Source organism: Pseudomonas mucoides (assembly GCF_015461845.1).
GTDB lineage: Bacteria > Pseudomonadota > Gammaproteobacteria > Pseudomonadales > Pseudomonadaceae > Aquipseudomonas > Aquipseudomonas mucoides.
Genome location: NZ_JACOPW010000001.1, coordinates 336,966 through 452,308, shown reverse-complemented (window position 1 = coordinate 452,308; position 115,343 = coordinate 336,966). Strand labels below are relative to the sequence as shown.

Here is a 115,343-nt window from a genome sequence, read left to right as displayed (position 1 = left end):
CCAATAGCTACTGCCAGTAAAAGCTTGTTGATGTGCATGTCGTTCTCCGTCTTATTCAGGGTTGGAACGTTGATGAACAATGCAACGTGCTGCTCGATTCAATAGGTGAACACCACACCTTCCGAATTTATTCAGCTGAATCGCCGATAAAAAACGCAACGTAGCGCTATGCCTCATTCCAGAGCCTTAGTGAATGCTTGAGGCAAGCTCGAAAATCGGCATGTACATCAGGATCACGATGACCCCGATCAACAACCCGATAAACGTCATGAGCAGTGGCTCGAACAACCTGACAAACCATTCGAGCCAGCGACTGATTTCTTCGTCGTAGAAGTCGGCGCTGCGTTCCATCATTTGCCCGAGGTTGCCGGACTGTTCGCCGGCGCGCAGCAAGCGCAGGGACACCGGGGTCACCAGGTGATTGAGCTCCAGCGCGGCCGACAGCGATTGGCCCTCGCGCACCCGTTCGCAGGCTTCGTCCAGGCGTGTGCGCGAAGCCACGGTGAGCAAACCGCGCACCATGCCCATGGCGGTGACGAGGGGAATGCCGCCCTGCAACAGAATCCCCAGCGAGCGATAGAAGCGCGCCAGTTCGTACATGAAGATGCGTTGGTGGATGGCCGGGAGTTTTTCGATCAGGCGGTCCACGCCCCGCCGAAAGGCCGGTTGGCGCTGGAGGAAGGCGAGGGCGACGATGATCGCCAGCAACCCGCCGAAGAATTCGCCCTGATGCGCATGGAGGAACATGCCGCTGGTCATCAACACTTGCGACAGCCACGGCAGGTTCGACCCCAGGCCTTCAAACACCAGGCTGAAACGCGGCACTACGTAACCCATCAAAAACAACACCACGCCACCGCCCACCACCAGCAACAGCATGGGGTAGATCGACGCGCTGACGATTTTTTGCCGAACCTCGTCCATGCGCTGGCGATAGCTGACATAGCGGCCCAGGGCTTCGCCCACGGCGCCGGTCTTCTCGCTGGACTGCACCAGTGCCACATACAACGGCGGGAATATGGCCGACAACTGACCCAGTGCCTGGGAGAACGATTTGCCCTCGTACAGCAAGCGCACCAGCTCACTCAAGGTTTTGCGGGCCTGTGGCGCGCTTTCTTTTTCGGCCAGGCTTTCCAGTGCATCGATCAGCGGCAGGCCTGCATTGAGTAGGGTGGTCAGTTCCTGGCTGAACAACACCAGGTTGAAGGTCTCTCGCTGTTGCAGACGCAAGGCGCGCCAGTGCCGTTCGGCATGCAGGCTGACCACCCGCAACCCCTGGTCTTCGACGATGCGCCGAGCCTCGCTGTGACCGGGGGCCTCGACCGTCATCGAGACCACGCCGGCCTTGCCCACGGCTTTGAGATGAAAGCGCATGGTCTTCCCCCGTCATTGCCAACTGGTGACTTCGGCGTTTTCGCCTTCACCACCGGGCTGCCCGTCCTTGCCCATGGACAGCAGATCGTACTCGCCGTTTTCGCCGGGATAGCGGTAGGTGTAGTTACGGCCCCACGGGTCCTGCGGCAATTTTTTCTGCAAGTAAGGTCCGGTCCAGCGGGTTTCATCGCTCGGCGCAGTGACCAGCGCCTGCAAGCCCTGCTCGGTCGACGGGTAGTGCCCGACCTCCAGGCGATACAAATCCAGCGCCTTGCCCAGGCCTTCGATTTGCGCCTTGGCGACCTTGACTTCGGAACGGCCCAGTTGGGCGAAATACTTCGGCGCGACGATGCCGGCCAACAGCCCCAGCACCACCAGCACCACCAGCAGTTCGAGCAGGGTGAACCCGCGTTGCGTACGCGGGGCACAGCACAGACGTAGATTCATGATGACCTCACACAGTCGGCAGAAGGGTCGCGATAAAGGCTTATGCAATTGCCATGCAAAGCCCCTGGCAACCTTCTGAACCTCCCGTGCTACGGCCTTTCACGCTTACGGCACAGTGCTTGCGTATGGCTGATTAACGATCGGCCAGTGGGGCATTACCCCCAATTTTCGGGGCCGGCCAGGGGAGGTAGAACAATGAAAACACTCACCACTGGATTGCTCGGATGCCTGCTATTGACCAGCGTCGCACAGGCCGATGTCTTCGTTTCCGTGGACGCCAAGGGCAGCTACGTTTTGTCCAACGTTCACCGCCCCGGCCGCACCTATGAACGGGTTATTCACGAGCCCACCGCAGCGGTCGTCAGCCTCGACCAGCAACCGCAGATGATCGCCGCGCAACCCTACGCCGAGCTGGTCTCGGCGGCTGCCAAGGCCAATGAAGTTCCGGAGGCGCTGTTACACGCGGTCATTCGCGCCGAGTCCCGCTACAACGCCGACGCAACGTCCGCCAAAGGCGCTGGCGGATTGATGCAGTTGATGCCCGACACCGCGCGGGAGATGGGGGTCAAGGATGTCTACGATCCGAAGGCCAACATCCAGGGCGGCGCCAAATACCTCAAGCGTCTGCTGACCCTGTTCGACAACGACATTGCCCTCGCGGTAGCGGCCTACAACGCCGGCCCGCAAGCGGTGCTCAGCCGTGGCGGGGCGATCCCGCCGTTCGCCGAAACCCAGCGCTACGTGCCGGATGTCCTGCGCCAATACCGGCGTTTGCAGGGCCTGGCCGTGGACGCGCCGTTGTAGTCGAAACCCCGTGCCGGCTTGCCCCAATAGTGGGGAATGATGGCCCCGGCAGAAAAGTGGGGAATTAGTGGGGAATATCCCCCGAGTTATTAAGTCGTCAACTTAACTGACTGAAAAACAACACAATTATTTTTGGCATGGCGATTGCTCCAGCGCACTTGTCGAGAATTGTTCCTTGTGAGCACCCAATGCGAGGTCCGTGATCATGTCCGGCATACCCCACGCTCATTACCTGATTAATCTGCTGTTGTTTTTCGCGCCCTTGTTTGGCATCGAGATGGCCGAGGCGGCCGCCCGTTGCGAACGCAATCTGGTGGCGAACGTCGTGGCGCTGGATCAGCCGCTGATGTTCAACCGCCTCGGCGCACAGAACGCCAACGGCATGATGTTCGCCCTGCGCCGCGACGTGGTCGACGACCACAACATGCCCCTCGCCCAAGGGGGCGCAGCGGTGCCGGGCAAAGTTTCGTTGCGGCCCGACAAGCGTCCGCGTCCACTGGTGCTGCGTGTAGCGGCGGGTGATTGCCTGACGATCAATCTGCAGAATTTGCTGGCGTATCAGGCCAACCCCGGCAAGCACGAAGAGACCGACGTCGAGGGCGCAGAAGGGGGGGCAACCGGTAATGCCGATCAGTTCAAGGTCGATGAGCAAGTCACTGACCGCCATGTCGGCTTCCAGGTCAACGGCCTGCAAGCGGTCAACAGCATTGACGACATCGCGTCCTTCACCGGGCGCAATGCCAACACGCTGATTCCGCCCGGTGCCACGCGGTCCTACACCCTGTACGCCGAGCGTGAGGGCGCGTTTGCCGCCAGCAGCCGTGGCGCCACATTTGGGGGTGAAGGTGATGCGGGCAACGTTGCCAACGGCCTGTTCGGTGAAGTGGTGGTGGTGCCCAAAGGTGGCCGTACCTATCGCAACACCGTGACCGAAGAAGAGATGCGCCTGGCCAGCACCGGCCGCACCCCGGCCGGTCAGCCGATTGTCGATTACCAGGCGCGCTACCCGCAGCGCGAACCGTGGATCCGTGAAGGCAAGGCCGGCACCCCGATCATCAGCATGGTCGATGGCAGTGAAATCATTTCCAGCGAGAGCGACGCGATCGTGATGGGCAGTAACGCTGATGGCAGCTTCCCGCCCGCGACTTATCCGCTGGAAGCTATCGGCAAACGCAACCCGGCGCTGCCTAACCGGCTGGAGCCGTTCCGCGATTTCGCCTCGCAGTTCCAGGATGAAGTGGCTGCGACTCAGGCGTTCCCGGCGTATTGGGCTGACCCGGTGATGGCCCACGTGCTGGAGCCGACCCGCGACGCGTTCATGATCAACTACGGTTCCGGCGGCATGGGCGCCGAGGTGGTGGCCAACCGACTGGGTGTCGGGCCGATGCACGATTGCCTGTCCTGCGCCTATGAAGAATTTTTCCTCAGTTCCCACACCGTGGGGGACGTGGCAATGCTGGTGGATGTACCGGCCAACGCCGGCCTGGAAAACATTCGTCCGGGCGAAACGCCACGCGCCGATCAGGTCGGGGTCAAGGCGACCATGGCGCTGTATCCGTCCGAGCCGGCCAACGTCAACCACAGCTACATCGGTGACTTCGTCAAATTCCGCAACACCCACAACGGCCACGAGCAACACATCTTCCACTTGCACGGGCACCAATGGCTGTTCAACCCCAACGACGATAACTCCGACTACGTCGATGCCCAGGGCATTGGTCCGGGCGCCGGCTACACCTATGAAATCGCCAATGGGGGTTCGGGCAACCGCAACCGCGTGGCCGGCGATGCGATCTATCACTGCCACTTCTATCCGCACTTTGCCCAAGGCATGTGGAGCATGTGGCGGGTACACGATGTGTTCGAGGAAGGCACCAGACTCGAAGTCTCCCAACAGGGCAACGACGGTTATCACAGCGAACCTTACGCGTTGCGCAGCGGTAAACCGGCGGCGGGCGCACGGGCCTTGCCGGATGGCGAGATCATTGCCGGCACGCCGATTCCTGCGGTCGTGCCGCTGCCGGGCAAAGCCATGGCGCCGATGCCGGGCAAAGTCGCGGTCGTCCCGAAGATCAGCGAAACCCTGGTGGCCGGTCATGACGATGACGACGAGGAGGGCGATGACGACGGCGAACATCACGGCGGTAGCGGTGGTGCCCAAGCCATCGGTTCCCTGGCCCTGGTGGATCGCAGTGAAGCCAACCGCAACGCTGACGGCAGCCTGAAAAACCCGGGCTATCCGTTCTGGATCGGTGGCATGGAAAGCTCGGTCGGCCAACGTCCACCAACTCCGCCGCTGGACATGCTCGACGCCGCCAAGGCGCAATCCCTGAAAACCAGTGGCAATGCCTTGTGGGCCAACCTCGATCCGGCGCAGTCCGGTGGCTGGGATGGCGGTCTGGGGCGGCATTCACTGGACGGGTTCTCATCGGGTGGTCAGGCGCACACCGTCACCACGTCGCTGGATTTCTCCAAGGAAGTGACCCGCGCCAAACCGATTTATATGCCCGAAGAGGGCACTGAAGTGGAACAGGCGGCCATGGCGTTCCACGCCCAAAAGGACCACCCGAGCTTCGCCGTGCTGCCGGGCAATCAAGTGGTGGCGCGCAACTTCCGCACCAACGGCGCGTTGCCGATGGCGGGTGCGCCGTATTACGAACCGTGCATGGATGATCGGCAAAAACGCCTGACCGCCAGCGCCGGCACCGGCGAGTTCAACAGCGGCGAACGGGTCGACGGGTTGTCGTTTACCGGTTCCTCGACCTTCACCGCCGACCGTCCGCGCATCTATAAGGCTGCGAACATCCAGTTCGACGCGGTGTACAACAAGGTCGGCTACCACTTCCCGCAAGCGCGCATCCTGGCGCTGTGGGAAGACGCCTGGCCGGTGATCACCAAACAGCGTCCGCCAGAACCGCTGGTGATGCGCATGAACACCTTCGACTGCGTGCAGTACCAGCAAACCAACCTGGTGCCGGCCATCTACGAGATGGATGACTATCAGGTGCGCACGCCGACCGACGTGATCGGTCAGCACATCCACCTGCCGAAATGGGACCTGACCGCCGCCGACGGCTCGGCCAACGGCTGGAACTATGAAGACGGCGTGCTTTCCCCGGGTGCCGTGCAAGAGCGCATCCACGCAATTCGTCTGTTCAACCAATGCGAAGGCACCGACCCGCGTGACGGCACACCGACTTGCCCGGTAGCCAAGCAGCATCCGTTCTTTGGTCAATATGGCCGGGCCGATTGGGTGGGCGCGCGCACAGCGATGCAGCGCTGGTTCGTCGATCCGGTGGTCAACAGCAAAGGCGTCGACCGTGGCCTGGGGACCATTTTCACCCACGACCACCTGGGCCCATCGACGCACCAACAGATCGGCCTGTACGCCACCGTGCTGGCAGAGCCGGCCGGTTCCACCTGGTTCCACGCCGAAACCGGCGAGCCGTTGTACAGCGGCGCGCGGCAGGACGGCGGGCCGACCTCGTGGCAGGCCGTGATTTCTACCGGTGACCTGGACGGCGACGGCAAGAACGACAGCTTCCGTGAGTTCTTCCTCGAATACAGCGACTTCCAGCACGCCTATGAAGCCGGTGTGTACGTGGGCGCCGGGCCGAATGGCGTGCCGGATGCGCAATCCTTCCCGGCCACCGCCGACAGCTTCCGTTATGCGATCAACCCGCCGGTGCGCAAGGAAGCCGCGACCCTGCTTGAACAGGTGGTTGAAGCCCGCGGCGGGCTGTCGCCGGGCTGCCCGAGCCGGCCTTGCCCGCAAGCCATCTCGGTGGATGACCCTGGCATGTTCGTGGTCAATTACCGCAACGAACCGCTGGCCCTGCGGGTGTATGACCCGAACAAGGTCGGCCCGGACGGCAAGCGCGGCATGCAGGCCGACGGCCTCGGTGGCGACCTGGCGTACGCCATGCAAAGCCGCACTGACCGGGCGATCCCGGCGATGAACCTGGCGCCCAACCTGGTCACTGCCGCCACCGGGCCCACCGGCGGCACCACGCTGTTCCCGCCACACATCAACAAGGGCGGCGCGGAACCGGGGGACCCGTTCACGCCGATGCTGCGCACCTACACCGGTGACAACGTGCGGCTGCGGGTGCATGCCGGCGGTCATGAAGAGGAGCACAACGTGACCCTGCACGGCGTGAAGTGGCTGCAAAGCGGTTCCGGTTTCGGCAACAGCTCCAACTCCGGCTGGCGCTCGTCGCAAATGATCGGGATCTCCGAGCAGATGGGCTTCATCGCGCCGGTCTCGATGTTGTCCAGTTCAGCGGCGATCACCGGGGATTACCTGTACTCGATGGACGCATCCCTGGAAGGTTACTGGAGCGGAATCTGGGGGGTGATGCGCAACTACACCGCGCAACGCAACGACCTGTTCGCGCTGCCGAACAACCCGAAACCGGCGGGCATGCGCAACACCGTGGCCTTCGATGGCGCCTGCCCACGGTATGGCGCCAACCCGAACGGCATCGGCACCCGGCCGACCGTGCAACGCAACTATGAAGTGGTCGCGGCGCTGGCCAACGACATCCTCGGCAATCCGCTTAACCTGTCCATGGCGGACCCGGCGGGCCTCGGCCAGCATGTCGGCGGCCCGTTGAATCCGGCGGGCGGTACGCTGGTGTACAACTCCCGCGCGGTGAGCATTCCACAGGTCACGGTAAACGATCCCCAGGATGGGACGACCTTCACCATCGGCGGGCAAAGCGGCCCGCTGCATGACCCGACCGCGATTCTGTACGTGCGCAAATCCGACCTCGACCCGGTCACTGGCAAGCTGAAACCCGGTGTGCCTGTCGAACCGCTGGTGCTGCGCGCGGCGGCCGGTGACTGCATCAACATCACCCTGGAAAACCGTTTGCCGAGCGTGATGCCGGACCTGGCCCAGACCGCTTCGGTGATGGGCATGGTCAAGCGTGACCGCAACGGTGGCGAAGGTTCGACCACCTTCAGCAACAACCTGATGCGGCCGTCCAGCACGGTGGGCTTGCACGCTCAACTGCTGGCGTACGACATCACCAAATCCGACGGCACCAACGTCGGCACCAACCCGATCCAGACCGTACCGCCACGTGTTGGCAACAGCGGTGCATACCCGACGCGTACTTATCAGTACTACGCCGGACACCTGGAGCGTGAAGGCAAGCCGATTACCCAACTGGGCCGCAGCGTCGACAACATCAACGCCACGGCGGTGGAGTTCGGCGGGCTGAATTTCACCCCGGCGGACGTGATCAAGCAGCCACAAAAAGGCCTCGGTGGCGCGATGAGCATCCTGCCGATCGGTGCCACCTGGGTTGAGGACGCGCGCAAGGTCAATGCGACAGTCACCGCGCCAGGGCAAACCACCTACCGCGACTTTGCGATGGTCTGGCAGAAGGCGCTCAACATGCGCTGGGCCAATGGCCGGCCGGTGGAAGGCATTGCCTCGGAAGCGGGTGTGCCGACCGATCCGCAGGACAACTCGAGCATGGCCATCAACTATAAAACCGAACCGATGTGGTACCGCTTCGGCCTGCCGCCGGACGCGCCGTTCGGTCACGCCGATGGCAACGGTTACGGCGACGTGCCCAACGCGCACATGGCCTACAGCAACGCGCTGGTGGGGGGCGATCCACAGACACCGGTGCTGTATGCCAAACCGGGGCAACCGTTCCGCACCCACATCCTGATGCCTACCGGTGGCAGCCGTGGTTCGACGTTCCAGCTGGACGGTCACGTCTGGTCGGTCAACCCGTTCCAGTCGGAGAAGAGCGACACCGGCGGTTACCCGATGATGACGCCGGGCGTGGGTTCGGTGCGGTTCGGCTACAACCCGATGTCGATGTACATCGGCGCCCACGAAAGCATCTTGCCGGCCGCGCACTTCAGCTTCATGCACCCGAGCGCCGGGGGCAGCAATGCGATACCGGGCGACTACCTGTTCCGTGACTACGCCGGCTACGGCAATACCGCCGGGCTGTGGGGGTTACTGCGGGTGACCAACGAACCTGAACCGGCACCGGCGCCGTAGACCGAGGGGATGGGAACGACATCAACCCTGTGGGAGCAAGCTCGCTCCCACAGGGGCTCGGTGGGGCAGTAATTGATCTGAAGGGGAGAGAGGGATGAACAGGACCATCAGAATCGCCAGTGGTGCTCTGGTTTTAGGCGTCGCGCTGATTAGCCTTGGCGTGTGGCGCACCGTGCCGCCGAGCATGCTCAGCGAAGTCGCCTTGCCCAACACCTGGAGCGGCCAGAGTCTCTCCCGTGACGGGGTGTCGGTGGCGCTTGAGGTCAAGCCTTTGGCCACGGACGGTGTACTGCGCGAAGGCGAGTTTGCCGACGTGCAGTTCCGGGTCAAGGACAGCACTTCGGGCCAGCCATTGTCTGGCGTCAACCCTGGCGCCTGGCTCGACCCCGAAACCGTTGCCGCCGACCAGGCCCAGGGCCGCGAGCAAAGCTGCAAATCCCGGGTCGGGGTGTTCCTCAAATCGAGCATTGGCGCGCGGCCGCTGCTGGATCTGAACAGCTACTTCCTGCTGGTGATGAACCGCGATGCCAGTGTTTCAGTGGTCGATCCGTCAGTGTCGGTGGGCGGCATCACCAGCACCATGGCCCGGATCGATCTAAAACAACCGCCGATGGATTGGGTCACCCCGAAGGACAACAAACGGGTGTTTTTGTCGATGCCAGCGGCGGGGGAAGTGGCGGTGATCGACAGCGAACAATTCAAATTGCTGGCGTCGGTGAGCGCCGGCAGCAACCCGGTGCGCGTGGCCCTGCAACCGGATGAGCGTCTGTTGTGGGTCGGCAACAACGCGTCAACCGCCGACGAGTCCGGCGTCACGGTCATCGACACCCGCAGCCTCAAGCCCCTCAAACACCTGGCCACCGGGGCCGGGCATCACGAAATCGCCTTCAGCAAGGACAGCCGCTTTGCCTTCGTCACCAACCGTGACGACGGCACCTTGACCATCATCGACATCGCCAGCCTGTCCGTCAGCAAGCAACTCAAGACCGGCTCGCACCCACTGTCAGTGGCGTACTCGCCGCTGTCCCAGGCGGTGTACGTCGCCGATGGCCAGGACGGCACCGTGACCGTGGTCGACAGCGCCAGCCTGGCGGTGCGCCGGGTGATCAAGGCGAAGCAGGGCTTGGGGCCGATGGGCTTCAGCGCTGACGGTCGCTTCGGCATTGTGCTCAACACCCTGGAGAACCAGGCCTCGGTGATCGACGCCGCCACCGATTCGCTGATCCATGAACTGGACGTGTCGGCCGAGCCCTATCAAGTGGTGTTCACCAAGGCCTATGCCTATGTCCGCGGTCTGGCGTCGGCCAAGGTCACGATGATCAACCTGTCGTCACTGGGCCAGGGCCGTACGCCGATCAGCCAGGGTTTCGAAGCGGGGCCGCAAGCACCACGGCTGGCCGGTGATCTGCCGCTGGCGTCGAGCCTGGCGGTGTCGCGGGACGACAACGCGGTGTTCGTGGTCAACCCGGTGGACAACACCACTTACTTCTACGCCGAAGGCATGAACGCGCCGATGTCCGGGTACCCCAATCGCGGGCAAGTGGCGCGGGCGGCGATGGTCATCGACCGCAGTTTGCGCGAGGTCGAACCGGGGCTGTACAGCGCGCGGATCAAGTTGCCGTCGGCCGGGCGTTTCGACGTGGCGTTCCTGCTCAATCAACCGAACATCATTCATTGCTTCACTGCGCTGGTTGAGCCGGACCCATCAATCGCGCAACACCCCGGCGTGCCCCAAGTGGAATTCATGCTCGACAAGTCCACGGCCACCCTCGGCAGTCCTTATGTGGTGCGCTTTCGCATCGTCCAGGGCCAGCAGCAGACCCGGCGCAGCGGGGTCAAGGATGTTCAGGTGCGCTACTTCCGTGCGCCGACGTCACGGGTGCAAGAAGTCGCGGCCCTCGACGTGGGCAACGGTATCTATGAAGCCCCGGTGACCCTGGACCAGAACGGCGCGTGGTACTTGCACGTTCGTGCGGCGTCGCTGGGTGCGAATTTCGACGACAAGACCTTTGCCAGCGTCCGGGTTCTGCCCGGCACTGCGAACTGAAGAGGACACCGACATGAACCGCATCGCACACCGTGGATGGCTGACGTTCTGCCTGTTGGCGGCCGGTATCGGTCAGGCCCTGGCGCATTCGGCGGACGAGCACGCCGGGCACGACATGCCAGCCAAACCCGCCACGTCCGAAAGCGCACAGGTCAAGTTCGCCGACGTGGCACTCGTGGACCAGAACGGCAAATCAGTGCGCCTGGAAAAGGACCTGATCAGCAACAAAATCGTGGTCATGAGCTTCATCTACACCAGTTGCACCACGGTCTGCCCGGTGGTGTCCTCGATCATGGGCAAGGTGCAAAAACAACTCGGTGCTCGGGTCGGTGGCGAGGTGCAACTGGTGTCGATCAGCGTCGACCCGCAGCGCGACGATGCCAAACGCCTGAACGACTACGCCCGCAATTTCCAGAACGGTCCGGGCTGGAGCTGGCTCACCGGCAGTTCGCAGTCGATCACTGAAACCCTCAAGGGCCTGGGCTCGTTCAGTGGCGACTTCAAGAACCATCAGCCATTGATCCTCGTCGGCGATGGCAACAGCCGTCACTGGACGCGCTACTACGGCTTCACCGACCCGGCCGTCCTGACCCGTGAAGTCGAGAAGATCAGCGGCCAGCGCAATGCCCACGCCAAACACACCGCCATTGCGATGGAGCAACAGCCATGAGAGCGCTCGCCCTGATCCTCTTCACGATGTGCTTTTGCATTGTCAGCTTGATGGCGTTTGCCCACGAAGGGCACCAAGAACCCGCGCCGGCGGTGGCCGGCGCGCAACCGGCGACCGGCACGCACGATGCGAAAACCTGGTTCACCGACACGCCGTTGCAGGATCAGAACGGCGAAACCCTGCGCTTCTACAGTGACGCGCTGCAAAACCGCGTGGTGCTGCTGAACGTGATTTTCACCCGCTGCAACGATGCCTGTCCGCTGATCACCCGCAAGCTCAAGGAAGTACGTGAGTTACTGGGCGACAAGGCCGATGGCATCACCTTTATCTCCCTTACCAGTGATCCGCTGCGCGACACGCCGGCGGTACTCAAGGCTTACACCTTGAAACAGGGCGTCGATGGACCCCACTGGTTTTTTCTTACCGGTGACAAGGCACAAATGGACCTTGTCCTGAGTCGTATCGGCCAGATCGTGCCGACCCCCGAACAGCATTCCACGCAGTTGATCGTCGGTGACGTGGCGAACAAGCGCTGGAGCAAAATCCGTCCCGATGCCCCGGCCGCCGCCATTGCTCAGCGCTTGCAGTTGCTGACCATGCCCGTGGCCGGTCGTTGAGCGCGCCATGAAAACGTCCCTGGTCCTCGGCCTGCTACTGCTCGGCGGCATGCATTGCACCGCCCACGCGTCAGCGCTCACCCCCAGCGAAAGTGCGGGCAAACGCCTGTACCGCGAGGGGCTGTCCGAGAGCGGTGAGCCGGTCATGGCCCGGGTTGGCGCGGCCGACATGATCTTGCCGGCCAGCAGCTTGCCGTGCGCCAACTGCCATGGCGCCGACGGTCAGGGGCGCCCGGAAGGCGGGGTGCGCCCGCCGGACATCAGTTGGTCGCGGCTCTCCAGCCGTTATGGCCAGGAGCAAGTCAACGGCCGTGACTATCCGGCCTACACCGAGGGCGCGTTGGCCCGAGCCATTGCCGAAGGTCGCGATTCGGCCAACAACCGACTCGATCCGGCGATGCCGCGGTTCGTGCTGTCGATGAAGGACCAGCGCAACCTCACGGCCTACCTCAAGCGTGTGGCCGATGACCGCGACCCCGGTTTGACCGCCGACAGTCTGCACCTGGGCACCTTGTTGCCCAGTCAGGGGCCGCTGGCCGATGAGGGCGCCACGGTGGCGGCGGTGCTCAAGGGCAGCGTGGAACGCATAAATCAGGCGGGCGGCATTCATGGTCGACAAGTGAATTTGACCATCCTCGACCCTGGCCCGGACCGCGCCAGTGCCGAGCGGGCACTGGAGCAACTGATCGAACAGGAACAAGTGTTCGCCCTGATCTCACCGCTGGCGCCGGCGCTGGATGTGGACCTGGCGGCGCGCCTGGAACAGGCCGGGATTCCGTTGATCGGGCCGCTCTCGTTACAAGGCATGGCGCAGGCCAGTCGGCAAATCTTTGAACCGTTGCCGGGGCTGCGCGAACAGTTGATCGCCCTGGCCGACTACGGTACCGCCAATTTGCGTGTGCTCAAGGGGCCGACGCTGATTACCTTTCCGGACGAACCGAGCCAGCGGCAGGCGGCGCAGGACCTCGGCCAATACTTGCAGGATCACGGCTGGCAAGAAGTGCGGTTGCAAGCCTACGACGAGGCACAAGACGAACTCCCGCTGGGCTCGCGCTCAGTGTTTTACCTGGGCAGTGGCAGAGGCTTCAGTCGTCTGGCCGAGCGTTTGCAAAAAGCGGGGCAGGTGCCTTACCTGTTCGCGGCCTCGAATCAGGTGGCCGGTGACGTGTTGCAAATGCCCAGCGGGTTTTCCCGACGATTGTTTTTGGCCTACCCGTTCGTGCCCAGCGACTGGACGCTGGCCGGGCGCCTGGCGCTGACGCAATTGCGCGAAAATCAGGGACTGGGCGGTCAGCACGCGGTGCTGCAAGTGGGTGCCTACAGCTCAATGCTGCTGCTGAGCGAAGGCATGAAGCAGGCCGGACGCGACGCCAGCCGCGAGAAGCTCATCAGTGCCCTGGAGGGCTTGCATGATTTCGAGACCGGGTTGACCCCGTTGATCAACTTTGGCCCTGGCCGCCGTCTGGGCTTGAGCGGTGCCCACGTCGTTACGGTGGACTTGCCCGACCAGCGCTTCTTTGTGGTTGCACCCTACAAACCCATTGCTGCCATGCCCTGACCGGAGGCCGATCATGAAACTCAACATTGCGCTGATGCTGCTGACACTGTGGGTCCCGGTCGCGTGGTGCAACAACGGCCCGGCCGCCGCGCGGGTCAATGGCGAGGAGATTTCCGAGTTTCGCCTGGAGCGCTATTTCGCCGAATTCCTCGAGGATCAGGGCAGGGCGGTGGGCAACATTCGCAGCCCCAAGGCTTATAAGCAGCTGCGGCAGAAAGCGCTGGACGCCTTGATCGACAAGGAGCTGTTGTGGCAAGAAGCCCTCAAGCGCGGCGTGGTGATCAGCGATGCCGACGTGCAACGCCAGGTTGACCAGACCCGACAAGCCATCGGCGGCCCCGAGGTGTTTGCCCGCCGGCTCCAGGACGCCGGTTTTGATGAAGCCAGTTTCACTGAATACACCCGCCGTGAACTGGCGGCCCAGCAAGTCTTTGCCGAGCTCGTCCAGGCAGGGGGATCACCGGATGAAAAACAGGTCCGGGCGTTTTACGAAGAACACCGCGCCGACATGAGCCGGCCCGAAGAAATCCAGGCCCGGCACATCCTGGTCAAAGTGCCGCAAGGCGCCGATGCCGCCACAGTTGAAGCAGCGCGGCTACGCTTAGTAGAGATGCGCACGAAAATCAGCCAGGGCGAGGACTTTGCCAGTGTCGCCAAGGCCGGCTCCGAAGATGCCTCGGCCAGCGAAGGCGGGGATCTGGGCTATTTTCCTCGTGGGCGCATGCTGCCCGAGTTCGAAGCAGCGGCCTTCGCCCTGACGCCGGGGGCCGTCAGCGAACCGGTGCGCACGTCGTTGGGCTGGCATTTGATTTATCTCCAGAACCACTTGGAGGCAACCGATGTCTCAGAAACGCAGGGGCTTGAAATGGTCAGGGCTTATCTTGCCCGACAGCAACAGGCTCAAGCACGCCTGCAAGTCCTGGCGCAGCTTCGATCAAACAATCGAATCGAACGGATTGACGATGATTGAAGCTTCACCCCCAAATGTGGGGAAAGCTTCAGTGCAAATCCGGGCGCTTCCCCGTCTTTGGGGGACGGGGTTTGCGAGCGAAAAGGTTTTGTCATGGAAATCAACGCGATGTGTCGACCAAAAAGCGGCACTCAGTCTGGCATGAAGTGTGCGTTAGCCTAATTAAGGCGCGTACTCCCAGGCACGGATATCGGACCTGCGGTTTCAAGGAGTCCACCTTGTTGAACAAAATACTGGTTGTTGAAGACGAACAGCTGCTTGCACAAAACCTCCGGGATTATCTGGTGGCGCAAGGGCTGGATGTCCTGGTAGCGAACGACGGTGCGAAGGCCATCGGCGAAGCCGAAAAATTTGCACCCGATGTGATGGTGTTCGATTACCGCTTGCCCGATATGGAAGGCTTTGAGGTGCTCGATGCTGTCCGCCAGAACAGGAAGTGCCATTTTGTGCTGATTACCGGGCACCCCACCGCTGAAGTCTGTGAGCGGGCCCGGCAACTGGGAGTCAGCCATATCCTGTTCAAACCGTTTCCATTGGCGGAACTGGCCCGAGCAGTCTGTGACCTTTTAGGGATGGAGCGCGAACCCAAAACGGGCGTGAGCACCTCCGAAGGATTCGTCGAACGACGCCAGAGCAGGACCGAGAGTTTCCCGCTGCAGTTGTACGACGGGAGTTGGGTGCTTGCAGATCGCCGACGAAGTACATCGGCCTCCATGGCGCCAGACGACGAACAACTGCTCACCGGGGAGTAATTGGCGCGACCAGACGTTCCGGCACCCGCCGCGATGACTCGCCGCGCCGACAGGGCTCAAAGCCCCGGGCGTTGGAGAGCATGCCATGGACCGTCTATCCCTTGCCGTCGAACCGGCGTTGCTGGACTGCGTACCGTCTCGTTTTTCCAGTGAGCAACTGGCCCAGGCCCGGGCTCGAGCCACCAGTACCGGCGAACGGGTACTGGAAGCCCTCGGGGTGTTGTGCGAACTGGCTCCGATGCCCTTCATCCAGTGCCTCGGCACCACCCTGCATTATCCGGTGCTCGACACCGACAGCCTGTTCAAGGCCATCCCGGTATTTGACCGGGTCACCCTGGCCCAATGCCTCAAGCGCGAATTCATCCTGCTGCGTCACGAAGACGCGGTCATTGGCGTGTTTGCCGACCCCTTCGATACCTCGCGCCTGGCCTGGATCGACGACTGCCTGCACGGTGCGCCGCTGTACCTGGTGCATGCCGACGACCTGAAAGCCTACCTGGCGCGTCACGAAGAAAGCTTCCACGCGGTGGAATCGCTCAATGCCCAATCCGACACCGGCGTTGAAGTCGACAACCTGCAAAGCCTGTCCCTGACCAGCATCAGCGAAGACGCCAGCGTCGTCGTCAAACTGGTCAACTCGACCCTCTACGATGCCTTGAAAATGCACGCCAGTGACATCCACCTGGGCACCACCGGCAGCGGTCTGGTGATCAAGTACCGGATCGATGGCGTGCTCAACAACATCAGCAAAATCCAGGGCAGCGAGTTCGCCGAGCAGGTCATTTCTCGGGTCAAAGTCATGGCCGAACTGGACATCGGCGAAAAACGCGTGCCCCAGGACGGTCGCTTCAAGATCGGCATCAGCGGCCGGCAGATCGACTTCCGGGTGTCGATCATGCCGAGCATTTTCGGCGAAGACGCGGTGCTGCGGGTCCTCGACAAACAGGACCTGGCCGACAAAGTCAGTGGCGTGCAATTGCAGGCCCTGGGTTTTGAAGAGGAAACCCTGCGCCAACTGCGGCGCCTGGCCGCCGAACCCTACGGCATGGTGCTGGTGACCGGTCCGACCGGCAGCGGCAAAACCACCACGCTGTACGCGATGATCACCGAGATCAACCACGGCGTGGACAAGATCATCACCATCGAAGACCCGGTGGAATATCAACTGCCGGGCGTGCTGCAAATCCCGGTCAATGAAAAGAAAGGCCTGACCTTCGCCCGGGGTTTGCGCTCGATCCTGCGCCATGACCCGGACAAGATCATGGTCGGTGAAATCCGCGACCCGGACACCGCGCAAATCGCCGTGCAATCGGCACTCACCGGTCACCTGGTGTTCACCACCATCCACGCCAACAACGTGTTCGACGTGATCGGCCGTTTCACCCAAATGGAAATCGACCCCTACAGCCTGGTGTCGGCCCTCAACGCGGTGTTGGCGCAGCGGCTGATCCGCCTGGTCTGCGCCAGTTGCAGCGCGCCGGTCACCCCCACCGACGACGAATTGCTTGCCTCGGGCCTCGATCCAAAAGACGTCGGCCACTACCACTTTGTGCATGGCAAGGGCTGCGGCCACTGCCGGGGCACCGGGTATCGCGGGCGCAGTGCGATCGCCGAGCTGCTGCACCTGGACGACGAGCTGCGGCAAATGATTGTCGAGCGCCAACCCATTTCGAAGATCAAGGCCCACGCCTGTAAACGTGGCTTGCGGCTGTTGCGCGAGTCGGCCCTGGAACTGGTGCAACAGGGGCGTACCACGCTCGAGGAGATCAATCGTGTCACTTTTGTCTCGTGATCGGTATATCGCCGTGCTTGGCGCCAGCGGTGTCGGCCTCGGCCAACGCCGCGGCAGCGACACCCTGTGGCTGGGCAGCGTCGGCTTCATCGACGAAGGCTTCCACGCCTGGGCCGTCGCCCTCGAAACCCTCGACCGTTTGCTTGTCGAACACGCGCAGGCCGGTGCGGAACTTTGCGTGGTGATCTCCGGGCACTTCAGCCGTTTCTGCCTGGTGCCCTGGAGCGAAGAAATCAGCAGCCCCGACGAACTGCTCGGCTTCGCCCAACTGTGCTTCGAAGACCTTTATGGCGTACCAACGCAGCCCTGGAGCATGGTGCTGTCGGCTGAGCCGGCGGGTTACGACCGGATCGCCACTGCACTGCCGCAAGACTTGCTGGCGCGCCTGCGCAGTCTGGTCAGCGGTCGCGGCATGCGCCTGCGTTCGGTGCAGCCGTACCTGATGGCCGCGTTCAACCACTTCGACAAGAGCTTTGAGGGCGGCGACTTTCTGTTCGTCGTCGCCGAGCCGGTGCGCAGCGTGCTGCTGCTGGCACGGGAAGGGAAGTGGGCGGCGGTGCGTTCGGTGGGCAGCAGTGACAGCGATGCCGCACTGACCGCACTGATCGGCCGTGAAAGCCAATTGCAGGCCTCCACCAGCGAACGGCCGCTCAGCGTCTACCTGCACGCACCGGCGCGCATCGACTCGCATCCCGACGTGCCGGGCGTGCAGTTGCGCACCCTTGAAGAAGACCAGACAGCCGTACGCGACAGTTTGTACGTGATGTCTCGGGCGGTGGCCTGACATGCGCCCGCTGATGCTCGACTTCCAGCCGCGTCGCCGTTCCGGCCCATTGGGCTGGAGCTTGCTGGCCGGTGGTGTGGTGTTGGCGCTGGTGTGTTTCTTCGTCCAGCAACACCTCGACGAAGAGGCCTCGCAACAACAAGGCCATCTGCAACATGCCCAGCGTGCACTCACCGGCGACAACGGCAGCAAGGTCTCCCTGACCCCGGCCGAAACCCGTGAGCAGGCTCAGAACCTGGCCGAAATGCGCAAAGTCTCCCAACAACTGCGCCGGCCTTGGGAGCGTCTGTTCGCCATGCTCGAAGCCATGCCACGCGACAACGTTGCCTTGCTGACCCTGACCCCGGATGCGCGCAAAGGTCAGGTACGCATCAGCGCCGAGGCGCGGGATCTGGAAGCCATGCTCGAATTCCATCAACGTCTGGAAGCCAGCGACGAGCTGTCCGACGTGTCGCTGCTCAGCCACGAAATCGTCGCCAACGTGCCGGAACACCCGGTGCAATTCAACCTGTCGGCCAGCTGGGAGATCGGCGATGCGAATCCCTAAATTGATCGTCCACGAATACCTGCAAGGCCTGGGCGTTCCTGGCCTGGTGGGCATGGCGCTGCTGCTGGTCGCTTTGGTGTATGGCCTGGGCGGCTTGATGCCGGACTGGCAAGCGCTGCAACAGCTGAGCCAGCAGACCCGTGAAGCCGGCGAGTACCTGGCCAAGGTTGAAGACGGCAGCGTCGCCGCCCCGGTGGTGCCGCAGCGTCAACTCGACGATTTCCGCAGCAAACTGCCGTCGCAGCCACAGGCCACCGTGGCCATCGACAAGATCTACGCGCTGGCCAGTCAGGAACACATCACCCTGTCGCGCGGTGAATATTCGCTGGGCATCGACCCCAAGACGCACCTGGCCCGTTATCAGATTCTGCTGCCGGTGCGCGGCAGCTATCCGCAATTGCGACGCTTCCTGCACGCCTTGCTCGGCCAGTTGCCGGCGGTGGTGCTGGAAGACGTGGAGTTGCAGCGCAAGAAGATCGCCGACACCGACCTGACCGGGCGGATCCGCATGACCCTTTACCTGTCGAGGTCATGATGAATACCAAGCGCGTACTGGGTTGGATGGCGTTCTTCGGTGTGGCCGCGGGACTGGCCTGGGGACCTCAATATTTCCAGAAAACCGATGAGGGCGACGAGTCTGTCGCCGCCTCAACCACCCCGGTCAAAAGCAAAACCGGCACGCTGCCGGCTGTAACGGCCAACGGCAAACCGGTGGTGATCAAGGACCTCAGCCCGTCCGGCGACCTGTTCACCGCCCGCAGCTGGAAGGTCGCGCCGACCCTCGCCAGCGTCATCGAACAACCCGTCAACCAAACCCCGGTGGTACAAGCCCCCAGCGTACCGCCGATGCCTTTCCAGTTCATTGGCAAGCTCAATGACCGTTCCGACCTGCAAGTGTTTTTGCAGAACGGCGAAAAAATATACGTCGTACGCAAAGGGGATGTGATCGACGAAACCTGGCGGATCGAGCGGATTTCCGATGTGGAACTCAGTTTTGTCTACTTGCCTCTGCATTTATCCCAGACCTTGTCTGTGGGGAGCGCGCAATGAACACATCCCGTTTGCTGTTGAGTGTCTGCATCGCTGCAGCGCTGGCCGCGTGCAGTTCGGCGCAGCTCGCCAACCAGGAGGCGTCCCAACTGATCGAGTCGGGGCAATACGAGGCCGGCCTGGCCCGTATCGAAGAAGGGTTGCGTGAAGACCCTCGCGACACCGAACTGCACCTGGCCCTCAACAGCGGACGAGCGCTGGCGGTCACGAATTTATTGAGCCAGGGCGACATGGCCCGCGCCACGCGTGATTTCCCCTCGGCACGAATGGCCTATGGCCGAGTACTGAACATCGAGCCACACAACCGTCGCGCCCAAGAGGCGCTGAGCCAGCTCGACTACCTGCGCAGCATGGATGAAAAACTCGAACTGGCCCGTGGCGACCTGCGTCGCGGAGACATCTACGGCGCCGAACGCCAGGTCAAACAGATCCTCGAACTCGACCCCAAGAATGAAGGTGCTCTGGAACTGCAAGGCAACATCCGCCTGGTGCAGAGCCGCAACGTGGTCCCGTACCCACAACTGCGCACCCGCCTGGACCGCCCGGTGACCCTGGAATTTCGCGACGCCAACCTGAAAACCATTTTCGAAGTGCTGTCCCAGGTGGCCGGTCTGAATTTCATCTTCGACAAAGACCTGCGCCCGGACATGAAAGCCACGATCTTCGTGCGTGACGTGCGCATCGAGGACGCGGTGGAACTGCTGCTGCAACAGAACCAGTTGCACCAGAAAGTGGTAAACGAAAACACCTTGCTGATCTACCCGGACTCGCCGCAAAAGCTCAAGGACTATCAAGAGTTGGTGATGCGCACCTTTTACCTGACCAGCATTGATTCCAACACCGCGCTGAACATGATCAAGACCATGCTCAAGACCCGTGACGTGTTCGTCGATGAGCGCCTCAACACCCTGACCATGCGCGACACCGAAGACGCTGTGCGCATGGCCGAAAAGCTCCTGCAATCGCAAGACCAGTCCAACCCGGAAGTGGTGCTGGAAGTGGAAGTGATGGAAGTGGCCCGTCAACGGATTCTCGACCTTGGCCTGCAATGGCCGAACACCTTCGGCGTGATCAACACCGACGGTTCGCCGGTGACGATCCTCGATCAACTCAAAGGCATCGACTCCAGCCGGATCTCCATCTCGCCGTCGCCGCAAGCCAAGATCAACGCCCAGGACAACGACATCAACACCCTGGCCAGCCCGGTGATTCGTGTCAGCAACCGTGAGCAGGCGCGCATCCACATTGGTCAGCGCGTGCCGATCATCAGTGCGACCTCGGTGCCGTCGACCCAAGGGCCGGTGATCACCGAAAGCGTCACCTACCTCGACGTCGGTCTGAAGCTGGAAGTGCAGCCGATCGTGCACTTGAACAACGAAGTGGCGATCAAAATCGCTCTGGAAGTCAGTAACGCCACGCCGCTGGAACCGACCCGCCAAGGCACCATTCCGGTTCAGGTTGATACCCGCAACGCTCAGACCACGCTGCGTCTGCATGACGGCGAAACGCAGATCCTCGCCGGCCTGGTGCGTAACGACCACGGCGCCACGGGCAACAAGATCCCCGGTCTTGGCGACATCCCGGGCCTTGGCCGCTTGTTCGGCAGCAACAAGGACACCGTCGGCAAATCCGAGCTGGTGCTGTCGATCACCCCACGGATCGTGCGCAACCTGCCGTACCAGAGCCCGTCGGACATGGAATTCCCTACCGGCACCGAAACCAGCATGCACATCCAGGCGCCGGATCGGCGGATGGAGCCACGAATTCAGAACGAGCACATCGACCGCTCGGTGCCTGGCGTGACCACCGAAGTGACCGTCGGCCGGCCGGTGGCTTCCGCCACTCCTCAAGTCACTGTTGAGAAGCCTTGATCATGAACGCCTCGCAACGCGGTTTTACCTTGATCGAAGTCGTCGTGACGCTGGCCCTGATCGGCCTGCTGGCCGGTATGGCCGCGCCGCTGACCGAGACCGTGGTGCGCCGGGGCAAAGAGCAGGATTTGCGCACCGCGCTGTACCAGATTCGCGACGCCATTGACGCCTACAAGCGCGCCTTTGACGCCGGCTACATCGAGAAGTCGCTGAACAGCAGCGGCTATCCACCCAATCTTCAAGTGCTGGTCGAAGGCGTGCGCGATGTGCGCAGCGCCAAGGGTGCCAAGTTCTACTTCTTGCGCCGCGTGCCCCATGACCCGCTGACAGCGGTCAAGCGTGACGACGAAGGTGGCTGGGGGCTGCGCTCTTACGACAGCACGGCTCAAAACCCGCGGGAGGGTGAAGACGTCTTTGACGTTTACTCCAAGGCCCGGGGCAAGGGGCTCAACGGCATCGCCTACCGGGAGTGGTGAGCATATGCGTCGGCAAAAGGGCTTTACCTTATTGGAGCTGATGGTGGTCATGGCAATCATCGCGACGCTGATGACCATCGCCTTGCCACGCTATTTCAACAGCCTCGAAACGTCGAAGGAAACCACACTGCGCCAGAGCCTGTCGGCCATGCGCGAAGCATTGGATCACTACTACGGCGACACCGGACGCTACCCCGATTCCCTCGATCAACTGATCGAACAGCGTTACCTGCGCAACGCGCCGATGGACCCGATTGCCGAGCGTAAAGACACCTGGGTGCTGGTCGCGCCGCCGGATGGCGTGGCGGGCGGGGTGGCCGATATCAAAAGTGGAGCCACAGGGAGGGCGCGCGATGGCAGCCTTTATTCCGAGTGGTAAGCCGGCTGACGAGGCGGGGTTCACCTACCTGGGCGTGCTGTTTCTGATCATGGTGATGGGCATGGGCCTGGCCAGTGCCGGCGAGTTGTGGGCAACCGCCTCGCGCCGCGATCGGGAGCGTCAGTTGCTGTGGGTCGGCACCCAATATGCCCAGGCCCTGCGCAGCTACTACCGCAGTTCACCAGGCCTGGCGCAGTACCCGAAAGAACTGGCGGACCTGCTGCAGGACGAGCGTTTTCCCTCGCCCAAACATCATCTGCGCCAGCTGTACCCGGACCCGATTGGCGGGGGTGAGTGGACGCTGATGCGCGGTTTCGACGGGCGCATCACCGGCCTCAACAGCCCCTCGACGGATACGCCGCTCAAGCAGAATGATTTCCCCAGCCAATGGTCGGATTTCGCCGGCATGGCCAGCTACAAAGACTGGCAGTTCGTGGCCGAGAAGGCCTTCCTCGACGGTACGTCCGGCCCGCCGAAAAGCCAGTCCGCACGGCCTCAGGGGCTGTCGCCATGAACAGACACTGGCTCGCTGTACTGATCCTCACGTGTGTAGCGTCTTTCGCCAGCGCTGGCGAAGAAGAGGAAATGCTCGGCTTCATTGTCGATGACACGATCTCGCACATCGGCCACGACTTTTACTACTCGTTTAGTGAGCGTCTGCGCGCCACCAGCCCGATGGATTTCAACCTGGTGGTACGTGAACGACCTTCGGCTCGCTGGGGCAGCCTGGTGACCGTGGAATATCGGCAGCGACTGGTTTATCGGCGTTTCTTGCCGCCGAACACCGTGGACCTTCAGGAGGAAGCCTACCAGGCGGCCGACATGGTTCGCGCACAGATAGCCCAGCAGAAGCTGGAGGCCTTGTTGCAAGACACCACGGACCTGGAGAGGGACGAATTATGAAAACGACAACGTTCTTGCAGTGCACCGGTTTTTTACTGTTCGGGCTTGGCAGCGCCAGCCTGGTCCAGGCCACGGAGCTGGTGTACACGCCCATCAACCCTTCGTTCGGCGGCAACCCGTTGAACGGCACCTGGCTACTCAACAACGCCCAGGCGCAGAACGACTATGACGATCCGGACCTGAAAAACCGTACCGCCGTGGCCGGGACCACAGCCCTGGAGCGATTCACCAGTCAGTTGCAATCGCGGTTGCTGGGGCAAGTGCTGGACAACATTTCCTCCGGTAATTCGGGGAGTCTTTCTACTGACGCTTTTATCGTCAACGTTGTCGACGACTCCGGTGCACTGACCATTGAGGTGACGGACCGATCGACCGGTGAAGTGTCGGAAATCCAGGTGAATGGCCTCGCTCCTTAAAGGGCTTTGGGTCGATGGGGAGTTAGGGACATGAAAAAAATAATTGCGCTAGGGCTGATGTTGGCAACCTTACAAGGGTGTGGTTTGCGCGAGCCGATGTCGGCCGAGCAGGACACCAAGACCCCGACCCTGACACCTCGGGCGTCGACCTATTACGACTTGTTGGCCATGCCTCGACCCAAGGGCCGGTTGATGGCGGTGGTGTATGGTTTTCGTGACCAGACCGGGCAATACAAACCGACCCCGGCCAGTTCGTTTTCAACCAGCGTGACCCAGGGCGCGGCGAGCATGTTGATGGATGCGTTGCAGGCCAGCGGCTGGTTTGTGGTGCTGGAGCGGGAAGGGCTGCAGAACTTGCTGACCGAGCGCAAGATCATTCGCGCTTCGCAGAAAAAGCCCAATACGCCGGTGAATATCCAGGGTGAACTGCCTCCGTTGCAAGCGGCGAACATGATGCTCGAAGGCGGGATCATTGCTTATGACACCAACGTTCGCAGTGGGGGGGAAGGGGCGCGTTATCTGGGGATCGATATTTCCCGGGAGTACCGGGTGGACCAGGTCACGGTGAACTTGCGGGCGGTGGATGTTCGCAGTGGGCAGGTGTTGGCTAACGTGATGACCAGTAAGACGATCTACTCGGTGAGCCGTAGTGCCGGGGTGTTCAAGTTTATCGAGTTCAAGAAGTTGCTCGAGGCTGAAGTCGGTTACACCACGAACGAGCCGGCGCAGTTGTGTGTGTTGTCGGCGATCGAGGCGGCGGTCGGGCATTTGCTGGCGCAGGGGATTGAGCGGCATTTGTGGCAGGTAGCAGGTGATAACACGCCGGATGCCGATGCCACGCTTGACCGGTACCTGACTCAGTCGAAGGTTGATCCGGAGAGTGAGTAAACCGAGGCGGCCTTCGGGCCGACCTGGTTTTTGTTGTTGGGTGTACATATCCGTTGCTGCGGTAACGGCCGCTAATGGTTTCGCTCTTACAGCGAGTCCCTTTTGTCAAACGCGGTACGTGTCAAGGTACCTGTCGCCTTGGTACTTCCGCTGCTAACCCATTGCGCCGTTAACTTCAGGGCGTTCCTTCGTTCCGGTATCCATCCGGGGACACTGCCCTCCGGTCGGCTTCGCTTCGACCTACATGCAGCGTGTTCGACTGCGTCGAACGGCGCTGCGCGCCACTCCCCGGATGCACACCTCCACTCAGCCTCCCGAGGGGGCGGGTGGATCAAGATCAAGAGCTGCAGGCGAGCTAACGCTCGGCCTGATGAGTGGTGAGAAGCCAGGGCTGTACGCCGATTCATTGTAGGAGTGAGCCTGCTCGCGATGGCAGCCTGACAGCCGACCAATCCCTATCAGATGTACTCAATCCTACAATTGGATTGGTTTCTGCCGGGAATTTAGCGCTGTAGTGCGGGTTTTGGTAGTTCGAGGTTGTCCATCATTCGGTTCGCGGCCAGTTAGGCGGCAAAATCGCCGGCCATCACGCTGGCCTGGGCCAGGGATTCACAGGTGTGGGCCAGCAGGTCTTCGTCTTTGAGGTCCGGTGCGAAGAGGAACATGGTGCTGGGTTTGCGGGTGAACGGTGATTTCAGGACCGAGGGATTGAGGTAGTGATTCAGTGCGCGTTCGGCGGCGTCGTGGAATTTTTTGGAATCGACGGATTCGTAGGGGGAAACGTCGTCGGTTTCGGGGAGATTTGGTGTTTCTTTGATCATGGTGAAGCTCCATTCGAAAATAGGGAGTTCGCCACGACTGCGACCAAGCAGTGGGGTGGCAACCTGTACGCAGGTTGGTCGACCAGGGAATGGAACCCGGCAGGGCCTAAGTCCTCCCACGCACGGCTCGCCATGAAGCAAGCATGAAAAGTGCGCCATTCCAAACCTGGGCGACCAAACCCGGTCGCTGAATTTGCAGCGTCGCGAAGGCTGTTTAACATTCAACATTGAAGTCGACTGACACTCCGTCATCGCGAGCAAGCTCGCTCCCACACTTATTTAATGATCGTTCCCAAGCAGAGCGTGGGAGCAATCACACGCAAAAAAACCGCGACCCTCACCAAAGGCCGCGGTTTTTTTCGCCTTGCGATTATTGCTGCAACACGGTTGCCTGGTTGGCGCTACCAAACTGCTGCACGGTCGCCGTCTGGCTTACGCCGCTTTGATCAACACTGGCAATGTTGCCGGTGCCGCCCTGGGTCACATAGGCGACGTTCATGGTGTCCGCCTGTTTGACGGTGATCATGTTGTCGCTGCCATACAGCTGTGTGGTGTAGGCCTGGTTGCCGCTGCCCGACTGGTCGAACTCGGTGCTGTTGCCAGTACCGTTACTGCTGCCCTGGGCCAGGTTGGTGGTGCCGCGCTGGTCGGCGATGAGGATGTTGTCGCTGCCGTTCTGGTCGAAATACAGCTCGTTGTAGGAATCAGCCTGGCTGACCTTGGTTGAGTTGCCGGTGCCGGACTGGTTGGTGGTCATGATGTGGCCGGCGCCGTTCTGGGTGAAGTTGGCGACGTTGTTGGTGCCCACCTGATTGACGGTCGCACGCTGGTTGCTGCCGAACTGGCCACCCGTTTGCGGGCCTTTCCAGTTGCTGGCGTAGACCTTGTTGCCAGTCCCCACCGAATTGGCGTTGAGCACATGGCTATTGCCGCTTTGGTAGGTGAAATGCACGTTGCCGGTGCCCGCTTGATACAGCGCGACGGTCGAGCCGAGGGATTCGAACTGGTCGGCATAGATCGCGTTGAGGTCGCCGACTTGCAGCACCGTCGCCACGTTGTTTTGGCCGAAGCTCTGGTCGACCACGGTTTCGTTGGTCTGCCCCATCTGATTGATGGTGGTCTGGCTGGCAGTCTGGCTGTCTTGCCAGACTTCGCTGCCGTTGCCATCGCCGAGCTGGTTGATGCTTATCGTGCCGCCCAGTCCGTTGCGTTGATCGCCATAGGCATAGTTATCGTTGCCCGACTGGTTGATGTTGATTTGGCCACCCACGTGAAACACCTGCTCGGCGGTGCCGTAGTTGGTGTTGCCGAGCTGGATGATGGACGCAGTGTTCTCCACGCCCAACTGCATCTGTTCGATGTTGGCCTCGTTGTTGTCGCCTTGCTGGAAGGTCGTGCCGGTGGAGCCGTCCTGACTGTCCTGATAGATAAACGAGAAGTTGCCGTTGCCCAGTTGTTGTTGCAGTGCCTGGCTGGCGCCCACGCCAATCGACTGACTGGCATGGCTGGTGTTGAACGTGCCGACCTGCTGCTGGGTGATGGTGCTGCCGTTTTCGTACAGTTGCTCACCATAACCGGCGTTGTAGTCACCGACCTGGGTCTGTTCGATGGTACTGCTGGCATTGTCCTGCAACGTCGCCGCATCGTTGCCCGATCCAGCCTGCTGCTGGGTGGACGTGCTGAAACTGGCCGTGGTCTGTTTCACGTTGGCGATGTTGGCATCGCCGTTCTGGTTCTGGATGGACGTGCTGTCGTCGGCCATCGCCTGGGCACTGAGGATGACCAGTATGGCGGCGGTGAGGGGCATTAATTTGAACATGATGGAACCTCCAAGTGGTGCAGTGCTTTAGCGATATTGTTTGACGGAGACGCTCATGCCGTTCCCGGACTGGGTCACGGCGCTGGAGAGCCCCGTGCCGGCCTGGACGATGCTGGCGTCGTTGTTATTGCCGTTCTGGGAAATCTGCGCACGGTTGTGGCTGCCGGTTTGTGTGATCGAGGCATCGTTGCCGGAACCTTGCTGGTTGATCATGGCCATCAGGTCGTTGCCTTGTTGCAGGATGTAAGCCTCCTGATTGCTGCCCGACTGGACGATATTGCCGAGCAACGACTGGCCGTTCTGTTGCACCAGTGCGATGTTGGCCTGGCCGTTCTGGTCGATCAGCGCGTGCTGGCCAACCGGTGGGGGTAACTCGCCCAGGTCGCCACCGGGACCGAGGTCGTTGTTGTCCATCAAGTCATCGGCGCGCACACCCGCGCTGCTGCAAAGCAGAAGCAGGCAGAGCAGGGCGGCGGTCGACGTTTTCATGGCTGAGTCCTTGGTTGAGGGCTTGCCCCACCGGCCATTGCGGTCGGTGGGGCGAGCGTTTACTGCACGGTGACGGAGACGTTGCGCACCGAGCCCGGGGTTGAACGGATGGTGGCCGTCGGGTTGAGCGATGGGGCGACCGTGGTGTTGGTGACCGTCAGGGTCCAGCGTCCGGTAATCGCCACGGTGGCGGTGCCCAGGGTGACCAGCCCGGCCGGTGTGGTGACCTGGACAGTGACCGTGTTGCCGACGATCGTCGACGAGGTACCGGCGAAGTTCCAGGTGAAGCGGTTGCCGGCACGGGCGGTGACCGTGGCAGCCGTCACGTTGAAGACTTCAAGGACCAGCGGTGGCGACACCTGCACGGTGACCGTGGCCGGTGCCGACAGGGCGCCGAAGCTGTCCCGGGCGACGTAGGTGAAGGTCGTGGTGAAAGGCAGCAACACCGTAGCCGGAGGCGTATAGGTGATCGCCGTGCCGTTGATGGCAACAGTGCCGCGTCCTGCTGCCGGTTGGGTGAGGCTGGCGACGGCCAGCGGCAGGTTGCCTTCAGGGTCAGTGTCGTTGGCCAACACGTTGATCGTGACGGCTGCAGCCTGGGTCGAGACGCTGTCGTTGACAGCCACCGGCGACTGGTTAGGCGCCACAGTGACGGTCACGGTCACCGGATCGGTCGAGGCCAGGCCCTTGGCGTCTTGAACCTTGTAGGTGAAGGTCGTGGTCAACGGTGCATTGACGATGGCGGGCGGGGTATAGACCACATTGTTGACGGCCAATGCCACGGTGCCCTGGCCAGCGGCCGGTTGTGCCAGTGCCGTGACGCTCAGTGGTGTGTTGCCGTCCGGGTCGCTGTCGTTGGCCAGCACGTTGAGGGTGACCGGCACGCCAAAGGTGGTGCTGCCCACATCGGCAACGCCGATCGGCGCCTGGTTCTGACCGGTATCCGGTGCGGTACCGACTACAACAACCGGCTCGGTGTCACTGCCGCCCGCGGCCGACTTGATCGTCACGGTGGCCGGTGGCTGCAGCAGATCCGGAACGGTCAGGCGTTGCAGCGTGCCGTTCTTCGACAGCCGCCCATAACCCTGAGCGACCATGTCCGGTATGCCCACTTCGTCGGTGGAAGTGGCTTCGATCAGCAGGCTGTGATTGCTCCAGTTGTAGCGGGCGGTCTGGATTTTCACCACATCGCTGAGTTTGCTCGACACGGAGGTCGGACGGGTCGAACCGGTCGGGTTGGTGGCGGTGATCACGACGACCGGAGGCACGGCGCCGTTGGCCAGGAGGTGCTGGCCGAAGAACTGGCCGTTGTTATCGCCGACCATGGTGGTCTGACAAGGCGAAACAGGCGGGCCGGGGACCAGGGCGATGCTTTCGCGGAAGCACAGGGCCGAGCCGTTGTCGGCTTTGCCAAAGACTTCGACGCGGGTGCTGTTGCCTCCCGTTCCGCCGGTGCGCCGGTACGTGGCGCGGCTGATTTCCACCGGTGTTTGCGCGCGGCTGTCGAGCACTTTGCCGGACAGGGTGAAGAGGCTAGTCTCGATAGTCCCGGCGGGCCCCTGGATGCGCACGAAGTTGGTGTTGTTGGGGCTGCCGGTCACGGCTTCGGTGAGGTTCGGATCGCCGACGAAGGTTTCGACGGCGCCGGTTTCCGGGTTCACTTCCGTGTATGGGCCGTTCACGCTGCGCAGGAATGGCCCGATGGCACCGTTGACCGCACCGCTGAAGACCCCTGGCGCACCGACGCCGACGTCTCTGGTGATGTTGATCGCACGACGGCCGGGGGTGGTGACGTTGACCGTTTCCACGCCGTAAGGGTGGGTGATGGTGTAGGTGCCGGCGACGGGAATGTTGATCCTCATACGGATCCGCGCGAAGCTGATCTGATCACCGTCGAGCGGGTTCCCGCCGGCAAATGCCGCTTCTATCCCGGCGACGTAGGCGTCCATCCCGTAGCCTGCGGCGTTGTTGGGGATGGTGGTCTCGGCGAGGAACCAGAAGGATTCGTCTGGCCAGTTATCCGGGAACACCATCGGCTGGGTGTCGTCGAAAATGCCCGGTGCCGGCAGCAGGGTGCACATGTAGGCTGGCGGTACAGAGGCGCCTACCCGCGAGCTGACGGCTTTGGACTGGCACAGCTCCATCGACAGCAGATTGTTGTCCTGGTACCAGATCGGGAATTTCCCGGTGGCAAAGGTATAGGGGCCGGGGTCGACGGCAGCGAGTTGCGCGAAAGCACTGCCGGACAGCGATAGAGTCAGTCCCAGGGCGTTGAGCGCCAGGCGTGGCCAATTGTTCATGATGCCTCCTGATGAGGATCTGGGCATGTGAGCGTTCATTGCACGATGACCACTTCTTCGGTGTCGCTGCCGCCATTGGATGACGTCACCCGAACCTGGGCTGGCGGAATCGGCGAGATGCCGGTGGCCAGGCTTTTCACGGCACCATCACCACTGAGCGCGCCGATGGCGGCCCCGGTACCCGAGGTGGCGGTGAGCACCGGTGGCGAGGTTTCATCACTGGTCGAGGCGACGATGGTGATCTGGCCATTGCTCAGGCTGTACTCGGCACGGGAAATCACCACCAGGTCACTCAGGGGCATGGGCAGGGTCGTCGGCGTGCTGCTGGCGATGGCCAGGTGGTTGTCGGCGGTCACTTGCAGGGTGTTCGGCAACGATGGATTGGTCGACGACTGCGCGTACCAATGGCCGGTACTGTCGGCTTCGGTGAAGTTCAACACCGGGTTGTTGCTGTCCAGGGTCACCGTCGCCGGTGCGGGCGGAGCCATGACGAAGACGTCTTGCTGAGCCACCGGTGCGCTGGTACCGGCATGCCGTGAGTAGGTGCTGCGCTGGGCGATGACCGGGGTTGGCCGGACCACCGTCGACAGCTTGCCGGAGACGGCAAAGAGGTTGGTGCGCAAGTCCAGGCCATTGGGGCCTTCGATGCGCACGAAGTTGGTGTTGAACGGACTGCCGGTGACGGCTTCCGTGAGGTTCGGGTCGCCAACGAATTGTTCGGCGGCACCGGTGACCGGGTTGGTCTCGGTGTAGGGGCCGTTGACGCTGCGCAGGAACGGTCCGACATCGCCCTTGAGCGCGCCGTCGTAGGTTTTCGCTGCGCCGATGCCGATGTCCCGGGTCATGTTGATCGCCCGCCGCCCGGGGGTATCGACGGTGAACACTTCGACGCCATAGGGGTGCGTCACGACGTAGGTCCCGGCCGTGGGCACATCGATACGGATGCGGATGCGCGCAAAGCTGATCTGGTCGCCTTCCACCGGGTCGCCGCCGCTGAAGGCTGCTTCAACCGCAGAGACATACGTCAGGTCGATGCCACGGGTTGCATCGACGATCGTGGTTTCGCCGGTCGCCCAGAACGCTTCGTCGGGAAAGTTGGTCGGGAAGACCATCGGTTGGGTGTCGTCGAAAACACCCGGTGTGGGGATCAACGAGCACATGTAAGTCGGGGCGCCGGGTGCGCTGGCGACCCTGGAACTGACGGCCTTGGACAGGCACAGATCAAGGGTGCGACCGTGCGTGTCTTGATACCAGGCGGCGAAATTGCCGTTGGCGGGCAGGTAAGGTCCGGTGTCGACTGCAAACAGCGCCGCCTGCGCAGCGCCTTGGGCCAGAGCGGACACGATCAGGGCGATCGTGGTTTTGGACAGTAAAGGGTGCATGAGTATTCCCTCTATCAGAAGACCTGCCCCTTGGGGGTGGGTCAGTTGAGAGGGCTTCGGCAACTTCCATACCAATCTTTGAAAACCACCGCCTCAGGCCCGCAGTGAAAGCCTGTGGCACTGGCGCAGCAAAATCGTGCCGGGCGTTGAAGCGGGCGACTGTCCCCAGTTTTGGGGGGCTATGGGGGCAGTGGGGCAAACGGGGGAAGTGGGGGGGACAAAACCCGAAGCCGGGCAAACATCGGGCAGTGGGCTATAAACCTATAGGGAGCACCCGGAAACCACGTCGATGACTATTCAAGCCACAGCCCTGCTCAAAGAAGAAGGCGACATTCGCCTGAGTTCGCGCAAACAGCCGTTCAACCTGCTGCGCTGGTTTTCGCTGATCAGCATGGCGGTGATCGGCACGGTGGCTGTGGCGTTGGGCGCAGTGTCCACGCGCTTTGTGATTACCGAGAGCGTGCAGCGTGATGCGTTGCTGACCTCACAGTTCATTGAAGCGATTGCCTCGGCCGAGGTGCGCCATGTGTCCATTCCTCACGTGCGGACCATGGGCGAGTTGCTCGACCCGCGCAAAGACAAGGATTTCCCCGATGTCGACCCGCAGGCCCGAGCCAGTGCCCGGGGTGAGTTCCTCGATCACATCCAGCATTTGCCCGATGTGATCCTGGCCAACATCTACGCCCCGGACCGCATGGTGATCTGGTCCACCAACCCTGAATTGATGGGCACCACGATCCATGCCGACGAGGACCTCGATCAGGCATTCGGCTCCAAGACCCCGGTGTCCGCCAGCTATCACAACGTGGACAAGGCGCGCATGGAGCAGAAGTTCGTCACGCCGCCGGACTACATCTTCATCGAGAATTACATCCCGCTGTTCGACGCCGACCGCAACAACGTCACCGCAATGGTCGAGATCTACAAGGAACCCAAGGACCTGATCGAGCGTATGGAGCGCGGCCTGGCCCTGATCTGGCTGGCCACGGCCCTGGGTGGCGGGCTGATCTACCTGGGCTTGTACTGGATCGTGCGACGGGCGGCGATTCTGTTGGCCACGCAACAAAAACAACTGATCACCAACGAAACCTTTGTCGCCCTCGGGGAAATGTCTTCGGCGGTTGCCCATAGTTTGCGCAACCCGTTGGCGACCATTCGTTCCAGCGCCGAGCTGGCCCTTGAGTTCGACAGTGGCCCGGCCCACAAGAACATCAACGACATCATCGGTCAGGTGGACCGCATGTCGAAATGGGTCCGGGAATTACTGCAGTCTTTGCGACCGCTCAATGACGAAGCGGAGCCGGTGAACCTGGTTGCCTGCTTGCATGACAGCCTGCTCGCCTTCGAGCATCAGATCGCCAAGGCCAATGTTCACGTAGTGTTCGAGCCGAAGGAAACACCGATGGTGTTGAGCCAGCAGGTGCAGCTGACGCAGATCCTCAACAGCTTGCTGGCCAATGCGCTGGAAAGCATGGATAAGGGCGGCACGCTGACGATCTTGCTGGAACCGACCGATACCAAAGGTATTTGTGTGAGCGTCAGCGACACCGGCAAAGGGATGAACGAGGAGCAGCGCAGCATGGCGTTCCGGCCGTTTTTTACCACCAAGCAAGGTGGCTTGGGCGTCGGGCTGGTGCTGGTGAAACGCATCATGGATCGTTTCGGTGGCGCGGTGACCCTGGATAGCCGTGAAGGCGAGGGCACGACCGTCCGTTTGTCGTTTAAACGATTCCCCTGAAACTGGGTGTGAACTTTCCCCGTTAGCGGGTGTCAGGACCCAGTCGTTTTTTCGGCGTATGGCACATTGATGTTGATAAGCCATTGTTTTTTCGGGTGTTAATACTTTCGTATAAATTAGTTACAAATCTGGCGAGCTCCTTGCAAAACCCCCATCACCCCCTTCATGACTTCGAGGCGGCTGGTGATGGACACAAAAGCGCGTTATCCCTTCAAGTGGTTTGGCCTGTTGACGCCTCTGGGCGTCCTTCTGACGATGACGCTGGGCACAGCGAATCTGCGTGCCAGCCCGATTGATGACGAGCGACAGCCAGAACCGTCCGACCCTTCGGCCTACTACGACGAACCGGCTGACGAAGCCACGGCGTTGAATGCCATTTTGACCATGCCGGAGGCCAACGAAGATTCCTTCGACCTGCCCGATGGTGTCAAAGGCACCCGCATGACCACGCGGCAGGAAAATGTCCTGCCGCCGGCGGTGCAGACCAGTTTCAACTACCCCACCAATGGCAAGCCGAGCCCGTTGTTTGGCGCCCAGCCATTCACTCAGCAGTTGGTGCTGTTCGAAGAGTTCGGCCCGGAAAAACTCGACCCCACCACACCGGCGGCGCCGCTGGGTTTTCCGCCGGCAGCGGTAGGCCCGTTGCCACAACAGGACCCGACCAATGCCGCCCGCAGTGCACCACCGAGCGCGGCACTCGATGCCTTCATGCGTCAACCGGGGCTGACACCGTTCCCCAGCCAGTATTCCAACGTGGTGGATCGCAACCCGTGGCAGGCGCAGATTGAAGTGTTCCTCAACCGCCATATCGGCTCGTCGGCTGAAGGTCGTCCACCAGGAAAAGGCTGGTCGCATCAACGCTGGAACGAGTTCTACCCGCAAATGGCCTACAAAACCGTGCAAACCGGGGCGAGGCTCAACAGCGGTTGGCGTGACAGCCTGCAAATGCACCACTACGCCGTGGGCGAGTTCGGCCCCGGTGGCCTGTATCACAACGTCGCCGGGGTGCCGGCTACCGATGGCACAGCCAAAGGGGTCGACGCGCGTTTCCACCCGAGCATGCCGGTGCAGAATCACAATTCGGTCTGGACCTTCGACGGCACGCTGCCGCCTAAATTGCTGATGGTGCGTTATGGCCAACCGGTACTGATGCGTCACTACAACGGCTTGCCGATCGACCCCGCCGCCAACATGGGCTTTGGCTTGCACACCATCAGTACCCACGAACACAACGGTCATGCGCCGGCCGAAAGCGACGGTTATGCCAACGCGTTTTTCTTCCCCGGGCAGTATTACGACTATCGCTGGCCGATCCAGTTGGCCGGTTACGACACCATCAACACCGACGCTCATGATCCACGCGCGGCATTCCCTTGCTCGCCAGGTGAGACCCTGTGGACCAACGATATGAGCCCGAGCCGCAAGACGTGCGAGAACGGCACGATCAAGATCCGAGGCGACTGGCGCGAAACCATGAGCTCCCACTGGTTCCACGACCACATGCTCGATTTCACCGCGCAGAACGTCTACAAGGGCAACGCGGCGATGATGAACTACTACAGTGCCCTGGACCGCGGCAACGAATCGGTGAACGATGGCGTCAACCTGCGTTTCCCCAGCGGCAGTGCCTTGCCGTGGGGTAACCGTGACTATGACGTCAACCTGGTGTTCGCCGACAAGGCCTGGGATCAGAACGGTCAGCTGTGGTTCAACCCCTTCAACACCGATGGCTTCCTCGGTGACCAGGTGCTGGTCAACTGGCAGTGGAAACCGAGCCTCGATGTCCGCGCCCGCAGCTATCGGTTTCGCATGCTCAACGGCTCGGTATCGCGTTACTACAAGTTTGCGCTGGTGCGGGAAATCAAGGGCACCAGTGGCGAGTTCCAAGGGCCTAAAGGCTCGGGTGTGTCCTATGCCCGCGTGCCGTTCCACATGATTGCCAACGACGGCAACATCATGGAACACAGCGTGCCTTTCGACGGCTCCATGGACCTCGACGCCGACGGCGATAAACAGAACCACAACGCAATCCTGCCCACCCAGGGCATTGCCGAACGCTTCGACATCATCGTCAACTTCGCGAAAAACGGCATCAAGCCGGGGGACAAGATTTTCTTCGTCAACCTGCTGGTCCACGACGATGGCAAAGGCCCGAAAGAACCGGTGTCGCTGGCCGACGTGCTCTCTGAAAATTACAAAGCGGTGATCAAGCAAACCAGCAAAGGGCCGATGTGGGACAAGGGCGACCCTGCGGTGGGCAAAGTGTTGCAACTCAACGTCAAGGCCTACACCGGTCAAGACCTGGCGATGAACCCTGCAGCCTACGAACCGGCCAAACCGGGCAAAGCTGAAGGCCTGGTGATGATCCCGCTGAAGATCCATCGCGACAACGCTACTGACAAGGCACTGCTGGCCCAGGCACTTCACCGCACCTTTACCTTCGGCCGTTCCGACGGCACCGATGAAGCACCGTGGACGGTCAAGACCGACGGCGGCTTCGGCTTCCACATGGACCCACGGCGCTTGAACACGGCGACCCACTTGGCCAACGGTCCGACCGATGCCGGTGCTGCGGGTTTCGGCACCCTGGAGGTCTGGAACATCAAGGCCGGCGGCACGGGCTGGAGTCACCCGGTGCATGTGCACTTCGAGGAAGGGATCATCCTCAGTCGCGGCGGCAAGGCGCCACCGGAATGGGAAAAATGGGCACGTAAGGACGTGTACCGCATCGGCTCGGAAAAAGATGGCCTGGATAACGTCGAGATGGCGATCAACTTCCGCGAATTCGCCGGGACCTACATGGAGCACTGTCACAACACCCAGCACGAAGACAACTCGATGTTGCTGCGTTGGGACATTGAGAAACCCGGGCAATTCCAATTGATGCCCACACCGCTGCCAAGCTGGGATGGTGTGCGCTACGTCAACTCCGCCGCGCTGCCAACCTTCCGCACTGGCGACGGCTTCGGCCCTAAAGTGGTGGTCAAACCATGAAACGCCGCGAGGGAGCCGACCTGCACGTGCACACGCCGCGCTCCCGCGCCCTGGGCATGCACCTGATTCTGGTGCTGGTCACTTGTCTGCTGGCCAGTCAGGTGCTGCTGGCCCATGAGGGTGTGCTGTCGCCGACGGAATCGGCGACACCCTGGGGCGGCGACTATTTCCCCAACACTCTGCTGACTGACCAGGACGGTCAGCAGGTGCATTTTTTCGATGACCTGATCAAGGACAAGGTGGTGGTGATCAACTTCATCTTCACCTCGTGCAGCGACTCTTGCCCACTGGAAACCGCGCGCCTGCGCCAGGTGCAAAAGCTGCTCGGCGACCGGGTCGGCAAGGACATCTTTTTCTACTCCATCAGCATTGACCCCTTGAGCGATACACCCGAAGTGCTCAAGGCCTATGCGCAACGCTTCAAGATCGGGCCGGGCTGGAAATTCCTCACCGGGGAATTTGCCGACGTCACTGAGCTGCGCAAGAAACTCGGGCTGTTCATTGAAGGCGTCGACAACGGACGTAGCAAGGACCACAACCTGAGCCTGATCGTCGGCAACCAGAGTACCGGTCGCTGGATGAAAGCCTCACCGTTCGAAAATCCATGGATTCTGGCCGATCAGTTGGCCAACACCTTGCAGAACTGGAAAAAGGCCAGCGCGGAAGAAAGCTACGCCGACGCTCCGCAAATCCGCCCACCAAGCAATGGCGAAGAATTGTTCCGCACCCGCTGCGCGTCCTGCCACAGCCTGGGCCCAATGGACGGGCAGGGCCTCGGCATGCGCAGCATCGGCCCGGACCTGATCGGCGTGACCCGCCAACGCGACCCGGCCTGGCTCAACCGCTGGATTCGCGAGCCGGACAGCATGCTCAAGGAGAAAGACCCGATTGCCGTGGAGCTGTTTGAACGTTTCGACAAAATACCGATGCCCAACCTGCGCCTGGATGAGAAATCCGCGCAGTCGATTGTGGATTTTTTGCAGGAAGAAACCGAGCGCCAGCAGCCCTTGCAAGCGGCACAGGCGCAATAGCGGCGAAATACTATCATTGGGTCATCAGGCACGTTCAATGCGACCTACACTGATCCGTGACATGGCTGAACAGGCTAGATACGAGCATCCAGGACAACCCTATGGCGACAATAGAACAACAAAAAGAACCTGCGCCGGTCACGCCGGCAGCAAAGGGCCAAAACCGGTTGGGACAGTTCAATCTGCTGCGCTGGTTTTCCCTGGGCAGCTTTCTGATCATCGCCGCCGTGGCGCTGGGTTTGGGCTATGTGTCCACGCGTTTTGTCGTCGATGAGAGCATCGAACGTGACTCCATGCTGACCGCGCAATTCATTCAGGCCATCGGTGATGCGGAAATCCGTCACGCGGGCATCCCCCTCACAAGAACCATGGGCGAAATGCTCGATCCGCGCGATGACAACGCCTATTCCGACGTCAATCCAGGCGCCCGTGCTGCGGCCCGCATAGAGTTTCTCGATCATGTCGAACACTTGCCGGACACGCTGCTGGCGGTGGTGTACGCCCTGGATCGCACGGTGGTCTGGTCGACCAATCCACAAATGATCGGCATGCGCGTCGAAGGCGATGAAGAATTGGACGAGTCCTTTGAAATGAAGGAAACCGTCTCTACCAGCTATCACCAGATCGACGAGGAGCGTCCCGAACAGATGCTGTTGCGCGAGCCCAAATATCTGTTCGTCGAGAACTACATCCCGATGTTCAACGCCGACAAAAGCAAAGTGATCGCCATGGTCGAGATCTATAAGGAGCCAGTGGATCTGGTGGAGCGCATCCAGCGTGGTTTCAAGGCAATCTGGATCGCGACAGTACTTGGCGGCCTGGTCATTTACCTTGGGTTGTTCTGGATTGTTCGTCGGGCTGCAACGTTGCTGCAGAGCCAGCAACAGCAACTGATTACCAATGAGACGTTTGTTGCACTGGGGGAAATGTCCTCGGCGGTGGCGCACAGTTTGCGCAATCCGCTGGCGAACATTCGCTCCAGCGCCGAACTGGCCCAGGAAATCGCCAGCCAGAGTGCGCAGAAGAACATCGGCGACATTATCAATCAGGTCGATCGCATGTCGCGCTGGGTGCGGGAATTGCTGGTGTCGTTGCGGCCCATGAATGATGACTACGAAACGGTCGACCTGGTGCTGGCCATCGATGACACCCTGAGTGCCTTCGATGCGCTGATCAAACGTTCGAACGTGGAGGTGCACTTCACACCTCAAACCTGCCCACCGGTCGTCAGCCAACAGGTGCTGCTCACGCAAATTCTCAATAGCCTGTTTGCCAACGCCCTCGAAGCCATGCCCAAGGGCGGCCACTTGACCGTCGAGATCGAACAGCCGCAGCCGGGCCATGTGCGCATGATCCTCTGTGACACTGGCAAAGGCATGAGCGCGCAGCAGCAACAGATGGTCTTCAAGCCGTTCTTCACCACCAAACAAGGCGGGCTGGGCGTAGGCCTGGCCCTGGTCAAACGAATAATGGAGCGTTTCGAAGGCTCGGTCGACCTGACCAGCCAGGAGCAGGAGGGAACCCGCGTCTGTCTCAATTTTAAAGTGGCAACGGGAGGGGAATATGGAGCACAGCATATTGCTGGTCGAGGATGACGAAATCCTCGCCGAGAATATTCAGACCTACCTGGAGCGCAAAGACTTCGAGGTGACGGTCTGCCACTCTGCTGAAGATGCACTGGAGCAATTGAGTACGTTCGCCCCGGACGTGGTGCTGACCGACAATTCGTTGCCTGGCATGAGTGGTCACGACCTGATCCAGAAGCTGCGCATCAGCGCGCCGGATCTGAAAGTGATCATGATGACCGGCTACGGCAATGTCGAAGATGCCGTGGTGGCGATGAAGGAGGGCGCTTTTCATTACGTCACCAAACCGGTGGCCCTTCCCGAGCTCAAGCTGCTGCTGGACAAAGCGTTGGCCACGGACCGCATGGAGCGCACGCTGTCGTTCTATCAGGAACGCGAGGCGCAGAAGTCCGGCGTGCAGGCCTTGATCGGCGAATCGGCGCCGATGAACTACCTGAAGAACACCATCGCCCAATTGCTCGACGCCGAGCGCCGCATGGCCAACGCCGACCTGCCGCCGGTGCTGGTGGAAGGCGAGACCGGCACCGGTAAGGAACTGGTGGCGCGGGCACTGCACTTCGACGGCCCGCGCAGCAAAGGCCCGTTCATTGAATTCAACTGTGCATCGATCCCGTCCAACCTTGTGGAGTCGGAACTGTTCGGCCACGAGAAAGGCGCCTTTACCGACGCCAAGGACCGACGGACCGGCCTGGTGGAAGCGGCCGATGGCGGCACGCTGTTTCTCGATGAAGTCGGTGAAATGGACCTGTTGCTGCAAGCCAAACTGCTCAAGCTGCTGGAAGACCGGACCATTCGCCGGGTCGGCGCGGTGAAGGAGCGCAAGGTCGATCTGCGGGTGATCAGCGCCACCAACTGCAACCTCGAACAAATGGTCCAGCAAGGCAAGTTTCGCCGTGACCTGTTCTTCCGCCTGCGGATCATTTCCATCAAGGTGCCGCGCCTGTATGCCCGTGGTGAAGACATCCTGCTGCTGGCCCGGCATTTCCTGTCGATCCACGGCAAACGCTATGGCAAGCCGAACCTGCATTTCAGCGATCAGGCCGAAGAGCTGCTGCTCAGCTACAGCTGGCCGGGCAACGTGCGCGAGCTGCGCAACATGCTCGAGCAAACCGTGCTGCTGGCTCAGAGCGATACCATCGCCGCGCACCAGTTGAACGTCTGCCTGAGCCTGGTGGACGACCCGCCGATGTATCAGCATGAGCCGCAACACCATGAACCGCGTCCGGTCTACAGCGGCACGGAGTCGATGAACCTGCCGGAAGTCGAGCGCGACATGGTGCGCAAGATGCTCGACAAGACCGACTGGAACGTTACCAAGTCCGCTCGGCTATTGGGCCTGAGCCGCGACATGCTGCGTTACCGGATCGAAAAACTCGGCCTGGCACGTCCGGATAAACGCCAGTGGTAGCGCTTATTGCAGCACCGGGCCCTGACGGCTGAGGCATTCGAGCAGGCAGGTCGGGTCGAGGACTTCCTCGTTCACATAGACGCCATGCTCGGCATCGTAGGTGCGAATGAACACCCGGGTGGAGGCATCGGCGATTGTCGGCAAGCGTGAGTCGGAGAACACGTGCTGGCTTGAAACCGGCACGAAAGTCTGGGGCGACGTCGGGATGTACGACCCCGGCGGAATGATGTTCATGGAGGGGGGAACCGGGTGAGCGAAGGGCTGGTCGGCCCCGTAATAGTTGAATTCACTGCTGTAGTCGGTGGTCGGCGTCAGGCTGTCGTCCGCGTGGGCGGCGCTCGCCAGTGTCAGGCAGACAGTGAGCAGCATCAGATCGGATTTTTTCATGGCAACACCTGTGCATTCGGTTTTCGCGCAATTCCCCAAGGTCATTAACTATAGCTGTCGTGCGGGCACGCGTTCGCGATGCCCGGTTTACAAGATTCCAACAGGTTTTTTCAGCACTCCGATCTAGACTTGGGCCGGTCAATCAAGACCCGAATCTGGAGCGTGCAATGGAAATGCCGACACAAGAACAAGCCATCGCCAGCAACCGCGAGGCGTGGAATGACTCCGCCCGACACCACAAAGACACCCGCGAATGGCGCGATTTGGTGAGTGCCGTGGGGCAGCGGGATTTTTCCTGTCTGGATGCGACGTTGACTGGCGTGCTGGAACAGGTGGGCGTCGATGGCCGGGATGTGGTGCAACTGGGCTGCAACAACGGCCGCGAAAGTCTCTCGCTGTATGCGCTGGGTGCCCGCAGCGTGGTGGGCGTCGATCAGTCGGCCGCGTTTCTCGATCAGGCGCGGGAGTTGGCGTCGCGTTCACCCCATCAGCCCGAATTTATCGAAGCCGATATCCATCAGTTACCGACCTCGTTGCATCAGCGTTTCGACGTGGCCCTGATCACCATCGGCGTGTTGAACTGGATGCCGGACATCGGCGAGTTCATGCAGCATGTCGCGCAAACCCTCAAGCCGGGCGGGGCGCTGGTGGTGTACGAAACCCATCCGTTCCTGGAGATGTTCGACCCTGAATCGGCCGATCCGTATCGCCCGCACAGCTCGTATTTTCGCAGCGAACCGTTTGTGCAGAATCAGCCGATTGTGTACGAAGGCAAGGTCGAACAGCCGGCTGCGGCGTCCTACTGGTTTGCTCACACCCTCGGGGACATCTTCACCGGTGCCCTCGATGCAGGGTTGCAGATCAACCACTTCAAGGAATACCCGCACTCGAATCGGGAGGAAGTGTATGACCGGTATGAGCGGCAGGTGGCGCAATTGCCGATGTGTTTTTCGTTGGTGGTGAGGCGAGCACTGTAGTCAGAAGCGGCTCTCAGTGAGCCGAGTGATTTACCGAATGACCTGGCTGCGCGCAGAGATCAATTCCAAGGGCATGAATGACTTTCAAGACCGTATCAAAACGAGGTTTTGCACCCGGAGCGAAGGCCTTATACAGGCTTTCGCGCCCCATACCTGAGCCCTTGGCTATTTGTGTCATTCCACGTGCTTTTACCACATAGCCGATAGCACGAAGAAACTCCTCGTTGTCGCCGTCGGATGTCCGCCAAAAATCCCCTGTAGGAGTGAGCCTGCTCGCGATAGCAATCGTTCAGTCACATCAGCTTTGAATGTGCCACCGCCAGCGCCATCGCGAGCAGGCTCACTCCTACAGTTTTGACCTTCATGAGACACAGCGTTTGTGTCCGGGCGTAGATCCCTGTGGGAGCGAGCTTGCTCGCGATGACCGCACCACGGTTTATCTGTCAGCCATCAAACCTGAGAGCCCGGATTTTCAGCGGTTCAAATCATCCGCCTCATGCCGTTCAGGCACCTGGCTTTCCTCATCGCCCCACGTACGATTGACGCGCTGCCCGCGCAGGACCGCAGGTCGCTTGGCAATTTCCTCCGCCCAGCGTTGCACGTGGGTGTATTCGTGTGCAGACAGAAACTCGGCCGCCGAGTACACCTTGTCCCGCACCAGTTGGCCGTACCAAGGCCAGACTGCAATATCGGCGATGGTGTAGTGATCGCCCGCCAGGTAGGGGCTTTCGGCCAGTCGGCGATCGAGGACATCCAGCTGCCGCTTGGTCTCCATCGTGAAGCGGTTGATCGGGTATTCAAGTTTCTCTGGCGCGTAGGCATAGAAATGCCCGAAGCCGCCGCCCAGGTAGGGCGCTGCGCCCATTTGCCAGAACAGCCAGTTCAAGGTTTCGGTGCGTCCTGCCACATCGGTGGGCAGGAAAGCGCCGAATTTTTCCGCCAGATACAGCAGGATCGAACCGGACTCGAACACGCGGATGGGCGGCTTCGCGCTATGGTCCAGCAACGCCGGGATCTTGGAGTTCGGGTTGATCTCGACAAAGCCGCTGGAGAACTGATCGCCGTCGTTGATGCGGATCAGCCAGGCGTCGTATTCCGCGCCGGTATGCCCAAGCGCCAACAACTCCTCCAGCAGAATGGTCACCTTCACCCCATTGGGCGTGGCCAGTGAGTACAACTGCAACGGGTGCTTGCCGACCGGTAAGGTCTTGTCATGAGTCGGTCCGGCGGTTGGCCGGTTGATGTTGGCGAATTCGCCGCCAGACGGGGCGTTGTTTTTCCAGACCTTGGGAGGAATGTAGGACGCTTTGCTCATGAGACGGACCCCCATTGTTGACGTGCTGTGATCACAGACTGCAGATGGACAATGCTGTGAACCATGGCAGAAGGCCGTTCAGATGTCACTGATGTCTGGTGAGGGGCCCCTGTAGGAGCGAGCCTGCTCGCGAAAGCGGTGTCACTGACACCGCAACGCTCAAGCACACATCAAGCCTGCGCCGCACTCGTCACCACTGGCCGGCCCGGTTTGCGCAGTGGGTCCAGGCGTGAGCCGGTATAGGTGGATTGGCGGTAGAAGCGCCAGCGGCCGAACAGACCATAGACGTGAGTCACGCGCCCCTGTTCTTGATACCCCATGCGGATGTGCAGTTTGAGGGCCGGGATGTTGTGGGTTTCGCAGGTGTCCACCACCTTGTCGCAGCCTTGCGCCTGCATCGCTTCCCACAGGGCGACCTGGACATCCACCGACAGGCTGGTGCCGAAGTAGGCTCGGGTCATTTCGCCGCCGAATTCAAAGAACTCACCGGGTTTGACCGGGAACCAGCAGCCGTAATAGTGACGGTCGTGATAGTCACGTGTACTGCCCCAGATGAACGCGCAGGCATGGCCTTCGTCGTCCAGGTACATGTGCCCGGTGTGACCTTCGGCGGCGAGTTCGGCCATGGTGCCGACGCGGTCACCAAAATGCTTGGCGAATGCCGTGGCGTTTTCCGGGGTGATGATCACCTTGCGTAAGCCCGAGTAGGGACGCAGTTTGTGCGGCGGCACCGGGCTGACCAGGTCGCGCTCCATCCACAACAGTTCCCAATGGAAAAACACGTAGCGCTTCCACAGCGTATTGAACGTGCGGCTCAGACCTTTTTGTTTGATGCGTTCGCGAAGCTTGTCGAGTGCGTTCATGAAGCCCTCCTTGACGAAGGAATGGTCTTGCGTGGATGAAAGTAGTGTGGGTATAGCGCACAGTGGCCATTTAATGGCGCTGCCATCTCCGGCCTTTTGTTTCAACGTATGTAACCGTTCGGACACATTTTCAGGCGTTAAAAATCCGTGTGGTGTTTATTCCATTACGGCCTCCGCACGCTCGCTGAACGACTTGCCCACCACGGTGTAGGCGACTCGCTCCACCCCCGGCAAACGTTGCTCCAGCAGGGCACTCAACGACTCGCCCTGATCCAGATAAGCATCGCCAAAATCGGCACCGAGCTGATTGGGGTGCGCGACAATTTCCAGCAACCCATCGAGCGGCGGCGCCGCATTGCGCAGATCAACCGGGGTACACACATAGTCAGCGGTGGCGCCGGCCAGATGGGTTAAGCGCCGATTGAGCAACTCCTTGAACACGCGTTTGGGCAGGCTCAGGTTTTGCCCCAGGTTGCGCGCCAGCCGGACCGGCACCCCTTGACGGGCAGCGAAGCGGGCGACGATTTCACCGATGGGCCAGATGTTGTGTACGTGTTGATGGGAGTCCAGATGGCTGGGGCGCACGCCGTTGTCCAGGCAACGCTGCCATTGCGCTTCGAGTTCTTCGAGCACCGCCGCCCGATCCCGGCGACTGAGCCACAGACGGTGGCGGGGCAGGTTGAGGTCGAACACGCCGGCGCTGTCGCAGAACGTCCGGCGACCCAGAATCGACCGGCTCAGGGGCCGCCCGTACGTGAGGTTGAAGTGCAGCCCGATCCGCCCTTCGAGCATCGGGTGCCGTGCCATCACACACGCCGCTTCGAAGGCCGGCATGTTGGCCATGGCCGTGGCGGAACTGATGACCCCGGCCTGAAAGGCCCCGAGGATCACCGCGTTTTCGCAGGCACTAAGGCCGAAATCGTCAGCGTTGACTATGACTTGGCGAGGCATGTTCGCTCTCCATGATGGTTTTTGCCGGCTCGACGGCTTTGGCGACAGGCGCGGCAACCGGTGCGGGTTTGACCGCTGCTGCCGCACGCCGGGCTTTCCACTGTTGCCAGGCCGGTTTGAGTCGCTGCCAGAAGCGCAACGCCAGGCCCAAGGCGAGACCGCTGGGGCGCCAGGAATAGAAACTCCAGCGCCAGTGCTCCAGCTGTCCACTCATGCGTTCGTGCAGTTGATGGCTGGAGTTTTCCAGGCTGACCCGCGAGGCATCGATCCAGCGCCAGTTCTCGTCCAGCCCCCAGCGAATCCATTCTTCAAGCAGCACCCGGCCGCTGCCCAGGTCGGCGTATTGCGGCAGGAAGGCCAGGTTGTAGTCGTACAGCCGACCTTGCTCCAGCAACCCGAGACGGTAGCTGATGCAACGGCCGTCCAGTTCCAGCACCACCGCCCGCACCAGCCCCTGTTCGGCGAGGGCGGTGAAGGCGCGGTCCATCCATTGTCGATGACGCTCGTCAGAGAAAATCCCGACGCCTTCGTCACCTTTCCAGCTCACCGCTTCGACTTCGCTGATGGCCTGCAGCAAAGGGCCCATGGTCAAGGCGTCCGGGGTGATCCGTCGAACCTGAGCACCACACGCGGCGATGCGTTTACGCGCACGCCGCAGTTTGTAGCGCGGGTCGCCGGACACTTCCTGATGGTCGGCCTCGCTGATCAAGTGCACCGGCACCCGGCAGCTGAGTCGGCGTTCGCCGGTCGAGCTGTGGGTCATCCATTGCGTCAGCACGCTTTCCTCGCCAACTGGTTCCGGGAGTTCATTGAGTTGCAGCAAGGCATGGGGCAGCCGTCGACGAATCTCGACCAAGGCCTTGCGCATATCCTCGGCGTCCAGGTTCGTGAGCAAGGCGAGGCGGTCGGCGAGGGGATAACCCAAATGATGCAGCACCCGAAACGGCAACCCGGCGAACCGCTCGACGGACGCCACCAGCGGCAGGCACAACTGCAACTCATTGCCTTGCCAGCCCAGCAGCACGTGCAGGTGCTGCCCGGCAGTCAAAGCCTGTTCAGACGCGGCCATCCAGGCCAGCGTGTTGAACGGCGTGTGGTCCGTCACCCGCAGACGCAGCGCTTCGTAAGCCGCTGCCGGGAAGTCAGCGGCGCACAGTGAGGTGCGCCATTCCAATCGTGCCGCCATAAGGTCAGGTCGCCGAGGCTGGGACAGGTTCACGGGCCGGTTTGCGCAAGGCATCCAGACGCGAGCCTGTGTAACGGGTTTCGCGGAAGAAGCGCCAGCCAAACAGGCTGTACACGTTCATGATCCGCCCTTGCTCCTGATACCCCATGCGCATGTGCAGCTTGAGGGCCGGAATGTTGTGGGACTCGCAGACATCCACCACCTTGTTGCAGCCCTGGGCCTGCATGGCTTTCCACAGTTCCAGTTGCACGTCCACCGAGAGCGTGGTGCCCCAATACGCACGGGTCAGTTCTCCGCCGAATTCGAAGAACTCGCCTTCCTTCACCGGGAACCAGCAACCGTAGTAATGCTTGTCGTGATAGTTGCGCGCGGCCCCCCAGATAAACGCCACTGCATCGCCTTTATCGTCCAGGTGCATGTGCCCGGTGTAACCCTCGCGGGCCAGTTCGGCCATGGTCTCTACGCGGTCACCAAAGTAGCGGGTGAACGCCACGGCATTCTGCGCGGTAATGGTTTCCACCCGCAGTGGCGGGTACGGCCGCAGCTTGTGTGGCGGCACCGGGCTGACCAGGTCGCGTTCCATCCACAACAGTTCTTCGTGGAAAAACACGTAATGCTTCCAGACTTTTTTCAACGTGGCGCTCAGGCCTTTCTGTTTGATCTGTTCACTGAGTTTGTGCAAAGCACTCATGTTATGTCTCCTGACGGCGTTGGCCGTGTTGGGAGTGATGCATCGCGCGGCAAGGGCCTGCGCGGAAAACCAATTCAGGGTGTTCATGAGGCGCTCCAGCCCAGAGCGAACAGGGTTTCCCCTGGCAGATCGAAGCGGACGCGCCCGTTCTGGCAGGTGAAAGGCGCGTCGCGGCTGCGGTTGTCCGCGCCGAAGTAACGCAATGAGCCTTTGAGCAGCGGGCAGGTGATGCCGGCCAGGCTCACCTGCTGCAAACGCTTGCCTTTGTTGACCCCCAACAGGCTGCGTTTGACGTCGTCGGCCATCGCCAGTACGTCGACTTCGAAGGCGTTGTTTTCCATTTGCATCACGTTAGCGAGCCAGTGCTGCTGAATGAACTGCTGGGCAAAACCCACCGGTTTCAATTCGAAGTGATCGTCGCCGAGGACTTTCAACATGCCCTTGGGGTAGTTCGGTTCATCGGCGGCCTGGAACCAGTTGAGCATTTCCAGTAAGCCGTCCTGGGACGAGTTGATGACCACAGATGCCCACCACAGCGAGGCGAAATGCGTGTCCTGATCATAGGGGCTCAGGCTGGAACCGCTGGACATGTTGGTCTGGTCCAGCAACAAGGCTTTGCGTGGCCGGCCCTTGCCATCGAGGCCAACCAGATCGGCGGCGCGGCGCACGCTGTCACGGTAGACCCGGGTCGCCAGCAAGTCGCGAATCATCCATTCGTGCCAAGCGAGGGCATCGACGTTATCGCCCGATTCCGCCAGCAAACGCCGGGCCCAATCGATACCGCGCTTGTCGGCGGCGTTGTCGGCGAACGGACCGTTGACCAGTCGTGAACTGGCCGGCATGGCGATGCGCACACCGGCCTTGGCATTGGCCGGATTGCTGCGCACTTGCCGGGCCATGCTATTGAAAATGCTTTGGTACTGGGCGTAGCTCGAATAGTTGAGATTCGGCTCGTCAGCGAAACCGATGTAGTGCGTGCCCTTGCCACCGAGGGCGCGGGTCGAGGCGAGCCAGGCGTCGAGGCCGGTGTTGCTCATGGTGTCGGCGCGCAAATCGGCCTGGCGCTGGCTGCCGGCCAACAGCGTGATGTCTTGATAAATGCCGAAGCGGTCCTGATACACCTGGCGGAACGCATCTTCGTACTGCGGCTTTTTCGCGGTGACGTCGACAAAGGTGTAGTAGGCGCCGGCTTGCGGCTTGAGCGCATCGAGCACCGCATAACTGGAGGGCGGCGGCATCACGTAGGGCAGGGCGATGCCGAGGTTCGGCGTCGGGCCGAGCACGTCTTTGCCCAGCGTCAGGCGCACATCACCTGCGTCTTCGCGCAGCGGTTTGAGCTGCTGCGGGTCCTGGGCGAACAGGTTGGCGGTGCCGTCGAGCCAGAACGCGACTTTGCCGCTGCCTTGCAGGCGCAGGCGCCACACTTGTTCGTTTGAGGTGACCGGTAACTCGACCTGATCGAACTGCCAATAGGCCCGATAAGGTTTCAGCGCCACCGACACCTGTTTGCCGTCGCTTACCCGTTGCGCTTGCAGGACGCTGACGCCGCCGTGGAACTTACCGGCCAGCACCGCGTGTTCACCCGGCGCGACCTTGAAAAACAACTCGTCGCCGTCATGGGTTTCGGCGCTGAAATGCACCTTGGCCGGGGCGAACAGCGCCACGGTGCTGTCGTCGTGTTCAACCTTGTAGCGGCGAAAGCTGTAACCCGGAATCTCCAGTTGATAGCTGGCGGCGTTTGGCACCAGCGGCCAGCTCTGGGTGCCGCTCAATTCACTGGCGGCAATCTTGCGTTCAGCCTGAAGCTTGCCTTTGCCGTCGAGCAGGTACAGCTGTTCTTCGTTGGCATCCGCTTGCCACGCCGGAGTCCAGCGCACCGTCAGCGTGTCGGGACGCTCCGGTTGCAGGTACAAGCTGCCGTCGCGAATGTCCGCCCAGCGCATCGGCCCGGCGTAGGCGTCGAGGGAAAGACCCAGGCTCACCAGCAGCGCGAAATGCCTCATGCCGATTTCCGTTGCAGCATCAGCAGCATCGGTGCCACGTCGCTGGGCAGGATGATCAGGGTTTGCCACACCGGCACGCCGCTCAAGCGGCAGTACATGACCAGCAGCGCGATGGTGACCGCCAGATAAGCGATGGACGAAGCGGCCGCCGCGCCGACGATGCCGTATGCCGGGATCATGATCAGGTTCAGCGCCAGATTCAGCAGGGCGCCAAGGCCCATCAACAGTGAGATGGTGCCGGGGCGGTTTTTGCCCAGCAAATCGAGGCGCAGGATGCTTGCATAGCACAGGCCGAGCAGGCCCGGCAGCAATGCCAGCAACGCCGGATACGCCGGTTGATACGCTGCGCCGAACAGCGTGACGATCAGCCATTCACCGATCACCGCCATGGTCAGGCAGGCGCCGAGCATCACCGTCGCGGTCAGGCGCAGCGCCAGCGGCGTGACCTTGTCGATGCCTTCTTCCTGTTGCAGCAGGCGTTTCATCAGCGGCGTGGTGACCGCTTCCGGCACGATCAGCAGCAACTCGGCGGCGGCGCTGGCCATGGCGTAATGACCGAGCGCGGTACTGCCGAGCAGGGCGCCGATGAACAGGTAATCGGAACGCAGGATCACTTGCTGGAACAACAGATCCGGATGGCTGCGAGCGCTGTAGCGCAGCAGTTCGTTCTGGCTGGCGCGGTCCCATTGCAACTTCAGCGGTTGATCACGTTTGAGCCAGACCCAGCCCGCCAGCACCACCAGGCTGATCCCCGCCAGCCAACTGATCAGCGCCGCTTCGAGGGCCGACTCTTTCCACATCCAGAACAGCGCGAGGAACAGCAACAGCGGCGCCAGGGATTCCACCAGGCGCAAGGCGTTGAACGCGACCACGCCGCCCGAGGCGTTGTGCAGTGTCAGCAACCCGCTTTTGAGCACGGTCAACGGCACCGCCAGCAACAGCAGCCAGGCGAGCAGGCCCAGTTGCGTGGTGATGTCGAGTTCGCTGCCGAATTCGCGCACCAGCGCCACCACCAGCAAGGTCAACATTGCCGCCAGCAGACAGCCGAACACCAACACTTGGCTTAGCAGCAAACCCATCGGCCGCTGCTTGGCCGCTTGATACCCGACCGCCGAGTTCAGCCCGCCGCTGGTGGCGGCGCTGATCAGGTCAGGCAGGGTGCTGAGCAGGGCAAACAAGCCGCGTTCACTGGGGCCGAGAATCCGCGCCAGCAACACGTTGCGCAGCAAACGCAGCGCAATCATCGCCAGTTTGGTGCCCATGCTCAGGGCGAGGTGCTTGAGGTAATGGCTACGGCTCATGCGCGGGCCCCGCGATACAAACGCCATGACAGCAGTTGTGGGTTGCGCGCCACGCGTTGGCTGACGCCGAAACGCGGCAGGTTCAAAGGGTCTTCGCTGCCGCGATAAATCCCGGTGCCGGTGCCCAATGCAAACGGGAAGTCATGCAAGGCGACCTGATCGCGCACTCGCGCATCGTTGTCGCCGTTGGGGTAGCAATAGACCGGCAACGGCCGGTTGCAACCGTGTTGCAGGGCATCGCGGCTGCGGCTCAGCTCTTCATGCAAGCGTTGATCGTCGAGGCCGGTAAGGATTGCGTGACTGGCGCCGTGCGGGCCGAAACGCACCAACCCGGAAGCTTCCAGCGAACGCACCTGATGCCAGTCCAGCGCCTGGGGCAACGACTCGTCCGGGCAGGCATCGGTCAGTTGGTTCAACGTCATCGGGCTCAGGCTTTTCAGGCTTTGCAGAAAATGCAGCAGCGCCAGGCTGCGGCGTTCCTCATCCAGTTCCGTGAACGGCACCGGCAAGGGGCGGCCAGCCTGTTGCAGTGACTCGATCAAGCGCACTCGGGCGGGCTCACCGTGGCTGCCCCACAAGGTTTCACCGATGCTTTCCCACCAGAACCGCTGACGGCTGCCGATGAAATCGGTGGAGAGGAAAATGCTCGCCGGCACTTGGTATTTTTGCAGCAGCGGGTAGGCATTCACCGCGTTGTCACGCCAGCCGTCATCGAAGGTCAGGGTGATTTTCGGCCGGTCCGAGCGGATTTTTCCCAGGTGCAGAATCTCCATCAGCGGCACGCAATCGAAGTGTTTTTTCAGCCACGCCAGCAAGTGCTCGAACGCCTTGGGCCCGACGCACAATTCATTGCGGTGGGGCAGGGCGGCGGCCTGATCGTCGGCCAGCACCCGGTGCAACATCAGGATTACCCCGGCGCCTTGCAGCTGACTACGCCCGACCGGCGAATTGAGGTAGAGCCAACCACTGGTGCGCTTTAGTAATTGTTTGATCGCCATGGCTCAATCCTTTCAACGATTCTGTTCGGGGTTCCACTGGGCGTACCGTTGGCCGCGCAGGAACTGCCACAGGCCGATGCTCATACCGGCCAGCGTCACCAGCAGGAACGCCGCGAGGCGAAAGGGCTTGGGCAAGCGGTGTTGCGAATCCAGCAGGCCGGCGATGGCAATGGCATAACCAATCAGTTGCGCGATCAGGCTCAGGCGATAAAAACCGTGGTCGTCCCACAGCCAGAAATTGCTCAGCAGCAACGGCAACAACAGGATCGGTGCCAGACGCCGGATCAGCTTGTGGCTGATCAAGGCAATCGAATACAGGCCATGCTTGAGCGGATTGAGCAGCTCGCTGCGCTGCGCCAGGCTTTGCAGGCCGCCGACGGTGACACGCTGGCGGCGACGGAATTGCTTGTCGGCCTCATCGACGCCCTGGTCGATCACTTGCGCCTCGGGCACATAGACGATGCGTTTGAAGGCGACCGGCGCGCAGGTACTGATGAAGAAGTCGTCGTTGACCTCCGCCGGCACGTTCTGGAACAGCTCGCGACGCAAGGCCAGCAACGCGCCGTCAGCGGAAACCATGCAACCGGTGCGATTCTCGACCCGGCGCAGCCAGCCTTCGTAATGCCGATACAGGCTGTCGCCGACGCTCAGGCCACCGCCCGTCACGGGGATCACCATGTGCCCGGCACAGGCGCCGACCTGCGGATCGCTCAGCGGTGCGAGCAAATGGCCGAGGGTGTCGCGCGACCATTGGTTGTCGGCGTCGGTGAACACCAGAATGTCGCCGGTGCTCAGCGCCACGCCGGCATTCAGGGTCGCGGCTTTGCCCTGGCGCGGCAGGTCGAGCACGGTAATGCGCGGGTCAATCACATTGCGTGCGCAGGCCACCGTGTCATCGGTCGAGCCGTCGCTGGCCAAAATGATCTGCAGCGAGGCCGGCGTGTAATCCTGGGCGAGCAGGGTGCGCAACTTGTGTTCGATGTGCCGCGCTTCGTTGTGCGCGGCAATCACTACGCTCACGTTCATCGGTTCCGGCGCGCCATGACGGCGCGCCGCGAACAGCGGCGACAACAGCGTCAGCAACAAGGGATAACCGAGGTAGGCGTAAACCGGGAGCAGCAGGCACAACCAGAAAATGAATTCAGCCACGGGCGGGCCTCCTGGCATTCCAATGACACAGGCTGAGAACGAGCGCGGCCCCGGCCAGGTGCAGGCGCACCCAGTGCAGGCCCCAGAGTTGCAGGGTCAGGCCGACGTCGCGGTGTTTGCGGCTCTGGCGCAGGCTCATGATCAGCGCCGGCACGGTGGTGATGGTCAACATGACCGCCGCGTGATGCGGAAAGCCGTCGCACAGGGCAGAGATCGCCAGCAAATCGAGAAACCAGGCCCCCAACGACAACAACGGAAAGCGCAGCAGTCGCAGGCTCGCGCCATGGGTGCGGAGCAATTGCACGTGGCTGCTCTGGCGCCACATTTCCTTGCCCATCCACTCGCGCCAGTTCATTTCGTAACCCCAATGCAGGGCCACGCATTCATTGACTGCGAGAATCCGCGCGCCGGTCTGGTGCAGACGCAGGGTGAAGTCCTTGTCCTCGCCGGTGCGCAGGCTTTCGTTGAAGCCATCGACCTTGTCGAACCAGCTGCGACGCATCAGCAGGTTGGAACTGGGCAACCAATCCACCTTACGCAGGCTCTGACTCGCAGGGCGCAGTGTGCGGCGCTGCCAGGCCGTGGCGTACCACGGCGCTGCGGCCGGGGTGTGCAAATCCAGGCCGAACACATCGGCCTGCCCCTTGCTTTCGAGAGCGACCAGTCGCGTCAGCCAGTCTTCGGGCATCTCGACGTCGGCGTCGATGAACGCGAGCCATTCACCGGTGGCGATGGCGACTCCGCGATTGCGCAGGGCGCCGATCAGGATCCCCGGCTGCTCCAGGACTTGCGCACCGAATTGCCGGGCAATCTGCGGGCCTTCATCGTGCGAGCCGTTGTCGACCACGATCAGCTCGCAATCGAGGCCGGCCGCGTGGGCGGCTTTTTTCGCGGCCAGCAAGGTGCGGGCAATGTGGCGCGCTTCGTTGTACATCGGAATCACAATGCTGATTCGGCTCATGCCTTGGCCTCCCTTGGCGGGCTTTCTTCGGCTTTCACACGCAGTACGCTGGTCAGGGCGAGCATGATCCACACGTACTTCTGGTTGGGCGCACTGAGGAACATCAGGAACAGGGTCAACGACAGAAAGCTCATCGCCAGGTGCGTCATCAAGTCCGCTTGCTCGCGGTTGGCTCGCTGCATCCAGATGCGTCGGGCGCGGATCAGGTTGTACAAGCCGAGGGCGAGCATGCCGACGAACAGCAGGCCGGCGGGAATCCCCAGTTCACTGAAGATTTCCAGGTAGGTGTTGTGGGCGCGGCGGTACAGGTCGCCGATTTTGCGGTTGGCCGAAAACGCCTTGGCGTAACCGGTGGTGGCGTAGTGCAGCGGGAAGGTGCCGGGGCCGGAGCCGAGCAGCGGGTTCTCGCGGATCATCGCGCTGCCGACCACGATGTACGAGGCACGGCGGCCGAGGGATTCGTCCTGACTCTTGGCCCCTGCGCTCAAGATACTCAGGGACTGGATGCGGGCGATGTAACCGGCGGGCATTGCATAAATGGCCAGGGGAATCACGATCACCACGGCGAGCATGGCAAACCCCAGATGCCGTGGGCGGATCCGCGTCAACTCGGTGCGGTAGTGCCAGGCACCGATGATCAGGCTGAGAAACAACACCACCAGCCCGGAGCGCGATTCGGTCTTGGTCATGCCACCGAGCAACAGCAGGCAGCAACCGCCCCAGAACAGACGATGCAGCAGGTTCGGGCTGCGGATCACCAGCCACAGGCCGAGCGGCACGGCGAAGGCGATCAGCATGGCGAAGGCGTTCGGGTCTTCGAGCAACCCGGCGGCGCGCCCCTGATCCTGATATTTGCTGGAGAACATTGCCAGCACGCAGGTCATCGTGACGCTGGCAGTGACCAGTTTGGCGAACAGATCGAGATTCAAGTCCCGCCCGATCATCAGAGTGATCACAAACAGAATCAGGCCAACACTCAACTCCCGCAGATGCCCCAACGACATGCCCATGTCATCGGTGTTGAGCAGGCTGAGCAGGTACAGCACCAGAAACCAGATCAGGTAGCGCCAGGTATTACTGCGCAGGCGCTCGGACGGAATCTGCCGCAGGGCCAGTTGCAGCATCAGGATCACCGCCAGTGACGCGCCGATGAACTTGGTGCCCGACAGCGAACTGTCCTTGAAGAACCCTTCGAACGGCACCAGCGCCGCGATGCCGAGCAGACCCCAGGTGGGTTTGCGGTACAGCAACGCAACACCGACCAGACCCAGCACCGCCCCCGGCGCCAGAAAAGGATAAGGACTGGCCAGCAAACCGAGGCAGACAAGGCCGAGCAGACTGACGATCGAGAGCGGAAAGATCACGCGCGTGCCTCCCGTGCAGTACGGATATAAAGCTGCGACCAGCGTTCGGCCAGGGCCTTGAGGTCGTAACGATCCAGTTGGGTACGTTTTGCGTTGTCGATCAATTGCGCAGCCAGTGCCGGTTCCATCAGCAAGGTGTCGATCTGGCGGGCGAGGGCGGCGCTGTCGGCGGGCGTTGCCAGCAAACCGTTGTGCCGGTCTTGCAGCACATCGGGAATGCCGCCGACGCCGAACGCCACCACCGGCACTCCGGCCTGCATCGCTTCAAGCAGAATCATTGGCGTGCCTTCGGTGCGCGAGCTGATCACCAGCGCATCGAGTTGGCGCCACCACCGCCCCATGTCGGTCTGATAACCCGGCAAGGTGATGCGCGTTTGCAAACCGGCGGCGTTGATCCGTGCCAGCAGCGTTTCCCGCTCCGGGCCGTCGCCGAGCATCACGGCGTCCAGTTGCGGGTGTTGCTGACACAACGGGATCAGCGCATCGAGAAACAGGTCCGGACCTTTTTCACTGCTCAGGCGCCCGACGTATCCGGCCAGCCAACGCTGACGGTCAACGTTGGGTGACCACTGCGTGGCAGCGGCGGGCAAGCCATTGGGAATCACCTGCAACTTATCGGCCCGCACACTGGCCTGACGGCACAGCGTGGCGATGCTTTCGGCGACGCAAACCACACGATCCACCGAGGCGGTGCGGCACAGTTGCAGGCTCAGCCAGGTGTAGAACTTCTGCTTGCGACTGCGCGGAGTGAAACCGTGCTGGGTGATTACCAGCGGCAAGCGCAACAACGTCGCGCCGACCCAGCCAAACAACAGGCCTTTGAAATTGTGCGTATTGATCAGCGGTTTTTCCCCACGGCGCTGACGTAAATGCGCGAGCAACTCCCCCAGCCCGGCGCAACCACGGCAGTCCACCCCGGCCTCGCGAAACCGGGCGATCAATGCGGGCGGCGCATCGAGAAACAGCACTTGGTGCTGCCCCGGCGTCGCCAGGCAGTGGTCGAGCAGCATCCGCTCAGCCCCATAGAACCCACCGCTGCTGAGCAAATGAATGATCGGCAGGGCGGTGGCAGGGTTGAGCGGCGCGTTCAATTGCGCACCCAATGCACGAGGCGTGGCACGGACCAGTTCTTGTGTGGGTTGATCGGCTCCACGCTTTGATCGTTGATCACCAACAGCACCGGCAAGCCCAATTCGTGGGTGATTTGCGCAGGCGCCTTGAAGCGGTGATCGAAGAACTCACGCACGTAGACCAGGGCAATCGCCAGCAGCAGACCGGTGAGCAAGCCGAACGGGATGATCAGGAACGGCTTGGGAAACGCCGCTTCGGTCGGTTCGTACGGCGGGCTCAGGACTCGGGCGTTGGACAGGTCGTTGTCCAGCGAACGGGCGGTGCTGCTTTCGGCAAAGCGCTGGGCGTAGGTCGAGAACGCGGCGTGCAGGGCGTCGATCTCGGTGTCCATCTGCCGCAGTTTGCTCTGGGTTTCCTGCAACTGGTGGATGCGGTTCTTGAACTCGGCAATGCGCGCGGTCTTCTGGTCGATCACCGAGCTGACAATCGCCAGGTCGTTGGTGCGTTCCTGAATCCGGTTGCTCACCACTTTCAAAAACTGCTGGCGGGTGCGAGTGATCTGCTCGCGGGTCAGCAACATCGGTTCACTGCTGGGCTGGAAGATGGCCAGGTCGTTCATGTAGCGGCTGACCTGGTTGGTCAGTGCCTCACCCATCTGTTTGATCTCGCGATCTTCAAACGCCACGTTGTCCACGGTGGTGGTGAAGGTGTAGGGGAAGGTGTAGTCGTTGAGCTTGTTATTGCTGGCGGCGGCCAGACTGGTTTTCAGGTAGTCGAGCCAGCGTTGGCTTTGCAGGCGGCGGTCCTGATACAGGTTGAGCGCTTGCTCCTCGGTGTTGATCGCGTTGAGGCGGAAGGTGATTTCTTCCTTCGGATCGGACGAGCCGACGCCTTCGAGCAACGCCAGCCGGGTGCCTTCCAGGCCATCAAGGCGCACCTGATATTGGTGCTTCTTGGTTTCGTAGAAGGTTTGTGGCAGGTCGATCGATTGCAGTTCCTGACGGCTGGCCAGGTAGTTTTGCAGCAAGGCCGCGACAAACTGCGTGCCTTGATGCGGATCACCGAAGCTGTAGATGATCGAGATCACGTTGGAGCCCGGCAAGGTTTCAATCTTCAGTTTGTCGATGGCTTCCTGGGTCAACGTATCCAGCGTGGTGTCGCGCACCGGATCGGTTTCCATGCCCAACGCGGTTTTCACCGGGTTGATCACGTACTCACGCAGTGGCGAGGTGATGAAGCGTTTGATCGGTTGCAGCACCAGTGTGTTGAACACGCCGGGGGCCGGGGTGTACTCGCCCTTGTCGCGCAACTCGCTGATGGTCTGCCGGATCAGGGCCGGGGAGCGCAGGATATTGCTCTCGGTTTCCATGTCCGCCAGCGAGGGTGGAATGAAGGTGGCGTTGTCCACGGTCAGTGACGTGGTGGCGTCACCCTGGGAAAGTTTTTTCGACTGCACGATGACTTGCGCGGTGATGTCGAAGCTCTGTTTGAGCACCAGCGGCAAGACCAGGGCGATCACTGCAAAGACCAGGAATACCCGCTTCACCAACTGCTTGTTGGCAAAGAAGATCCTGAAGAACTCGTGCAGGTAGTTTTCCTTTGGATTCATGTCAGGTCACCTGAGAGTCAGTTGTTGTTATTGCTGTCTTTGTTGTCGACGCGGTAGCCGAAGCTGAAGCCCACACCCTGGAACAACACGACGTCTGCCAGTTGCCGCGCAAGCTCACCGGCGCTGGCCAGTTTGGTCTTGGGCACGAAGAGCATGTCGTCCGGTTGCAGGTAGGCGATTTGCGAAGCATCGCCGGCCAGGGCTTTTTCCACGTCATAATGCACGGCCTTAACCTGATTGCCGTTGCGGCGCATGATCACCACCGAATCGAGCCGTGCCTTGGCATTGCTGCCGCGTGCCAGCGTCAGCGCTTCAAGCACCGAGACCGGCCGGCGAATCGGGTAGGAACCCGGTTGGCCGACTTCGCCCAGCACATAGATTTCGTTGCCGGCGGTGGACTTGAGCAGTACGTCGACGGTCATCCGTCCTGGCAGATCGGCGTAGCGTTTGTTGAGGAAGGTTTCCAGTTGATTGACGGTCATGCCTTGCAGTGGCACGGCGCCGATTTCCGGGAAGCTGGCATAACCGTCGGTGCCAACAGTGATCTCCCGGCTCATGCCGGTAGCGGGGTGGTTCAGGGCACTTTTGAGGTTGGATTCGTTGCTCAGCGGGCTGATCACTTGCACGGTCAACTGGTTGCGGTTGGGCTGGAACAGCTGTTTGCGCTGATACGCCCGCTGGATTTCCTCACGCGCCTGCTCGCTGGACAGCCCGGCGATCTTCACTGAGGTGTTGGCGCCTGGCAGTTCGATGGTGCCGTCAGGCAACACCAGTTGATTGCCGTTGAGCTGGCTGGCGGCGGTGAAGTTCAGGCCGATCTGGTCACCGGACTGGATGCGGTAGGCGTCCGAGCCGCTGGTGCTGATGTGGAAGATCACGTCCAACACGTCCTGTGGCCGCAAGGTCTGTTCGACCTTGGGCATGTCGGTGGCCTGGGCGTTGGCCGGTGAGGCCGTGAGGATCTGCACTGGCATTTGGGTTTCGGTCGAATTGCTGGTGCAACCTGCAAGCGGCAGCAACAGCAGGACAAGCATTCTGGCGTTCATGGCGTCATCCTTTTCTGGTTGCTTACAGGTTTTTGTACAGCCATTTCGGCATGTAGTACTTGCGACGGTTGAACACGCTGCCGACCATTTTTGCGCCGGCCTGGGTCAGGCGCTGGACCGCGGCTTGTGCCACTTCCCAGCGGGTGTCTTCCGCGCGCACGACCATGATCACGCCGTCCACCTGCGTGCTGATGACCAGGGTGTCGGCGGCGGAATACACCGCGTCGGCGTCGATCACCACAAAGCGATACTGGCTGCCGAGCTGATCGAGCAACGGGCTCATGCTTTCGGCAGTCAGGTGTTCATTGCCGCGGGCATAACGGCCGTTGGGCAAAATGTCGAAGGGCAGGCTGGCGACGTTCACCACACAGTCCTGCAGCATCGGTGGGCTCTGGTTGTTGAACATCAAGTCGCGAAAGCCGCGTTCCTTGGTCAACCCCAGTTGCTGCGTGAGGTTGTTCGAGGACTGGCTGGCGTCGACCAGCAGCACCTGGCCGCTGCTCATCTGGGCCAGTTGACTGGCCAGTGCCAGCGCGCTGGTGGTGGTGCCCGCGCCGGGGTTGGCGGCGGTCAGCAGTAGGATCCGCAGATCTTGATCCAGCACGGTCGAAGTCAGGTTGGACTCGCTCGGGTTGGCGATACTCAGGCTTTTGGTTGATGAACCGTCCATTTAACTCGCTCCGTGGCCGCTGAATACTTTGAAGGGGGTTTTCAACAGGATCTTCAGATCAAGCAAGAGGCTCTGCTCGGCGATATAGCTGAGATCCAACTCAACGCGCTGGTCGAAGTCGATATTGCTGCGCCCGGAGATCTGCCACAGGCCGGTCATGCCGGGGTAGATGCTCAGGCGTGCGAGGTGGTTATCCTTGTAGCGGTAGGCGTTGAACGAAGTAGGCCGTGGGCCCACCAGGCGCATGTCGCCGGTCACTACATTGATCAGGTTTGGCAGCTCATCCAGGCTACTGCGCCGCAGGAATCCACCGATGCCGGTGATGCGCGGGTCCTTGTCGATCTTGAAGTCGATGGCGTCGGCGCCATGCTTGTTCAAGTGTCGCAGGGACTCTTTGAGCTCCTCGGCGTTGGCCACCATGGTGCGGAATTTGTACATGCCGAAGGCGCGACCGCGGTAGCCGGTGCGTTTCTGCACGAACATCACCGGCCCCGGGCTGCTGAACTTGATCGCCAGCGCCAGGCCCAGCAGTACCGGCGAAATCAACACCAAGATCATCAACGCACCGAGGCAGGCGACCACCCGGTTGGTGCGTGACAACGTCCAGGGTCGACCGCCGTCACGGCCAGTCATCCAGCCACGCCCCTGCATGTGAATAGCCGCATCCATGCGAATCCGGTGCTCGGGATCGAGGCGTTTGTCCCTGCGCATTTGTTTGAGGGGCACACCTTTTTCATGTCCAGTCATAGAGTCCTCCGCTGAAGTTCAGCCGCAAGCGGCGCGTGGGCGATAGGCAGTTGGTAGTAATCGCGGAACCAGGCGATGAAACGCCCGAGTCCTTCATCCAGCTCGATACAAGGCTGAAATCCGGTAGCCCGCGCCAGGTCACTGGCGTCGGCGCAGGTATTGAGGACGTCGCCCGGCTGCAAGGGCAGCAACTCGACGATGGCCTGTTGACCAAGGTGTTTTTCCAGCAGTGCCAGGTAGTCCTTGAGTTCCACCGGGTGCTGGCCGCCAATGTTGTAAATGCGCCACGGCGCCATGCTGCTGGCCGGGTCCGGTTGCTCGCGGTCCCATTCAGCGTTGGCCTGCGGTGGGCGATCGATCAGACGGGCGATGCTTTCGATGATGTCGTCGATGTAAGTGAAGTCGCGCTGATGCTGGCCGTAGTTGAACAGCTTCAGCGGCTGGCCCTCGGCGATGGCGCGGGCGAACTGGATTGGCGACATGTCGGGCCGGCCCCAGGGCCCGTACACCGTGAAAAACCGCAGCCCGGTGCAGGCAATGCCAAACAGGTGGCTGTAGCTGTGGGCCATCAGTTCATTGGCTTTCTTGGTCGCGGCATACAGCGAGAGCGGGTGATTGACGCCGTCCTGCACGGAGTACGGCGTGTGCTGGTTGGCGCCGTACACCGAACTGGACGAGGCGTAGATGAGGTGTTGAACCGGGTGCCGGCGGCAGCTTTCGAGAATGTTGAGGAAACCGCTCAAGTTGCTGTCGAGGTAGGCCCGAGGATTCTCCAGTGAGTAACGCACCCCGGCCTGGGCGGCGAGGTGGATCACCACCTCGGGTTTTTCACGGGCGAACAGGGCTTCGATGGCCGACGTATCGGCCAGGTCCACCGTTGCGAGCTGGAAAGGGCCGACCTGCTCCTGCACCCAATCGACGCGATCGCGCTTGAGTTGCGGGTCGTAGTAATCGTTGAAGTTATCGAGGCCGAACACCTGGTGCCCGTCGCGCAACAACCGCAACACGCAATGGGCACCAATAAAACCGGCCGCTCCGGTGACGAGGATCTTCATGGGCGCGGCGCCTCGGGTGCAATGTGTCGCAAACCGATACCGCTGTAGTGCAAGCCGGCGGCAGCGACGTGCTCCGGGTTGTACAGGTTGCGACCGTCGACGATCACCCGCGAACGCAATTTGCTCGCCAGCAGGTCGAAGTCGACCACGCGGAAGTTCTTCCACTCGGTGCAGATCACCAGCGCATCCGCATCTTCCAGGGTGTCGTCGCGGGTGGCGCATAAATGCAGGTCTTTGCGATAACCGTAGAGACGCCGGCATTCGGACATGGCTTCCGGATCATAGGCCTGTACCGTCGCGCCTTCGGCCCACAGGGCTTCCATCAGGTAACGGCTGGGCGCTTCGCGCATGTCATCGGTGTTGGGTTTGAACGCCAGGCCCCAGATCGCGATGGATTTACCGGCCAGTCCATTCGGGAATTGTGCCTTGAGCTTGCCGAAGAGAATGTGGCGCTGGGTGTCGTTGACGTCGGTGACACTGCGCAACAGGCGCAGCGGCATGCCATTTTGTTCGGCGGTGTGCAGCAGGGCGCGCAGGTCTTTGGGGAAGCACGAGCCACCGAAGCCGCAGCCTGGGTAGATAAAGTGGTAACCGATGCGCGGGTCGGAACCGATGCCCCGGCGCACCGCTTCGATGTCAGCCCCCAGCAGTTCGGTGAGGTTGGCCAGTTCATTCATGAAACTGATGCGCGTGGCGAGCATGGCGTTGGCGGCGTACTTGGTCAGCTCGGCGCTGCGGTTGTCCATGAACATGAGCTTTTCATGGTTGCGGCAGAACGGCGCGTAGAGTTCGCTCATCTGGCTGCGGGCTTCATCGTCGAGCGTGCCGACGATGATCCGGTCCGGGCGCATGCAATCGGCCAGGGCACTGCCTTCCTTGAGAAACTCCGGGTTGGACACCACCCGCACATTCAGCGCGCTCTTGCCACGGCGCTTGAGTTCTTCGTTGGCGGCGGCAGCCACCTGGTCCGCGGTACCGACCGGTACGGTGGACTTGATGATGAAGGTGCGATCGGCCTCCATATGGTTGGCGATCTGGCGGGCGACACTCAGCACATGGCTGAGGTCAGCGGAACCGTCTTCATCGGCGGGCGTGCCCACGGCGATGAAAATCAGCTCGGCGTGTTCGACCGCATCGCTGGCCTGGGTGGTAAACAGCAGCCGACCGGCCTTGATGTTCTCTTCCAGCGTGCTGGAAAGCCCCGGTTCGCTGATCGGTGGCACTGCTTGTTGCAGTTGTTTTATTTTATTTGGATCAATGTCGACACACAGGACGCGATGTCCGACATCGGCCAGTGCCGCTGCTTGTATCAGGCCAACATAGCCCGTACCAAATACGCTCACGTCCATATTGGCGTGCCTCGTAAGACGGTTGAGATAACGAAAATAAGACTGTCAAAAGGGGTATAGCCCAGCGTTGGGAAAGCGTGTCAGCAAAATGACATTCTCTTGTGGTAGCCAAACCCCCATTTTGGGGGCCAAATGCCATCAAGTGCTTGTCGGTGCTGGATTTGTCGCGGTTTTGAGGGGTTTTTAAGGACCTGAAGAAAACGATGGACGGTCTAGTGCCTTGAAAGTCCGGGGAATTTTCCCCACAAGTGTGTCAGATTTGAGTCAACGTTTTTTTGACGCTTTGCGTAAAAGTCCGACAATTCTTGCGCTTTGATGGCCGGGTGCTAGTGTCAAAAAATGGCCGACAATCTATTGGCCAAAAGCCCTTCATGAGTACCTAAAGAGAATGATTCGATATCTCAAAGAAGTACTGTTAGTTCTCTATTTACTTAAGAACTACGACTATTACCTCGAACGTTTAAGTGCGATGGGCATCGGTTTTCCGGTGCTTCTTTTCGGCGGCATGTTTATCGCGCTGACGGTGGCGCTGTTTATGACGGCGTACATCCGGCAGACGCTGGTCCGCCATCTGTTCGCCCTGGTGATGTTCGTGTCGGCGGTGTTTTTCGATGTCTATACGCGGGTCACGGCTGATTACCTGACCTACAGCAGCTTCGTGTCGCTGGTGTATTCGGGCGGCTTCATCCAGGAAGCGATCTACCAGTACCGTGATGCAATCATCAGTGGCCTGCTCGGCGGCATGCTGCTGTTGTTCGGCATCGGCCTCAAACCGCGTCGGCGCATGCCGCTACCCGGTGCATTGATGGTGGCAGCGCCGGTGCTTGGGGTGCTGCTGCTGAGTGCGGTGTTGTTCGTGCGGGCCGGCGAGGGCGCCCGGGGCTTGCCGATCATGTACACGCCGCTGGCCTACCTGAACCTGTTTACCTATGAAGCCCTGCACAACACCGTCGGCCCGCGTGAGCCGGTGAGCCTGGCGCGTAACGACGTACCGGTGGGCCACGACATCGTGTTGATCATCGACGAGAGCATTTCCGGCAACTACCTGGACATCAACGCGCCGTTCGGTGTGCACAGCAACCTCAAGGAGCCGCGCCCGGGTGTCGATATTTTCAACTACGGGTATGCCGCCTCGATTGCCAATTGCAGCGCCGACACCAACGTCACGTTGCGCTACGGCGGTACCCGTGCCGACTACATGCGCATCAACACGACGATGCCGTCGATCTGGCAGTACGCCAGGAAGGCCGGTCTGCGCACCGTTTACATCGATGCTCAGCGCACCGGCGGCAACCTGCAGAACCTGATGAACGATGCCGAGAAAAAGGACATCGACGAGTTCGTGCAATTCGACCAGACCAGCGTGCGTGATCGCGACATGGCGGCGGCGGCCAAACTGGTTGACCTGCTCAATGACGGCAAGCCGGAATTGGTGGTGATCAACAAGGTCGGCGCGCATTTTCCGGTTCACGATAAATACCCGGACGGGTTCATGGCGTACCGTCCGACCTTGCCGCGCGGGCAGTTTGTCGAAGTGGCCGATACCGGAAAGCGTGACGGGTTTAACGGTCAGCCGGATGACTGGGTGTTGTACCGCAATGCCTACAAGAACACCTTGCTGTGGAACGTCGGGGAGTTTTTCTCACGGGTGTTCGCCCAGGCTGATTTGAGCAATGCGCTGTTGATCTACACCTCGGACCACGGGCAAGACCTTCATGAACGGGGCAATCCCGGGCTCAATACCCATTGCGGCGGTGACCCGGTGGAAGAAGAGGGATTGGTGCCGCTGGTGGTGATTCAGGGCAGCGGGTTGAAGACTTTGGACTGGTCCGCGCAATTGGCCGCGAACAAAGATCGCTCCAGCCACTACAACATCTTCCCGACGTTGTTGCAGTTGATGGGGTATGACCTGGCGGGGGTTGAGGCGCTTTACGGAAAACCGTTGAGTGTGTCGACGGCTGATGAGTTTACGTTCAATTATCGGTTCAATGCGCGGCTGGGGGCGAAGCCGGAGTGGAAGCATATTGATTTGGAGAGCATTGTGACGCCGTCTCAGACGCCGACGAGTGTGGCGGTGGGGCAGTAAATTTTGTTGTTGTCTGGGCGGGCCTTTTCGCGAGCAGGCTCGCTCCCAGATTGGATTTGCGGTGTACACAACCCCCCCTGTGGGAGTGAGCCTGCTCGCGATGGCGTCGCCCATTCACCCGTGATCTGAAGGCTGAGCCCACCGCGTCCGATACACTATCCTTGCCTCACGCTTCTTCACGGAATTGCCCATGCTTCAGGTCCAAGGCGTCTTCAAAAGCTACGCCACCCCGCAAGGCCTGCTACCGGTGCTGCAAGGCGTCGACCTGATCCTGAAACCCGGCAGTAGCCTGGCGTTGATGGGCGAGTCAGGCAGCGGCAAAAGCACGTTGCTGCACCTGATTGCCGGGCTGGACAAGGTCGACCGGGGCAGCATCCGCAGCGGTGAGCATCGGCTGGAGCAGATGAGCGAAGGGCAACTGGCCCACTGGCGGCGTACCGAAATCGGCCTGGTGTTCCAGCAATTCAACCTGATCGGCAGCCTGCGGGTCGAGGACAACCTGGCGTTTCAGGCGCGGCTGGCAGGGCGGCATGACCCGCGCTGGCAGGCGCATCTGGTGCAACGCCTGGGGCTGAGCGATGTGCTGCGACGCTATCCCGAGCAACTGTCCGGCGGCCAACAGCAGCGCGTCGCACTGGGCCGCGCATTGGCTTCGCAGCCGAAATTGCTGCTGGCCGACGAACCCACCGGCAGCCTCGACGAAGCCACCAGCGACGAAGTGTTGAAGCTGCTCCTGGAATTGCTCGACGACACGTCCACCACGTTATTGATGGTCACGCACAGCCCACGGGTGGCTGCGCGGCTGGCGGAAAAAGTGGTGTTGCACGGTGGCCGCCTGGTTGGCGCGGACGAGCGCTGAGGTGCGGGTTTTTCGCGAGACGTTACGGGCACTGCTGAGCCATTGGCGGCAGCACCCAGTGCAATTTTTCAGCGTGCTGACGGGGTTGTGGCTCGCCACCAGTTTGCTCACGGGCGTGCAGGCGTTGAACAGTCAGGCGCGGGAAAGCTACGCACGGGCCAGTCAATTGATCGGCGGCGAACCACAAGCCAGCCTCAGCGCGCCCGGTGGCGGGACGTTTTCTCAGGCGTTGTTTGTCGACTTGCGCCGTGCCGGGTGGCCGGTGTCGCCGGTGCTGCAAGGACGGGTGACGCTCAAGGGCCATAAAGAGCAGCGCTTGCAGTTGATGGGCATTGAACCGGTGTCGCTGCCGGCCGGCTCATCCGTGGCGGGGCAGGCGTTGCCGATTGAACAGGTTGTTGAGTTTTTCAGTGCGCCGGGCAGCACCTGGATCTCGCCGCAGACCCTGCAAACCCTGGGCTTGCAGGAAGGTGAGCGTCCGCTGAGTTCGAGCGGTGAGCCTCTGCCACCGCTGCACGCACAAACCGACATGGCCCCCGGTGTGTTGCTGGTGGACATCGGCTTCGCCCAGCAGATTCTCGGTCTGCCGGATCAACTGTCGCGCTTGCTGTTGCCGAAGGATTTCAGCGCTGCGTTACCCGACGCGTTCAAGGATCAACTCCAGCTCAAGACAAGCGGTGAGGAGAACAATCTCGCGCGCCTGACCGAGAGCTTTCACCTGAACCTCGATGCCTTGGGCTTTCTGTCGTTCGTGGTCGGCCTGTTCATCGTCCATGCAGCCATTGGCCTGGCACTGGAACAACGCCGAGGCCTGCTCAGGACCCTGCGCGCCTGTGGCGTCAGCGCGCGCATGCTCATCACCTGTCTGGCGGTTGAACTTGGCGGTTTGGCGCTGGTGGGTGGCCTCGCCGGTGTGGTCAGCGGCTACCTGTTGGCCAGCGTGCTGTTGCCGGATGTCGCCGCCAGCCTGCGCGGCTTGTATGGCGCTGAAGTGGCGGGGCAGTTGAGCCTCAGCTCGTGGTGGTGGCTCAGCGGTATCGGCCTGAGTCTGCTCGGTGCATTGCTGGCCGGTGCCAACAGCCTGCTGCGGGCGGCGCGTTTGCCGTTGCTGGCATTGGCCGATCCACAAGCCTGGCATCAGGCCCACGCACGCTGGTTGCGGCGCCAGGGTTGGGTGGCGGCGACGGCGGCGGTGATTGCGCTTAGCGCTTTGATCTGGGGCGACAGCCTGGCCAGCGGATTTGTGCTGATGGCGGCGCTGTTGCTCGGTGCCGCACTGGCGCTGCCGGTGTTGCTCAATGCCGTGCTCCACCTGGTTTTGCAGCGCAGCCATTCGGTGCTCGGCCAATGGTTTATCGCCGATTGCCGTCAGCAACTGCCGGCCCTGAGCCTGGCCTTGATGGCGTTGCTGTTGGCGTTGGCGGCCAACATCGGCGCCGGCAGCATGACCGCCGGTTTCCGCGAGACATTCAGCAACTGGCTCGAACAACGCCTGACCGCCGAGCTCTACGTCAATCCGCAAACCCCGGCGCAGTCCCGCGAGCTGAACACCTGGCTCAAACAGCAACCGCAACTCTCGGCGGTGCTGCCCAGCTGGCAGGTGTCGATCCAGTTGCAGGGCTGGCCGGCGGATATTTTTGGCGTGATCGATCACCCGACCTATCGCCAGCATTGGCCGCTGCTGGAGTCCTTGGGTGACAACCCGTGGGATCGACTGGCGAAGGACGACGCGCTGATGCTCAGCGAGCAATTGGCCCGACGCCTGAAGGTACGTCTCGGTGATCACCTGACGATTCCCACCCCAGGCGGCCCGTGGTCGCCGCGCATCGTCGGGATCTACGCCGATTACGGCAACCCCAAGGGCCACTTGCTGGTTAACGTCAACCATCTGCTGCACGGCTGGCCACAGCAGGCGCCCAACCGATTTAATCTGCGCATCGAGCCGGCATTGATCCCGGCGTTTGTCAGCGCGTTGCAGGCGCGTTTCGCGCTCGACGACAACCGCATCGTCGATCAGGCGCGGCTCAAGGGCTGGTCGACGCAAGTGTTCGAACGCACTTTCGCCGCCACGGCCGCGCTCAACAGCCTGACCCTGTGTGTGGCGGGCGTGGCGTTGTTCATCAGCCTGCTGACCCAAAGCCAAAGCCGCCTCGGGCAGTTGGCGCCGCTGTGGGCGCTGGGCGTGACGCGTCGGCAATTGATGCTGCTCAACCTCGGGCAAACCTGGCTGCTGGCAGTGTTGACGCTGGTGCTGGCGTTGCCGCTGGGGATCGCGCTGGCGTGGTGCCTGGATGCGGTGATCAACGTCCAGGCGTTCGGCTGGCGCCTGCCATTGCGGGTATTTCCGATGCAACTGTTGCAGTTGATGGGGCTGGCGTTGTTCGCGACGTTACTGGCCTCGGCGTGGCCGTTGTATTCGCTGTATCGCACGCAACCGGCGGACCTGCTGAGGACGTTTGCTCATGAGGATTAAGCTCGGCTTGCTGCTGGTCATTCTATTGAGTGGCTGCGACAACTCCACACCTGTCGAGAAAGGCTTCGCCGGTCTCGGGGGCGAGGCGGCAACGTTTACTCCGGTGGTGCCCGGTCGTGTGTTCAGCTTCCCGGCGGATCACGGGCCCCATGACGGTTATCGCATCGAGTGGTGGTACGTCACCGCCAACCTCAAGGACGCGCAGGGCCGTGAATTCGGCGTGCAATGGACGCTCTTTCGCAGCGCCTTGAAAGCAGCGCCCGAAGTGGCTGGCTGGGCTAACCAGACGATCTGGCTGGGGCACGCGGCCGTGACTTCGGCGACGGTGCATCACGCGGCCGAACGCTACGCCCGCGGCGGCGTCGGTCAGGCGGGCGTGAGCGTGGCGCCGTTCAATGCGTGGATCGATGACTGGCGTTTCAGCAGTCAGGGATCTGATCCTTTAGCGGATCTTCAACTCAGTGCGCGGGACAAGGCTTTCGGTTACCAGCTTCGGCTGACATCCACGCGGCCGCTGGTGCTGCAGCGTGATAAAGGTTTCAGCCAGAAGTCCGAACAGGGCCAGGCGTCGTATTACTACAGCCAGCCGTTTTTTCAGGCCAGTGGCTCGCTGGACATCGACGGTAAAACCTACCAAGTCAGCGGCCCGGCCTGGCTCGACCGCGAATGGAGCAGCCAGCCACTGACTGCCAACCAGACCGGTTGGGACTGGTTTTCCCTGCACCTCGACAGCGGCGAGCAGGTGATGCTCTACCGCATGCGCAACAAGAACGGCGCGCCTTACCTCACCGGCACCTGGATCGACGCCGAGGGGCAGACTCAGCAACTGCACGCCGACGACATCCGCCTCACACCGCAAGACACCGCCAAAGTTGCTGGCCGTACGATGCCCGTGCGCTGGTCGATCAAAATCCCCGGCAAGCACCTCGATATCACCCTCAACGCCCTCAACCCCAACGCATGGATGGATTTGCGTATTCCTTACTGGGAGGGGCCGGTGCAACTGAGCGGCAGCCATGCCGGGCAGGGCTATCTGGAAATGACCGGTTATTGAGGCGGAACTCTCGGCTGATCGACGTCCTCCTACGTTAACAAGCCCGTTCACTGGAGCCCACCATGAGCGACGACCTCAAACCGCCAGACCTTGCCTCATGGCAGCGCCTGTTCGACGACAAAGCCTACTGGCAACAATCCCCCGACGCCCATTACGCCGAACTGCTGCGGGTGGCCGACGACTTGCTGGGGCAGGGCGCCATCGACCTCCAGCAGTGGCAAGACTTGAAGGCCAGGGCCGAGCAATCGCACAAAGACTCGCCGGCCGTGAACGTCGCCCAGGAAGTCGATGATCCTGAAGCCTGAGGCAGCCCCAACGAACGAGAAAGTGATGCCTTACAAGACACTTGGCTGACTTGGCGCAAGGAAAGTGGAAAAAGCACCGACCACAACGAGCCCTCTGGGCAAGAAACTGCAAAAACTCTTTGAAGACCGTCTATGCTCATTTGCACACATCGCGCTGACGCCTGTGCCAGAGCGGTCTGCTGCCCTTTATTACCAAGGAATGTATCGCCTATGAAACTCCATGCACTGACCAAAGCCATCACCCTCGCTACCTTGCTGTCCGCTGTCAGCCTCGGCGCCATGGCTGCCGATATCCCGCTGGCTGGCGTCGTGTTAGAGGATCAGACCACCGCCACCGTCGTCTCGGTCGACGCCGCAAACCATCAAGTCGTGCTCAAAGGGCCTGAAGGTAAAGAAGTTTCTGTACAACTGACCGACAAGGCGAAAAACCTTGGCAACTTGAAAGCCGGCGATCAAGTCGATATCAAAGTCGTTCACGCCGAAGCGGCCTACCTCGATACCGACGTCTCGAAGGCCCTGCCAGGCTCCGCCGAACGCACGGGCGACGTTCGCGCAGCGCCAGGTTCCGCCAAACCGGCTGGTGAAGCTTACCGCCAGGTTGAAGTTCAGCTGAAAATCACCCACATCGACCTGAAGAAAAACCAGGTGACCTTCGAAGGTCCGAAGGGTAAATCCAAAACGGTTGACATCGTAAGACCGGAAGTTCAAGCCAAACTCAAAGACCTGAAAGTCGGTCAAACCGTTGTCGTCACCTACACAGACATCCTGCAAGTGCATACTCACACCCCTAAAAGCTGAGTATTGACTCTATAAAATGATTGTTCTTGTATAAGTTTTTTGTACAAGAACAATCAGTTTTAATGTTCTAGGTGGTGAGTTTTGGTGGCGGTTTAAATAGTATTGCAACCGACATTTTGTTAAACATTGTGTTTGAAAATTTCATGTTCGCTAAGCGGACATATTCGAAAACTTCTATTAAAATGCCCCCGTTCGCCCAGTGTCACGGCTCTTTACCAGTGCATGGAATGCCGAGGCCATCGCACTGGGCGGACACCTTCCTTTGAAGTGTTGGCAATGAATATATATAAAAAACGGGCGATCGTATGATCGCCCGTTTTTTTATGCGGTGTGTTTTTGTAAGCGTCTGCCAATAACGTCCAGCAAGTCGCAGCCGTCGCGCAGTGGAATTGCAATTACCCGGGCTAAGTCCTGAAGTAGCGCGATGTCGGCTTTGAGCGAATCACCCAAGGATAGAGTTTCCACCAGTTGGGTGACGCTGCGGATTCGGTAGGCGGCTGTGTCGTGCAACACATCGAGAGGCGCTTCCGTATCAATCAGCAGGGAAGGGATCAGGCAGTCGATGCCGGTGATGGGCATGTATCGAGCCATGGTTGGGCCTCCTTCTCTCAAGATTGGGTGCTTTGGGGGGCTTCGGATGCGTCGCCAGGAGGGTCGAGATTGTCCAGCGCACGGTTCACCAACAATTCGCCTACTACCGCCAGCTGCTGGATTGATAGCGCGAGGCTGCGGTGTGAGCCTTCGAGTTTGCAGGCCAGGTCGGTGGTGAGGACGTGGCTGATGGGGTCGGGGGTGTTCGGATCTCGGAGGCGGGCGCTGATGGTGCGTTGGGTGGCTTGGCTGAGATCGATTGGGTCGATGGAATCGGGTGGACATTTTTTCATGGTGAAGCTCCTGTAGGGACGGAGCCGCAAAGCGGCATTTGCATGCCTTGATCGTGTTCGGTCTGTCAAAACCGGTCGCTGAGGTTGCAGCGGCTGGGGGAGGTTATCTGGGGGAGTGGGGGAATGAAAAGGAATGAAAAGGGGACGGATTTATTTTCTTGCAAAAGTGAAAAGGGGACGGATTTATTTTCTTGAATGAAAAGGGGACGGATTTATTTTCTTTCGTAAAAATAAATCCGTCCCCTTTTTTTAAGCCAATTTTGGCGGTCAGTGCCAGGGTAAATGCTTCTTCCGACGCGAACCGGGAAGTTTCCAGTAACTCTAAGAACCACTCTGCATTTAACGCAGAGAAAAGTTTCAACCATTCAGCATTATTGGCCTTGTGAGCTGGGACAGCAGATCCACCCAGTCCATGTCCCTTGCCTTCAAAAAAAAGAAAATAGTCATCGGCGTAACAATACCCGATCAACTTTGGCCACTCAGAACTATGGGGGAGCTCCGGTACAAGATCCTTTTCGGCAATTACGTAATAATTTCGGACCTTGGACTCCTGAGGTAGGCGGGAGCCGGAAAGCCAGATAAGGCATTGGGTCGCCCTGTCAATGTCGTCCATCCAGGCAGATTCTTTTTTATCCAGCTCAATAAATGCCCCACCTGATTCCTTAAGATAGAACATCATCCAACCCTCACGTCCTTCGTTGACGATCAAGTAGCTTTGTCCATAACCTTCGACAGTGAGTGACCAGCAGCCGAAAAATACTCGCTGGTCCGAGAATTCGTTAATGGTGAAGCCGGCACGCTGAATTGCATTTTTCAGTTCGGAATAAGGCATCGGTAGGCTCCCGTCATGAAATAAATCCGTCTATTTAACCGCTTTTTCGGAGATCTTTATTGTTAAAGATTCTCTAAATCAGTTGGTCCGCCATCATTAATCAGCTTTGATAGTCGCCTGTTGTAAATCTCGATGTCCTGTGCGTTCGTCGTTTTGTTTATTTCTTGGCGCAGGAATTCCATACATTTAGATATTGTCAGTTTTTCCTTGCTAGACATATCCCTGATTAGGTCAAATCCATCTTCCGATAAAACTGGGGCTTTTTTTCGCATGTAGTAATAGCACCCTATATTTTCGAGAAGATCGTTCGCGTCTTCTACGGTGCTTTTTACAGTCGTTACGTATTTTTCAAATGCATTTTTTAGAACTGACGCTGGATTTTTTTGTGTCTTGAGAAAGCCGCAAAGTCCTTGCCAGTTAATGATGTGTAACTGAGTTCCCCAGTCAGGATCTTTTGTGAAATAAATGCCGATACCTCTGAAGTATTCTGGGAATTCATCTCTGTTTAACGCTTTTTCAAAATTGCTGATCATTGAAGTTGTTCCCAGTCATCAAATTGGCTCAAAAGTTTATTCATGTCCGCTCCGTGATTGATTTTTTCAGATCCAATCAGAGCTGCTTCCTTCGAGAATGTCTACAAATACAGGTAGAGACTGATTTGTTTTATTCAATGAGATTAGTATGATGGCGTCGCCTAGCTTCAGTGCGCCACAACCATCTTCTTCATTAGATATTAATTCGGCCGTTATGTGTAGACTTCCGGTAATGAAAAGGGGACGGATTTATTTTCTTTCGTAAAAATAAATCCGTCCCATTTTTGTTCGCCTTTTTTTACTTTGTCCCCTTTGTTTTTTAGTTGGCTATAGGGGCTGTTGGTTGTGTTCTAAAAAATATAAATCGGAACTCGAATTGTCAATTTTTTTGATTTTTTTTATCTGTGCGTATTGGTTGAGTTCTGCTTCAACTATTTTTAGGTCTGTGTATTTTTGGTGTTTTTCTGGGAATTCGCATGCGTAATTGTAAAGCCGCCATGCGTCAAATCCATTTGTTCTTTCGTTAGGGCCGTAGTCGAAATCTATACAGAATTCTGGGTATTCGATCATGCAACCTCTGCCATGAAGTTGGTAGCTTATACCAGGGCTTAATTCTCCGCGTTGCTCGATTTTTTTTTCACGCCATAACGCTAGGAGAGATCTCGAGCCGAATTTCCTTTCGAGTAATACTAGTGAATCCTCAGCAGCGGTTAAAAAATCGAAAATTAATGACTCAAGCTCTATGTTCTTCATCTTCTAGGACGCTCCAGTCTGTCATTGCCAACATTTTTTGCAGAATCTAACACGTCATAATGCGAAAAGGGGACGGATTTATTTTCTTTCGTAAAAATAAATCCGTCCCCTTTTTTTATTTTTACACGTTTTTTACAACTCCCGAAAACAGAGTGGAGTCACTTTCTACAAAGGCTTTCTATTTTGATTACTAAAAAAACTATTGTAATCTGATAAAGCTTTTTCCCAGTTTTTGAATAGCTGATCCTCAGATCCTCAGATCCTTCGATGCCTTCTGATGCCGGCATGTATCTAATTAGAGGTGAAAGTTCCTCTGGGTAATCGAAGTCTGAATATATCTGCTCCACTATATTTAATGGGTCGCTGTAGCTATCTTTATTATCAAACAAAAATGAAAGCAGTAAAAAAATCCATGGTTTTGCTTTGTCTGTTTCAATAGCTGGTTCGTTGGTAGCAAGTCCGCGGAGTAAATCGAGTGTCAAGTAGCTTTCTTTCGGTAATAAAGACGCAAGGCTAATGGCCTCTTGTGAAGATTTTTCAGTTAAACCCTCGCAAGCGAATTCAGATACTCCCTTTTCGTTTATGAAGCTGTGTTCCAGTCCATAAAGAAGCTCACTCCAGTTTAGCCAGGGTGCGTGTGCATATACGTAGGAACCGTCAAGTAATAAGTCTTTCATACGTTGCCTACTTTGGCATTCTCGATGGTATTTGGTTTGGTGTGCCAGTAATTCTGCCCTCTGGTATAAATCTCTGGTGTGTTAATTTCAATTTCGAGTTCACAATCCATTCGAAGACTCCGCGTTTATCGCTCATTGTCCCTTCGAGTTGAGTGCGAAAAAGAGAAAAGGGGACAGATTTATTTTCGAACAAACAGCGAAAAGGGGACGGATTTATTTTATTTCGATTTATTTTATTTCGTAAAAATAAATCTGTCCCCTTTGTTTGGTCCCCTTTGTTTGTGGCAAAGCGACGAGTATCTCCCGCCATGGGCCGGTGATTTCTGAAGTCAAGTTCGACCTGCTGTTCAGGTTTGGATGGCATGCAAAGTCAATCGAAAAGTCGGAAAACTACAGAGCGTCGCTTGATTTTTATTTCCTCTTCTCAATATCAGTCAGTTTCGTAGTTGGCCCATCTGACTGCAAACGCTCAAGTACGATTTTCGGCCAGCGATTACGGGACCTACGTTTGGCAATGTTGTAGGTGAAATCTTGTATGCGACTTGAAGGATAAAAAAATAAGTTTGCTAAAAGCATTAAAAAATCAATACCGCTAAGGTAGTTTCTTCCTGCGGAGGCGGATCTTTTTTCAGCAATAGTCTGACGTGTGTGTTTTAGAAATTCAGATTGCTTTAAATTTGCTTCTAGCTGGCTTTTAACGAAGGCGTCAGACTGGCTGTGAGTACCGGTTTTGTCAAACCAAGGCCCGTTATTCATGTAGGATCGGATGTATTCCCAAAATCCTTTTTGCATGTCGAGTGTTTTTCCTGAGGGGCTGCCAAGACTTACCATGAGCATATTTTGAGGATTATCGAATTGTTGGACGACCACTTCAAGAGATGCATTGTTTATTCCTGCTGTATAAGGGCCGATCATCTGAAACTCGCAAACAACAGCTTGGGCTACATTCCATGGTGAGTGAAATAGTTCGCCATTATTGTCGAAATAAATCTCTTTAGTGCGTCGGTTAAATAATACCGGTAGAGGGAGTGGGCGGAGAATTTCCCAGAAAAATGGAATCAGAAGCATCGGTATACCAACTAAAAGGCCGTTCACTCCGCCTTCAATTTTTCCTGTAGAAAAAAACCAAATAGCCATCAGTAGACAAGGAACAGCTCCTAGGGCCATCAACCCAGTGACCAGACCACGATCAGTATCGGAGCTGGTTTTTAGTGATAAATAGTTTTCTGTATGTTCATCTGTAATAAAGAGCTCCATCGGAGCTTGCCCGGTGGGCTCATTTGCCGTCAGAACGACACTGGACGCTTCGCCATATTTGGTACGCGCTTCTTGAATGATATCTTTCAAAGCCATGCTATATCCTTAATTTCGATGGAGGGTAAGGTCATCCCCTCCATCGGTGAGTAGGACAGTTTGCCGCTAATGCTATTCAATGCTCTACCTTCTCGATCCGTATGGTAGACGCGTCTGTACGTTGCGACACCAGCTTCTGTTTTTACACGTGTACCTTCGTGTCGGTCGAAACTATTTTCGGTCCATTTGACTTTTTCACGCTTTCCTCCATAGCCGAAAATCCCTCCCCAAACCTCTTCCCCTTCGAAGATTATCATGTCGTCGGTAAGCGTGTTTTTACCAGGCAATCGGAGGATTAAATAGGGAGAAAAGGGGACAGATTTATTTTCGAACAAACAGAATCGAAAAGAATCGAAAAGGGGACGGATTTATTTTATTTCGTAAAAATAAATCTGTCCCCTTTGTTTTTTTGTTTTTGTTTTTGTCCCCTTTGTTTTTCCTTTGTTTTTTTTGTTTGTGCCAAAAGAGTAATAGTGCCAATTTTTTGCCTTTGCGATTATCCTACGCTTCAAGCATGAAGGATTCTATTTTTTCAATAAATGCCTTTTTGTTTTTTGTTCTGAACTCTTCTAGGAATATTTCGGAATTTTTTATGGGTTTTCCTTTGTTGTCATATTTTATTGTTAAAAAATCAATCACAAACTCTCCTTCGGGATCTCCTTCTGGTTCGACCCTTGAGTCGAAGCAGTGACCTGTGCTGCGACGTACCCCCCCCCCTAATAAAGCTGCGCTACTAAACCAGCCAGTGGTTTGTGGTGTTAGTTCAACTTCGAATAAATTGTTGATTGTGATTGTCCACCCGCTGGGGACGCGGATCGGATGGAGTTTGTATTTCAGTTCGGTATTCATTTTACTTGATTTTTCCCATGTATTTTTGAACCTGTTCAGGTGAGGCTGGGAAGCTGTGTATTACTGGTTCCCCAGCTTTCGTTAATTCTATTCTCACCCAGTGCGTCAAATCACCATTGTTGTAGCCAACAGGAGTATTTGATCGATAAAACATGTACCTGGAACCGCCGTGATCAAATACGTTCCCGCCCCGTACTGCGGAGTATGCCGCTTGTTTTTCGAAGCCACTGACGTTGTTTGCTATGTCTGGTAGATAGGAAGCTTCGGGTTTTCCGTCTCTTGTTCCTCGTCCTAGGCTCAACGATCTTGCTTGTTCCGCTGACTGAGCATTTGTATGTTTAGTCGCATGTCGGCCGTCTGGGCGCTTTGGAAATGAAAAGGGGACGGATTTATTTTCTTGCGTGAAAATAAATCCGTCCCCTTTTTCTCTTGGCTGACGCTGTGTGCTTGCAGACGGCCTTGTTCGTCGTACTGGTACTCACTGAGTAGCAGGCCCTGTTGGCGTTTTTGTTCGAGGCCGGCGAAAAGGGGACGGATTTATTTTCTTTCCTAAAAATAAATCCGTCCCCTTTTTTTTCGGAGCGTGGTTAGCCCTGTCCTATTTTATTTGTTTTTATCTATTTAAATCTTTAAAGGGATTCGAACTCGGTAGTGCAACCAAGTTTTTCAGCCTTTGGATTTCTTGTTCGAATGTGTAGTTTGGCAGGTCTTTATTTTGTTTGTCATACTCGTTCCTGAGAAGTCTAAATAGCTTGCCTGTTTTTTCTTTTGTTTTGCTGTTGAGACTGTTAATAAGGTCATAGTTGTCGGCAGATAAAAATTCAAACTTGTACTTTATTACGTAATAGGCTGTGATGTTCGAAAGTAATCCTGCCGCGTCTTCGTAATTTTCTCCGAGGTACTTTGCATACTCTTCAAATATATTTGTCAGTAAGCTTCGTGCTGCGCTTTGCGTTTTAAGTACGCCGCACATTTCCTGCCAGTTGCTGACATAAAGATGATCGCCCCAATCAGATCCCCTCGCGAAGTAAATGCCGTTTCCCTTGAAAAAATCGGCGATTTCATTCTGATCTAGAGCCGTTTCGAAAGTGGTTTTCATTGAAGCTTTTCCCAGTCATCAAAATTTTTCAACAGCGTTCCCACGTCACTATTATGGGAAACGCTATCTGATCCGATCAGAGCAGCTTCTTTTGTCCCACTTTTGGTTGCCCCGCCAGGAACCCATTCGTTCGGGTACGCACCATTTCTTTTCCATTAGGCATTTCATAGCGGAATCTTGGGTCGTCAGGCTTGATTTTAACGATATATATGCCCTCGCCCTCTAGAGTTTTTGCGCCAAGGTTTAGCTCGCTATTTAGCACCCGCCAATCGTTGTCGGCAGCTCGGTATTTCGTCGCCGAACTCCGTTTTCTTTAGCAACTGGCCTTTGAGGTCGTATTCATAAGCGGTACGACGACCGTCGAAGCCGGTTTCCTGCTGGATTAGGCCGTTAGAGTAGTAATCGAGTTGGTAGTGTTCGCCACGTTCGTTTTCGATCTCACTGAGCAGTAGGCGCGCATTGTCGTAGCGATAGCGCAGTTGGCTACTATCCGGATTGATACGACGGCTGACTAGATGCAGGTTTACGACTTAGCTCAAAAAGCGGTCCCTTCCATTTTGTCTTAAGTAGTGCAACTGAAGCTGTTGAGGAACCGCATCCTTAATTATGTAATGAAGCGCCGCCTACTTTCGCTCTATCCAAATTCGACATGCCTTTAAACGAAAGAAGAAACTCTTTAGCCTTGACTGGAGACCGGCTAGTGGGTGTCCCGTTTCATTAGGGTTTTTAGTTGTCTTTTTGGGCGTTGTAGGTTCGTAGCATTTCCTCTGAACCGTCCCAGTTCGGGGGCGTCTCCCAATTTTTATTTTTCTTTTGCCCAATTATTGCGCCAATAAATGTATTTTTTTCATCATAAAAAATGCGACCGTCCCAACTGGCACTGTCAATGAAACGCATTGATAGTATTGCGTCAGGCGCCATACTTGAAAGCGCATTTATAAGCTCTTCAAATCCAGGCATTACCGATGAAGTTGTGTTTGCAATTTCTTTTTGAGTGGTGAGTTCTTTTTTATACGCATCGCTAGTTTTTTTTATAATGTAATCGTTTTTAAAAATGAAACTTTCTTCAGTTGATTTTTTTAATAGTTGGGCCGATTTTATCCCGCCGTCTGCGAGATGAAAATTCTGCTGTAACAAATCTAATATATTCATGGCTTAAACACCTCGATATCCCCGCTGCGGGGTCCTTTCAAGAGAACTTCTTGCTCCCCCCAACGATCTTCCAAATACTGCCATGACCACTTATCGCCTTCTTTTGGGGCGCCAATTTTAACTCTCAGAATAAGTCCATCCTCTTTCGCAAATTGCCTGGCGATATCAGGTGATCTTGTCCATGAAGTATAGGGGCTGTCTCCCGAGTGTCCTCCATAATTGTGATCGTCAGGATTTACTACGCCATCAATTTTTCCGGGAGTTACCTTTCCGGAAAATGCGTCATTTTCGGCAGGATGGCCCTTATGAACACCGCGATACAGATATCCTTCCTCTGGAGTGCTTGGGAGACGAGGAAGACTCTCGTAGTCCGTTTCGCGAGATTGGTTTGATTGCTTCTCATCAGGACCGTCGCACGGTTCGCAGCTCAACCCTAATGGATCCACCCATCCTGTAGGGTTAGGCACGTACTGGTAGTTGTTCAACCCGCCTGCAAGCTTGATCGGATCCGTTTCCGCATCGAAGTACTGACCCTGGAAGCGCAGCGGGTTGTCGATTTCCTCAACGTCGAGAGTGGCGAGGTTGCCATACGCGCGGTATTTCGCCGACCACATGATTTCGCCGCTGTAGTCGGTGAGTTCCTGTGGGGTGCCGAGGTGGTCGAGTTGGTAGTAGAACGGCTCGGCTTTGAGTGGGCCTTCGCCGTCGAGCATTGCCAATGGGCGGAATGACCCCGGTTCGTAGATGTAGCTGCGATAACGGTTGTCGGCGCTTTCGGCGATTAGGCGTTCGCCTTGCCACAGGAACTCCGTCGTGTGGCCATCTACGGTTTTGGCGATGCGGCGGCCAAAGGCGTCATATTTGTAGGTTGCATAGCTGCCGCCGGGGAGGCTAACGCCGATCAGGCGGTGCTGGCAGTCGTAACGGTACTCGGTGACAAGTTTCTGTCCGGTTCCTCGACGTTCGCGCGCCAGGTTGCCGTAGGCGTCGTAATCGTAGTGGCGGTCGCCCTGCATGAGCAGGCGGTTGCCTTTGAGGTTGGCCAGGTTTGCGGTTGGCTGGTCGCCCTGGCCCAGGAGGTTGCCCGCCGGGTCGTGCGCAAAGCTTTCCGGGGTGCTGCCACGGACGTTGATCAGGCGATCAAGCGGATCGTAATGGTAGCTGCGATTACCTTTGCGGCTGTCGTCAATGCCCGCGAGGTTGCCATTGGCATCGTAGGCGTAGCGCCGCTGGAACAGGTTGCGATCTTGCTGACCCACCGTGTGGGCTTGCAGTCGGCCTTGTTCGTCGTACCGGTATTGGCTGAGCAGCAGGCCTTGTTGACGTTGCTGCTCGCGGCCGGCGCTGAACTGGTGCGAAAAGGGGATTTCTGAAGCACGGGTCGATAGGGTTGAGCCAGTACACCCGGATCAATTCCTGAAGTAAAGCTCATCCAGTTGCCGTTTCCGAATCCGCAGATATTCCTCCCATACCTTAGGGAAATCTTCATCTTTAGTGAGGGGGAAGGTCAGATAAATGTACTTGCCTTTAACACTTATATACTCGCGTGCACGTTTGAAGGCAGGTTGTTCGTACATCGAGATGCTTTCATCGTATCCGTCATGGCTGTGGGAGATGCTTACCCTGTGCGGAGCGATCATACCTCGCGCAAAGTCAATCACCCATCCTTGATCCAGCCCAGTGCTCAAATAGCCGAAAACACCATCGTTTGAGAGTCGAATGCATGTTTTCGCCTGAGCACCATCGTCATCGTTGACGACAATGATCTTGTCTCTGAAGTACTGGATTTTTCGCTGATCCGGTCCCTGCAGAACCAGATTCCAGCCTTCAGCTGACATGCGAAATTCCCCCTGATTCTCGAACTCTGCAATCCAGCCGTTTGAAAGACTGATCTGGTGTTTATTCATGAGAGGCCCTGCTTGTTTGATTTATAGGGTAGATGTACTGCGAGTGGTGACTGTCTAACTTTCCTGATTTTTCGGGATCTTGGCGTTTTGTGGTTACGGAAAGTCAGAGAGCCAAGTCAGACATTGGGCTGGCTTATCGGTATCGTCCATCCAAGCCGATTCTCTCTTGTCCAGCTCTGTAATTGTTCCCGCCGCACTAGCTCGATAACAAATCATCCAACCATTGCGTCCTTCATTGACGATCAGATAGGTTGCTCCATGGCCTTCGACAGTCAACGACCAATAACCGAAAAATGCGCGCTGGTCCGAGAATTCGATTACGGTGAACCCGGCACGCTTAACCGCATTGAAAAGAATACGATATAAAAACCAAAGATTTACAAATGCTTTCATTCGAACAACGGCTTCAAAAACTAAAAAAGACGCGCAGCCAGCAGCTGGTCTTGTCGTCAGCCTGGCCTTCGCGGTCCCAGTGGAATTCCACTTTGACGCGGCCGTACTGATCGCAGTGGATCTCTTCACCCTTGGGCCCGGTGACCACGGCGCTTTGGCTGCCGAGGATGCGCGGTTTCTTTTGCGTCAGCGGCGGACGGTTCGGCACGTCCCATGGGGTGGCCTGGAAGCGGTTGCGATAACCCTGGTGGAAATCGCCCTTGAGGCTGGTGGTGTCGCTGGTGACCGATTCTTCCAGCACCTGCGGCTGTTTGCCTTCGTGCAGGACTTCGGTCAGCAGCCAAAGGTCGTTCCATTTGGCTTTCGGGTGTTGGGTCAGGGCCAGGAAATGGCCGCTGACCAGCAACGGCTGATCGCTTTTGCCTTCGGCCAGCTGGAAGTCGCTGCGGTGGCGTTCCAGGTTGCGCTTGGCCAGGTGTTTGCCGCGCTCTCGGTCGATGAAACAGCCTGGTAAATACCGAGATATTGAAAGGCTTTGTGCGGGACTTTGTTGTGCGGGCAGGGGATGTTAATGTTCGGTCTCTGTTGCATTTTATAAGGATATTTCCAGTGCTACGTCAGCTCGTACTTGCCCTGCCAGCCATGATGTTTTTAGTCGGTTGCGAGGCGGAATCCGGTCCTTTGCCTACCAGCAAGAGTCTTGCACCAGAGAAAGTCTCCACCATCGCTGCCACCATTGCGAAGACTTACCCTCATCTTTCCAGCGAACTGCGCGGGAAGGTGCTCAACACCGTCGTGCAGTCCATCGACAATATGGTGTTTGTCGAGGGTGGACAGTTTGATATGGGGGACTTTGGCTGGATTTGTGAATATGATGAAAAGGATGTGTGTACCTGGCCCTGCGGGCAAGACCCCAAGCAGCTTTGTAACATTAGCAGAGATGGGAATGATGATTTTGTACATCCAGTCAAGCTAAGTAGCTACTATTTTTCTAAGTTTCAGACTAGGTTGATTGATTTTGACTTGTATTTTGCCGCGATGGGACAACCATTGTTTGATGCTGAAGATCGAGAGCGCGAAGACTTAAAGTATCTATATGCGCCTGATCTTCCAGCGCCCACCAAAAGTTGGCAAGAAGCAAAAGATTATTGTCTTTGGATTGGCCGGTTAAGTGGGTATCCAGTTGATTTGCCGACAGAGGCGCAATGGGAGTATGCGGCGCGTAGTCGTGGTCAGCATGTACTGTATCCCACTGATAATGGTAGTTTAAACTTTGGGCGTAATTTTCCAGCTAAAAGTACAGGAAATACATATGCGGTTGATAGTTTTACTCCCAATCCGCTAGGTATATATAATATGTCTGGAAATGCTACAGATTGGGTTAGCGACTGGTACGGGAAGGATTATTATCAGCATTCTCCATTGGAGAATCCACGGGGTCCTGAACTTGGTACTCAGAGGGTCCGGCGTGGGTCAAATTATCCTGAGGGACCTATAGCTGCAGCTCCAGTTGTTCGGCGCTGGGCTGATGCCCCATCAAAAGATGCACACTATCCAGGAACCAGTTTTCGTTGTGCTATACAATCGGATAAATCTTTATAGTATCCGGAGTAGGGGGCGCCAAGGGTGCCCCTACTGGTCGTCTGTCTTTAAGCTAATCCGTCAAATAAGTTACTACGTCGAGCAGCTACTAAAACATTTTCTTTGCGCCACGGTAAACCTGGTGTCCAAGCCAGCATTCCCTTAGGTTGAGCGGATGAATTGGTACTTATTGCTAACGAACCGATAAAACGGTTGAATTCTCGTTGTTCGCTTCCGTCTAGAAGAGCATTTAGACGGTCTAAACTATGTATTGCGTTTACTTTGCTGCCATTTTTAGAACAGTGCTCCAACACCTCGATGAAGTGACGCCAACTTCGCAAATGTGACAGCAACAAGACAACAGCTTTTTCCTGATTCTCCGCCCAGCTTTCAACAAAGCTCTCCGTTAATAAATAAAGCATGGGGCCAAGGGTTTCTGGCGGCATCATTTGGAGTGGGATTTTTTTACCATTAACATTGACGAATTGATTACTAAGCAAATATGTCGCAAGGCTTTGAGCTTCTTCCTTTGTAGCCTTTCGTCTCAGCCACCAACGTTCCATGCTATCGAAACCTTCTACGAAAGCTTTTCCAGCTGCTTCCCCCGGATGTGTTGCAACATGAAATAACCCCTTGGCCATGTAGCTAAACGCTTCTTCCGTCACTGCCAGCTGATAATGAAAGTCTGCTTTCGACAATGCACTGCAAAAAATAAATGCAAGATTCCCTACCTGTTCCAAATCTACTGCTGTACCAAATCCACCGCCGGCACCCGGACCAAATACCAGGCTGGCCTTGCAGTTGATTGCCAAGCGATCTGCATTGATCTCAATACCGAAATCAAAACCCGCTCCAATGCCAAGCGCCACATTGCCTTCAGCCTTGACCTCAACTAGACTCGCCCAGTCTGTACTGCCACTATCATTCGCCTGTCCCGCGACAATTTTGCCGCCCCCTTGCTTGGCCGGATCAAGCCACTTCAACGTTCCGGTCAATGTGCCGCCACCTTGTACACCGGCGAAGGCGTTGCCCTTCAAACCAACGCTGCCTCCGCGCTTTTTATCCACCGCCATGCTCGGTGTGCTGAGCAACGCTGTAGCCCCCGACGCTTCAACTTCTTTGGGTTTATATTGCGCTTTGACGCCAGCCTGACCTTGGGCTGTCGCCCCGGCGAAACACGATAGCTCCACTTTTCCGTCGAGACGGAAAATGCCGATGTCACTCACCACTTCTTTGCCTTCGGCATTGCGGTAAGGCATCCGCACCACGTAACCGCCCTGATCGGGGAAGAAACTCTTGAGCGCAACAGAGCCTTCCGCCAGCGAGATCGCTGCACTGCCTTTCACGCCCACTTCGATGTTGCCTTTACCGGGCTCCCAGCTGTTGATGCCGGCGCTGGCGGTGGCGGCAAAACGGAAGGCGTGAGCTTCGGCGGAGACGGCGTATTTCGCGGAGTCTGCCTGATTGGAAGTCCAGGAGCATTCTTTGTGCAGGGCATTAAGCAGGTTGTCGTCTTTGCTCGTCCAGCTCGTAAACTTGGCTTCCAGACTACCAAGGGGGCTGGTTTTTCGGCTTTCATTGACGGCGGACTTGATGTCCTTGAACAGCTCTTTAGCCAGGTTTTTATCGAGTGGCTTGCCCTGCATTACCTTCGTGCTGACCTTCACTTTCCAGTCAAGTTGTTCCCGGTAACTCATCGGTATGTAGTGCCGGCGACTTGGGTCGCTGAACGAGATGACTTCGATAACGGTAATGCCCGTTTTTACTTGTCGACCCTTTTGGCTTTCGGTGGCTTTTCCCTTGCCATGCTTGATGTCCGGCGCAGCGCTGTTGGCGCTGGTGGAACTGTCGCCGGCTTCTGCCTTTCCTTGCGCTGCGATCTTGGTTCGCAGGGATTCAATCTCGGCGTTCAGTTCGAGTACTTTTTTGGCTTGCAGCTGTTTCCAGTTACTCTCCAGATAATTGCCTTCAAATGTTGCCTTGGGCTCATACCGCTGGTACCAGTCACGTGCCTGCTGCACCGTTGCCAACTGTCCCTGCAAGTCTTCTTTACGAGTTATGGTGGCGGTCGCTTTTTTTTCCGGCGGTGGCTCTGAGCGCTGTACCAACCCGGCATCTTCAGCCTTGACGTTCCAGGCGTCTTTGACACATCGCGAGCAGGCGCAATAGGTCTGAGGATTTGATGCCTTGGTGCATTTACTCGCTTCGGTGGCTTTGGCCAGGTTCTGGTGCAGCTCGTCCATGAGTTTCTGGACGAGGTCAGTCTGTGTTTTTAGTGCTTTCGACTCTTTTTCCGTCAGAATATAAAAAGTGTCTTCACCGGTGATATGCACCACGTCCACCAGTTCGTCCTTGCATTGAGCTTCGCCCTTGACACTGGTGGTGCTCTGGTTGTCCGCATGCTTGGGCGGCGGCAACACTTTAGTGGCTGGTAGCTGCAACACCCAACCGGCTTTGATGTGGTTGGGGTCGGTAATAATGGGGTTAAGTGCCCGTAGATCCGCCACAGAGCATTTGTTTGCGCTGGCAATATTGCCGAGGATATCGCCGCTTTTGACGGTATAGGTGTTGCTCATTACTCATCGTCCTTGTGATTCAGAGGCTTTCCAGCTGAGTCAATTTTTCACCCAGCGCCACGTCGTTACGAGCCAAAAGTTCCGCATCCGGGCCATTCGCCCAAAAGGAATCTCCACGGCTTATGGCGAGGCGTAGCCAGCGCTCCTGATCTGCCATTTGTTGGTAGCCCGCTTGTTGTCCTGCCAGCAATTGACGATGTACAAACTCGACAGTGTCTTGGGCAGGCAACACTTCGCGATAGTCTTCGGCAAAGCGTGCTGCAATGACCTTCAATCGACCTTGCTCGATCAACTCTTCGCGATCCCGATTCAGGTACAGCCAAGCGGGAGGTTGCAGTGCGGCCGCTGGGCTCTGGGGCGCCCTGGCGTAGTACCGCCAGCCCATTTCGTTACGCCAGGCCATACTGGTGAATGGCCCAATAAACTGGTTGCGCTCAGTTTCATTAAGGCTGCGCAGCAAGGGCTCTAACCATCGAGGATCGAAAAACCGCATCATCTGTTGCGGCGCGTCGTCGGTGCGCACAGTGAGCAGACTTCGCCAATGTTCAACCCCGTTGTCCAGGTCGTGCTCGTTGCTTAGCCAGGCCACACAGCCGGCATCGGACTGCTCCAGCAGGGCACTGGCATACGCCGTTGATTCGCCTTTTGCAGGGCACACGATAACGTAAGGTCCAGCAGGTTGAAGTTCGGCATATGGCGTATTGAGGAACAGTGGAATACACCGAGGGCGAGATTGTTCGTCACCTTGAAACAGACGCGCCAGCAAATCCACATCAAAGCTGCCATCCAGAATCAGACACAGGGTGCCCAGGGACGGAGGTCGTTCGAACGGCGAAGGAATAGAATCGATCATGCTGATTTACCCGGCTGGTGAATGGGGCAATGGCCGGAAGCATCTAGGTGGCACGAAGGGATAGGTAGTAGCACTCCCGTTTTTGCTTGCGCTTTATACGAAGCCAGGGAAGGCGCAACGACCTGCCCAGCCTTATCCGCATCCGCCTGCTTCAACGGTCCAGGCAACAACGGCGCCGCCCCCGTCCCGCTTCCCGGCCCGCCCCCGGAGTTCATATTGATCACCGGCCCGCTAATGGTCACGCCGCCAGCATCGATCTTGATAAAGCTGCCACCGCCGATCAGGGTCAGTTCGCTTCCCGCTTCAAGCACGACTTTCATGCCGCTGCTCAGGTGAATCTCCTGGCCCGCGTCGATGAATTGCCCGGTACCAATCTTGATGTGCTGATTCACGCCCACGGTCAGGTGGTCGTTGGCGCGGGCTTCGACTTTGCGATCGGCATAAACCGTGTGGTGTTCTTCGGCCTTGAATTCGCTGTAGCTGTTTTGCTCGACGGTGTCGTGGCGTTCGTTGCCGACGCGGATTTTCTGGTCGTGTTCGACGTTTTCGTCCCAGTCGCGCTGGGCGTGCAGGAAGATTTGTTCCTGGCCCTTTTTGTCTTCAATGCGCAGTTCGTTGAAACCGCCGCCCCCGGGGGAACTCAGGGTCTTGAAGGTGCTGCGGGTCTTGTTCGCCGGCAGTGGGTACGGGACGACGTTTTCCTTGTGGTACAGGCAGCCGCTGATCAGCGGTTGGTCGGGGTCGCCTTCGAGGAAGGTGACGAGCACTTCCATGCCGATGCGCGGGATGGCGATGCCGCCGTAGTGGGCGCCGGCCCAGGCAGAGGAGACGCGCAGCCAGCAGCTGGTCTTGTCATCGGCCTGGCCTTCGCGGTCCCAGTGAAATTGCACTTTGACGCGACCGTACTGGTCGCAGTGGATTTCTTCACCTTTGGGGCCGGTGACCACGGCGCTCTGGCTGCCGAGGATCCGTGGCTTGGGATGATGCAGCGGCGGGCGGTTCGGCACGTCCCACGGGGTGGCTTGAAAGCGGTTGCGGTAGCCCTGGTGGAAATCGTCTTTGAGGTTGGTTGTGCTGCTGGTGACCGATTCTTCCAGCACTTGCGGCTGTTTGCCTTCGTGGAGGATTTCGGTGAGCAGCCACAAGTCGTTCCATTTGGCTTTCGGGTGCTCGGTCAGGGCCAGGAAGTGGCCGCTGACCAGTATCGGTTGATCGCTTTTGCCTTCGGCGAGCTGGAAGTCGCTGCGGTGACGTTCGAGGGCGCGTTTGGCCAGGTGCTTGCCGCGTTCGCGGTCGAGGAAGCGGCCGGGGTAGTCGTAGTCTTCGAGGTCGGGCAGGGCGTCGCCACGGTTTTCGCTTTCGAGGGTGATGCGCGGTTTTTCGAAGTCGTAGTCGCGGCGGGTGGTGCGGCTGGTACGGGTTTCCAGGCGCAGGTCGAAACGCTTGATCACCGGGTCGTTGGCGACCATGCCGGAGTCTTGCTGATAGGCCACAGGCGCGAGTTTCGGGAACACCGTCTGGTCATCGCCGAACACCAGCTTGTGGGCCGTGGCGCTGTGCTGGAAGTGGTAGTGGATACCTTCTTCTTCGCACAGGCGCTGGATGAATTGCAGGTCCGATTCATCGTACTGAACGCAGTAGAGGCGTTCGGGATAAATCGCCCCGACTTTGAATTCGTAGGCGTTGCTCTGGATGCCATGCTCTTCGAGGACCTTGCCGATGATTTTCGGCACGCTGAGGTTCTGGAAGATGCGTTGGTTGATGCGGTGCGCCAGGTAGGACAGTTGCGGGCGCAGGGTCACCGCGTAGCGGGTCAGGCGTTTGCCGGAATCACCCTGGGCGGCACGGTAGATCTGGCCGTGAATGCCGCTGCCGTCCGGCGAGAGCTGCAAGAAGGCCGGTTTGTGCAGCAGCGTTTCGAGGTCCAGGGACGGCTGTTCACTGACCAGCTCCACCTCAAACACGAACGGTTGGCTGATCGCCTCCCGGCCTTGCAAGGACAGCACCTGCAAATCGCTGGAGAGACCTTCGATGGTCAGGGCAAAGTGAGTCTGATTGGCCGGCGCGAACATCCCTTGTTCCTCGTGCAGTGCTGCGGCGTGCGCCAATGGCCGAAAAGGCCTCGGCAGACGCAAAAATTCTGGAAGGGCGAAAACAACATCGACCAGCAGAGCTGGCCGATGCTTGAGACGGTCGGCCTGATTTAGGCGACCGGCAGACGCCAGTCATCGGAACCCGAAGTACCGGAAACTTCGTGGGTCCAGGTGATTTTGCGGTAGGTGAACTGCACTTCTTCCAGGTGCGTGAAGTGCGAGTTCGACGGGTCCTGGCAGTTGTGCATTTTGTTGTTGATGGCGACGATGATGGCGTCTTCCAGTTTGGTGGTGTAGTAGTGCTCTTGGGTACCTTGAGCCGAAGTGCGGTACCACTGGATAACGATTTCGCTCATGCGCTCGCCGGAAGTCAGAGCGGCTTGCAGCAGTGGCGAGGACTTGTCGTAGACCTTGGTGATGACCACAGGCTTGTGAACGCGCTGACCGGTTGGCTGGCCGGATTGCGGGTCACGCGGGATGATCACGTCGTGGCTGAAAGCCTGAACCATGACCTGGTCTTCGTGGCCTTCCTGGTAGGTGTTGCCAACCGAATCGGCGGTGAACGCGCCGGCGGTGATCAGACCTTGTTTTTCGCCAGTGACGGACATGTACGCTGGTGTAGCCATGGGTGTGCTCCTTGCTAAAAATTTTGGGGTGCCCGGGAGGCGTGTATCGCCCGGTGGGTGCCTGACTGTTATCAAGGTCCGTGCCAGAAGCGGTTAACGTTATATAAATCAGTGGGTTGAGTCGGTTTTATAACGATGGAAAAGATTTTCATCTTGGAACCCAAAGGAATGTGCGCAAGAACTTGCACACCACTGCGCAACTTCTTGCGCACTCGGCTGGAGGGCCTGACAGGCCGGGCGATCAGCCGCAAGGCAGGACATTTTTGGAGGATGAGTGCGCAACTTCTTGCGCATAACGGCCTTGCGCCACCCGTCATCGGCGCCTGACATCCGGTGCAACGAATGGGCCGGCCGCAGGGTCCATAGAAACAGCGCCGTCGAGCGTCCGAACAACCCTGAAACGGAGTGAGAACGACATGAAAATCCTGATGGTTTTAACGTCCCACGATCAATTGGGTGATACCGGCAAGAAAACCGGCTTCTGGCTGGAAGAATTCGCCGCTCCGTATTTCACCTTCAAGGACGCCGGTGCTCAGCTGACCCTGGCCTCGCCCAAGGGTGGCCCACCGCCGCTGGACCCGAAAAGCGACGAGCCCGACTTTCAAACAGAAGCCACCCATCGTTTTCGCAAAGATTCCGCCGCCCAAGCGGCGCTGGCGTCTACGGCGGTGCTGAGCACCGTGAGGCCGGAGGATTACGACGCCGTGTTTTATCCCGGCGGTCATGGTCCGCTGTGGGATTTGGCAGAAGACCGCTATTCGATTGCGCTGATCGAAGCGTTTATCAAGGCCGGCAAACCGGTCGCGGCGGTCTGTCATGCGCCGGGTGTGTTGCGTCACGTCAAAGGCACGGACGGCCAGCCGTTGGTCAAAGGCAAGCGCGTGACGGGCTTTACCAACTCGGAGGAAGAAGCGGTGCAACTGACAAAGGTCGTGCCGTTTCTGGTGGAAGACATGCTGAAGGAGAAGGGCGGGATTTATTCCAAGGGTGATGACTGGGCGAGCTATGTGGTTGAGGACGGGTTGCTGATCACCGGTCAGAACCCGGCGTCTTCGCAGGCGGGTGCTGAAGCGTTGTTGGCGAAGCTCCGCTAAACCCGCAGCCGCTGGCGCACGTTGTGCCAGCGGCTACATGGGGTGTGTCTCAGATGGCATGCCCCAATGTGGCATAGCATTCTTCTACCGAGCGCCGCTGCGTCTCGGCATACAACCCCAGCTCATCAATCGTTAATCGTCCCAGCGCCTGTTCAAACGCCTGTTGATTCGAATGCTCGCCATAGTGGGTTTGCGCCGCGTCTCCCAGGTTCGACTGGAAAATCCCCGCCGCACTCACCGGCAGAAAGTCCTCATACACCAGCGGTTCGACCCGCAGATACCCGCCGTCCAGCAAATCCTCCAGCGACAACGATTCCAGCTTGTCCGCCTGCAGGCCTTTTTCCGTCACGAAGTAGCGAAAGTACGCCAGTTCCTGTCGGCGCATGCCTTCGTACGTGTCAGGGAATTCGCCAAAGTGCTGGGTCATCAGCGCGTTGTAGCGTGCGGCATTGGCTTCATTGGGGAAGTCTTTCAACTCGTCACGAGCGGCGTTGAGCAAACGGTCGTACAACGCCCGTCCCTTGGGTGTCAGCGCGGCGCCACGCTGCTCGATTTCACCGAAACGCGCGCTGTGGCTGCCACGGGTTTCAGCTTGATCGGTGAATGCAACCGGCTCGTCCAGCGCTTTGAAACTGGTCTGGCGCAGCAGGATCGGGCACTGCCGGCGGGGCGGGCCTTCGACCACCGCTTTAGGGGTGATGCCGTGGGCAGGCATCTGCGCCTGGACGATGTCGATGTCCAGCGTGCGCGGGGTCAGGTGGTTGATGTGCGGGCCTTTGAAGGCCACGACGTCGGCGATCAGGCGATGCTGGTGGCTGAGTTTCTGGTATTGCTCGGCGGTAACCGTGGCGCTGTGGTGCCAGCGGAAGGTTTCCAGCGCCTGTTCGACGAACTGCTGCGCTTCTTGTTCGGTAAGGCCGCCCTCGGTTTCCGCACGTTCGATCAGGGTCAGCGCTGCCGGGGTGAAGATCTGGCGTTTGTCCAGCACCGACTGGGCGAAGGCCCGCAGGTCCAGGTCTTCGATCAGTTCCAGGCGCAGCAGCGAGGTGAATACGCGGAAGGGGCTGACCTGCAACGCGTCTTCATGCACCGCGCGAAACGCCGTGGAATGCACCGGCACGCCGGCCGGGGTCAGGTCGTAATAACCCACCGGTTGCATGCCCATCACGGCGAACAAACGGGCGAGCGTGGCCAGTTCTGCGGCGGTGCCGACGCGGATTGCACCGTGACGTTCCAGATCCAGGCGTTCGATTTCGCCGGTGCTGTTCAGCTGACGGGCGATCTGCGGGTCGTTGTCCAGCACGTATTGGTTAGTCTGCTCCACTAACTCCATGAGTGCGCCGTACAGGGGCACTTCTTCGCGGTACATGTCGGACATCGCTTTGGAGAAGCGTTGACGGATCAGGTCAGGGCTGACGAAGGGTGACTGGCTCATGAAAGAAATTCCCGGCGCGGTGACGTAAAGGATGTGCGAAAAGATCGCAGCCTTCAGCGGCGCCGACAAACGAAGAATCTTACGGACTTCATTCTCCCCAGGACTGCTGCACTACCGCTCGTGTAGCCGCAGCCTCGCGTTGCTCGTCAGCGGCTACAGGGTCGCGTTAGAGGGTCGCGTTACAGGTGCGAGCGGCTTTCGGTGCGCAGCGATCCCAGGAACTCGCGATACAGACGTGCGGTATTGGCCGGCTGTTCGACCATCGGCATGTGCCCGACGTGGTCCCAGATATGCACCCGCAGATCGACGATGCCTTTGCTCCAGACGGCCACGCTGCTGACGTCGATCAAACGGTCCTTGTGCCCCCACAGCAGCAGCGCCGGGCATTTGATGTCGGCCAGTTTGGGTTCCATCGGCGGGCTGGCGCGGAAGTCGTTGAAGATTTCTTCCAGCTCATCGCGACTTTGCTCATAGCGCTGGGCAACGGCGTCCAGCACCACGCCAGGCACCCACGGCGGTTCGGCCATGGTCATGGCGTAGAAACGCCGAAACTCTTCCCGCGAATGAATCAGAAAAGGGTTGTGCCCCTTGGCCAGGTGTCGCTCCAGATCACTGGCCTCGGGCGCAGTGACGCCGGCCGGGTCGATCAGCGCCACAGAAGCGATGCGGTCCGGGTAGGTGGCCGCCAGCCACGCCGCGATGTAGCCGCCCATGGAGTTGCCGATCACATGCACTTTCTCGACCCCGCAGACGTCGAGCAGCTGGATCATCCGCTTGGCCTGCAACGGGATGTCATAGCCGCCACCGGCCTTGAAGCCGGTTTCGCCATGGCCGGCAATGTCTGGAATGATCACCCGATGCGTACCGACAAAATGCCGGGCGAAGCGCAACCACAGGTTTTTATCGGCGCTGTAGCCGTGCAGCATCAGCACACTGCTGGACGCCTCATACGGCCCGCCTTGCCAGGTCGAGACGGTCATTTCGTTGATCGGCACGACGATCTTGTGCAGCCGATACAGCTTGGCTTCAATCGCCATGTTCCAGTCGTACAGCCAATAACCGATGGTCGGGTAGCTCAACCAGCTCCAGGCCACGATAACCGCGATAATGACGACCAATAGAAGCATCGGATGACTTCCTTAAACGTGATCAGGACAGAATGTGGTCGGCCGGTTTCAAGGCCCGGGTCAATCGGTGATAGCTGAAACTAAACCCCGGAAACATGGCGATCACATGACCGCTCTTGCTTTGATACCAGCTGTGACAGCCTCCAGACTTCCAAACGGTGCGCTCCATTTCCCTGTGGATCATTTCAGTGTAGGTACGTTCCGCTTCGGGGCGTACTTCAATGCTGCGTAAACCCTGTGCTTTTAACGTACGGATGCAGTCGAGGATGTAATTCATCTGCGATTCGATGATAAACAGCGCCGAGGTGTGGCCAATGCCGGTGTTGGGGCCGGTGACGATAAACAGGTTCGGGAAGTCCGGCAGGCTGGTGCCCAGATAGGCCCGCGGGTACTGCGCCCAGACGTCCTTGAGTCGTGTGCCGTGTTTGCCGGTGACGGGGTAGGAAATCACCCCGTCAGTGGCGTCGTAACCGGTGGACCAGACGATCAGGTCGAGGTCGATGTGCTGGCCGTCCTGAGTGACGATGCCGGTTTCATCGATGGACGCGATGCCCTGTTCGCGACTGTGCAACGTTACGTTGGGGCGGCTCAGCGCCGGGTAGTAGGTGCTGGAGACCAGCACGCGTTTGCAGCCGATGGTGAAGTCCGGAGTCAGTTTTTTGCGTAGTTCGGGGTCCGGCACCTGGCGCTTGAGAAAGCGCAAGGCCTGATGCTGAACCATGCGGATCGCCGGTTTCGAGTATTTGAAGGCAATCACGCGGGTTTCGAACTGCCAGTAGATCATCCAGCGCAGCAGTTTGTAGGCCGGTTTCAGGCCCAGCAGCCAACGCTGGAAAGGACCAAACGCGCGGTCAGCCCTCGGCAATACCCAGTGCGGCGTGCGCTGGAACACATGCAGGTGCGCGACGTCCGGGGCAATCGCCGGAATGACCTGCGCGGCGCTGGCACCGCTGCCGACGATGGCCACGCGTTTTTTCCGGTAATCGTAGGAATGGTCCCAGTTGTTGGTGTGAAAGGTCTTGCCCTGAAAGCGTTCCACGCCTTCGAAGTGCGGGACGACCGGTTGGCTCAACGGCCCCGTCGCGTTAATCAGAAACTGCGCGTAAAACGTGCCTTTGCTGCCGGTGTGCACGGCCCAGCGTTTGTTGGCGTCATCCCATTCGATGCGTTCGACATTGGCCTCCAGCTCGACCCTGTCGCGCAGGCCGAAGTGTTCCACCACGTACTGGGTGTAGTGGTGCAGTTCCGCCTGTTGGGCGAACATTTGCGTCCAGCGATAGGGCGCAAAGGACAGCGAATAAAGGGGCGAGGGCACATCCACTGCTGCGCCGGGGTAGGTGTTCTGGCACCAGGTGCCGCCAAAAAAGTCCCGCCGCTCCAGCAAGCGAAAATCGTCGATGCCGGCCTTGAGCAAATTGATCGCCGCGCACTGACCGCCAAAACCGCTGCCAATGATCAACACTTGAAAAGTCTGCATGGGCCTCCTTTTTTAGAGTTATTGATTGAACCCTCCCTTCATGTATAGCCAAACATTGGGGACTCGCCTCGTGGCAATACCCCGGTATTCAAGCCGCTCACCGGTGATGGCTATTTAACGTCGCCCTGATAGACTTCAAACGCACCTGCAAGCCCGGTGTAATCCGGTTCCGATGAGTGGCGCAGAGGCCCTATGGCAAAAGCGGGGAAAGGACTTTCATTAGCCAGGAGGCTTTATACATCGCGAACCCTGGGCCTGGCCTTGGGATTGTTGTGCGTGGGCGCGGCGATGTACCCGCTCGACCCGGCACCGTGGGTGTGGGGGCTGATGCTGTTCAACGGCGTGTTGTGGCCGCACGTTGCTTATCAGTGGGCACGTCGGGCCAAGGTGCCGTTTCACGCCGAGCACCGCAACATCCTGGTCGACGCCTTTCTCGGCGGTTTCTGGGTCGCTGCCATGCAGTTCAATCCACTGCCCAGCGTTGCAACGCTGTCGATGATGGCGATGAACAACGTCGCCATCGGCGGCATGCGATTCCTGTTGGTGGGCACCGTCGCGCAAATACTCGGGATGGGGGTGGGGTGGCTGGCGTTTACCCCCGCGTTCATTCCGTTGACAACACCGTTGCAGATGTTCGCCTGCATGCCGCTGCTGATCCTGTATCCCTTGGCGCTTGGCTGGATCTGCTTCCGTCAGGCCACCACCCTGGGTCAGCAAAAGCGCGAGTTGCTGGCCCTGAGCCGTACCGACAGCCTGACCGGCCTGCTGAACCATGGCGCCTGGAAGGATCAACTTGAAGTCGAATTCCAGCGCTGCCAACGCCTGCAGCAGGGCGGGGCGATTGCGCTGATCGACATCGACCATTTCAAAGCGATCAATGACACCTACGGCCATGTCGCCGGGGACATCGTGTTGCGCCAGTTGAGCAAAATGCTCAAGCAAAACCTGCGCGTCGCCGATGTGGCCGGGCGCTATGGCGGCGACGAGTTCTGCGTGATCCTGCCCGATATGCCGTTGAACAGCGCCGCTGCGACGATGGAGGCACTGCGCGACCGATTTGCCACGTTGGGTTACGAGCAGAGTCCGGCGTTGAAAGTCAGTTTGAGTATTGGCCTGGCGTCTTTCAGTACGGCGCACACCGATGCGACGTTATGGCTCAACGATGCGGATCAGGCGTTGTATGAAGCCAAGACCACGGGCCGCAATCGCGTGATCTGCCGCACCAATGGCAAGCCCTTTCGTGAACTGCTCGACCCGGTCTGACCCTTTACTGCAGGTTAATCTTCGGCCATGGATTATTGTGTGTCGCATTCGGTCTAGAGCCTTGCGTCGTAGTCAGGTAGGGTGTTTTTGACCCCGACACGAAACAAGGACCGATTCATGACGCTCAATCTCCCTCGCTCCCTTCTGGTCACCAGTCTGACCCTCGCCCTCGGCGCCTTCGCTCCTGCAGCCTTCGCCGAACCGCACAAACAAGTCCTCGCCGATTCCGAGCAATACAAGGGTGAAGCCCTGAAACTGCTGGAGCGGCTGGTCAACATCGACTCCGGATCCGGCTATGAGCCCGGCCTGACGCAAGTGCGCGACATCGCCATCGACGAGCTGAAAAAGCTCGGTGCGACCATTGAGCTGGTGCCCAACACACCCGACAAAAGCAGCCACGTGATTGCGACGCTGAAAGGCACCGGCAAGGCGAAAATCCTGCTGATGGCGCACATGGACACCGTCTTCAAGGAAGGCTCTGCCGCCGAGCGCCCGTTCCATATTAAGGACGGCCGCGCCTATGGGCCTGGCGTGATGGATGACAAGGGCGGCATCGTCGCCGGGATCTATGCGCTGAAAGTCCTGAAAAACCTCGACTTCAAGGACTACGCGCAGATCACGTTCCTGCTCGACGCCAGTGAAGAAACCGGCTCCGACGTCGCCACCGACCTGATCAAGAAAACCGCCAAGGCCCACGACGTGACCCTCAACCTCGAACCGGGTCGTCCGGCGGATGGTTTGGTGGTGTGGCGCAAAGGCAGTGCGACGGCGGTGGTGGAAGTCAAAGGAAAAGCCGCTCACGCCGGTGTCGCGCCGGAACTGGGGCGCAACGCTGCCATGGAAGCCGCGCATCAGATTCTGCAACTCGGCAAGTTGGGCGATGAAGAGAAGAAAACCACCATCAATTTCACCGTGATCAAGGCCGGCGACCGGACCAACGTGATCCCGGACCAGGCCACGGCCAAGGCTGACGTGCGGGCGGCGGTACCGGAAGAATTCGACCGGATCGAGAAGGATCTGGCGCGGGTTTCCAAGGACAAGCTGATTGCGGATACCGAAGTCACCACCACCCTTCAGCGCGGATTACCGCCGATGCCGCAGACGGCGGAGTCGGATCGGTTGATGGCCATGGCGCAGGGGATTTACGGCGAAATTGGTCGCAAGTTGACCGAAGAAGGCAGCGGCGGGGCGGCGGATGCCAGTCTCTCGGCAGGTGTGGGTACGCCGACACTGGATGGGTTCGGGATTGTGGGCGGCAATATCCATACACCTGAAGAGTACGCGGAGGTAGAAAGCGTGGCGCCGCGGATTTATCTGTTGTCGCGGATGATTATGGAATTGACCAAGCAGTAATCCGCACCACTGATCGTTGATCGTTCCCACGCTCCGCTTCGGAATGCAGCCCTGGACGCTCCGCGTCCCTTCGAAGCCGAACGCGGAGCGTCCGTTGAGGCATTCCCACGCAGAGCATGGGAACAATCATCACTCCTTCACACGCATAAACTCTTCGGCCCAACGAATGTAGTCCTCAGGCTGCGTGTACGTATGCGTCAGCTCCGTCGCGCTCAAGTCGGACGCCTGGGTAAAGATCTGCCGCTGCTCGCGCAAGCTGTCGTACGTCGCCTTGATCGCCGCAAAGTAAGCGCCATGCCCGTCAATGGTCACCCGCACGCCCAGTTCGGCCAGGCGTTTGTCGTCGCGCAGCGCCGGGTTGCCGTAGGTGACCAGCATCAGCGGCACGCTCAGGTGTTCGGCGATTTTTTCCAGTTGATCGAAGTCCTGCACGCCCACCATGCAGATCCCGTCTGCGCCGGCGGCTTGGTACTGCTGGGTGCGGCTGATGATTTCCTGGATCGGCAGAATGCCGGCGTTGGTGCGGGCGATGATCGCCATTTCCGAATCAACCCGGGCTTCCAGCGCGGCGCGGATCTTGCCGACGCCTTCTGCGACCCCGATCAGGTCGGTGGATTTGCGGCCGAATTGCGCCGGCAGCAAGGTGTCTTCAATAGTCAGGGCGGCGATGCCGGCGCGTTCAAGTTCGACGATGGTGCGCATCACGTTGAGCGCGTTGCCGTAGCCATGGTCGGCGTCGGCGATGACCGGTAGTTGCGCGACGCGGCCAATGCGCGTGGCCTGTTCGGCGAACTCGCTGAGGGTGATCAACGCAAAGTCGGGGGCGCCCAGCACCTGCAACGATGCGACGGAGCCGCCCAGAATTCCCACTTCAAAACCCAGGTCAGCGGCAATGCGGGCCGACATCGGGTCGAAGACCGAAGCCGTGTGATAGCAGGTGTTGGAAGCGAACAATTCGCGAAAGTTACGGCGCAAATCTTGATGGGAAAGCCTGGACATACGAGTTCCACCACTGCAATTGGAATGGAAGGGCTTGAGCAAAAGTGTCAACGCCGAAGGAACAAAAGGCTATCACGGGGGCGGGGGGCAAATGATGACGAATTTACAGGGATGCCGGTTTTTTCGTCGGTGCGTTCAGAAAAAGGCCGCAGACCTGATCGGTCTGCAGCTTGCGGCATGTTTAACGGTGGCGCTTTCAGCCGTTAGCCGTCACGTTCCAGATTTGCTTGATTTCATGGATGTTACCCACGTTATAGCGAAGCACGAATTCGCCACACGGGGATTGCTTGGTAGTCTCGACGGGAGTGTTGATCACGTTGGTACCTGCACGCAGCAGCGGGGTTTCATTCCAGTTGTTCGTTGGCTTGTTCATGTTTTCTTCCTTTGGTTTTTATCGGGTAGCGAATGACTACCACTATTAAGCAGTGCCAGCGTTTTTTCAAAGAACGCTGTTTCCTGCGTAGCAATACCGGGATAAGTCGGTATGTAGTTTTCGTCGAAGCACCACGCTTCTTCGTTTTTAACCGATCGTTGAGGATGGATCAGTAAACTCAACGAAGCGGACATTGTTTTCGGGGGGAGCTGCTTGTGTATTTCCTGTAGTGGAAGCATGTGCAGGACCTCGCCGGGTGCGAGTTTAAGTACTCGCTCTTCGCCGAGTATCGGTCTTGCATTCACGCGAATCGGTGTGTCATCAAGTATTTTTCGGGTCACGGTTATATAGCCGTCGCCGCTGTAACCCATGGCATAGATTTCAAAGTCGTGGGTGTGGTTCAAATCGTAGATGAACGTTTCACTTTCGTCTTGAGAAGAGACCGGTGACCAAAAACCCAAACGAACAGTAAACAGGTCGTTGTAATGCAGAACAAAAGCGTAAGCGCTATAGATACTGTTGCGTGTGCTGAAACCTTCTTGCTGAATAATGTTGTAAAGGTGCTCGCTCAGCAAGGTACGGTTGGTACTCAGTTGACGTAAGTCTTCTATTATTTGTGGCTTGTCTCGCTCTAGATCGTAAGCCGCCATTCGCTCAACAAATGTATTCAGCTTCATGCCGCTTCACTCTGTTGTTCGAGTAAAACATTCAGGCGACTGTTTTGCAGGTTTCTCAACAGTGGTACGAAATGCAGTGCGGCTTGCGGATCGATTTTATGAATGACCTGAAATGCTTTCCACGCGACGGCGGGGTGGTAGTGATAAATCAATTCTTCGGCCACTTTGCCAGCCCCTGGATCCTGCGCCGCTTCAAGTAGTTCAAGGCTCACCAGGTAGCGTGCGGCGCTATCGTCATGGGGAAACCAGGCGATTTTGTGTCGAGAGGCACGATCAAATACCCCGATATCTGCGCTTTTATCTGGCAGGTTGATACTGCCAATGAATGTCGCGTGCCCGTCGCCTGTGGGGTTGCTGTCGAACAGGACCTTCGTACCGTCGATGAATAACGGGTTGTTGGCGTCGACAATGACCTGCTTTCCAAGTATCAGATTGTTGGCTTCTACTCCATAGAGCTGGACAGGAAATGACTGGTCGTTGATGGCAAACAAAACACTGTTGCCTGGAACGGTGTACAGCTGCGGTGACGGCGGTGCGCGATCAGGTACTTTGAGACTGATGTTTCCACTGTCGTTGCAGTACAGTGTCAATGTTCCGGTGAGGGTGTTTGTTGACTTCATGATCGTCGCGCTTTTAGATGTTTCATGAGGGTGTTCAGGCGTGTTATGCAGCACGCTGACTAACTTATGAATTTCAGCGGATGTGTCCAGTGTTTTTAAAGTGGTTATCAGTTCGTTGGATGATAAGGTTGCGTTTAAAAGTGTCTTGATCATGAAGTGTTCTGCTTCGGTTCTTTGGGGTGGGGCGATCAGCTGGTTTGAGGTTGTGCGAAATACCGGGGCGTAAGATCAATTGTCTATAGGACGTTGCGTGGTGGGCTCGTTTAATGTGGCCGGTTTGTGTTTTTAGTATGGGGAGGACGACCACTAAAGGCAATTTAGTAGTTGTTAGTTGATGTTGTCAGTTGTTAATGGATGTTTATGGTGGGCTGATCCGCTATGGCGGAACTTTGGTTTACATTGATTATTAACACCAAGGCGACACTGTTACGCCGCCACAGCCTGCTGCTGTTGCTTCAACAAAGGCACCGCACGCACCGAATTGCCAGGTTGCAGTTGCAGGCGTTTGGCGGTGAGGCGGTCGACCACCAAACTGTTGCCGACCAGGCGTGCCTTGGCCACGGTAATGCGGCAGTTTTCCAGGCGTCGGTTGTGGATCAGCCACACCGGGGCCTGTTCGTCGGGTGTGCCAATGGCCAGTACCAGCGCCTGGCTGTCGCGCACGCTACGGATTTTCGCCACCGGCGCTTCGATCACCGGCCCGGCGTCGAAGATGTCGATGTAACCCTGATGGGCAAAGCCCTCGGCATTCAGGAGTTTCATCGCCGGCACGGTGTTCGGGTGCGCTTTGCCGATCACCGCCTGGGCCTGCTCAGTCAGCAGGCAGGTGTAAAGCGGTTGGCGCGGCATCAGTTCGGCGATGAAGGATTTATTGCCCAGCCCCGACAGGTGGTCGGCGTAGCTGAATTCCTTTTTGAAGAAGTGCCGGCCCAGGCTGTCCCAGAACGGTGAACAGCCGTGCTCGTCGGCGCTGCCACGCAGTTCGGCGATGAGTTTGTCGCCGAACAATTGTGGGAACTCGGCGACGAACAGCAGCCGTCCCAGCGACAGCAGCCGGCCGTTCGTACCCTGGCGTTGATCGTGACGCAGGAACAGCGAGCACAGCTCCGATTGGCCGGTCATTTCGTTGTTCAGGAACAAGGTCGGAATCTGTCGCGCAATCCCAAGATCCGGCGAAGCGCTGACAGTCAGCCCGACCCGGTAGTTGTACCAGGGTTCACGCAGGCCTACGGCGCCAGACATTGCACTGACGCCGACCACTTGCTGATCGTCATCCTCCAGCACAAACAGGTAATCGGCATCCGCACGCTCCACCTGTTCGGCAAATGTCCGCTGGGCCCAGCGCACCCGGTGCACCAGGCGATCCTCGTTGGCCGGCAGGGTGGTGAACCCCGGGCCGGCCTGTTGCACCAGATCCATCAAGGCGGGCAGGTCGGTGACGCGAACCGGGCGGACAATCATGATGCAGCTCCTTCTTTGCGCCAGTTCGGGCGCTGTCGTTGGGCACAGGGCCGGGTGATGCTCACAAGGCGATCAGCCGGATCGGGCTGCCATCGGTCACGTTCAAGGCCTGACACATCTCGGCGCTCAACCCCACCGGTTGCCCGGTTACAACATCCAGTTCGACGACGATCGCGCGATAGCCTTCGAGCGCATCGTTGCTCACCAGGTAACGACCGCGTGCATCGATGGATGAGCGCCGTTGCACCGTGCCTGTCTGGCTTTGGGCGATGGAGAGCACGTTCGAAGTGCGCGCATACAGGGTAGGGCCACCGTCGAACAGGTCGATGTAGCTGTTGGTTTCAAAGCCTTCGCGCTCAAGAATATCGAAGGCCTCCTGGCCGTCCGGGTGAATCCGGCCAATGCAGTCCTGGGCCGCCTGGGGCAGCATCGGCACGTAGATCGGGTACTGCGGCATCAGTTCGGCGAGGAAGGTCCGGGTTTCCAGTCCGCACAGCCGTTCGGCCTCAGTGTAAGGCAGGTCGAAAAAGTGTTTGCCCACCGCATCCCAGAACGGCGATTGCCCCTCATCGCTGCTGTAGCCGACGATTTCGGTGATGACCGCGTCGGCAAAGCGCTGCGGATGGGCGGCGATGAACAGCAGCCGTGCCCGTGACAGCAGCTCCGAAAATGCAGTGCGCACCAGCGTGGTATCGATGTGAAAGCCGCGCAGCAAGGTGTGACCGTTGAGGTCCTGGCACAGCGACAGCGCCGGCACGCCATGTTCGATGTTCAGTTCCCGGGAGGCGCTGGTGAAGTGGCGGTTACGCAAGCTGTAGAACGGCTGGTTGAAGCCGGCGGTGGCCAGGAGCTCTGAACAACCTGCCAGGCGTTGGGTCGTCAGGTCCTCCAGCACGAAGAAGTAATTCTCCGGGCCCTGTGCCTCAACGTCTTTTTCGAATGAGGCGCAGGAATCGATAATCCTCTGGCGCAGGCGTTCGGTGTCGTCCGGCAACGACGTGACACCCACCAGGCTGTCGCGCGCCAGTTGTTGTAACTGGGGCAGGTCGGTTAACTCGACTGGGCGTAAGACCAGCATGGATGTACTCCTGTATCAAAGGGTTCGGCGATGTGTTCCGAACCTGACTATCACTGTCGGTTTCCACGCGTTGAAGCAGCGATCGGCTGATTTGTTGTCAGACGCCGCACTTTTTATCTTAAGCCGTTGCTCGGCTCGGACAGCACCCTGGGGGAGCCGGTTTTGTTGAGCAAAAAATAGGTCAGTCCCAAGGCTATGGCGCGGGGAGGGTGCGTAAACAGGCGGGGCCAGTGCAGATGGACTTGTTGCAGGTGGGGACGTGGTTGCAAGAGAGGGCCGAGCCCGTTACGCCGGTACGGGGCCAGCAAGGCGCGTGTGACCTTGCGTTCCGACGACGTCAGCTCCAGGCCGGCGTCGGTGATCAGGTCTCTGAAGGTGGGCATCCGGGCTCCTGCTGGATGGCGATGTCGGTTTCATTTCACAAATTGCGAAAGCAGTATTTATGTAGCCGAGCCTACAAGTCTAGTGAATTTTTCCACGCCTTTTTTGAGCCCTAAAACAGGGCGTAAACCGCGCGCTAAAGGGGCTACATGGTAGTCGATAGAGCTTGTAGGCTATCGCCCATAAACGTGTCGGAGATTGCCGAGTTTCACCGGCCCGCTGCAGGGGCAAGCCAGGCGTGCCGGTTGAAACGAAACGCCCTGAGTCGGGCTTCTTGCGGCACAATCAGGCGAATATCGTCGGCGCGTTGCCGTTTCCGTTTCATCGCCAGGGTGTTTATCCGTGCAAACAACCCGTTTGACCTTGATCTGTCACGCTCGAACCGTCGCACAGAAATTGGCGCGTTTTCCTACGAACGAACCGCTGGAAATGGATTGGCAATCGGCGAAGGGGTCGCGTCGTCATGCGTTCAAAGGGACGCCGCGTTTGCTCTGCGGTCCGGAATTGCGCACCCGGCAAACGGCCGCACTGTTTGGCGATGAAGTTGAAGTGGTCGATGCATTGAGCGATTGCGACTTCGGGCAGTGGCAGGGCGTGCGCATTGATGACCTGCAAACGTCGCAGCCCGAGGCGCTCCAGGCCTGGCTCGATGACCCAACCTCGGCGCCCCATGGCGGTGAGTCGGTGGCGCAACTGGGTCAGCGCGTGGCGCAGTGGCTGCACACCCTTGAGGCAACGCCGGGGCATGTTATTGCGGTCACCCATCCGTTTGTCATTCGCGCTGCGCTCACCCTGGTATTGCAGGGTGCGGCGTTCAACCAGATTGACGTTGAACCGTTGTCAGCCATTGAGTTGCGGTTCACCGGCCGCTGGCGCCTGCGCTTGCTCGGCACTGATGCCCAAGGAGTGCTGTGATGAGAAAACTGTTGGTCATCGGCATCGGCGCCGGCAATCCCGACTACATCACGATGCAGGCTGTGAAGGCGTTGAATCTCGTCGATGTGTTTTTCCTGATGGACAAGGGCCAGGACAAAGATTCACTGATCCACCTGCGTCGCGACATCTGCGAACGCTACATCACCGATCACGACTATCGCTTCGTCGAAGCCCACAGCCCCGAGCGTGAGCGCGGTGAGGTGGACTACACGAGCAGTGTCGAAGACCTCAACCTTGCCAGGCAATTGACCTTCGAACGCCTGATCAACGAGGAAATGACTGACGAGCAATGCGCCGGTTTCCTGGTGTGGGGCGATCCGGCGTTGTACGACAGCACGATCCGGATTTTGCAGGCGATCCTGGCGACGGGGCGCTGTGTGTTCGAGTTCGAGGTGATCCCCGGCATCACCAGCGTCCAGGCATTGGCAGCGCGCCATAAAGTGCCGCTCAATCGCATCGGTCGCTCGATTGAAATCACCACCGGGCGCCGTTTGGCCGCGGGGCAGGTGAGTGACGCGGACAGTGTGGTGGTGATGCTGGATGCGCAAGATGCCTACCGTCAGGTGGCTGATCCGCAGACCGTGATTTACTGGGGGGCTTATTTGGGGACGCCGGATGAGATGCTGATCAGCGGCAAGCTTGAAGAGGTAGCGGATGAGATTGAGCGGGTGCGCAAGGCGGCTCGATTGGCGAATGGGTGGATTATGGATACCTATCTGCTGCGCAAGCCTTGAATCCAGTGGTGTCTAGGCTGGCCTCATCGCGAGCGAGCTCCCACAGGAATTTCAGGCGTTATATCGATCCAATGTGGGAGCGAGCTTGCTCGCGATGGGGCCCTGAAGGTCAGCTCAAATACCAGCCATGTCCCCACGCCCAAACCGCTCCCGGTACACCGACGGCGGCACCCCCACCACCCCCCGAAACGCCACCCGAAAACTCTCCACCGACCGATACCCGCACTGCTCGGCAATCTGATCGGTATTGTGCCCGGTGCCCTCCAGCAACTCCCGGGCCCGCGCCAGTCGCTCATGCTGCAACCAGGCTTTTGGCGACATCCCGGTGGCTTCGGTAAAGCGGCGCAGAAACGTTCGCTCACTCATCGCCGCCTCGCTCGCCAGATCACGAACCTCCAGCGGCTGGTGCAAGCGCTCCCGCGCCCATTGCATGACGCGTGACACGTCACTGCGCGGCGTCGGGCTGACCGGTGTCGGAATAAACTGCGCCTGGCCGCCAGTGCGTTGCGGCGACATCACCAGCCGCCGAGCCACCGTGTTCGCCACTTGCGTACCGAAATCCCGCGCCACCAGGTGCAGGCATGCATCGATGCCCGCTGCGCTGCCGGCCGAGGTAATCAATTGACCGGCATCGACATACAACACCTGCGGGTCCACCAGAATGTGCGGAAAACGTTCAGCCAGTTCAGTGGTGTAGCGCCAATGGGTGGTAGCGCCGTGACCGTCGAGCAAACCGGTCGCCGCCAGCACAAACACCCCGGAACAGATCGACAGCAATCGCGCCCCGCGTGCATGGGCCTTGCGCAAGGCGTCGAGCAAGTGTTCGGGCACCGGCGCATGACGGTCGCGCCAGCCGGGAATGATGATGGTCCGGGCATCTTCGAGCAGCTCCATGCCACCATCGGCCAGCACCTGAATGCCGCCCATGGCGCGCATCGGGCCTTGGTCCACGGCGACAATCCGGTGTTCGTACCACGGGAAGTCGAACTCTGGCCGTGCCAGGCCGAAAATCTCCACGGCAATGCCGAATTCGAAAGTACAAAGGCCGTCGTAGGCCAGAATCGCGACCAATCCAGGGTTAGGCTGCATTTGGCGGAAAGTTCCCGGTGAGTGTCTTGTGCGCCACTGTAGCGGCAAGTGGCGGGCGGATAAAGTCTTCTCACGCCCACACACTATGGAGTACAGAACATGACCAGCCTGGTTCGCGAAATCCCCGCCGCCCCTTCGGCCATTGCCTTGATGCATTTCAGCAACCGCCTGACTTTCGAAACCGACTGTTCCGACGTCCACACCAGCCAACAGGCCGGCGAAGTGGATTTTGTGCTGGTGGACGTACGCGGTCCGCTGGCGTTCGAGCGCGGCCATGTGCCGGGCGCGATCAATATTGCGGGGCGATTGCTGACCGCTGAAGGTCTCGCGGCTTACCCGAAAAGCAGTTTGTTCGTGGTGTATTGCGCGGGCCCGCATTGCAACGGCGCCAACAAGGCCGCTGTGAAACTTGCGGCGCTGGGTTACCCGGTCAAGGAAATGATCGGCGGGGTGACGGGGTGGCTGGATGAAGGGTTTGAGTTGAATGTGGCGGTGCAGCGGCCAGCCTCGACCGCCATAGGGTGTGAATGTTGATCAACCATTGCGCATAGCGGACGAAACGGTCCACCACCCATCCAGCGTCGCCTGCAACCAGTCATATACGGCGGTGTAGGCGGCGCTGTCCTGTTCACCCCGAGGCAACGGTGATTCCTCACCAAAGTGTTCATTGAGCATCGCCACCGACCCGGCATTCCACTCCGGATGGAACTGCAACCCCACACGCATCGGCCCCACCCGATACATCTGCTGTTCGCATTGAGCGCTGCTGGCGAGCAATTGCGCGCCGGGCGGCAGATCAATCGCGTCTTCGTGCCACTCCAGCACCTTCAGCCGCTGGCCATCGGCGAACGTCACCTCAGTCCAGCCGGTTTCGGTTCGATCCATCCGCCGCACCTGTCCGCCCAGACTCAACGCCAACAACTGCGCCCCCAGGCAAATCGCAAACACCGGAGCGCCCTGATTCAGGCTGCCCGCCAACCACTGCCGCTCGGCTTCCAGCCAGGCCGGGCCAGCACTGGATTCGTAAGGCCCACCCAACACCATCACCGGTGTCGCGCTCACCGGCGGCAATTGGCCGAGGTCTGCGCGAAAGACGTTCAGCGTCAAGCCTCGGGACGTGGCCCATTCAGCAATCGCCCCGGGACCTTCGGCGGGGTGGTGCTGGATCAGGTTCAATGTTGGCATCAGGATTCCCTGTCGTTTTTGTGTGTAGGTTTTGTCTGATTAAAGGACTTGTCCTACAGTCTGTGCACTGCGGTGGCGCACACTTCAAGGGACTCCGTTACGCGAGCCACTTTTCTGTAAGTATTTGTCGCTTAAACACAATTTGCCCATTTGAAGCCACTCTAGACTGCCGACCACTTCGGTTTTCACCGGCCGAAAGCCAATCGTAAGCTGCCAATAAAAGCCTCCGCACACGGGAGTTATAAATGAAAAAGCTAGTGATGTTCGGTGCCTTGGCACTGTCGATGTTGTCCCTGACCGCTGTGGCCGATGACGCCAAGCCGATCCGCATCGGTATTGAAGCCGGCTACCCGCCATTCTCGATGAAAACCCCTGACGGCAAACTGACCGGTTTCGACGTGGACATCGGCGATGCGCTGTGTGAGCAGATGAAAGTCAAATGTACGTGGGTCGAGCAGGAATTCGACGGCCTGATCCCGGCGCTGAAAGTGAAGAAAATCGACGCGATCCTGTCGTCCATGACCATCACTGACGACCGCAAGAAGAACGTCGATTTCACCATCAAGTACTACCACACGCCGGCGCGCTTCGTGATGAAGGAAGGCACCGACGTCAAGGACCCGCTGACCGATCTCAAAGGCAAGAAAGTCGGTGTGCTGCGCGCCAGTACCCACGACCGCTTCGCCACCGAAGTGCTGGTGCCGGGCGGGATTCAGCTGGTTCGCTACGGTTCCCAGCAGGAAGCCAACCTGGACATGGTCTCTGGCCGCGTTGACGCGCTGCTGGCCGACTCGGTCAACCTGGACGACGGTTTCCTGAAAACCGACGCCGGTAAAGGTTTCGCCTTCGTAGGCCCGGAATACAACGATCCGAAGTACTTCGGTGGCGGCGCCGGCATTGCCGTGCGCAAGGGCGATACCGCCCTGGCCGAGCAGTTCAATGCCGCTATCACCGAAATCCGCGCCAACGGCAAGTACAAGCAAGTGCAGGACAAGTACTTCAAGTTTGACGTTTACGGCGAGTAATCACGCTGTTCAAAAAAGTGGCAACCGTTGACGCGGTTGCCATTTTTTTTGTGCATTCTTTCTAGCAACAGAGAACGCTGTAGGAGTGAGCCTGCTCGCGATAGCAGTGGGTCAGTCGAAATTTAATGACATGACCCACCGCTATCGCGAGCAGGCTCACTCCTACAGGGGGATCTCACTGTTCAGATTTCAGGAGTTTATCCATGCAACGCACCGACCATTCACTGCCCTGGAGCCACCTGGGCACCGAACGTACCCTCAGCGTGTTTCGCTACGGCGCGGGCACGCGCAAGGTCTACATTCAGGCCAGCCTGCATGCGGACGAACTGCCGGGCATGCGCACGGCGTGGGAGTTGAAGAAACGCCTGGCCGAACTCGACACCCAAGGCCAACTGCAAGGCGTGATTGAACTGGTACCGGTGGCGAACCCGATCGGCCTCGATCAGCACCTGCAAGGCAGCCACATGGGCCGCTTTGAACTGGGCAGCGGCAAGAACTTCAACCGCTCGTTTGTCGAGCTCAGCGCACCGGTGGCCGCGTTGATCGGTGACCGATTGGGCGACGATGCGCAGGCCAACATCGCCCTGATTCGCCAGACCATGGGCCAGGTCCTTGATGGTTTGCCGGCACCGGCCTCGCAACTGGAAGCCATGCACCGCTTGCTGTTGCGCCATGCGTGTGATGCCGACATCACCCTCGATCTGCATTGTGATTTCGACGCGGCGATTCATCTCTATGCCTTGCCGCAGCATTGGCCGCAGTGGCAATCCCTGGCTGCGCGGCTGAAGGCTGGCGTAGCGTTGTTGTGTGAAGATTCCGGCGGCAGCTCGTTCGACGAATCGTGTTCTTCGCCATGGTTGCGTCTGGCGCGGGCGTTTCCTGACGCCGCTATTCCCCCGGCCAACCTGGCGACGACGCTGGAGTTGGGCAGCATGGGCGACACGCGGGTTGATCAGGCTCAGGCTAACTGCGAGGCGATCCTCGGTTTTCTGGCCGAGCAGGGATTCATCAAGGGCGCATGGCCGGCGGCACCGAGCGAATGCTGTGAAGGCATGCCGTTCGAAGGCACCGAGTACCTGTTCGCGCCGCATCACGGGGTGGTGAGCTTCCTGCGCAACGCCGGTGAATGGGTGGAGCGGGGCGATGCACTGTTTGAAGTGGTCGACCCGTTGAATGACCGGGTGACCACCGTGCGCGCCGGGACGAGCGGCGTGTTGTTCGCGATTGATCGCGGGCGGTATACACAGCCGGGGACGTGGCAGGCGAAAGTGGCGGGGCGCGAGCCGATTCGGGTTGGGAAGTTGATTAACGATTAACTTCGGAGTCTCTAGTGCTTCCCCGGGCCTCATCGCGGGCAAGCCCAGCTGCCACAGGGGATCAGTGTTGAACACACATCTGTGATTCAACAAAGCCCCCTGTGGGAGCCGAGCTTGCTCGCGATGGGGTCATCAGCAACACCTGATATATCAGGGCTCACAGTGCTAGGCTCACCCCCGAATCCTGTTTCTGTAAAGGAAGGCCAATGTTGAAATTTCTCGCCATGCTGACACTGCTGGCATCCGCCTCGGTCCACGCTCAAACCCCGCTGCAATCCGATCTGCCCCTCAAGTACCTGGAACAAGCCAACCCCGAGTCGCAACACCAGCCACTGGTGATTTTCCTCCACGGTTACGGCAGCAACGAGCAGGACTTGTTCGGCATCAAGGATGATCTGCCCGCGACTTATACCTACCTGTCGGTGCGGGCGCCGATGACCCTGGAAGAGGGCAGCTACCAGTGGTTTACCAAGAAGGGCGAGGGCGCCTATAACGGCAAAACTGGCGACTTGAAGTCCAGCGGTCAGGTGCTGCTGGATTTCATCGCTCAAGCGGCGAAAAAATATCACACCGAACCCGACAAGGTGTTCCTGGTGGGGTTCAGCCAAGGCGCGATCATGTCCTACGAAGTGGCGTTGCGTCACCCCGAGGCAGTCGGCGGGATTGCAGCGTTGAGCGGACGGGTTCTGCCAGTCCTGAAATCAGCGCTCAAACCGGATGAAAACCTCCAGAAACTGGCGATCTTCATCGGTCATGGCAAAGAGGACAACCGCCTGCCGTACAAGGACGGAACAGACGCCGACACCCTGCTGAAAAGCCTGTCCCTCAAGCCTGAGTTTCATGGCTACGAAGGACTCGGCCATAACATCAGCGAGGCCGAGATTGTGGATTTGAACGCCTGGCTGCAGCGCCTCAACCCTTGAAGCTTACTTGCCGGTGACGATCTGTTTGATCAGCGTTTCATGCGCGGCCATGTCACCCGGACGGGAAATCACCTGAACCACTGCCATGCGGTTACCCGACGCCGCCATCAGCGTGGTGTTGAGGGTCATGCCGCCCCCTTGCGTGGCGGTGCTGTCCACCTGACGCAACCCCAGGCCTGACGCTTTCTGTGTCAGGCTTTTTTCGCTGAGTTTGTTGAAATCCGGCAGGGCCTTGCGTTGTGCGGCTTCGAAATCGGCGGCCGTACCGTCGAGAAACGCGCCGTCGTTGTCTTTGACGGTGACGTCTTTCGGCAGGTTGTTTTCCGCGGCGATCACCACGGTCTTGGTGGTTTCGTTGGTGTACATGGTGCCGCTGGCGCCGGACGGGCTGGCCGGCAGCGTGTTGGCGGTAAAGCCCTTGGGCAGGGAGAAGGTGAACTTGCCGCCCAGCATCGAGACTTTCTGCGTGGACGATGGCGTGGTGGCCGTGGCCTTGGCGGCCTGTGCATTCAACGCGCCCAGACTTGCAACCGCCGTCAGCAACAGGACAACGGCTTTTTTACTCAACAGTGACATGAAAAAAACTCCAGGGATGATCGCGCTTTGAGGGCGATCATCCCATGGACGTTGTGAAGCATTCCAGCGCGGCGGTGGTTTACACCCCGCGTTGCGACGGATAGCTGCTGATCACATCGAGAAACTCGATCCGCCGATCCTCGGCCAGCAACTCCGGCAGCAGCGCTTCGTACACCTGGCGATAGGGTTTGCTCAGGTGACGGGCGATGAAGTCTTCCTTGCTGCAATTCCAGGTTTCGTACAGCACCAGGGTGTTCGGGTCGTCTTGCAATTGGTGGACCCAGGTGTTGACGAAATCCGGCTCGGCAGACATCTGGTGCACCACCTCCAGCAGCCGTTCCCTGGTTTCGGCGAAACGTTCGGGTTTGGCTGGCAGGTAAACGATAAACGCGACTTGATCACTCATTTCATCACCTTCAAATGCTGGAGTCGGGACCGGATCTGGAGACTCAGGCCTGGTTTTGCGGGAACAGGTTGCGACGGGTTTCTTCGTCGAACTCGGCCTTGAGCACCAATTGCTCTTTCAAGCCGTGGGCACGTTGAGCGGCTGGGCGGGCGCTGATTTCATCGAACAGGCGCTTGACGTTCGGGTACGCCGCCAGGCCGTTTTCGCCGAGGATGTACGGCGCGTAGTTGGCCCAGCCCCAGAGCGCCATGTCGGCGATGCTGTAGGTGTCGCCGGCGAGGTATTGATGATCGGCCAGGCGCTGGTCGAGTACGCGGTAGTGACGTTCCACTTCTTTCAGGTAACGGTTTTTCGCATAAGCCAGGTCTTCCGGCGCGTGGTGAAGGAAGTGCACGGCTTGACCCGAGAACGGTGACAGGCCGGTGGCGATGAACATCAGCCACGACAGCAGTTCGGCATTGCCGGCAGCGGTGGTCGGCAGGAAACGCTGATGTTTTTGCGCCAGGTGCAACAGGATAGCCTGGGAGTCAAACACTGTGGCGTCACCATCAACGAGTGCTGGAACCTTGGCGTTCGGGTTGATCGCCAAAAAGGCTGGCAGGTGCTGCTCGCCCTTGAAGGTGTCGACGCCGATCAATTCGTAAGGCGTTTGCAGTTCTTCAAGCAGCAGGGCAACTTTCATCGGGTTAGGCGAAGGGTGGAAAAAGAATTTCATGGTGCAGGCCTCAGTCGGGTGGGTTGTGAACTGAGGCTGATGTTGAGGGAAACCCGTTCGATTGACGTACGAGGTTGTTGCTTTACTCGTTCGATGTTATCGAACGTGTTGCGATAGCCCTCTCGGAGGATCGCGTGGTGGCAATCACCGCGCCACCAATGATCAACAGCGCGGGCACGATCAGGATCGGACTGGCCTGGCTATCGCCCACGGTGATCAACAGCAGCGTGGAAATCAGCGGCGCCAGGTAGGAAAGCGCCCCCAATGTCGCCAGACTGCCGTGCTTGGTGGCGTGGTCCCAGGCCAAAAACGCCAGGCCCACCGGTCCCAGGCCCAGGCAGAGGATCGCGGCCCATTGACCGGCATCCGGCCAGACCGTGGTTTCAAACAGCAGATGGCAGATCAGCCCGCCGATGGCCACCAGGCCGCAGACACCGCCGATGGTGTTGCTGGGCACGTCGCTGAAGCGTCGATTGAAGACTGAATAAACGGCCCAGATCAGCGCACACCCAAACGCCGCGAGATAGCCGGCCACCGGCATCGCCGCACCCGCCGCTGGTGCGTGTTGCTGCATGATGAACGCCGTGCCGGCGAGCCCTAGCAGCGCGCCGAGCATCTGTCGCTTGTGCAGCTTTTCCCCGGCCGATAACGCTGACAACAACACCAGCAACAAGGGCCAGAGGTAGTTGATCAGACTGGCCTCGGCGGCTGGGGCGGCTTTGAGCGCGAAAAAATACAGCGCGTGATAGACGAAGATTCCGCTGAACCCGGTCGCCCAGACGGCCCAGGGTTGTCGCCAGCTGCTGAAACCGGCGATGCCACGTCGCCCCAGAATGACCACGCTCGCCGCGAAGGCCACACCGAAACCGAGCGCCATCAGCTGAAACGGGGGAATGCCTTGGGTGAGGGTGGTCAGCAGCGCGAGGCAGGACCAGAGGAATATGGCGACAACGCCCACGGCAGTGGCTGAGCGGGCAGTGCGCACGGGTAACGTGGCGTGATTCATGTCTGGTCCTTCAGCACGGTGAGCGGGCGACATCCTGGCCCGCAGCTGTGAAGGAGCTTAGCGGTTGATCGCGGATCGTCCAGGCGCGGTCGTCGGCTTGACCGGGCGTGCCAGCAATTGCCGGGTGACCCCGAGCATCGCCACTGAAACCGCGACGCCGAGGGCAAACGCGCTCAGCCCCATGTGCGGCAATGCCAACGCCAACACCAGACAAAACGCCGCGAACGAATACATGCCGGTCGCCGTTGCTCGAAGGAGTGCGGCGGTAAACGCCGGGCCCCGGGTTTGCTGGGAAAACACTGCCATCACGCTGCCCAACACCGGGAACACCGCGAGCAAGCCGCTCCAGCGTTCGCCGACGGTGCTCGCCAGCAACGTAACCGCGAGGGTGAGCAGGGCGCCGGCCATCATGCGCAGCAGCAATTTATCGGACTTCGGCGCCGGGCCGGACACCAGCGGCTTTACCTTGGGGAACAGGTAAGGCGCAGCGAGCAGCGCAGTCGCCGCGGCGATGACTGAGAACACCAGGGACGGCGGGATCAGCGACAGGATGACGGCCGCCAAGGCCCAGACGGACAGCGACACCAGCAGCGCCAACGGCCAATTGGCGTGCTGGGCAACCTGGGCGTAGGTCACGCAGAAGGCAATCATCGCGAACATCGCCGATAACGCGGCCGTCGCCGATTGGGCGGCAAACACTTCACCTTGCTCGATGGCGAGGAAGAACAGAATCGGCCCGACCACCACCGGCAACCCGGACAACCAACCGGCCACGCTTGGCCCCCAGCGTTTACCGGCCAGGGAGATCAGCAACAGAAATCCTGGAATCACCAGCAGTTTGAGCATCAGCACGCACGCATCTCCTTCCTGAGAGAGACGGCAACGTTAGCATCGCGCGCACTGAATTGCTCCATCGATTGCCTGTTTTTGTATACAAAGTCGCCAGCCCTTGAACGTTCCCACGCTTTGCGTGGGAATGTTCATCAACTGCGGGCCCTTGGGTGTGCCGGGCGAAGCGTCTAAGCTGCACCCTCTCACCTGTTTCTGGATGTGTGTGTGAAATTCAGTCTACCCAAAGTCGCCACCGCGCCGTTCTGCCCGCCGGAAGTGGCCGGCACTGTTCCCGTTGATCCGCGCGCATCGTTCTTCAAGCGGGTGCTGAGCTTTGCCGGGCCGGGTTTGCTGGTGTCCATCGGCTACATGGACCCGGGTAATTGGGCGACCGCCATCGAGGCCGGCTCGCGCTTTGGCTACAGCCTGTTGTTTGTGGTGCTGCTGGCGAGTCTGGCGGGGATGGTGGTGCAGTGTTTGTGTTCGCGCCTGGGCATCGCTACCGGGCGCGATCTGGCGCAATTGTCCCGCGAGCGCTACAGCACGCGCACGGCACGCACGCAGTGGGTGCTGGCGGAAATCTCGATCATCGCCACCGACCTTGCCGAAGTGCTTGGCTGTGCGTTGGCGTTTCATCTATTACTCGGGTGCTCGCTGACGTTTGGCATCGCCCTGACGGCGTTCGACACGCTGCTGGTGCTGGCCCTGCAAAACCGCGGTTTCCGTCGTCTGGAAGCAATCATGCTGGTGCTGGTGAGCACCATCGGCGCGTGTTTCTTCGTCGAATTGCTGCTGATCAAACCTTACTGGCCAGACGTGGCGCGCGGCTTCACGCCGTCACTCTCGGCGATTGGCGATGCCGCGCCGCTGTACCTGGCCATCGGCATTCTCGGGGCCACGGTGATGCCGCATAACCTGTACCTGCACACCTCGATCGTGCAGACCCGACTGATCGGCAAGGACCTGGCCAGCAAGCAGGACGCGGTGAACCTGGCGCGCATCGACACCATCGGTTCGCTGGCGTTGGCACTGCTGGTCAATGCAGCGATCCTGATTCTCGCGGCGGCCGCGTTCCACAAGACCGGGCATACCGATGTGGTGGACATCCAGGACGCCTATCACTTGCTGGATCCGCTGGTGGGCGGGGCGTTGGCCAGCGTGTTGTTCGGCGTAGCGTTGCTGGCGTCGGGGCAGAGTTCGACCTTTACCGGGACCATCGCCGGGCAGGTGATCATGGAGGGTTTCCTGAACCTGCGGATTCCGTGCTGGCAACGGCGCTTGATCACCCGTGGGCTGGCGCTGATTCCGGCGTTCATTGGGGTGTGGCTGATGGGCGACAGTGCGGTTGGCAAGTTGCTGGTGTTGAGTCAGGTGGTATTGAGTTTGCAGTTGCCGTTTGCGTTGTACCCATTGATTCGCATGACCAACGATCGCCAGTTGATGGGGGCGTTCGTCAATCGCTGGCCGACTCGGGGTTTGGCGTGGGGGTTGTTTGTGGTGATCAGTGGGGCGAACAGCTGGTTGATCTTGCAGTTTCTGGGGTGACTGTCCGGGCCTCATCGCGAGCCGGCTCGCTCCCACAGTAGATCTTCGGTGAGCACAAACCCCCTGTGGGAGCGGACCTGCTCGCGAAGAATGATGACGCGGTCCCGGCCTGCTCACACAACTTGTAGCCGCAGGCTTCGCCAGCGGCTACAAGGGATTCGGGTATAGCGCAAGGACCCGGCGCGACGTGAATCGCGCCGGGGGTGTTGCCAGGCTGCAGCGGATCTTCGTGGGTCCCCGCGCAGTCTGAAGAACGCTTTACGCTCGTTCGATCGCCAATGCCACGCCCTGACCACCGCCGATGCACAGGGTGGCGAGGCCTTTCTTGGCGTCGCGCTTGATCATTTCATGCAGCAAGGTCACCAGCACGCGGCAGCCCGATGCGCCGATTGGGTGGCCCAGTGCGATGGCGCCGCCGTTGACGTTGACCTTGTTCAAGTCCCATTCCAGGTCCTTGGCCACCGCCAGCGATTGCGCAGCGAACGCTTCGTTGGCTTCGATCAGGTCGAGTTGATCGATGGACCAACCGGCCTTGCTCAGGCAACGACGGGTGGCCGACACCGGGCCGATGCCCATGATCGCCGGGTCTACGCCGGCGTTGGCGTAAGCAGCGATTGTCGCCAGCACGGGCAGGCCGAGGGCCTTGGCTTTATCGGCGCTCATCAGGATCACGGCAGCGGCGCCGTCGTTCAGCGACGATGCGTTGCCTGCCGTCACCGAGCCGTCCTTTTTGAACGCCGGTTTCAGCTTGCCCAGCGCTTCAGCGGTGGTGCCGGCACGCGGTTGTTCATCGGTGGCGAAGGACAGCGGATCGCCCTTGCGCTGAGGAATCAGGATTGGCGTGATCTCATCGACAAAACGCCCGGCTTCGATGGCCGCCGTGGCTTTTTGCTGGGAGCTAGCCGCGAAGGCGTCCTGTTGCTCGCGGGTCAGGCTGTATTTCTCGGCGAGGTTCTCGGCGGTGATACCCATGTGGTAATCGTTGAACGCATCCCACAGACCGTCGCTGATCATGGTGTCGACGATTTGCGCATGACCCATGCGCAGACCGGTGCGAGCACCCGGCATCACGTAGTTGGACAGGCTCATGTTTTCCTGGCCGCCGGCAATGATCACGTCGGCATCGCCGCAGCGAATCGCCTGGGTGGCCAGGTGCAAGGCTTTGAGGCCGGAACCGCAGACCTTGTTCAGGGTCATGGCCGGCACGGTGAACGGCAGGCCGGCCTTGATCGCGGACTGGCGCGCAGGGTTCTGCCCGGCGCCGGCGGTCAGGACTTGACCCATGATCACTTCATCGACTTCAGCCGGGTTCAGGCCGGTTTGCGCCAGCAGCTGACGGATCACCGCCGCGCCGAGATCAACCGCGGAAACGCCGGCCAGAGAGCCCTGGAAGCTGCCAATGGCAGTGCGGGTGGCGGCGACAATGACGACGTCTTGCATGGGGGAATTCCTCACTGGTCAGCGAACTGCATTTCTGGAACGTGATCGGGAACAATCAGTTTACCAGCGGTTTTGGCGACGATTTCCTCGACGCTGACGCCCGGTGCACGTTCCTTGAGAATGAACGCGCCGTTTTCGATTTCCAGATAAGCCAGGTCGGTCAATACGCGCTTGATGCAGCCGGCGCCGGTCAGCGGCAGGCTGCAGTGGTCCAGCAGCTTGGATTCACCGTCCTTGGACGCGTGGGTCATGATGACGATGATGTTGTCTGCGCCAGCCACCAGGTCCATGGCGCCGCCCATGCCCTTGACCAGTTTGCCGGGAATCATCCATGAGGCGATGTTGCCTTGCACGTCGACTTCAAAGGCGCCCAGCACGGTCAGGTCGACATGACCACCGCGGATCATCGCGAAGGACTCGGCCGAGGAAAAGATCGACGCGCCGGTACGTGCGGTCACGGTTTGTTTGCCGGCGTTGATCATGTCGGCATCAATGGTTTCTTCAGTAGGGAAAGGACCCATGCCCAGCAGGCCGTTTTCCGACTGCAGCATGACTTCCATGCCTTCAGGGATGTAGTTGGCGACCAGGGTCGGGATGCCGATACCCAGGTTGACGTAAAAGCCGTCCTGCATTTCGCGGGCGACGCGTTGAGCCATTTGTTCGCGGGAAAGTGCCATTGTTGTTATTCCTTCATTCGGTCCGGGGGCAGGGGATCACTTACGGATGGTGCGCTGTTCGATGCGCTTCTCGAACGTGCCGCAGATGATCCGGTCGACGTAGATGCCAGGGGTGTGGATCTGCGCCGGGTCCAGCTCGCCGGGTTCGACGATTTCTTCGACTTCGACCACGGTGATCTTGCCGGCGGTGGCGGCCAGCGGGTTGAAGTTCTGGGCGGTGTGACGGTAGAT

Annotated in this window: 106 protein-coding genes and 5 pseudogenes (2 of these 111 cut by a window edge); 43 read left to right on the top strand and 68 right to left on the bottom strand. The window is 59.1% G+C overall.

The features are described 5' to 3' along the window. From H8F22_RS32855 to gspG, 3 genes are all read right to left on the bottom strand, one after another. Positions 1–38 carry the beginning of a hypothetical protein gene (locus tag H8F22_RS32855; RefSeq protein WP_267463964.1) on the bottom strand. Its footprint begins 772 nt before the window's first position, so only the first 38 of its 810 coding nucleotides appear in the window; the start codon lies at positions 36–38; its stop codon lies off the left edge, out of view. Between the two features lie 148 nt (positions 39–186). Then, complete coding sequence (locus tag H8F22_RS02165; protein WP_027921403.1) at positions 187–1,374, bottom strand: type II secretion system F family protein; 1,188 nt, start codon at positions 1,372–1,374, stop codon at positions 187–189. 12 nt (positions 1,375–1,386) lie between these two features. Next, positions 1,387–1,821 carry a type II secretion system major pseudopilin GspG gene (gene gspG, locus H8F22_RS02160; protein WP_194939715.1) on the bottom strand — a complete coding sequence of 145 codons (435 nt, stop codon included), beginning with the start codon at positions 1,819–1,821 and terminating at the stop codon, positions 1,387–1,389. A gap of 195 nt (positions 1,822–2,016) precedes the next feature. Here gspG and H8F22_RS02155 point away from each other — a divergent pair, with 195 nt between their 5' ends. From H8F22_RS02155 to H8F22_RS02060, 20 genes are all read left to right on the top strand, one after another. Continuing rightward, the gene (locus tag H8F22_RS02155) at positions 2,017–2,625 is read left to right on the top strand and encodes a lytic transglycosylase domain-containing protein (RefSeq protein WP_027921401.1); all 609 of its coding nucleotides are present in this window, start codon (positions 2,017–2,019) and stop codon (positions 2,623–2,625) included. A 205-nt stretch (positions 2,626–2,830) separates the two neighbouring features. Next, positions 2,831–8,653, top strand: a complete 5,823-nt coding sequence (gene mnxG, locus H8F22_RS02150) for a manganese-oxidizing multicopper oxidase MnxG (RefSeq protein ID WP_194939714.1) — start codon at positions 2,831–2,833, stop codon at positions 8,651–8,653. Between the two features lie 94 nt (positions 8,654–8,747). Next, the gene (locus H8F22_RS02145) at positions 8,748–10,700 is read left to right on the top strand and encodes a YncE family protein (protein ID WP_194939713.1); all 1,953 of its coding nucleotides are present in this window, start codon (positions 8,748–8,750) and stop codon (positions 10,698–10,700) included. Between the two features lie 13 nt (positions 10,701–10,713). Next, a complete protein-coding gene (locus H8F22_RS02140; RefSeq protein WP_027921398.1) occupies positions 10,714–11,370 on the top strand; it encodes an SCO family protein in 657 nt (218 codons plus the stop codon). Further along, positions 11,367–11,987: an SCO family protein gene (locus H8F22_RS02135; RefSeq protein ID WP_027921397.1), complete on the top strand. Its 621-nt coding sequence runs from the start codon at positions 11,367–11,369 to the stop codon at positions 11,985–11,987. Before H8F22_RS02140 ends, H8F22_RS02135 begins: the two co-directional genes overlap by 4 nt. A 7-nt stretch (positions 11,988–11,994) precedes the next feature. Further along, positions 11,995–13,545, top strand: a complete 1,551-nt coding sequence (locus H8F22_RS02130) for a cytochrome c/ABC transporter substrate-binding protein (RefSeq protein ID WP_027921396.1) — start codon at positions 11,995–11,997, stop codon at positions 13,543–13,545. 13 nt (positions 13,546–13,558) lie between these two features. Continuing rightward, positions 13,559–14,515, top strand: a complete 957-nt coding sequence (locus tag H8F22_RS02125) for a peptidylprolyl isomerase (RefSeq protein WP_194939712.1) — start codon at positions 13,559–13,561, stop codon at positions 14,513–14,515. Positions 14,516–14,733: 218 nt separating this feature from the next. Continuing rightward, positions 14,734–15,267 carry a response regulator gene (locus H8F22_RS02120; RefSeq protein ID WP_059181129.1) on the top strand — a complete coding sequence of 178 codons (534 nt, stop codon included), beginning with the start codon at positions 14,734–14,736 and terminating at the stop codon, positions 15,265–15,267. A gap of 85 nt (positions 15,268–15,352) precedes the next feature. Further along, positions 15,353–17,059 carry a GspE/PulE family protein gene (locus H8F22_RS02115; protein ID WP_027921393.1) on the top strand — a complete coding sequence of 569 codons (1,707 nt, stop codon included), beginning with the start codon at positions 15,353–15,355 and terminating at the stop codon, positions 17,057–17,059. Then, positions 17,040–17,843 carry a hypothetical protein gene (locus H8F22_RS02110; RefSeq protein ID WP_194939711.1) on the top strand — a complete coding sequence of 268 codons (804 nt, stop codon included), beginning with the start codon at positions 17,040–17,042 and terminating at the stop codon, positions 17,841–17,843. The genes H8F22_RS02115 and H8F22_RS02110 overlap by 20 nt, the downstream gene beginning before the upstream one ends. Position 17,844: 1 nt before the next feature. After that, positions 17,845–18,390, top strand: a complete 546-nt coding sequence (locus H8F22_RS02105; RefSeq protein ID WP_027921391.1) for a PilN domain-containing protein — start codon at positions 17,845–17,847, stop codon at positions 18,388–18,390. Continuing rightward, entirely contained in the window at positions 18,377–18,925 is a 549-nt protein-coding gene (locus H8F22_RS02100; protein ID WP_027921390.1) for a type IV pilus inner membrane component PilO, read from the top strand. The genes H8F22_RS02105 and H8F22_RS02100 overlap by 14 nt, the downstream gene beginning before the upstream one ends. Further along, positions 18,925–19,440, top strand: a complete 516-nt coding sequence (locus H8F22_RS02095) for a hypothetical protein (RefSeq protein WP_027921389.1) — start codon at positions 18,925–18,927, stop codon at positions 19,438–19,440. The genes H8F22_RS02100 and H8F22_RS02095 overlap by 1 nt, the downstream gene beginning before the upstream one ends. Then, entirely contained in the window at positions 19,437–21,311 is a 1,875-nt protein-coding gene (locus H8F22_RS02090) for a secretin N-terminal domain-containing protein (protein ID WP_027921388.1), read from the top strand. Before H8F22_RS02095 ends, H8F22_RS02090 begins: the two co-directional genes overlap by 4 nt. Positions 21,312–21,313: 2 nt before the next feature. Then, positions 21,314–21,787 (top strand): type II secretion system protein, encoded by a 474-nt coding sequence (locus H8F22_RS02085; RefSeq protein ID WP_027921387.1) that lies wholly within the window; start codon positions 21,314–21,316, stop codon positions 21,785–21,787. A 4-nt stretch (positions 21,788–21,791) separates the two neighbouring features. Beyond that, positions 21,792–22,166 (top strand): type II secretion system protein, encoded by a 375-nt coding sequence (locus tag H8F22_RS02080; RefSeq protein ID WP_027921386.1) that lies wholly within the window; start codon positions 21,792–21,794, stop codon positions 22,164–22,166. Next, positions 22,141–22,680, top strand: coding sequence for a type II secretion system protein (locus tag H8F22_RS02075; RefSeq protein ID WP_027921385.1), 540 nt, complete (start codon positions 22,141–22,143; stop codon positions 22,678–22,680). The genes H8F22_RS02080 and H8F22_RS02075 overlap by 26 nt, the downstream gene beginning before the upstream one ends. Continuing rightward, the gene (gene csgE, locus H8F22_RS02070) at positions 22,677–23,069 is read left to right on the top strand and encodes a curli production assembly/transport protein CsgE (protein ID WP_027921384.1); all 393 of its coding nucleotides are present in this window, start codon (positions 22,677–22,679) and stop codon (positions 23,067–23,069) included. The genes H8F22_RS02075 and csgE overlap by 4 nt, the downstream gene beginning before the upstream one ends. Beyond that, positions 23,066–23,485, top strand: a complete 420-nt coding sequence (locus H8F22_RS02065; RefSeq protein WP_027921383.1) for a curli assembly protein CsgF — start codon at positions 23,066–23,068, stop codon at positions 23,483–23,485. Before csgE ends, H8F22_RS02065 begins: the two co-directional genes overlap by 4 nt. A gap of 30 nt (positions 23,486–23,515) precedes the next feature. Continuing rightward, positions 23,516–24,373 carry a CsgG/HfaB family protein gene (locus H8F22_RS02060; protein WP_027921382.1) on the top strand — a complete coding sequence of 286 codons (858 nt, stop codon included), beginning with the start codon at positions 23,516–23,518 and terminating at the stop codon, positions 24,371–24,373. Between the two features lie 563 nt (positions 24,374–24,936). Here H8F22_RS02060 and H8F22_RS02055 read toward each other — a convergent pair. The 5 genes from H8F22_RS02055 to H8F22_RS02035 form a co-directional block, all read right to left on the bottom strand. Beyond that, a complete protein-coding gene (locus tag H8F22_RS02055; protein WP_194939710.1) occupies positions 24,937–25,194 on the bottom strand; it encodes a hypothetical protein in 258 nt (85 codons plus the stop codon). Between the two features lie 370 nt (positions 25,195–25,564). Continuing rightward, on the bottom strand, positions 25,565–27,013 hold the full coding sequence (locus H8F22_RS02050) for a curlin (protein WP_027921381.1): 1,449 nt from the start codon (positions 27,011–27,013) through the stop codon (positions 25,565–25,567). A gap of 27 nt (positions 27,014–27,040) precedes the next feature. Next, complete coding sequence (locus H8F22_RS02045; RefSeq protein WP_027921380.1) at positions 27,041–27,502, bottom strand: curlin; 462 nt, start codon at positions 27,500–27,502, stop codon at positions 27,041–27,043. Positions 27,503–27,561: 59 nt separating this feature from the next. After that, positions 27,562–29,802, bottom strand: a complete 2,241-nt coding sequence (locus H8F22_RS02040) for an Ig-like domain-containing protein (protein WP_027921379.1) — start codon at positions 29,800–29,802, stop codon at positions 27,562–27,564. A 35-nt stretch (positions 29,803–29,837) separates the two neighbouring features. Then, positions 29,838–31,184, bottom strand: a complete 1,347-nt coding sequence (locus H8F22_RS02035) for a hypothetical protein (protein WP_059181125.1) — start codon at positions 31,182–31,184, stop codon at positions 29,838–29,840. A gap of 289 nt (positions 31,185–31,473) precedes the next feature. Here H8F22_RS02035 and H8F22_RS02030 point away from each other — a divergent pair, with 289 nt between their 5' ends. From H8F22_RS02030 to H8F22_RS02010, 5 genes are all read left to right on the top strand, one after another. Then, positions 31,474–32,922 (top strand): ATP-binding protein, encoded by a 1,449-nt coding sequence (locus H8F22_RS02030; protein ID WP_194939709.1) that lies wholly within the window; start codon positions 31,474–31,476, stop codon positions 32,920–32,922. 186 nt (positions 32,923–33,108) lie between these two features. Next, positions 33,109–35,916 carry a multicopper oxidase domain-containing protein gene (locus H8F22_RS02025; protein ID WP_027921376.1) on the top strand — a complete coding sequence of 936 codons (2,808 nt, stop codon included), beginning with the start codon at positions 33,109–33,111 and terminating at the stop codon, positions 35,914–35,916. Then, positions 35,913–36,947, top strand: coding sequence for an SCO family protein (locus H8F22_RS02020; protein WP_032833367.1), 1,035 nt, complete (start codon positions 35,913–35,915; stop codon positions 36,945–36,947). Before H8F22_RS02025 ends, H8F22_RS02020 begins: the two co-directional genes overlap by 4 nt. A 101-nt stretch (positions 36,948–37,048) precedes the next feature. Then, the gene (locus tag H8F22_RS02015) at positions 37,049–38,542 is read left to right on the top strand and encodes a sensor histidine kinase (protein WP_059181123.1); all 1,494 of its coding nucleotides are present in this window, start codon (positions 37,049–37,051) and stop codon (positions 38,540–38,542) included. Continuing rightward, positions 38,511–39,941 (top strand): sigma-54-dependent transcriptional regulator, encoded by a 1,431-nt coding sequence (locus tag H8F22_RS02010; protein WP_027921373.1) that lies wholly within the window; start codon positions 38,511–38,513, stop codon positions 39,939–39,941. The genes H8F22_RS02015 and H8F22_RS02010 overlap by 32 nt, the downstream gene beginning before the upstream one ends. 3 nt (positions 39,942–39,944) lie before the next feature. Here H8F22_RS02010 and H8F22_RS02005 read toward each other — a convergent pair whose 3' ends face one another. Further along, positions 39,945–40,328: a hypothetical protein gene (locus H8F22_RS02005; RefSeq protein WP_027921372.1), complete on the bottom strand. Its 384-nt coding sequence runs from the start codon at positions 40,326–40,328 to the stop codon at positions 39,945–39,947. Between the two features lie 167 nt (positions 40,329–40,495). Between H8F22_RS02005 and H8F22_RS02000 the strand changes: the two genes are divergently transcribed. After that, positions 40,496–41,305 (top strand): class I SAM-dependent methyltransferase, encoded by an 810-nt coding sequence (locus H8F22_RS02000; RefSeq protein ID WP_027921371.1) that lies wholly within the window; start codon positions 40,496–40,498, stop codon positions 41,303–41,305. Between the two features lie 13 nt (positions 41,306–41,318). Here the strand turns inward: H8F22_RS02000 and H8F22_RS01995 are convergent. The 19 genes and pseudogenes from H8F22_RS01995 to H8F22_RS01905 all read right to left on the bottom strand — a co-directional run. Continuing rightward, a pseudogene (locus H8F22_RS01995) lies at positions 41,319–41,543 on the bottom strand (addiction module antidote protein); the annotation flags it as partial. A gap of 234 nt (positions 41,544–41,777) precedes the next feature. Beyond that, entirely contained in the window at positions 41,778–42,620 is an 843-nt protein-coding gene (gene yghU / locus H8F22_RS01990) for a glutathione-dependent disulfide-bond oxidoreductase (protein WP_194939708.1), read from the bottom strand. Positions 42,621–42,790: 170 nt separating this feature from the next. Beyond that, entirely contained in the window at positions 42,791–43,483 is a 693-nt protein-coding gene (locus H8F22_RS01985) for a GNAT family N-acetyltransferase (protein ID WP_027921369.1), read from the bottom strand. Between the two features lie 156 nt (positions 43,484–43,639). Further along, positions 43,640–44,434, bottom strand: a complete 795-nt coding sequence (locus H8F22_RS01980) for a ChbG/HpnK family deacetylase (protein WP_027921368.1) — start codon at positions 44,432–44,434, stop codon at positions 43,640–43,642. Then, the gene (locus H8F22_RS01975; RefSeq protein ID WP_027921367.1) at positions 44,406–45,620 is read right to left on the bottom strand and encodes a GNAT family N-acetyltransferase; all 1,215 of its coding nucleotides are present in this window, start codon (positions 45,618–45,620) and stop codon (positions 44,406–44,408) included. Before H8F22_RS01975 ends, H8F22_RS01980 begins: the two co-directional genes overlap by 29 nt. Before the next feature lie 4 nt (positions 45,621–45,624). After that, on the bottom strand, positions 45,625–46,311 hold the full coding sequence (locus H8F22_RS01970; protein WP_059181118.1) for a GNAT family N-acetyltransferase: 687 nt from the start codon (positions 46,309–46,311) through the stop codon (positions 45,625–45,627). Positions 46,312–46,394: 83 nt separating this feature from the next. Then, positions 46,395–48,314 (bottom strand): hypothetical protein, encoded by a 1,920-nt coding sequence (locus H8F22_RS01965; protein WP_194939707.1) that lies wholly within the window; start codon positions 48,312–48,314, stop codon positions 46,395–46,397. After that, the gene (locus H8F22_RS01960) at positions 48,311–49,615 is read right to left on the bottom strand and encodes a lipopolysaccharide biosynthesis protein (RefSeq protein WP_194939706.1); all 1,305 of its coding nucleotides are present in this window, start codon (positions 49,613–49,615) and stop codon (positions 48,311–48,313) included. The genes H8F22_RS01965 and H8F22_RS01960 overlap by 4 nt, the downstream gene beginning before the upstream one ends. Continuing rightward, the gene (locus H8F22_RS01955) at positions 49,612–50,613 is read right to left on the bottom strand and encodes a polysaccharide deacetylase family protein (protein WP_194939705.1); all 1,002 of its coding nucleotides are present in this window, start codon (positions 50,611–50,613) and stop codon (positions 49,612–49,614) included. The genes H8F22_RS01960 and H8F22_RS01955 overlap by 4 nt, the downstream gene beginning before the upstream one ends. Positions 50,614–50,625: 12 nt before the next feature. Further along, complete coding sequence (locus H8F22_RS01950; protein WP_027921362.1) at positions 50,626–51,762, bottom strand: glycosyltransferase; 1,137 nt, start codon at positions 51,760–51,762, stop codon at positions 50,626–50,628. Continuing rightward, on the bottom strand, positions 51,755–52,723 hold the full coding sequence (locus H8F22_RS01945; RefSeq protein WP_027921361.1) for a glycosyltransferase: 969 nt from the start codon (positions 52,721–52,723) through the stop codon (positions 51,755–51,757). The genes H8F22_RS01950 and H8F22_RS01945 overlap by 8 nt, the downstream gene beginning before the upstream one ends. After that, positions 52,720–54,087 (bottom strand): O-antigen ligase family protein, encoded by a 1,368-nt coding sequence (locus tag H8F22_RS01940; RefSeq protein ID WP_027921360.1) that lies wholly within the window; start codon positions 54,085–54,087, stop codon positions 52,720–52,722. Before H8F22_RS01940 ends, H8F22_RS01945 begins: the two co-directional genes overlap by 4 nt. After that, positions 54,084–55,178 carry a glycosyltransferase family 4 protein gene (locus tag H8F22_RS01935; RefSeq protein ID WP_194939704.1) on the bottom strand — a complete coding sequence of 365 codons (1,095 nt, stop codon included), beginning with the start codon at positions 55,176–55,178 and terminating at the stop codon, positions 54,084–54,086. Before H8F22_RS01935 ends, H8F22_RS01940 begins: the two co-directional genes overlap by 4 nt. Next, the gene (locus tag H8F22_RS01930; RefSeq protein WP_059181112.1) at positions 55,175–56,767 is read right to left on the bottom strand and encodes a GumC family protein; all 1,593 of its coding nucleotides are present in this window, start codon (positions 56,765–56,767) and stop codon (positions 55,175–55,177) included. The genes H8F22_RS01935 and H8F22_RS01930 overlap by 4 nt, the downstream gene beginning before the upstream one ends. Before the next feature lie 17 nt (positions 56,768–56,784). Then, positions 56,785–57,813 carry a polysaccharide biosynthesis/export family protein gene (locus H8F22_RS01925; RefSeq protein WP_027921357.1) on the bottom strand — a complete coding sequence of 343 codons (1,029 nt, stop codon included), beginning with the start codon at positions 57,811–57,813 and terminating at the stop codon, positions 56,785–56,787. A gap of 22 nt (positions 57,814–57,835) precedes the next feature. Continuing rightward, positions 57,836–58,483 (bottom strand): CpsD/CapB family tyrosine-protein kinase, encoded by a 648-nt coding sequence (locus tag H8F22_RS01920; protein ID WP_027921356.1) that lies wholly within the window; start codon positions 58,481–58,483, stop codon positions 57,836–57,838. Beyond that, positions 58,484–59,230: a sugar transferase gene (locus H8F22_RS01915; RefSeq protein WP_027921355.1), complete on the bottom strand. Its 747-nt coding sequence runs from the start codon at positions 59,228–59,230 to the stop codon at positions 58,484–58,486. After that, on the bottom strand, positions 59,227–60,285 hold the full coding sequence (locus H8F22_RS01910) for an NAD-dependent epimerase (protein ID WP_194939703.1): 1,059 nt from the start codon (positions 60,283–60,285) through the stop codon (positions 59,227–59,229). Before H8F22_RS01910 ends, H8F22_RS01915 begins: the two co-directional genes overlap by 4 nt. Continuing rightward, positions 60,282–61,634 (bottom strand): UDP-glucose dehydrogenase family protein, encoded by a 1,353-nt coding sequence (locus H8F22_RS01905; RefSeq protein WP_027921353.1) that lies wholly within the window; start codon positions 61,632–61,634, stop codon positions 60,282–60,284. The genes H8F22_RS01910 and H8F22_RS01905 overlap by 4 nt, the downstream gene beginning before the upstream one ends. Positions 61,635–62,022: 388 nt before the next feature. Between H8F22_RS01905 and H8F22_RS01900 the strand changes: the two genes are divergently transcribed. From H8F22_RS01900 to H8F22_RS01875, 6 genes are all read left to right on the top strand, one after another. Beyond that, the gene (locus H8F22_RS01900; protein WP_194939702.1) at positions 62,023–63,720 is read left to right on the top strand and encodes a sulfatase-like hydrolase/transferase; all 1,698 of its coding nucleotides are present in this window, start codon (positions 62,023–62,025) and stop codon (positions 63,718–63,720) included. A 190-nt stretch (positions 63,721–63,910) separates the two neighbouring features. After that, complete coding sequence (locus H8F22_RS01895) at positions 63,911–64,579, top strand: ABC transporter ATP-binding protein (RefSeq protein WP_059181110.1); 669 nt, start codon at positions 63,911–63,913, stop codon at positions 64,577–64,579. Position 64,580: 1 nt separating this feature from the next. Next, positions 64,581–67,052 carry an ABC transporter permease gene (locus H8F22_RS01890; RefSeq protein ID WP_194939701.1) on the top strand — a complete coding sequence of 824 codons (2,472 nt, stop codon included), beginning with the start codon at positions 64,581–64,583 and terminating at the stop codon, positions 67,050–67,052. Then, positions 67,042–68,106, top strand: a complete 1,065-nt coding sequence (locus tag H8F22_RS01885) for a lipocalin-like domain-containing protein (RefSeq protein WP_194939700.1) — start codon at positions 67,042–67,044, stop codon at positions 68,104–68,106. Before H8F22_RS01890 ends, H8F22_RS01885 begins: the two co-directional genes overlap by 11 nt. Positions 68,107–68,168: 62 nt before the next feature. Beyond that, positions 68,169–68,411: a hypothetical protein gene (locus H8F22_RS01880; protein ID WP_027921348.1), complete on the top strand. Its 243-nt coding sequence runs from the start codon at positions 68,169–68,171 to the stop codon at positions 68,409–68,411. 210 nt (positions 68,412–68,621) lie between these two features. Further along, positions 68,622–69,209, top strand: a complete 588-nt coding sequence (locus tag H8F22_RS01875) for a hypothetical protein (protein WP_194939699.1) — start codon at positions 68,622–68,624, stop codon at positions 69,207–69,209. 321 nt (positions 69,210–69,530) lie between these two features. On the opposite strand, the gene H8F22_RS01870 is transcribed toward H8F22_RS01875, so the two are convergent. The 16 genes and pseudogenes from H8F22_RS01870 to tssI (H8F22_RS01800) all read right to left on the bottom strand — a co-directional run. Continuing rightward, positions 69,531–69,800 (bottom strand): hypothetical protein, encoded by a 270-nt coding sequence (locus H8F22_RS01870; RefSeq protein WP_194939698.1) that lies wholly within the window; start codon positions 69,798–69,800, stop codon positions 69,531–69,533. 17 nt (positions 69,801–69,817) lie between these two features. Continuing rightward, a complete protein-coding gene (locus H8F22_RS01865; protein ID WP_027921345.1) occupies positions 69,818–70,093 on the bottom strand; it encodes a DUF6124 family protein in 276 nt (91 codons plus the stop codon). Between the two features lie 103 nt (positions 70,094–70,196). Continuing rightward, positions 70,197–70,925 carry a hypothetical protein gene (locus tag H8F22_RS01860; protein WP_032833366.1) on the bottom strand — a complete coding sequence of 243 codons (729 nt, stop codon included), beginning with the start codon at positions 70,923–70,925 and terminating at the stop codon, positions 70,197–70,199. A 62-nt stretch (positions 70,926–70,987) separates the two neighbouring features. Beyond that, on the bottom strand, positions 70,988–71,458 hold the full coding sequence (locus H8F22_RS01855; RefSeq protein ID WP_027921344.1) for a hypothetical protein: 471 nt from the start codon (positions 71,456–71,458) through the stop codon (positions 70,988–70,990). Positions 71,459–71,785: 327 nt separating this feature from the next. Beyond that, complete coding sequence (locus tag H8F22_RS01850) at positions 71,786–72,211, bottom strand: DUF6896 domain-containing protein (protein WP_027921343.1); 426 nt, start codon at positions 72,209–72,211, stop codon at positions 71,786–71,788. A gap of 158 nt (positions 72,212–72,369) precedes the next feature. Beyond that, positions 72,370–72,888: a DUF2247 family protein gene (locus H8F22_RS01845; RefSeq protein WP_194939697.1), complete on the bottom strand. Its 519-nt coding sequence runs from the start codon at positions 72,886–72,888 to the stop codon at positions 72,370–72,372. A gap of 411 nt (positions 72,889–73,299) precedes the next feature. Then, positions 73,300–74,241 carry a hypothetical protein gene (locus H8F22_RS01840; RefSeq protein ID WP_027921342.1) on the bottom strand — a complete coding sequence of 314 codons (942 nt, stop codon included), beginning with the start codon at positions 74,239–74,241 and terminating at the stop codon, positions 73,300–73,302. Continuing rightward, the gene (locus H8F22_RS01835; protein ID WP_155953682.1) at positions 74,232–74,576 is read right to left on the bottom strand and encodes a hypothetical protein; all 345 of its coding nucleotides are present in this window, start codon (positions 74,574–74,576) and stop codon (positions 74,232–74,234) included. Before H8F22_RS01835 ends, H8F22_RS01840 begins: the two co-directional genes overlap by 10 nt. Positions 74,577–74,742: 166 nt before the next feature. Continuing rightward, positions 74,743–75,090, bottom strand: coding sequence for a hypothetical protein (locus H8F22_RS01830; RefSeq protein WP_194939696.1), 348 nt, complete (start codon positions 75,088–75,090; stop codon positions 74,743–74,745). A 613-nt stretch (positions 75,091–75,703) separates the two neighbouring features. Further along, positions 75,704–76,189: a hypothetical protein gene (locus tag H8F22_RS01825; RefSeq protein WP_228758649.1), complete on the bottom strand. Its 486-nt coding sequence runs from the start codon at positions 76,187–76,189 to the stop codon at positions 75,704–75,706. A 290-nt stretch (positions 76,190–76,479) separates the two neighbouring features. Beyond that, positions 76,480–76,713 (bottom strand): annotated as a pseudogene (locus H8F22_RS33020) (hypothetical protein); the annotation flags it as partial. A 202-nt stretch (positions 76,714–76,915) separates the two neighbouring features. Next, positions 76,916–77,341: a hypothetical protein gene (locus H8F22_RS01820; protein WP_032833365.1), complete on the bottom strand. Its 426-nt coding sequence runs from the start codon at positions 77,339–77,341 to the stop codon at positions 76,916–76,918. Next, positions 77,338–78,699: pseudogene (locus H8F22_RS01815) on the bottom strand (RHS repeat domain-containing protein); the annotation flags it as partial. The pseudogene H8F22_RS01815 and the gene H8F22_RS01820, both read right to left, overlap by 4 nt. Before the next feature lie 51 nt (positions 78,700–78,750). Then, on the bottom strand, positions 78,751–79,248 hold the full coding sequence (locus tag H8F22_RS01810; protein WP_027921338.1) for a hypothetical protein: 498 nt from the start codon (positions 79,246–79,248) through the stop codon (positions 78,751–78,753). A 93-nt stretch (positions 79,249–79,341) separates the two neighbouring features. After that, positions 79,342–79,641: a hypothetical protein gene (locus tag H8F22_RS01805; protein WP_177327587.1), complete on the bottom strand. Its 300-nt coding sequence runs from the start codon at positions 79,639–79,641 to the stop codon at positions 79,342–79,344. Positions 79,642–79,669: 28 nt separating this feature from the next. Next, positions 79,670–80,152: pseudogene (gene tssI / locus H8F22_RS01800) on the bottom strand (type VI secretion system tip protein TssI/VgrG); the annotation flags it as partial. A gap of 98 nt (positions 80,153–80,250) precedes the next feature. Between tssI (H8F22_RS01800) and H8F22_RS01795 the strand changes: the two are divergent. Continuing rightward, positions 80,251–81,243 (top strand): formylglycine-generating enzyme family protein, encoded by a 993-nt coding sequence (locus tag H8F22_RS01795; protein WP_081743840.1) that lies wholly within the window; start codon positions 80,251–80,253, stop codon positions 81,241–81,243. Between the two features lie 47 nt (positions 81,244–81,290). On the opposite strand, the gene H8F22_RS01790 is transcribed toward H8F22_RS01795, so the two are convergent. From H8F22_RS01790 to H8F22_RS01775, 4 genes are all read right to left on the bottom strand, one after another. Then, positions 81,291–83,798 carry a LysM peptidoglycan-binding domain-containing protein gene (locus H8F22_RS01790; protein WP_081743830.1) on the bottom strand — a complete coding sequence of 836 codons (2,508 nt, stop codon included), beginning with the start codon at positions 83,796–83,798 and terminating at the stop codon, positions 81,291–81,293. Between the two features lie 19 nt (positions 83,799–83,817). Continuing rightward, on the bottom strand, positions 83,818–84,651 hold the full coding sequence (locus H8F22_RS01785) for a DUF4123 domain-containing protein (protein ID WP_027921334.1): 834 nt from the start codon (positions 84,649–84,651) through the stop codon (positions 83,818–83,820). Continuing rightward, the gene (gene tssI, locus H8F22_RS01780; protein WP_194939695.1) at positions 84,648–86,723 is read right to left on the bottom strand and encodes a type VI secretion system Vgr family protein; all 2,076 of its coding nucleotides are present in this window, start codon (positions 86,721–86,723) and stop codon (positions 84,648–84,650) included. The genes H8F22_RS01785 and tssI (H8F22_RS01780) overlap by 4 nt, the downstream gene beginning before the upstream one ends. 131 nt (positions 86,724–86,854) lie before the next feature. Beyond that, positions 86,855–87,370 carry an Hcp family type VI secretion system effector gene (locus H8F22_RS01775; protein WP_007948242.1) on the bottom strand — a complete coding sequence of 172 codons (516 nt, stop codon included), beginning with the start codon at positions 87,368–87,370 and terminating at the stop codon, positions 86,855–86,857. A 416-nt stretch (positions 87,371–87,786) separates the two neighbouring features. Here H8F22_RS01775 and H8F22_RS01770 point away from each other — a divergent pair, with 416 nt between their 5' ends. Further along, on the top strand, positions 87,787–88,464 hold the full coding sequence (locus H8F22_RS01770) for a type 1 glutamine amidotransferase domain-containing protein (protein ID WP_194939694.1): 678 nt from the start codon (positions 87,787–87,789) through the stop codon (positions 88,462–88,464). Positions 88,465–88,513: 49 nt separating this feature from the next. Here the strand turns inward: H8F22_RS01770 and hglS are convergent, their stop codons facing one another. The 3 genes from hglS to H8F22_RS01755 form a co-directional block, all read right to left on the bottom strand. Beyond that, a complete protein-coding gene (gene hglS / locus H8F22_RS01765; protein WP_027925203.1) occupies positions 88,514–89,899 on the bottom strand; it encodes a 2-oxoadipate dioxygenase/decarboxylase HglS in 1,386 nt (461 codons plus the stop codon). A 179-nt stretch (positions 89,900–90,078) separates the two neighbouring features. Then, positions 90,079–91,026, bottom strand: a complete 948-nt coding sequence (locus H8F22_RS01760) for an alpha/beta fold hydrolase (protein WP_027925204.1) — start codon at positions 91,024–91,026, stop codon at positions 90,079–90,081. A gap of 22 nt (positions 91,027–91,048) precedes the next feature. Then, complete coding sequence (locus H8F22_RS01755) at positions 91,049–92,503, bottom strand: flavin-containing monooxygenase (RefSeq protein ID WP_059181101.1); 1,455 nt, start codon at positions 92,501–92,503, stop codon at positions 91,049–91,051. A 192-nt stretch (positions 92,504–92,695) separates the two neighbouring features. Between H8F22_RS01755 and H8F22_RS01750 the strand changes: the two genes are divergently transcribed. Further along, a complete protein-coding gene (locus H8F22_RS01750; protein WP_194939693.1) occupies positions 92,696–93,766 on the top strand; it encodes a diguanylate cyclase in 1,071 nt (356 codons plus the stop codon). A gap of 117 nt (positions 93,767–93,883) precedes the next feature. Next, positions 93,884–95,119 (top strand): M20/M25/M40 family metallo-hydrolase, encoded by a 1,236-nt coding sequence (locus tag H8F22_RS01745; protein WP_194939692.1) that lies wholly within the window; start codon positions 93,884–93,886, stop codon positions 95,117–95,119. Positions 95,120–95,248: 129 nt separating this feature from the next. Here the strand turns inward: H8F22_RS01745 and H8F22_RS01740 are convergent, their stop codons facing one another. From H8F22_RS01740 to H8F22_RS01710, 7 genes and pseudogenes are all read right to left on the bottom strand, one after another. After that, complete coding sequence (locus H8F22_RS01740; protein ID WP_027925208.1) at positions 95,249–96,118, bottom strand: isocitrate lyase/PEP mutase family protein; 870 nt, start codon at positions 96,116–96,118, stop codon at positions 95,249–95,251. Between the two features lie 196 nt (positions 96,119–96,314). Continuing rightward, complete coding sequence (locus tag H8F22_RS01735; protein ID WP_172825910.1) at positions 96,315–96,491, bottom strand: hypothetical protein; 177 nt, start codon at positions 96,489–96,491, stop codon at positions 96,315–96,317. After that, a complete protein-coding gene (locus H8F22_RS01730; protein WP_194939691.1) occupies positions 96,488–97,168 on the bottom strand; it encodes a transposase in 681 nt (226 codons plus the stop codon). The genes H8F22_RS01735 and H8F22_RS01730 overlap by 4 nt, the downstream gene beginning before the upstream one ends. After that, entirely contained in the window at positions 97,165–97,941 is a 777-nt protein-coding gene (locus tag H8F22_RS01725; RefSeq protein ID WP_027925210.1) for a hypothetical protein, read from the bottom strand. Before H8F22_RS01725 ends, H8F22_RS01730 begins: the two co-directional genes overlap by 4 nt. 273 nt (positions 97,942–98,214) lie before the next feature. Next, a complete protein-coding gene (astA, locus tag H8F22_RS01720) occupies positions 98,215–99,249 on the bottom strand; it encodes an arginine N-succinyltransferase (protein ID WP_027925211.1) in 1,035 nt (344 codons plus the stop codon). 61 nt (positions 99,250–99,310) lie between these two features. Then, entirely contained in the window at positions 99,311–100,327 is a 1,017-nt protein-coding gene (locus tag H8F22_RS01715) for an arginine N-succinyltransferase (RefSeq protein WP_194939690.1), read from the bottom strand. 251 nt (positions 100,328–100,578) lie between these two features. Then, a pseudogene (locus H8F22_RS01710) lies at positions 100,579–100,710 on the bottom strand (MurR/RpiR family transcriptional regulator); the annotation flags it as partial. Between the two features lie 340 nt (positions 100,711–101,050). Here H8F22_RS01710 and H8F22_RS01705 point away from each other — a divergent pair. After that, positions 101,051–101,623, top strand: a complete 573-nt coding sequence (locus tag H8F22_RS01705; protein WP_027925214.1) for a histidine phosphatase family protein — start codon at positions 101,051–101,053, stop codon at positions 101,621–101,623. Further along, on the top strand, positions 101,623–102,378 hold the full coding sequence (gene cobF, locus H8F22_RS01700; protein ID WP_059181095.1) for a precorrin-6A synthase (deacetylating): 756 nt from the start codon (positions 101,623–101,625) through the stop codon (positions 102,376–102,378). The genes H8F22_RS01705 and cobF overlap by 1 nt, the downstream gene beginning before the upstream one ends. 114 nt (positions 102,379–102,492) lie before the next feature. On the opposite strand, the gene ftrA is transcribed toward cobF, so the two are convergent. Next, on the bottom strand, positions 102,493–103,467 hold the full coding sequence (gene ftrA, locus H8F22_RS01695; RefSeq protein ID WP_027925216.1) for a transcriptional regulator FtrA: 975 nt from the start codon (positions 103,465–103,467) through the stop codon (positions 102,493–102,495). A 99-nt stretch (positions 103,468–103,566) separates the two neighbouring features. Here ftrA and H8F22_RS01690 point away from each other — a divergent pair, with 99 nt between their 5' ends. Continuing rightward, positions 103,567–104,001 (top strand): rhodanese-like domain-containing protein, encoded by a 435-nt coding sequence (locus H8F22_RS01690; protein ID WP_194939689.1) that lies wholly within the window; start codon positions 103,567–103,569, stop codon positions 103,999–104,001. Here H8F22_RS01690 and H8F22_RS01685 read toward each other — a convergent pair whose 3' ends face one another. Next, positions 104,002–104,652, bottom strand: coding sequence for a type 1 glutamine amidotransferase (locus H8F22_RS01685; protein WP_027925218.1), 651 nt, complete (start codon positions 104,650–104,652; stop codon positions 104,002–104,004). It lies immediately after the preceding gene. A gap of 245 nt (positions 104,653–104,897) precedes the next feature. Between H8F22_RS01685 and H8F22_RS01680 the strand changes: the two genes are divergently transcribed. The 3 genes from H8F22_RS01680 (at position 104,898) to H8F22_RS01670 (ending at position 107,916) form a co-directional block, all read left to right on the top strand. Next, a complete protein-coding gene (locus H8F22_RS01680) occupies positions 104,898–105,677 on the top strand; it encodes an ABC transporter substrate-binding protein (RefSeq protein WP_027925219.1) in 780 nt (259 codons plus the stop codon). A 203-nt stretch (positions 105,678–105,880) separates the two neighbouring features. After that, on the top strand, positions 105,881–106,993 hold the full coding sequence (locus H8F22_RS01675; protein ID WP_027925220.1) for a M14 family metallopeptidase: 1,113 nt from the start codon (positions 105,881–105,883) through the stop codon (positions 106,991–106,993). Between the two features lie 206 nt (positions 106,994–107,199). Then, positions 107,200–107,916, top strand: a complete 717-nt coding sequence (locus tag H8F22_RS01670; protein WP_027925221.1) for an alpha/beta hydrolase — start codon at positions 107,200–107,202, stop codon at positions 107,914–107,916. A 3-nt stretch (positions 107,917–107,919) separates the two neighbouring features. On the opposite strand, the gene H8F22_RS01665 is transcribed toward H8F22_RS01670, so the two are convergent. From H8F22_RS01665 to H8F22_RS01645, 5 genes are all read right to left on the bottom strand, one after another. After that, positions 107,920–108,492: a DcrB/PsbP domain-containing protein gene (locus H8F22_RS01665; protein WP_027925222.1), complete on the bottom strand. Its 573-nt coding sequence runs from the start codon at positions 108,490–108,492 to the stop codon at positions 107,920–107,922. Between the two features lie 79 nt (positions 108,493–108,571). Continuing rightward, the gene (locus tag H8F22_RS01660; protein WP_059181094.1) at positions 108,572–108,898 is read right to left on the bottom strand and encodes a putative quinol monooxygenase; all 327 of its coding nucleotides are present in this window, start codon (positions 108,896–108,898) and stop codon (positions 108,572–108,574) included. 43 nt (positions 108,899–108,941) lie between these two features. After that, a complete protein-coding gene (locus H8F22_RS01655; protein WP_194939688.1) occupies positions 108,942–109,613 on the bottom strand; it encodes a glutathione S-transferase family protein in 672 nt (223 codons plus the stop codon). A gap of 82 nt (positions 109,614–109,695) precedes the next feature. After that, positions 109,696–110,619 (bottom strand): aromatic amino acid exporter YddG, encoded by a 924-nt coding sequence (gene yddG, locus H8F22_RS01650; RefSeq protein ID WP_194939687.1) that lies wholly within the window; start codon positions 110,617–110,619, stop codon positions 109,696–109,698. Positions 110,620–110,676: 57 nt separating this feature from the next. Beyond that, positions 110,677–111,471 carry a hypothetical protein gene (locus H8F22_RS01645; protein WP_194939686.1) on the bottom strand — a complete coding sequence of 265 codons (795 nt, stop codon included), beginning with the start codon at positions 111,469–111,471 and terminating at the stop codon, positions 110,677–110,679. A 204-nt stretch (positions 111,472–111,675) separates the two neighbouring features. Here H8F22_RS01645 and H8F22_RS01640 point away from each other — a divergent pair, with 204 nt between their 5' ends. Next, positions 111,676–112,995, top strand: coding sequence for an Nramp family divalent metal transporter (locus H8F22_RS01640; protein WP_027925227.1), 1,320 nt, complete (start codon positions 111,676–111,678; stop codon positions 112,993–112,995). Between the two features lie 258 nt (positions 112,996–113,253). Here H8F22_RS01640 and H8F22_RS01635 read toward each other — a convergent pair whose 3' ends face one another. The 3 genes in view from H8F22_RS01635 to H8F22_RS01625 are tightly spaced (at most 36 nt apart) and all read right to left on the bottom strand, a layout consistent with a single transcriptional unit that may run on beyond the window. Then, a complete protein-coding gene (locus H8F22_RS01635) occupies positions 113,254–114,435 on the bottom strand; it encodes an acetyl-CoA C-acetyltransferase (protein ID WP_059181090.1) in 1,182 nt (393 codons plus the stop codon). An 11-nt stretch (positions 114,436–114,446) separates the two neighbouring features. Then, a complete protein-coding gene (locus tag H8F22_RS01630) occupies positions 114,447–115,112 on the bottom strand; it encodes a CoA transferase subunit B (protein WP_027925229.1) in 666 nt (221 codons plus the stop codon). A gap of 36 nt (positions 115,113–115,148) precedes the next feature. Beyond that, positions 115,149–115,343 carry the 3' end of a CoA transferase subunit A gene (locus H8F22_RS01625; protein ID WP_027925230.1) on the bottom strand. It continues 504 nt past the right edge of the window, so only the last 195 of its 699 coding nucleotides appear in the window; the start codon falls outside the window, past its right edge; the stop codon is at positions 115,149–115,151.

Coding starts and splice junctions, on each gene's coding strand:
- H8F22_RS02015 (WP_059181123.1), top strand. CDS start 37,049: ATGGCGACAATAGAACAACAAAAAGAACCTGCGCCGGTCACGCCGGCA.
- H8F22_RS01820 (WP_032833365.1), bottom strand. CDS start 77,341: ATGAATATATTAGATTTGTTACAGCAGAATTTTCATCTCGCAGACGGC.
- H8F22_RS01980 (WP_027921368.1), bottom strand. CDS start 44,434: ATGCCTCGCCAAGTCATAGTCAACGCTGACGATTTCGGCCTTAGTGCC.
- H8F22_RS01855 (WP_027921344.1), bottom strand. CDS start 71,458: ATGATCAGCAATTTTGAAAAAGCGTTAAACAGAGATGAATTCCCAGAA.
- H8F22_RS02135 (WP_027921397.1), top strand. CDS start 11,367: ATGAGAGCGCTCGCCCTGATCCTCTTCACGATGTGCTTTTGCATTGTC.
- H8F22_RS01955 (WP_194939705.1), bottom strand. CDS start 50,613: ATGGCGATCAAACAATTACTAAAGCGCACCAGTGGTTGGCTCTACCTC.
- H8F22_RS01635 (WP_059181090.1), bottom strand. CDS start 114,435: ATGCAAGACGTCGTCATTGTCGCCGCCACCCGCACTGCCATTGGCAGC.
- H8F22_RS01690 (WP_194939689.1), top strand. CDS start 103,567: ATGACCAGCCTGGTTCGCGAAATCCCCGCCGCCCCTTCGGCCATTGCC.
- H8F22_RS01745 (WP_194939692.1), top strand. CDS start 93,884: ATGACGCTCAATCTCCCTCGCTCCCTTCTGGTCACCAGTCTGACCCTC.
- H8F22_RS01805 (WP_177327587.1), bottom strand. CDS start 79,641: ATGAAAGCATTTGTAAATCTTTGGTTTTTATATCGTATTCTTTTCAAT.
- H8F22_RS01740 (WP_027925208.1), bottom strand. CDS start 96,118: ATGTCCAGGCTTTCCCATCAAGATTTGCGCCGTAACTTTCGCGAATTG.
- H8F22_RS01790 (WP_081743830.1), bottom strand. CDS start 83,798: ATGAGCAACACCTATACCGTCAAAAGCGGCGATATCCTCGGCAATATT.
- H8F22_RS02065 (WP_027921383.1), top strand. CDS start 23,066: ATGAAAACGACAACGTTCTTGCAGTGCACCGGTTTTTTACTGTTCGGG.
- H8F22_RS02125 (WP_194939712.1), top strand. CDS start 13,559: ATGAAACTCAACATTGCGCTGATGCTGCTGACACTGTGGGTCCCGGTC.
- H8F22_RS01775 (WP_007948242.1), bottom strand. CDS start 87,370: ATGGCTACACCAGCGTACATGTCCGTCACTGGCGAAAAACAAGGTCTG.
- H8F22_RS01665 (WP_027925222.1), bottom strand. CDS start 108,492: ATGTCACTGTTGAGTAAAAAAGCCGTTGTCCTGTTGCTGACGGCGGTT.
- H8F22_RS01730 (WP_194939691.1), bottom strand. CDS start 97,168: ATGAAGCTGAATACATTTGTTGAGCGAATGGCGGCTTACGATCTAGAG.
- H8F22_RS02035 (WP_059181125.1), bottom strand. CDS start 31,184: ATGCACCCTTTACTGTCCAAAACCACGATCGCCCTGATCGTGTCCGCT.
- H8F22_RS01930 (WP_059181112.1), bottom strand. CDS start 56,767: ATGAATCCAAAGGAAAACTACCTGCACGAGTTCTTCAGGATCTTCTTT.
- H8F22_RS01715 (WP_194939690.1), bottom strand. CDS start 100,327: ATGCTGGTCTTACGCCCAGTCGAGTTAACCGACCTGCCCCAGTTACAA.
- H8F22_RS02155 (WP_027921401.1), top strand. CDS start 2,017: ATGAAAACACTCACCACTGGATTGCTCGGATGCCTGCTATTGACCAGC.
- H8F22_RS02030 (WP_194939709.1), top strand. CDS start 31,474: ATGACTATTCAAGCCACAGCCCTGCTCAAAGAAGAAGGCGACATTCGC.
- cobF (WP_059181095.1), top strand. CDS start 101,623: ATGAGAAAACTGTTGGTCATCGGCATCGGCGCCGGCAATCCCGACTAC.
- H8F22_RS02140 (WP_027921398.1), top strand. CDS start 10,714: ATGAACCGCATCGCACACCGTGGATGGCTGACGTTCTGCCTGTTGGCG.
- H8F22_RS01960 (WP_194939706.1), bottom strand. CDS start 49,615: ATGAGCCGTAGCCATTACCTCAAGCACCTCGCCCTGAGCATGGGCACC.
- H8F22_RS01865 (WP_027921345.1), bottom strand. CDS start 70,093: ATGAAAAAATGTCCACCCGATTCCATCGACCCAATCGATCTCAGCCAA.
- H8F22_RS01945 (WP_027921361.1), bottom strand. CDS start 52,723: ATGAGCCGAATCAGCATTGTGATTCCGATGTACAACGAAGCGCGCCAC.
- H8F22_RS01685 (WP_027925218.1), bottom strand. CDS start 104,652: ATGCCAACATTGAACCTGATCCAGCACCACCCCGCCGAAGGTCCCGGG.
- mnxG (WP_194939714.1), top strand. CDS start 2,831: ATGTCCGGCATACCCCACGCTCATTACCTGATTAATCTGCTGTTGTTT.
- H8F22_RS02130 (WP_027921396.1), top strand. CDS start 11,995: ATGAAAACGTCCCTGGTCCTCGGCCTGCTACTGCTCGGCGGCATGCAT.
- H8F22_RS01670 (WP_027925221.1), top strand. CDS start 107,200: ATGTTGAAATTTCTCGCCATGCTGACACTGCTGGCATCCGCCTCGGTC.
- yddG (WP_194939687.1), bottom strand. CDS start 110,619: ATGAATCACGCCACGTTACCCGTGCGCACTGCCCGCTCAGCCACTGCC.
- ftrA (WP_027925216.1), bottom strand. CDS start 103,467: ATGCAGCCTAACCCTGGATTGGTCGCGATTCTGGCCTACGACGGCCTT.
- H8F22_RS01735 (WP_172825910.1), bottom strand. CDS start 96,491: ATGAACAAGCCAACGAACAACTGGAATGAAACCCCGCTGCTGCGTGCA.
- H8F22_RS01840 (WP_027921342.1), bottom strand. CDS start 74,241: ATGGCTTTGAAAGATATCATTCAAGAAGCGCGTACCAAATATGGCGAA.
- H8F22_RS01915 (WP_027921355.1), bottom strand. CDS start 59,230: ATGACTGGACATGAAAAAGGTGTGCCCCTCAAACAAATGCGCAGGGAC.
- H8F22_RS02055 (WP_194939710.1), bottom strand. CDS start 25,194: ATGATCAAAGAAACACCAAATCTCCCCGAAACCGACGACGTTTCCCCC.
- H8F22_RS01965 (WP_194939707.1), bottom strand. CDS start 48,314: ATGAGGCATTTCGCGCTGCTGGTGAGCCTGGGTCTTTCCCTCGACGCC.
- H8F22_RS01660 (WP_059181094.1), bottom strand. CDS start 108,898: ATGAGTGATCAAGTCGCGTTTATCGTTTACCTGCCAGCCAAACCCGAA.
- H8F22_RS02090 (WP_027921388.1), top strand. CDS start 19,437: ATGAACACATCCCGTTTGCTGTTGAGTGTCTGCATCGCTGCAGCGCTG.
- H8F22_RS01760 (WP_027925204.1), bottom strand. CDS start 91,026: ATGCTTCTATTGGTCGTCATTATCGCGGTTATCGTGGCCTGGAGCTGG.
- H8F22_RS01870 (WP_194939698.1), bottom strand. CDS start 69,800: ATGGCTCGATACATGCCCATCACCGGCATCGACTGCCTGATCCCTTCC.
- H8F22_RS01885 (WP_194939700.1), top strand. CDS start 67,042: ATGAGGATTAAGCTCGGCTTGCTGCTGGTCATTCTATTGAGTGGCTGC.
- H8F22_RS01910 (WP_194939703.1), bottom strand. CDS start 60,285: ATGAAGATCCTCGTCACCGGAGCGGCCGGTTTTATTGGTGCCCATTGC.
- H8F22_RS02080 (WP_027921386.1), top strand. CDS start 21,792: ATGCGTCGGCAAAAGGGCTTTACCTTATTGGAGCTGATGGTGGTCATG.
- H8F22_RS01630 (WP_027925229.1), bottom strand. CDS start 115,112: ATGGCACTTTCCCGCGAACAAATGGCTCAACGCGTCGCCCGCGAAATG.
- gspG (WP_194939715.1), bottom strand. CDS start 1,821: ATGAATCTACGTCTGTGCTGTGCCCCGCGTACGCAACGCGGGTTCACC.
- H8F22_RS01725 (WP_027925210.1), bottom strand. CDS start 97,941: ATGATCAAGACACTTTTAAACGCAACCTTATCATCCAACGAACTGATA.
- H8F22_RS01750 (WP_194939693.1), top strand. CDS start 92,696: ATGGCAAAAGCGGGGAAAGGACTTTCATTAGCCAGGAGGCTTTATACA.
- H8F22_RS01900 (WP_194939702.1), top strand. CDS start 62,023: ATGATTCGATATCTCAAAGAAGTACTGTTAGTTCTCTATTTACTTAAG.
- H8F22_RS01675 (WP_027925220.1), top strand. CDS start 105,881: ATGCAACGCACCGACCATTCACTGCCCTGGAGCCACCTGGGCACCGAA.
- H8F22_RS02105 (WP_027921391.1), top strand. CDS start 17,845: ATGCGCCCGCTGATGCTCGACTTCCAGCCGCGTCGCCGTTCCGGCCCA.
- H8F22_RS01785 (WP_027921334.1), bottom strand. CDS start 84,651: ATGATCGATTCTATTCCTTCGCCGTTCGAACGACCTCCGTCCCTGGGC.
- H8F22_RS02060 (WP_027921382.1), top strand. CDS start 23,516: ATGAAAAAAATAATTGCGCTAGGGCTGATGTTGGCAACCTTACAAGGG.
- H8F22_RS01875 (WP_194939699.1), top strand. CDS start 68,622: ATGAAACTCCATGCACTGACCAAAGCCATCACCCTCGCTACCTTGCTG.
- H8F22_RS02050 (WP_027921381.1), bottom strand. CDS start 27,013: ATGTTCAAATTAATGCCCCTCACCGCCGCCATACTGGTCATCCTCAGT.
- astA (WP_027925211.1), bottom strand. CDS start 99,249: ATGATTGTCCGCCCGGTTCGCGTCACCGACCTGCCCGCCTTGATGGAT.
- H8F22_RS01860 (WP_032833366.1), bottom strand. CDS start 70,925: ATGCCTTATTCCGAACTGAAAAATGCAATTCAGCGTGCCGGCTTCACC.
- H8F22_RS02005 (WP_027921372.1), bottom strand. CDS start 40,328: ATGAAAAAATCCGATCTGATGCTGCTCACTGTCTGCCTGACACTGGCG.
- H8F22_RS01830 (WP_194939696.1), bottom strand. CDS start 75,090: ATGAATACCGAACTGAAATACAAACTCCATCCGATCCGCGTCCCCAGC.
- H8F22_RS02040 (WP_027921379.1), bottom strand. CDS start 29,802: ATGAACAATTGGCCACGCCTGGCGCTCAACGCCCTGGGACTGACTCTA.
- H8F22_RS02045 (WP_027921380.1), bottom strand. CDS start 27,502: ATGAAAACGTCGACCGCCGCCCTGCTCTGCCTGCTTCTGCTTTGCAGC.
- H8F22_RS01850 (WP_027921343.1), bottom strand. CDS start 72,211: ATGAAGAACATAGAGCTTGAGTCATTAATTTTCGATTTTTTAACCGCT.
- H8F22_RS01680 (WP_027925219.1), top strand. CDS start 104,898: ATGAAAAAGCTAGTGATGTTCGGTGCCTTGGCACTGTCGATGTTGTCC.
- H8F22_RS01905 (WP_027921353.1), bottom strand. CDS start 61,634: ATGGACGTGAGCGTATTTGGTACGGGCTATGTTGGCCTGATACAAGCA.
- H8F22_RS02025 (WP_027921376.1), top strand. CDS start 33,109: ATGGACACAAAAGCGCGTTATCCCTTCAAGTGGTTTGGCCTGTTGACG.
- H8F22_RS01810 (WP_027921338.1), bottom strand. CDS start 79,248: ATGAATAAACACCAGATCAGTCTTTCAAACGGCTGGATTGCAGAGTTC.
- yghU (WP_194939708.1), bottom strand. CDS start 42,620: ATGAGCAAAGCGTCCTACATTCCTCCCAAGGTCTGGAAAAACAACGCC.
- csgE (WP_027921384.1), top strand. CDS start 22,677: ATGAACAGACACTGGCTCGCTGTACTGATCCTCACGTGTGTAGCGTCT.
- H8F22_RS02095 (WP_027921389.1), top strand. CDS start 18,925: ATGAATACCAAGCGCGTACTGGGTTGGATGGCGTTCTTCGGTGTGGCC.
- H8F22_RS02000 (WP_027921371.1), top strand. CDS start 40,496: ATGGAAATGCCGACACAAGAACAAGCCATCGCCAGCAACCGCGAGGCG.
- H8F22_RS01985 (WP_027921369.1), bottom strand. CDS start 43,483: ATGAACGCACTCGACAAGCTTCGCGAACGCATCAAACAAAAAGGTCTG.
- H8F22_RS01825 (WP_228758649.1), bottom strand. CDS start 76,189: ATGAAAACCACTTTCGAAACGGCTCTAGATCAGAATGAAATCGCCGAT.
- H8F22_RS01925 (WP_027921357.1), bottom strand. CDS start 57,813: ATGAACGCCAGAATGCTTGTCCTGCTGTTGCTGCCGCTTGCAGGTTGC.
- H8F22_RS01920 (WP_027921356.1), bottom strand. CDS start 58,483: ATGGACGGTTCATCAACCAAAAGCCTGAGTATCGCCAACCCGAGCGAG.
- H8F22_RS02020 (WP_032833367.1), top strand. CDS start 35,913: ATGAAACGCCGCGAGGGAGCCGACCTGCACGTGCACACGCCGCGCTCC.
- H8F22_RS01655 (WP_194939688.1), bottom strand. CDS start 109,613: ATGAAATTCTTTTTCCACCCTTCGCCTAACCCGATGAAAGTTGCCCTG.
- tssI (WP_194939695.1), bottom strand. CDS start 86,723: ATGTTCGCGCCGGCCAATCAGACTCACTTTGCCCTGACCATCGAAGGT.
- H8F22_RS02115 (WP_027921393.1), top strand. CDS start 15,353: ATGGACCGTCTATCCCTTGCCGTCGAACCGGCGTTGCTGGACTGCGTA.
- H8F22_RS01975 (WP_027921367.1), bottom strand. CDS start 45,620: ATGGCGGCACGATTGGAATGGCGCACCTCACTGTGCGCCGCTGACTTC.
- hglS (WP_027925203.1), bottom strand. CDS start 89,899: ATGAGCCAGTCACCCTTCGTCAGCCCTGACCTGATCCGTCAACGCTTC.
- H8F22_RS02085 (WP_027921387.1), top strand. CDS start 21,314: ATGAACGCCTCGCAACGCGGTTTTACCTTGATCGAAGTCGTCGTGACG.
- H8F22_RS01845 (WP_194939697.1), bottom strand. CDS start 72,888: ATGAAAGACTTATTACTTGACGGTTCCTACGTATATGCACACGCACCC.
- H8F22_RS02100 (WP_027921390.1), top strand. CDS start 18,377: ATGCGAATCCCTAAATTGATCGTCCACGAATACCTGCAAGGCCTGGGC.
- H8F22_RS02010 (WP_027921373.1), top strand. CDS start 38,511: ATGGAGCACAGCATATTGCTGGTCGAGGATGACGAAATCCTCGCCGAG.
- H8F22_RS02145 (WP_194939713.1), top strand. CDS start 8,748: ATGAACAGGACCATCAGAATCGCCAGTGGTGCTCTGGTTTTAGGCGTC.
- H8F22_RS02075 (WP_027921385.1), top strand. CDS start 22,141: ATGGCAGCCTTTATTCCGAGTGGTAAGCCGGCTGACGAGGCGGGGTTC.
- H8F22_RS01755 (WP_059181101.1), bottom strand. CDS start 92,503: ATGCAGACTTTTCAAGTGTTGATCATTGGCAGCGGTTTTGGCGGTCAG.
- H8F22_RS01880 (WP_027921348.1), top strand. CDS start 68,169: ATGAGCGACGACCTCAAACCGCCAGACCTTGCCTCATGGCAGCGCCTG.
- H8F22_RS01895 (WP_059181110.1), top strand. CDS start 63,911: ATGCTTCAGGTCCAAGGCGTCTTCAAAAGCTACGCCACCCCGCAAGGC.
- H8F22_RS01970 (WP_059181118.1), bottom strand. CDS start 46,311: ATGAGTGCTTTGCACAAACTCAGTGAACAGATCAAACAGAAAGGCCTG.
- H8F22_RS01770 (WP_194939694.1), top strand. CDS start 87,787: ATGAAAATCCTGATGGTTTTAACGTCCCACGATCAATTGGGTGATACC.
- H8F22_RS02165 (WP_027921403.1), bottom strand. CDS start 1,374: ATGCGCTTTCATCTCAAAGCCGTGGGCAAGGCCGGCGTGGTCTCGATG.